The organism is Pseudomonas sp. BRG-100 (genome assembly GCF_000737955.1).
Classification (GTDB): Bacteria; Pseudomonadota; Gammaproteobacteria; order Pseudomonadales; family Pseudomonadaceae; genus Aquipseudomonas; species Aquipseudomonas synxantha_A.
Genome location: NZ_JPRX01000001.1, coordinates 2,874,615 through 2,989,957 on the forward strand (window position 1 = coordinate 2,874,615; position 115,343 = coordinate 2,989,957).

General features: G+C 58.9%; 106 protein-coding genes, 2 tRNA genes and 2 pseudogenes (2 of these 110 cut by a window edge). 62 read left to right on the top strand and 48 right to left on the bottom strand.

From position 1 onward, the window contains the following. Positions 1 to 685: the 5' portion of a prolyl aminopeptidase gene (pip, locus tag JH25_RS14600; protein ID WP_005783969.1), read on the bottom strand. Its footprint begins 287 nt before the window's first position; only the first 685 of its 972 coding nucleotides appear in the window; the start codon lies at positions 683 to 685; its stop codon lies off the left edge, out of view. 290 nt (positions 686 to 975) lie between these two features. Between pip and JH25_RS0127135 the strand changes: the two genes are divergently transcribed. After that, positions 976 to 2,361, top strand: a complete 1,386-nt coding sequence (locus tag JH25_RS0127135; RefSeq protein WP_050549363.1) for a M10 family metallopeptidase C-terminal domain-containing protein — start codon at positions 976 to 978, stop codon at positions 2,359 to 2,361. A 140-nt stretch (positions 2,362 to 2,501) separates the two neighbouring features. Here JH25_RS0127135 and hutG read toward each other — a convergent pair whose 3' ends face one another. The 12 genes from hutG to hutC all read right to left on the bottom strand — a co-directional run bounded on the left by hutG (position 2,502) and on the right by hutC (position 16,945). Next, entirely contained in the window at positions 2,502 to 3,302 is an 801-nt protein-coding gene (gene hutG, locus JH25_RS14595; protein ID WP_032878333.1) for an N-formylglutamate deformylase, read from the bottom strand. 11 nt (positions 3,303 to 3,313) lie between these two features. Continuing rightward, the gene (gene hutI, locus JH25_RS14590; RefSeq protein ID WP_032878334.1) at positions 3,314 to 4,519 is read right to left on the bottom strand and encodes an imidazolonepropionase; all 1,206 of its coding nucleotides are present in this window, start codon (positions 4,517 to 4,519) and stop codon (positions 3,314 to 3,316) included. A gap of 15 nt (positions 4,520 to 4,534) precedes the next feature. Continuing rightward, positions 4,535 to 5,944: an amino acid permease gene (locus JH25_RS14585; RefSeq protein ID WP_032878336.1), complete on the bottom strand. Its 1,410-nt coding sequence runs from the start codon at positions 5,942 to 5,944 to the stop codon at positions 4,535 to 4,537. 158 nt (positions 5,945 to 6,102) lie between these two features. Then, positions 6,103 to 7,635, bottom strand: coding sequence for a histidine ammonia-lyase (gene hutH / locus JH25_RS14580; RefSeq protein WP_032878337.1), 1,533 nt, complete (start codon positions 7,633 to 7,635; stop codon positions 6,103 to 6,105). Positions 7,636 to 7,667: 32 nt separating this feature from the next. Beyond that, entirely contained in the window at positions 7,668 to 9,176 is a 1,509-nt protein-coding gene (locus JH25_RS14575) for an HAL/PAL/TAL family ammonia-lyase (protein ID WP_032878339.1), read from the bottom strand. A 121-nt stretch (positions 9,177 to 9,297) separates the two neighbouring features. Beyond that, complete coding sequence (locus tag JH25_RS0127140; RefSeq protein ID WP_050549364.1) at positions 9,298 to 10,122, bottom strand: quaternary amine ABC transporter ATP-binding protein; 825 nt, start codon at positions 10,120 to 10,122, stop codon at positions 9,298 to 9,300. Further along, positions 10,119 to 10,970, bottom strand: coding sequence for an ABC transporter permease (locus JH25_RS14570; RefSeq protein ID WP_032878340.1), 852 nt, complete (start codon positions 10,968 to 10,970; stop codon positions 10,119 to 10,121). The genes JH25_RS0127140 and JH25_RS14570 overlap by 4 nt, the downstream gene beginning before the upstream one ends. A 71-nt stretch (positions 10,971 to 11,041) precedes the next feature. Further along, the gene (locus JH25_RS14565; RefSeq protein ID WP_032878342.1) at positions 11,042 to 12,007 is read right to left on the bottom strand and encodes an ABC transporter substrate-binding protein; all 966 of its coding nucleotides are present in this window, start codon (positions 12,005 to 12,007) and stop codon (positions 11,042 to 11,044) included. A gap of 69 nt (positions 12,008 to 12,076) precedes the next feature. Beyond that, complete coding sequence (locus JH25_RS14560; protein ID WP_032878344.1) at positions 12,077 to 13,522, bottom strand: purine-cytosine permease family protein; 1,446 nt, start codon at positions 13,520 to 13,522, stop codon at positions 12,077 to 12,079. Positions 13,523 to 13,600: 78 nt separating this feature from the next. Then, positions 13,601 to 15,271, bottom strand: coding sequence for a urocanate hydratase (hutU, locus tag JH25_RS14555; RefSeq protein WP_032878345.1), 1,671 nt, complete (start codon positions 15,269 to 15,271; stop codon positions 13,601 to 13,603). Positions 15,272 to 15,677: 406 nt separating this feature from the next. Continuing rightward, complete coding sequence (locus tag JH25_RS14550) at positions 15,678 to 16,238, bottom strand: HutD/Ves family protein (RefSeq protein WP_032878346.1); 561 nt, start codon at positions 16,236 to 16,238, stop codon at positions 15,678 to 15,680. Continuing rightward, on the bottom strand, positions 16,235 to 16,945 hold the full coding sequence (hutC, locus tag JH25_RS14545; RefSeq protein WP_171905445.1) for a histidine utilization repressor: 711 nt from the start codon (positions 16,943 to 16,945) through the stop codon (positions 16,235 to 16,237). Before hutC ends, JH25_RS14550 begins: the two co-directional genes overlap by 4 nt. 147 nt (positions 16,946 to 17,092) lie before the next feature. On the opposite strand from hutC, the gene JH25_RS14540 reads away from it, so the two are divergent. Continuing rightward, positions 17,093 to 18,457 (top strand): formimidoylglutamate deiminase, encoded by a 1,365-nt coding sequence (locus JH25_RS14540; protein ID WP_032878347.1) that lies wholly within the window; start codon positions 17,093 to 17,095, stop codon positions 18,455 to 18,457. A 111-nt stretch (positions 18,458 to 18,568) separates the two neighbouring features. On the opposite strand, the gene JH25_RS14535 is transcribed toward JH25_RS14540, so the two are convergent. From JH25_RS14535 to JH25_RS14520, 4 genes are all read right to left on the bottom strand, one after another. Beyond that, the gene (locus JH25_RS14535) at positions 18,569 to 19,138 is read right to left on the bottom strand and encodes a lipocalin family protein (RefSeq protein ID WP_032878349.1); all 570 of its coding nucleotides are present in this window, start codon (positions 19,136 to 19,138) and stop codon (positions 18,569 to 18,571) included. Between the two features lie 30 nt (positions 19,139 to 19,168). After that, entirely contained in the window at positions 19,169 to 19,423 is a 255-nt protein-coding gene (locus JH25_RS14530; protein WP_005783949.1) for a hypothetical protein, read from the bottom strand. Between the two features lie 176 nt (positions 19,424 to 19,599). Beyond that, complete coding sequence (locus JH25_RS14525; RefSeq protein WP_032878350.1) at positions 19,600 to 20,610, bottom strand: class 1 fructose-bisphosphatase; 1,011 nt, start codon at positions 20,608 to 20,610, stop codon at positions 19,600 to 19,602. Between the two features lie 183 nt (positions 20,611 to 20,793). After that, a complete protein-coding gene (locus tag JH25_RS14520) occupies positions 20,794 to 23,244 on the bottom strand; it encodes a glycogen/starch/alpha-glucan phosphorylase (RefSeq protein WP_032878352.1) in 2,451 nt (816 codons plus the stop codon). Between the two features lie 237 nt (positions 23,245 to 23,481). On the opposite strand from JH25_RS14520, the gene JH25_RS14515 reads away from it, so the two are divergent. Next, on the top strand, positions 23,482 to 23,916 hold the full coding sequence (locus tag JH25_RS14515) for a YkgJ family cysteine cluster protein (RefSeq protein ID WP_003187815.1): 435 nt from the start codon (positions 23,482 to 23,484) through the stop codon (positions 23,914 to 23,916). Positions 23,917 to 24,109: 193 nt separating this feature from the next. Here JH25_RS14515 and typA read toward each other — a convergent pair whose 3' ends face one another. Continuing rightward, on the bottom strand, positions 24,110 to 25,930 hold the full coding sequence (gene typA / locus JH25_RS14510; RefSeq protein WP_005783945.1) for a translational GTPase TypA: 1,821 nt from the start codon (positions 25,928 to 25,930) through the stop codon (positions 24,110 to 24,112). 139 nt (positions 25,931 to 26,069) lie between these two features. Continuing rightward, complete coding sequence (gene thiI, locus JH25_RS14505; RefSeq protein ID WP_005783943.1) at positions 26,070 to 27,524, bottom strand: tRNA uracil 4-sulfurtransferase ThiI; 1,455 nt, start codon at positions 27,522 to 27,524, stop codon at positions 26,070 to 26,072. A gap of 334 nt (positions 27,525 to 27,858) precedes the next feature. Here thiI and glnA point away from each other — a divergent pair, with 334 nt between their 5' ends. The 4 genes from glnA to ntrC all read left to right on the top strand — a co-directional run bounded on the left by glnA (position 27,859) and on the right by ntrC (position 32,846). Next, on the top strand, positions 27,859 to 29,265 hold the full coding sequence (glnA, locus tag JH25_RS14500; protein ID WP_005783941.1) for a type I glutamate--ammonia ligase: 1,407 nt from the start codon (positions 27,859 to 27,861) through the stop codon (positions 29,263 to 29,265). Positions 29,266 to 29,470: 205 nt separating this feature from the next. Continuing rightward, positions 29,471 to 30,007, top strand: a complete 537-nt coding sequence (locus JH25_RS14495; protein WP_032878353.1) for a chorismate mutase — start codon at positions 29,471 to 29,473, stop codon at positions 30,005 to 30,007. 320 nt (positions 30,008 to 30,327) lie between these two features. Continuing rightward, positions 30,328 to 31,413, top strand: a complete 1,086-nt coding sequence (gene glnL / locus JH25_RS14490; protein ID WP_005783937.1) for a nitrogen regulation protein NR(II) — start codon at positions 30,328 to 30,330, stop codon at positions 31,411 to 31,413. Next, positions 31,410 to 32,846 carry a nitrogen regulation protein NR(I) gene (ntrC, locus tag JH25_RS14485; RefSeq protein ID WP_003187806.1) on the top strand — a complete coding sequence of 479 codons (1,437 nt, stop codon included), beginning with the start codon at positions 31,410 to 31,412 and terminating at the stop codon, positions 32,844 to 32,846. Before glnL ends, ntrC begins: the two co-directional genes overlap by 4 nt. Before the next feature lie 449 nt (positions 32,847 to 33,295). On the opposite strand, the gene JH25_RS14480 is transcribed toward ntrC, so the two are convergent. Then, positions 33,296 to 33,736, bottom strand: a complete 441-nt coding sequence (locus JH25_RS14480) for a hypothetical protein (RefSeq protein ID WP_032878354.1) — start codon at positions 33,734 to 33,736, stop codon at positions 33,296 to 33,298. Here JH25_RS14480 and JH25_RS14475 point away from each other — a divergent pair. After that, on the top strand, positions 33,735 to 34,190 hold the full coding sequence (locus JH25_RS14475; RefSeq protein ID WP_003171120.1) for a tRNA (cytidine(34)-2'-O)-methyltransferase: 456 nt from the start codon (positions 33,735 to 33,737) through the stop codon (positions 34,188 to 34,190). The two genes, JH25_RS14480 and JH25_RS14475, sit on opposite strands and share 2 nt — an antisense overlap. Before the next feature lie 124 nt (positions 34,191 to 34,314). Here the strand turns inward: JH25_RS14475 and secB are convergent, their stop codons facing one another. From secB to JH25_RS14460, 3 genes are read right to left on the bottom strand one after another with little or no spacing between them, the layout of a single operon-like run. Then, the gene (gene secB, locus JH25_RS14470) at positions 34,315 to 34,794 is read right to left on the bottom strand and encodes a protein-export chaperone SecB (RefSeq protein WP_005783933.1); all 480 of its coding nucleotides are present in this window, start codon (positions 34,792 to 34,794) and stop codon (positions 34,315 to 34,317) included. Between the two features lie 42 nt (positions 34,795 to 34,836). Beyond that, positions 34,837 to 35,091: a glutaredoxin 3 gene (grxC, locus tag JH25_RS14465; protein WP_032878355.1), complete on the bottom strand. Its 255-nt coding sequence runs from the start codon at positions 35,089 to 35,091 to the stop codon at positions 34,837 to 34,839. Between the two features lies 1 nt (position 35,092). Continuing rightward, a complete protein-coding gene (locus JH25_RS14460) occupies positions 35,093 to 35,506 on the bottom strand; it encodes a rhodanese-like domain-containing protein (RefSeq protein WP_003187796.1) in 414 nt (137 codons plus the stop codon). Between the two features lie 151 nt (positions 35,507 to 35,657). Here JH25_RS14460 and gpmI point away from each other — a divergent pair, with 151 nt between their 5' ends. From gpmI to JH25_RS14440, 4 genes are all read left to right on the top strand, one after another. Continuing rightward, a complete protein-coding gene (gpmI, locus tag JH25_RS14455) occupies positions 35,658 to 37,184 on the top strand; it encodes a 2,3-bisphosphoglycerate-independent phosphoglycerate mutase (protein WP_032878356.1) in 1,527 nt (508 codons plus the stop codon). Between the two features lie 258 nt (positions 37,185 to 37,442). Next, positions 37,443 to 38,738, top strand: a complete 1,296-nt coding sequence (locus JH25_RS14450) for a murein hydrolase activator EnvC family protein (RefSeq protein WP_005783927.1) — start codon at positions 37,443 to 37,445, stop codon at positions 38,736 to 38,738. A gap of 30 nt (positions 38,739 to 38,768) precedes the next feature. Then, positions 38,769 to 40,076, top strand: a complete 1,308-nt coding sequence (locus JH25_RS14445) for a S41 family peptidase (protein WP_005783925.1) — start codon at positions 38,769 to 38,771, stop codon at positions 40,074 to 40,076. Positions 40,077 to 40,078: 2 nt separating this feature from the next. After that, the gene (locus JH25_RS14440; protein ID WP_032878357.1) at positions 40,079 to 40,852 is read left to right on the top strand and encodes a divergent polysaccharide deacetylase family protein; all 774 of its coding nucleotides are present in this window, start codon (positions 40,079 to 40,081) and stop codon (positions 40,850 to 40,852) included. A gap of 144 nt (positions 40,853 to 40,996) precedes the next feature. Here the strand turns inward: JH25_RS14440 and JH25_RS14435 are convergent, their stop codons facing one another. The 7 genes from JH25_RS14435 to JH25_RS14405 form a co-directional block, all read right to left on the bottom strand. After that, the gene (locus JH25_RS14435; RefSeq protein WP_032878358.1) at positions 40,997 to 41,752 is read right to left on the bottom strand and encodes a substrate-binding periplasmic protein; all 756 of its coding nucleotides are present in this window, start codon (positions 41,750 to 41,752) and stop codon (positions 40,997 to 40,999) included. 66 nt (positions 41,753 to 41,818) lie between these two features. Then, positions 41,819 to 42,589, bottom strand: coding sequence for an imidazole glycerol phosphate synthase subunit HisF (hisF, locus tag JH25_RS14430; protein WP_003171107.1), 771 nt, complete (start codon positions 42,587 to 42,589; stop codon positions 41,819 to 41,821). A 9-nt stretch (positions 42,590 to 42,598) separates the two neighbouring features. After that, positions 42,599 to 43,336 (bottom strand): 1-(5-phosphoribosyl)-5-[(5-phosphoribosylamino)methylideneamino]imidazole-4-carboxamide isomerase, encoded by a 738-nt coding sequence (gene hisA, locus JH25_RS14425; RefSeq protein WP_003171106.1) that lies wholly within the window; start codon positions 43,334 to 43,336, stop codon positions 42,599 to 42,601. 39 nt (positions 43,337 to 43,375) lie between these two features. Further along, positions 43,376 to 43,633 (bottom strand): DUF2164 domain-containing protein, encoded by a 258-nt coding sequence (locus JH25_RS14420; protein WP_032878360.1) that lies wholly within the window; start codon positions 43,631 to 43,633, stop codon positions 43,376 to 43,378. After that, positions 43,634 to 44,272 carry an imidazole glycerol phosphate synthase subunit HisH gene (hisH, locus tag JH25_RS14415; RefSeq protein ID WP_032878362.1) on the bottom strand — a complete coding sequence of 213 codons (639 nt, stop codon included), beginning with the start codon at positions 44,270 to 44,272 and terminating at the stop codon, positions 43,634 to 43,636. It lies immediately after the preceding gene. After that, entirely contained in the window at positions 44,272 to 44,868 is a 597-nt protein-coding gene (gene hisB / locus JH25_RS14410) for an imidazoleglycerol-phosphate dehydratase HisB (RefSeq protein WP_003187781.1), read from the bottom strand. The genes hisH and hisB overlap by 1 nt, the downstream gene beginning before the upstream one ends. Positions 44,869 to 45,100: 232 nt before the next feature. Beyond that, positions 45,101 to 46,762, bottom strand: a complete 1,662-nt coding sequence (locus tag JH25_RS14405) for an OFA family MFS transporter (RefSeq protein WP_014716512.1) — start codon at positions 46,760 to 46,762, stop codon at positions 45,101 to 45,103. Positions 46,763 to 47,088: 326 nt separating this feature from the next. Between JH25_RS14405 and JH25_RS14400 the strand changes: the two genes are divergently transcribed. From JH25_RS14400 to JH25_RS14370, 7 genes are all read left to right on the top strand, one after another. Beyond that, positions 47,089 to 49,305 (top strand): AsmA family protein, encoded by a 2,217-nt coding sequence (locus tag JH25_RS14400; RefSeq protein WP_032878364.1) that lies wholly within the window; start codon positions 47,089 to 47,091, stop codon positions 49,303 to 49,305. Continuing rightward, positions 49,302 to 50,369: an A/G-specific adenine glycosylase gene (mutY, locus tag JH25_RS14395; RefSeq protein ID WP_032878366.1), complete on the top strand. Its 1,068-nt coding sequence runs from the start codon at positions 49,302 to 49,304 to the stop codon at positions 50,367 to 50,369. Before JH25_RS14400 ends, mutY begins: the two co-directional genes overlap by 4 nt. Beyond that, on the top strand, positions 50,366 to 50,638 hold the full coding sequence (locus tag JH25_RS14390; RefSeq protein ID WP_005783905.1) for an oxidative damage protection protein: 273 nt from the start codon (positions 50,366 to 50,368) through the stop codon (positions 50,636 to 50,638). The genes mutY and JH25_RS14390 overlap by 4 nt, the downstream gene beginning before the upstream one ends. Before the next feature lie 103 nt (positions 50,639 to 50,741). Then, a tRNA-Phe gene (locus JH25_RS14385) sits at positions 50,742 to 50,817 on the top strand. A gap of 228 nt (positions 50,818 to 51,045) precedes the next feature. Then, complete coding sequence (locus JH25_RS14380) at positions 51,046 to 51,444, top strand: energy transducer TonB (protein WP_236648040.1); 399 nt, start codon at positions 51,046 to 51,048, stop codon at positions 51,442 to 51,444. An 86-nt stretch (positions 51,445 to 51,530) separates the two neighbouring features. Next, positions 51,531 to 52,202, top strand: a complete 672-nt coding sequence (locus JH25_RS14375; protein WP_005783902.1) for a hypothetical protein — start codon at positions 51,531 to 51,533, stop codon at positions 52,200 to 52,202. 198 nt (positions 52,203 to 52,400) lie between these two features. Next, positions 52,401 to 53,561, top strand: coding sequence for a Fic family protein (locus tag JH25_RS14370; protein WP_032878370.1), 1,161 nt, complete (start codon positions 52,401 to 52,403; stop codon positions 53,559 to 53,561). 22 nt (positions 53,562 to 53,583) lie between these two features. Here the strand turns inward: JH25_RS14370 and JH25_RS14365 are convergent, their stop codons facing one another. Both JH25_RS14365 and JH25_RS14360 read right to left on the bottom strand, forming a co-directional pair. Further along, entirely contained in the window at positions 53,584 to 55,191 is a 1,608-nt protein-coding gene (locus JH25_RS14365; RefSeq protein WP_032878371.1) for a membrane protein, read from the bottom strand. A gap of 87 nt (positions 55,192 to 55,278) precedes the next feature. After that, positions 55,279 to 56,244: an arsenic resistance protein gene (locus JH25_RS14360; RefSeq protein ID WP_032878372.1), complete on the bottom strand. Its 966-nt coding sequence runs from the start codon at positions 56,242 to 56,244 to the stop codon at positions 55,279 to 55,281. Positions 56,245 to 56,402: 158 nt separating this feature from the next. Between JH25_RS14360 and JH25_RS14355 the strand changes: the two genes are divergently transcribed. Continuing rightward, the gene (locus JH25_RS14355) at positions 56,403 to 56,816 is read left to right on the top strand and encodes a hypothetical protein (RefSeq protein WP_005783897.1); all 414 of its coding nucleotides are present in this window, start codon (positions 56,403 to 56,405) and stop codon (positions 56,814 to 56,816) included. 116 nt (positions 56,817 to 56,932) lie between these two features. Here the strand turns inward: JH25_RS14355 and gabP are convergent, their stop codons facing one another. Beyond that, positions 56,933 to 58,324, bottom strand: coding sequence for a GABA permease (gene gabP, locus JH25_RS14350; protein WP_005783895.1), 1,392 nt, complete (start codon positions 58,322 to 58,324; stop codon positions 56,933 to 56,935). Positions 58,325 to 58,880: 556 nt separating this feature from the next. On the opposite strand from gabP, the gene JH25_RS14345 reads away from it, so the two are divergent. The 9 genes from JH25_RS14345 (at position 58,881) to JH25_RS14310 (ending at position 66,604) form a co-directional block, all read left to right on the top strand. Next, complete coding sequence (locus JH25_RS14345; RefSeq protein WP_003187760.1) at positions 58,881 to 59,654, top strand: ABC transporter ATP-binding protein; 774 nt, start codon at positions 58,881 to 58,883, stop codon at positions 59,652 to 59,654. 13 nt (positions 59,655 to 59,667) lie between these two features. Then, positions 59,668 to 60,420, top strand: coding sequence for an ABC transporter substrate-binding protein (locus JH25_RS14340; RefSeq protein WP_005783892.1), 753 nt, complete (start codon positions 59,668 to 59,670; stop codon positions 60,418 to 60,420). 74 nt (positions 60,421 to 60,494) lie between these two features. After that, on the top strand, positions 60,495 to 61,190 hold the full coding sequence (locus tag JH25_RS14335) for an ABC transporter permease (RefSeq protein WP_032878373.1): 696 nt from the start codon (positions 60,495 to 60,497) through the stop codon (positions 61,188 to 61,190). Positions 61,191 to 61,228: 38 nt separating this feature from the next. Next, on the top strand, positions 61,229 to 61,918 hold the full coding sequence (locus JH25_RS14330) for an ABC transporter permease (RefSeq protein WP_032803763.1): 690 nt from the start codon (positions 61,229 to 61,231) through the stop codon (positions 61,916 to 61,918). Then, complete coding sequence (locus tag JH25_RS14325) at positions 61,899 to 63,086, top strand: methyltransferase (protein ID WP_032878374.1); 1,188 nt, start codon at positions 61,899 to 61,901, stop codon at positions 63,084 to 63,086. Before JH25_RS14330 ends, JH25_RS14325 begins: the two co-directional genes overlap by 20 nt. Positions 63,087 to 63,550: 464 nt before the next feature. Next, positions 63,551 to 63,626, top strand: a tRNA-Thr gene (locus tag JH25_RS14320). Positions 63,627 to 63,727: 101 nt separating this feature from the next. Next, positions 63,728 to 64,522, top strand: a complete 795-nt coding sequence (locus tag JH25_RS14315; protein ID WP_164699521.1) for a hypothetical protein — start codon at positions 63,728 to 63,730, stop codon at positions 64,520 to 64,522. A gap of 508 nt (positions 64,523 to 65,030) precedes the next feature. Next, positions 65,031 to 65,390, top strand: a complete 360-nt coding sequence (locus tag JH25_RS0127145) for a hypothetical protein (RefSeq protein WP_032878377.1) — start codon at positions 65,031 to 65,033, stop codon at positions 65,388 to 65,390. Positions 65,391 to 65,932: 542 nt separating this feature from the next. Then, complete coding sequence (locus tag JH25_RS14310) at positions 65,933 to 66,604, top strand: hypothetical protein (RefSeq protein WP_032878378.1); 672 nt, start codon at positions 65,933 to 65,935, stop codon at positions 66,602 to 66,604. Positions 66,605 to 67,254: 650 nt separating this feature from the next. Here the strand turns inward: JH25_RS14310 and JH25_RS0127150 are convergent. Then, positions 67,255 to 67,953, bottom strand: a pseudogene (locus tag JH25_RS0127150) (hypothetical protein); the annotation flags it as partial. Here JH25_RS0127150 and JH25_RS0127155 point away from each other — a divergent pair. The 9 genes and pseudogenes from JH25_RS0127155 to JH25_RS14285 form a co-directional block, all read left to right on the top strand. Next, positions 67,954 to 68,415 (top strand): annotated as a pseudogene (locus JH25_RS0127155) (integrase domain-containing protein); the annotation flags it as partial. Next, on the top strand, positions 68,412 to 68,687 hold the full coding sequence (locus JH25_RS28070) for a hypothetical protein (RefSeq protein WP_081883312.1): 276 nt from the start codon (positions 68,412 to 68,414) through the stop codon (positions 68,685 to 68,687). The pseudogene JH25_RS0127155 and the gene JH25_RS28070, both read left to right, overlap by 4 nt. 144 nt (positions 68,688 to 68,831) lie before the next feature. Continuing rightward, positions 68,832 to 69,398, top strand: a complete 567-nt coding sequence (locus JH25_RS14305) for a Pycsar system effector family protein (RefSeq protein ID WP_032878379.1) — start codon at positions 68,832 to 68,834, stop codon at positions 69,396 to 69,398. 11 nt (positions 69,399 to 69,409) lie between these two features. After that, the gene (locus JH25_RS0127160; protein ID WP_164699522.1) at positions 69,410 to 70,249 is read left to right on the top strand and encodes an adenylate/guanylate cyclase domain-containing protein; all 840 of its coding nucleotides are present in this window, start codon (positions 69,410 to 69,412) and stop codon (positions 70,247 to 70,249) included. A gap of 146 nt (positions 70,250 to 70,395) precedes the next feature. Continuing rightward, positions 70,396 to 70,803: a nucleotide-binding domain-containing protein gene (locus tag JH25_RS27655; protein ID WP_236648092.1), complete on the top strand. Its 408-nt coding sequence runs from the start codon at positions 70,396 to 70,398 to the stop codon at positions 70,801 to 70,803. Positions 70,804 to 71,686: 883 nt separating this feature from the next. Continuing rightward, complete coding sequence (locus tag JH25_RS14300) at positions 71,687 to 71,971, top strand: DUF3077 domain-containing protein (protein WP_032878380.1); 285 nt, start codon at positions 71,687 to 71,689, stop codon at positions 71,969 to 71,971. 198 nt (positions 71,972 to 72,169) lie between these two features. Next, entirely contained in the window at positions 72,170 to 73,513 is a 1,344-nt protein-coding gene (locus JH25_RS14295; RefSeq protein ID WP_032878381.1) for a CHASE2 domain-containing protein, read from the top strand. 37 nt (positions 73,514 to 73,550) lie between these two features. Then, on the top strand, positions 73,551 to 73,916 hold the full coding sequence (locus JH25_RS14290; protein WP_032878382.1) for a hypothetical protein: 366 nt from the start codon (positions 73,551 to 73,553) through the stop codon (positions 73,914 to 73,916). A gap of 13 nt (positions 73,917 to 73,929) precedes the next feature. Continuing rightward, entirely contained in the window at positions 73,930 to 75,507 is a 1,578-nt protein-coding gene (locus JH25_RS14285; protein WP_032878383.1) for a M48 family metallopeptidase, read from the top strand. 85 nt (positions 75,508 to 75,592) lie between these two features. On the opposite strand, the gene JH25_RS14280 is transcribed toward JH25_RS14285, so the two are convergent. Then, positions 75,593 to 76,879, bottom strand: a complete 1,287-nt coding sequence (locus tag JH25_RS14280; protein WP_032878384.1) for an OprD family porin — start codon at positions 76,877 to 76,879, stop codon at positions 75,593 to 75,595. Positions 76,880 to 77,287: 408 nt separating this feature from the next. Between JH25_RS14280 and JH25_RS14275 the strand changes: the two genes are divergently transcribed. After that, complete coding sequence (locus tag JH25_RS14275) at positions 77,288 to 79,363, top strand: TonB-dependent receptor (protein ID WP_032878385.1); 2,076 nt, start codon at positions 77,288 to 77,290, stop codon at positions 79,361 to 79,363. Between the two features lie 33 nt (positions 79,364 to 79,396). Here the strand turns inward: JH25_RS14275 and JH25_RS14270 are convergent, their stop codons facing one another. From JH25_RS14270 to JH25_RS14260, 3 genes are all read right to left on the bottom strand, one after another. After that, complete coding sequence (locus tag JH25_RS14270; RefSeq protein WP_032878386.1) at positions 79,397 to 79,612, bottom strand: hypothetical protein; 216 nt, start codon at positions 79,610 to 79,612, stop codon at positions 79,397 to 79,399. Positions 79,613 to 79,846: 234 nt separating this feature from the next. After that, positions 79,847 to 80,953 carry an agmatine deiminase gene (gene aguA / locus JH25_RS14265; RefSeq protein ID WP_032878387.1) on the bottom strand — a complete coding sequence of 369 codons (1,107 nt, stop codon included), beginning with the start codon at positions 80,951 to 80,953 and terminating at the stop codon, positions 79,847 to 79,849. A gap of 120 nt (positions 80,954 to 81,073) precedes the next feature. After that, positions 81,074 to 83,983 (bottom strand): aminotransferase, encoded by a 2,910-nt coding sequence (locus JH25_RS14260; RefSeq protein WP_032878388.1) that lies wholly within the window; start codon positions 83,981 to 83,983, stop codon positions 81,074 to 81,076. Between the two features lie 153 nt (positions 83,984 to 84,136). Between JH25_RS14260 and rfbB the strand changes: the two genes are divergently transcribed. The 7 genes from rfbB to JH25_RS14225 are packed head-to-tail and all read left to right on the top strand — an operon-like array spanning position 84,137 to position 91,207. After that, on the top strand, positions 84,137 to 85,219 hold the full coding sequence (gene rfbB / locus JH25_RS14255; protein WP_032878389.1) for a dTDP-glucose 4,6-dehydratase: 1,083 nt from the start codon (positions 84,137 to 84,139) through the stop codon (positions 85,217 to 85,219). Continuing rightward, positions 85,216 to 86,091 carry a glucose-1-phosphate thymidylyltransferase RfbA gene (gene rfbA, locus JH25_RS14250; protein WP_005783860.1) on the top strand — a complete coding sequence of 292 codons (876 nt, stop codon included), beginning with the start codon at positions 85,216 to 85,218 and terminating at the stop codon, positions 86,089 to 86,091. Before rfbB ends, rfbA begins: the two co-directional genes overlap by 4 nt. Beyond that, complete coding sequence (gene rfbC, locus JH25_RS14245) at positions 86,088 to 86,633, top strand: dTDP-4-dehydrorhamnose 3,5-epimerase (protein ID WP_032878390.1); 546 nt, start codon at positions 86,088 to 86,090, stop codon at positions 86,631 to 86,633. Before rfbA ends, rfbC begins: the two co-directional genes overlap by 4 nt. Further along, positions 86,630 to 87,499, top strand: coding sequence for a dTDP-4-dehydrorhamnose reductase (gene rfbD, locus JH25_RS14240; protein WP_032878391.1), 870 nt, complete (start codon positions 86,630 to 86,632; stop codon positions 87,497 to 87,499). The genes rfbC and rfbD overlap by 4 nt, the downstream gene beginning before the upstream one ends. Positions 87,500 to 87,535: 36 nt before the next feature. Further along, positions 87,536 to 89,344 carry a sensor histidine kinase gene (locus JH25_RS14235; protein ID WP_032878392.1) on the top strand — a complete coding sequence of 603 codons (1,809 nt, stop codon included), beginning with the start codon at positions 87,536 to 87,538 and terminating at the stop codon, positions 89,342 to 89,344. Then, positions 89,341 to 90,726 (top strand): sigma-54-dependent transcriptional regulator, encoded by a 1,386-nt coding sequence (locus JH25_RS14230; RefSeq protein ID WP_032878393.1) that lies wholly within the window; start codon positions 89,341 to 89,343, stop codon positions 90,724 to 90,726. The genes JH25_RS14235 and JH25_RS14230 overlap by 4 nt, the downstream gene beginning before the upstream one ends. Before the next feature lie 25 nt (positions 90,727 to 90,751). Continuing rightward, positions 90,752 to 91,207 (top strand): thioesterase domain-containing protein, encoded by a 456-nt coding sequence (locus JH25_RS14225; protein ID WP_032878395.1) that lies wholly within the window; start codon positions 90,752 to 90,754, stop codon positions 91,205 to 91,207. Positions 91,208 to 91,335: 128 nt separating this feature from the next. Here JH25_RS14225 and cysQ read toward each other — a convergent pair whose 3' ends face one another. After that, positions 91,336 to 92,172 carry a 3'(2'),5'-bisphosphate nucleotidase CysQ gene (gene cysQ / locus JH25_RS14220; RefSeq protein ID WP_005783847.1) on the bottom strand — a complete coding sequence of 279 codons (837 nt, stop codon included), beginning with the start codon at positions 92,170 to 92,172 and terminating at the stop codon, positions 91,336 to 91,338. After that, entirely contained in the window at positions 92,169 to 92,735 is a 567-nt protein-coding gene (gene nudE, locus JH25_RS14215; protein ID WP_005783845.1) for an ADP compounds hydrolase NudE, read from the bottom strand. The genes cysQ and nudE overlap by 4 nt, the downstream gene beginning before the upstream one ends. A gap of 87 nt (positions 92,736 to 92,822) precedes the next feature. On the opposite strand from nudE, the gene yrfG reads away from it, so the two are divergent. Beyond that, entirely contained in the window at positions 92,823 to 93,485 is a 663-nt protein-coding gene (gene yrfG / locus JH25_RS14210; RefSeq protein WP_032878397.1) for a GMP/IMP nucleotidase, read from the top strand. A gap of 107 nt (positions 93,486 to 93,592) precedes the next feature. Here the strand turns inward: yrfG and lysM are convergent, their stop codons facing one another. Then, entirely contained in the window at positions 93,593 to 94,033 is a 441-nt protein-coding gene (lysM, locus tag JH25_RS14205; RefSeq protein ID WP_032878398.1) for a peptidoglycan-binding protein LysM, read from the bottom strand. A 243-nt stretch (positions 94,034 to 94,276) separates the two neighbouring features. On the opposite strand from lysM, the gene fdhD reads away from it, so the two are divergent. The 3 genes from fdhD to JH25_RS14190 all read left to right on the top strand — a co-directional run bounded on the left by fdhD (position 94,277) and on the right by JH25_RS14190 (position 98,205). Further along, the gene (gene fdhD / locus JH25_RS14200) at positions 94,277 to 95,116 is read left to right on the top strand and encodes a formate dehydrogenase accessory sulfurtransferase FdhD (RefSeq protein WP_032878399.1); all 840 of its coding nucleotides are present in this window, start codon (positions 94,277 to 94,279) and stop codon (positions 95,114 to 95,116) included. Beyond that, positions 95,113 to 97,461 (top strand): FdhF/YdeP family oxidoreductase, encoded by a 2,349-nt coding sequence (locus tag JH25_RS14195; protein ID WP_032878400.1) that lies wholly within the window; start codon positions 95,113 to 95,115, stop codon positions 97,459 to 97,461. The genes fdhD and JH25_RS14195 overlap by 4 nt, the downstream gene beginning before the upstream one ends. A 258-nt stretch (positions 97,462 to 97,719) precedes the next feature. Further along, the gene (locus JH25_RS14190; protein ID WP_005783837.1) at positions 97,720 to 98,205 is read left to right on the top strand and encodes a glycine zipper domain-containing protein; all 486 of its coding nucleotides are present in this window, start codon (positions 97,720 to 97,722) and stop codon (positions 98,203 to 98,205) included. 67 nt (positions 98,206 to 98,272) lie between these two features. On the opposite strand, the gene JH25_RS14185 is transcribed toward JH25_RS14190, so the two are convergent. Continuing rightward, positions 98,273 to 98,704: an acyl-CoA thioesterase gene (locus JH25_RS14185; RefSeq protein WP_032878401.1), complete on the bottom strand. Its 432-nt coding sequence runs from the start codon at positions 98,702 to 98,704 to the stop codon at positions 98,273 to 98,275. Positions 98,705 to 98,716: 12 nt separating this feature from the next. Then, positions 98,717 to 100,654: a RecQ family ATP-dependent DNA helicase gene (locus tag JH25_RS14180; RefSeq protein ID WP_032878402.1), complete on the bottom strand. Its 1,938-nt coding sequence runs from the start codon at positions 100,652 to 100,654 to the stop codon at positions 98,717 to 98,719. Between the two features lie 267 nt (positions 100,655 to 100,921). Here JH25_RS14180 and JH25_RS28075 point away from each other — a divergent pair, with 267 nt between their 5' ends. The 7 genes from JH25_RS28075 to JH25_RS14155 all read left to right on the top strand — a co-directional run bounded on the left by JH25_RS28075 (position 100,922) and on the right by JH25_RS14155 (position 105,147). Then, positions 100,922 to 101,092 carry a YhfG family protein gene (locus JH25_RS28075; RefSeq protein ID WP_005783831.1) on the top strand — a complete coding sequence of 57 codons (171 nt, stop codon included), beginning with the start codon at positions 100,922 to 100,924 and terminating at the stop codon, positions 101,090 to 101,092. Next, entirely contained in the window at positions 101,092 to 101,691 is a 600-nt protein-coding gene (locus tag JH25_RS14175) for a putative adenosine monophosphate-protein transferase Fic (protein ID WP_032878403.1), read from the top strand. Before JH25_RS28075 ends, JH25_RS14175 begins: the two co-directional genes overlap by 1 nt. 122 nt (positions 101,692 to 101,813) lie before the next feature. Further along, complete coding sequence (locus JH25_RS14170) at positions 101,814 to 102,089, top strand: hypothetical protein (protein ID WP_032878404.1); 276 nt, start codon at positions 101,814 to 101,816, stop codon at positions 102,087 to 102,089. 276 nt (positions 102,090 to 102,365) lie between these two features. Next, a complete protein-coding gene (locus tag JH25_RS28080) occupies positions 102,366 to 102,848 on the top strand; it encodes a hypothetical protein (RefSeq protein WP_078820039.1) in 483 nt (160 codons plus the stop codon). 16 nt (positions 102,849 to 102,864) lie between these two features. Then, positions 102,865 to 103,497, top strand: coding sequence for a DUF1493 family protein (locus tag JH25_RS28085; RefSeq protein ID WP_236648041.1), 633 nt, complete (start codon positions 102,865 to 102,867; stop codon positions 103,495 to 103,497). A 269-nt stretch (positions 103,498 to 103,766) separates the two neighbouring features. Continuing rightward, positions 103,767 to 104,123, top strand: coding sequence for a DUF1493 family protein (locus JH25_RS29255; protein WP_032881147.1), 357 nt, complete (start codon positions 103,767 to 103,769; stop codon positions 104,121 to 104,123). A 160-nt stretch (positions 104,124 to 104,283) separates the two neighbouring features. After that, a complete protein-coding gene (locus JH25_RS14155) occupies positions 104,284 to 105,147 on the top strand; it encodes a DMT family transporter (RefSeq protein WP_236648043.1) in 864 nt (287 codons plus the stop codon). A 57-nt stretch (positions 105,148 to 105,204) separates the two neighbouring features. On the opposite strand, the gene JH25_RS14150 is transcribed toward JH25_RS14155, so the two are convergent. Then, the gene (locus JH25_RS14150; protein ID WP_005783824.1) at positions 105,205 to 106,746 is read right to left on the bottom strand and encodes a phosphoenolpyruvate carboxykinase; all 1,542 of its coding nucleotides are present in this window, start codon (positions 106,744 to 106,746) and stop codon (positions 105,205 to 105,207) included. 179 nt (positions 106,747 to 106,925) lie between these two features. Then, the gene (hslO, locus tag JH25_RS14145) at positions 106,926 to 107,828 is read right to left on the bottom strand and encodes an Hsp33 family molecular chaperone HslO (RefSeq protein WP_005783822.1); all 903 of its coding nucleotides are present in this window, start codon (positions 107,826 to 107,828) and stop codon (positions 106,926 to 106,928) included. Positions 107,829 to 107,952: 124 nt separating this feature from the next. On the opposite strand from hslO, the gene JH25_RS14140 reads away from it, so the two are divergent. Further along, positions 107,953 to 108,756 carry a phosphatase PAP2 family protein gene (locus tag JH25_RS14140; RefSeq protein WP_032878407.1) on the top strand — a complete coding sequence of 268 codons (804 nt, stop codon included), beginning with the start codon at positions 107,953 to 107,955 and terminating at the stop codon, positions 108,754 to 108,756. 73 nt (positions 108,757 to 108,829) lie between these two features. Here the strand turns inward: JH25_RS14140 and JH25_RS14135 are convergent, their stop codons facing one another. Next, positions 108,830 to 109,237, bottom strand: coding sequence for an RNA-binding S4 domain-containing protein (locus JH25_RS14135; protein WP_005783819.1), 408 nt, complete (start codon positions 109,235 to 109,237; stop codon positions 108,830 to 108,832). Between the two features lie 116 nt (positions 109,238 to 109,353). Between JH25_RS14135 and rimA the strand changes: the two genes are divergently transcribed. Genes rimA through rimK form a run of 3 tightly spaced genes read left to right on the top strand, consistent with a single transcriptional unit; the run spans position 109,354 to position 111,530 of the window. Beyond that, a complete protein-coding gene (gene rimA, locus JH25_RS14130; RefSeq protein ID WP_032878408.1) occupies positions 109,354 to 110,133 on the top strand; it encodes a S6 modification regulatory phosphodiesterase RimA in 780 nt (259 codons plus the stop codon). 12 nt (positions 110,134 to 110,145) lie between these two features. Next, positions 110,146 to 110,628 (top strand): retropepsin-like aspartic endopeptidase RimB, encoded by a 483-nt coding sequence (rimB, locus tag JH25_RS14125; RefSeq protein WP_005783815.1) that lies wholly within the window; start codon positions 110,146 to 110,148, stop codon positions 110,626 to 110,628. Further along, entirely contained in the window at positions 110,625 to 111,530 is a 906-nt protein-coding gene (rimK, locus tag JH25_RS14120; RefSeq protein ID WP_003187674.1) for a 30S ribosomal protein S6--L-glutamate ligase, read from the top strand. The genes rimB and rimK overlap by 4 nt, the downstream gene beginning before the upstream one ends. Positions 111,531 to 111,670: 140 nt before the next feature. On the opposite strand, the gene JH25_RS14115 is transcribed toward rimK, so the two are convergent. Together JH25_RS14115 and ompR are read right to left on the bottom strand one after the other, a co-directional pair. Then, positions 111,671 to 112,984, bottom strand: coding sequence for an ATP-binding protein (locus JH25_RS14115; protein WP_005783812.1), 1,314 nt, complete (start codon positions 112,982 to 112,984; stop codon positions 111,671 to 111,673). Positions 112,985 to 113,100: 116 nt separating this feature from the next. After that, positions 113,101 to 113,841 carry an osmolarity response regulator transcription factor OmpR gene (gene ompR, locus JH25_RS14110; RefSeq protein WP_003187669.1) on the bottom strand — a complete coding sequence of 247 codons (741 nt, stop codon included), beginning with the start codon at positions 113,839 to 113,841 and terminating at the stop codon, positions 113,101 to 113,103. A gap of 357 nt (positions 113,842 to 114,198) precedes the next feature. Here ompR and JH25_RS14105 point away from each other — a divergent pair, with 357 nt between their 5' ends. Beyond that, positions 114,199 to 115,343, top strand: the 5' portion of a protein-coding gene (locus JH25_RS14105; protein ID WP_032878409.1) for a Tex family protein. 1,180 nt of this gene lie beyond the right edge of the window; 1,145 of the gene's 2,325 nt are visible here — the first part of the coding sequence; it begins with the start codon at positions 114,199 to 114,201; the stop codon falls past the right edge of the window.

Genomic DNA, 115,343 nt, shown 5'->3' on the forward strand with positions numbered 1-115,343 from the left:
TACGCGCAATGGATAGCGCGCGTTGCGGTTCGGAAAAACGCTCCACATGCTGCGGGCTCGGGCACAGGCCGAGCATGCGCCCTTCCCAACCCGACCAGGCTTTGGCCGCATGCATCTGGGCGATCTGGTCGTTGCCGGTGAGGCGCTTGTGGTAGGCGGCAATCATGTCGTGGCGTTCTTCCACCGGGATTGGCGCCAGGTAGTCCTGCCAGTAGTCCGGGAAAAGACGGCTCGCGCCCTCTTGGTAGAACCAGTGAATATCCTGAGGGCGGGCCAGGAAGATGCCGCGCACAATCAGGCCAAGCACACGCTCTGGATGGGTTTGTGCGTAGGCCAGGGCCAGGGTTGAACCCCAGGAGCCGCCGAACAGCACCCATTTGTCGATGCCCAGGTGCTCGCGGATGCGCTCAAGGTCGGCGACCAGATCCCAGGTGGTGTTGTTCTCAAGGTTGGCGCGGGGGGTGGAGCGCCCGCAGCCACGCTGGTCGAAGGTGACGATGTGGTAGAGGTTCGGATCGAAATAGCAGCGGCTCTGGGCGTCGCAACCGGCACCTGGCCCCCCGTGGATGAACACGACGGGCAAGCCCTCGGGAGAGCCACTTTCATCGACATACAGCGTGTGGGTGTCATCGACTGCCAGATCATGCCGGGCGTAGGGTTTGATCTGCGGGTACCAAGTCTGCATTGCGCGCTCCGTAGGGTGTCGGGTTCATCCCTGGGGGGACGTCTATTATTTTGCCGTCTCGCATCATAAACCCGAATTGTGCAATGAGCATGTCATTGAGCGCTTAGACCTGTGTCAGCCCTTCGCTGCTCAGGTAATGCAGCACGTTATCGTCGAGTTGCTGCAATTGCGTCACTGCCCTTTCCTACAAATCAGCGAGCAAGACATCTCACTACTGCGGAAAACTCTTAATTGCGACTGGATTCGACATCGCCAAGCTCAGAGCTCGCCAACTTTGAATAGAGAATCCCATGTCGATCAGCAGACTTCCCCCGCAAGGAAGTGCCACATATCAACAAGTTGAACAGTTCAGGCGTCGTGATGATCGTGGCGGGCACATCGAAATCAACGGCCTGAAGTCCAAGACCGCAGAGGAAGCCACTGCGCGACTGATAAGCCCGAATCCGATCTGGAAGGATAAGAACGGCGATGGCGTCATCACCATCACCTATTCATTTACCCCCGGCTCCGATAAACCTGAAGGGCAACATGACAGTTACCAAGGCGTGACTGATGTGTCCGAAGCAAACAAAGCCAAAACCCGCGAGGCACTCAAGCTCTGGGAAGATGTGACAAACGTGAAATTTGTAGAAGGGCCGAGAAATGAACAAAGCGAAGGTCATATCAACTTCGGCAACTTCAAAACCAGACTGAATGACAAAGGTCAGTACACCCCTTTCAACCCCCACGCCTTGCCGCCGACGAAAGACAGGCTAACGGCGCATGTCTGGACCACAGAAAAAGAAAGTGCAGGCCCGAGCGGTATGACGACTCTGATCCATGAAGTCGGCCACACGCTTGGCTTGAAGCATCCAGGAGGCAACTACGGAACAAAATATGAACAGCAAAAACTCGGTTATGTGGAAGATTCCCGTTCCCACACCATTATGAGCAAATACCAGCATGGCTCGGTTGCGAAGTCCCCCCTACAGGATGACATCACCGCCATACAGACCCGGTACGGTGTGAACCACAATACTCGCAAAGAGGACACCGTCTACGGCTTCAACTCCAACGCCAACCGAAACTTCCTCAAGCTCAAGTCCGACAAGGATGAGCTCAGAGGTACCCTTTGGGATAGCGGCGGCAACGACACACTGGATTTATCCGGCTATCAGAAAAACCAAAAGATCAACCTGACGCCTGGCACCTTCACCAATGCCAATGGCCGCGATCGAAACCTCTCTATTGCCCGGGGCGTCATCATCGAAAACGCGATTGGTGGCAAAGGCAATGACCTGATAATCGGTAACGACGCCGACAACATACTCAAGGGTGGTGATGGCGACGACATTATTGATGGTGGCAGAGGCGCGGATAAGCTGTGGGGCGGAAAAGGTGCCGACACCTATGTTTATGGTAGTTGGACTGAATCGAACAGCGTGGATGGAACCGACGAAATCATGGATTTTGAAAGCAGCAAGGACAAGGTCGATGTGTCGGGCATACGCAGTAAAATCGGAGACGCCCCATTGCGATTTGTCGATGGCAAATCGGCGCAGATGCAAAAAGGCGACGCCTCCATATCCTACGACCCACACAAGAACATCAGCACACTGCGGGTCTTCGATGGCCAAGGTCAGCCACTGGAGGTGAAGGTGCACGGCGACCTGAAACAAAGCGATATTGTCCAGTGACGGTCAAACGCGCGTGCAACTCTTAGCAACACCGCCCGCCTCCTCAGCGCTGCTGTCGATTCCTGGCCGAGCCACCGATCACAGCGGTCATCCACAGGCCGGCAACGATCAGCAGGCGCGACTGGCTTGCGGTGGCGATTTCAGCCGTACTGCTTTTTCCCCCAGGCCAAACAACCTTGCAACAACTGCTTCAATACCTCCCGCGTCGGCTCAGCCAAATCCGCCCGATACTGAAACGGCTCAACCTCTTCCATATACGTGCATTGCCCCAACTCCAACTGCACCGCATGAATATCCTGCGCGGGGTTGCCGTAGTGACGGGTGATATGCCCGCCCTTGAAGCGCCCGTTCAACACATGGCTGTACTGCGGATGCCCGGCGCAGATGGCTTCCAGTTGGCTGGCCAACTCGGGATCACAGGCAGCGCCGTTGAAGGTGCCGAGGTTGAAGTCCGGCAGCTTGCCGTCGAACAGGTGCGGGATCACCGAGCGGATCGAGTGCGCATCGAACAGCAACGCGTAGCCGAATTCGGCCTTGAGCCGTGCCAGTTCCTCCTGCAGCGTGCGGTGATACGGGCCCCAAATCTTCTGCAAGTAACTGGCGCGCTCGGTCTCGTTCGGCTCCAGCCCCTCGCGGAACAAGGGCACACCATCGAACAGCGTCTCCGGGTACAGGCCAGTGGTAGCGCCGGCATAGAGCGGCTTGTTGTCGGAAGGCCGGTTCAAGTCGATGACAAACCGCGAGTACTCCGCCGCCAGGGTGCTGGCGCCCAGTTCTTCGGCAAAGTCATACAGCAGCGGAATATGCCAGTCGGTGTCCGGCAGGCTTTGCGCTTGGGGAATCAACCCGGCCTCGACCGCAGGCGTCAGGCGCACGCCGGCGTGGGGCATGCTGATCAGCAGCGGTACGCGGCCTTGTTTGAATGTCAGAACCTTATCCACAACACCACTCCTTACACAGTGACGTCGGCGCCGTGGCGCACAACGCGTTTATCCAGCTCGCCGCCCAGCCAGTAGGCCAGGTCAGCGGGGCGATCAATCTGCCAGGCGACAAAGTCAGCGACCTTGCCCGCTTCCAGGGAGCCATGGGTGTCGCCCATGCCCAACGCGGTGGCGGCGTGTTGCGTGGCACCGGCCAAGGCTTCTTCGGGAGTCATGCGGAACAGGGTGCAGGCCATGTTCAGCATCAGACGCACCGACAACGCAGGGGAAGTGCCGGGGTTGAGGTCGCTGGCGATGGCGATCTTCACGCCGTGCTTGCGCAGGGCCTCCATGGGCGGCAACTGGGTTTCGCGCAGGAAGTAAAAAGCGCCCGGCAGCAACACGGCGACCGTGCCGGCAGCGGCCATGGCGATGGCATCTTCTTCAGTCATGAACTCAAGATGGTCGGCCGACAACGCGTGATAGCGCGCCGCCAGGCTGGAACCGTGCAGCGATGAGAGTTGCTCGGCGTGCAGCTTTACCGGCAAGCCAAGCTGGTGGGCAACCTTGAACACGCGCTCGACCTGTTCGGGGGAAAACGCCAGGTATTCACAGAAGGCATCCACCGCATCCACCAGGCCCTCTGCGGCCAGCGCCGGCAGCATCTCATTGCAGATGTGCTCAATGTAGTCATCGGCGCGGTCCTTGTACTCCGGCGGCAGCGCGTGAGCGGCCAGGCACGTGGCGCGCACGCTGACCGGCAGCGCTTCACCCAGGCGCCGGGCCACGCGCAGCATCTTGCGCTCGTTGGGCAGATCCAGGCCGTAGCCGGACTTGATCTCCACGGTAGTCACGCCGTCACGCAAAAGGCTGCGCAGACGTTTTTCAGCGCTCAGGAACAATTGATCTTCCGTGGCTGCACGCGTGGCACGCACGGTACTGGCAATCCCGCCGCCCTTGGCCGCGATCTCGGCGTAGCTGACGCCTTCGAGGCGCTGCTCGAATTCGCCGCTGCGATTGCCACCAAACACGGTATGGGTGTGGCAGTCGATCAGCCCGGGGGTGACCCACGCGCCTTGCAGGTCATGCACCTGGGCGTAATCGGCCGTAGGTGCCTGGCTGCGCGGGCCGATCCACTCGATCAGCGAGCCCGCTGTCACCATGGCGGCATCCTCGATAATCGAGTATTTGCCTTGGGCCATGGTTGCGACGTGGCAGTGTTGCCAAAGGGTTTTCATCAACGCCTCCCTAAGTTATCGATGAGACAAAGCCTGTTCGTAATGGACCTTGGCCGCTTGCCCGGCAGCGGGCTTGACCCACAGCAGGTACGCGACGATCAGCAGCACGATCCACACAGCGCCGACCATCAAGGCCGCCTGGGTGTCCGGGAAGTAACCGAGCACACCAAACACAAACAGCATGAACACAATGGCCGCTGCCGGCGCATAGGGCCAGAACGGCACCGGGAATTTCAGTTCGGCGACCTGCTCCCTGGTCATCGAGCGACGCATGGCGACCTGGGTAAACAGGATCATCAGCCAGACCCACACGGTGGCAAAGGTGGCGATCGAAGCGATCAGCAGGAAGACGTTTTCCGGGATCAGGTAGTTGAGCACCACGCCGCCGAGCAACGCGGCGCCCATCACCACCACGGTCATCCACGGCACGCCTTGTTTGGACAACTGCGCAAAGCCCTTGGGCGCCTGACCTTGCTGGGCCAGGCCGTACATCATGCGACCGGCGCCGAAGATGTCGCTGTTGATGGCCGAGACCGCCGCCGAGATCACCACGATATTGAGAATGGTCGCCGCCGAGCCTATCCCCAGGTTACTGAAGATCTGCACGAACGGGCTGCCCTGGCTGCCAATTTGCGGCCACGGGTAGATCGCCATCAGCACGAACAGGGTCAGCACGTAGAACAACAGGATACGCAGCGGTACCGCGTTGATCGCCTTGGGGATCACTCGCTGCGGGTCCTTGGCTTCACCGGCAGTGATGCCGATGATTTCGATACCGCCGAACGCAAACATCACCACCGCAAACGAGGCGATCAAGCCACCAATGCCGTTGGGCATGAAGCCGCCGTGCGCCCACAGGTTGCTCAGGCCGCTAGCCTGGGTTTCACCCGCCGAGTGAATGCCGAACAGCATGATGCCGAAACCGCCGAGGATCATCGCCACGATGGCGCCGACCTTGAGCAACGACAGCCAGAACTCCATTTCGCCAAAGACCTTGACGTTGCACAGGTTCAGGCCGCCGATCAAAAACACGATGCCCAGCACCCAGACCCAACGGGCCACCTCGGGAAACCAGAAGCCCATGTAGATGCCGAACGCGGTGACGTCGGCCAGGCAGACGATGATCATTTCAAAGGCGTAGGTCCAGCCGAGGATAAACCCCGCCATGGGCCCCAGGTAAGTGCTGGCGTAGTGGCCGAACGAGCCGGACACCGGGTTGTGCACGGCCATTTCACCGAGGGCGCGCATCACCATGAACACGGCGGCGCCGCCGATGAGGTAAGCCAGCAGTACGGCGGGGCCGGCCATCTGGATAGCGGAGGCAGAACCATAGAACAGCCCGGTGCCGATCGCGGAACCGAGTGCCATGAAGCGAATATGTCGGGCGTTGAGCCCGCGTTTCAAACCTTTTTCTGGCTGGTGCATTTCTCTTCCCTATTATTCTTATCCCGAGAAAATCTGAATCTGGCGAAAATCAATGTGGGAGCTGGCTTGCCTGCGATGGCGGACTTCCAGCCAGCCCATCTGGCGCAGACACACCGCTATCGCAGGCAAGCCAGCTCCCACATTGGGTACCGGGGTGCTTAAAGGCTCGGCAGCAACTTGGCCGGTACCAGCTCATTCAGGCAGCGGGTGGCGAGCAGTTCGCTGGCGGCGTTGATGTCTGGGGCGAAGAAGCGATCCTTGTCATAGAACGCCACCTTATCGCGCAGGATGCCGCGGGCTTTTTCAAGTTTCGGCGAGGTCTTCAGGCCGTCGCGCAAATCCAGGCCCTGGCACGCTGCCAGCCATTCCACCGCGAGGATGCCACGGGTGTTCTCGGCCATTTCCCACAGACGCTTGCCCGCAGCCGGGGCCATGGACACGTGGTCTTCCTGGTTCGCCGAGGTCGGCAGGCTGTCGACGCTATGGGGATGGGCCAGCGCCTTGTTCTCGCTGGCGAGCGCAGCAGCCGTCACCTGGGCAATCATGAAGCCGGAGTTCACCCCGCCATTGCCCACCAAAAACGGTGGCAGTTGCGACATGTGCTTGTCCATCATCAGCGAGATGCGTCGCTCGCTCAGGGAGCCGATTTCGGCAATCGCCAGGGCCATGTTATCGGCGGCCATGGCCACCGGTTCGGCGTGGAAGTTGCCACCGGAAATCACATCGCCTTCGGCGGCAAATACCAGTGGGTTATCCGACACCGCGTTGGCTTCCACCACCAGCACTTCGGCAGCCTGGCGGAACTGGGTCAGGCAGGCGCCCATGACCTGTGGCTGGCAACGCAGGGAGTAAGGGTCTTGCACTTTGTCGCAGTTCTGGTGCGACTGCGAGACCTGGCTGCTTTCGCCCAGCAGGTCACGATAGGCCGCAGCCGCATCGACCTGCCCACGCTGGCCACGCGCCGCATGAATACGCGCATCGAACGGCGAGCGCGAACCCAGTACGGCTTCTACGGTGAGGCCGCCGCAGGCAAGGGCGCCGGCGAACAGGTCTTCACCTTCGAACAGGCCGCGCAATGCATAAGCGGTGGACACCTGGGTACCGTTGAGCAGGGCCAGGCCCTCTTTGGCGGCCAGGGTCAGCGGTGTGAGGCCAGCCACTTTCAGCGCTGCGGTCGCGTCCAGCCATTCGCCTTTGTAGCGCGCCTTGCCTTCGCCGAGCAGCACCAGGGACATATGCGCCAATGGCGCCAGGTCACCGGATGCACCGACCGAACCCTTGAGCGGAATGTGCGGGTACACCTGGGCGTTGATCAGCGCAATCAGCGCGTCGATCACCTGGCGACGGATCCCGGAGAAACCACGGCTCAGGCTGTTGACCTTGAGCACCATGACCAGCCGCACCAGCGCATCGCTGATCGGCTCACCGACGCCGGCAGCATGGGACAGCACCAGTGAACGCTGGAGGTTTTCCAGGTCTTCGCTGGCGATACGGGTCGAGGCCAGCAGGCCAAAACCGGTGTTGATGCCATAGGCGGTGCGGTTCTCGGCGAGGATCTGCTCCACGCAGGCAACGCTGGCTTCGATCTGGGCCGAGGCGCTGTCATCCAGGCTGAGGGTTACCGGCTGCTGGTAGATGGCACGCAGTTGGGCGAGGCTCAGTTGGCCTGGAATCAGGTTTAGCGCAGTCACATTCGTTCTCCTTGTGAATTATTCTTAAGTGTTCAGTGCAAATTCGGTAACGCAGTGTCTTTAAGCAACTGGGCAGCGGCGGCAATATCCGGCGCCAGCCAGCGGTCCTGCTCGTAAGCGGGGACCACTTCGCGCAGCAGGCGCCAGGCGTGGTCGGTACCGGCGCCCAAGCGCTGGTCCTTGAGGAACTCGAACGCCTGGGCCGCCAGCAAGTATTCGATGGCAAGAATCTGGGTGACGTTGGCCAATACCTGGTGCAGCTTGAGCGCGGCGTTGGTGCCCATGCTCAGGTGGTCTTCCTGCAGGCCCGAGGTGACGAAGTTGTCGAGCACCGCCGGTTGCGCCAACTGGCGGTTTTGCCCGCACAAGGACGCGGCGACGTACTGCACGATCATCATCCCGGAGTTGACCCCGGGGTTGCTGACCAGAAAGGCCGGCAAGCCGCTGACGTGCGGATTGATCAGGCGATCCAGGCGGCGCTCGGCCACCGAGCCGATTTCGGCCATGGCGATGGCGAGCATGTCGGCCGCCAGCGCCACGGACTGGCCGTGGGGGTTGGCCTGGGACACCACGCGGTAGCTGACCGGCGTGCCGAGCACCAAAGGGTTGTCGGTGGCGCTGTTGAGTTCGGTCTCGATCTGGCGCGTGGCGTGCTCCACCTGATCGCGGGCCGCGCCGTGGATCTGCGGGATCGAGCGAATGCTCAAGGCGTCCTGGGTGCGGATACCTTTGCTGCTGGCGATCACCTCACTGCCGTCGAGCAACGCACGCAGGTTGCTGCCCACTTGCTGCATACCCGGGTGCGGCTTGAGGGCGATGATTTCTTCGTCGAAGGCGTCGATCTGGCCGCGCTGGGCTTCGAAACTCATGGCGCCGATCACGTCGGCCCATTGCAACAGGTGGTGCGCGTCGGCCAGGGCCAGGCAACTCAGGCCGGTCATGCACGGCGTGCCGTTGACCAGGCACAGGCCATCCTTGGCACCGAGTACCACGGGCTGCAAGCCTTCAGCCTGCAACGCGTATTGCGCCGTGACGATCCGGCCGCGGTAACTCACATTGCCGATGCCGAGCAAGGCCACACCGACATGGGCCATGTGGGTCAAATACCCCACCGAACCCTGGGATGGCACTTGCGGCGTGATGCCGTGATTGAGCAGCGCCAGCAACGCGTGCACCACCTGCGGGTGCAGGCCGGATTTACCGTGGCTGTAGTTGATGATTGCCGCGCACATGATCGCGCGGGTCTGCTCGTCGCTGAGCACCGGGCCGACGCCGCAGGCATGGCTGAGCAGCGTATTGCGCGACAGTTGGCTCAGTTGCCCGCCCTCAAGCGACACATTGCACAACGCGCCCAGGCCGGTGTTCACGCCATAGGCGCGCTCGCCGCTGGCGACGATGCGCTGCACGATGGCCTGGGCATTGTCGATGCGCGCCCAGGCGTGGCCCGAGAGTTCGAGCACTGCGCCGTGGCGAGCAACGGCGGCGACGTCCTGCCAGCGCATCGGGGCGTCGGCGATGATGATTTTGGTTGCCTGGGACATCGTTGACCTCTTCATATTCTCTAAACCTTTGGCGGCCTCATCGCGGGCAAGCCCGGCTCCCACATTTGAACTGTGTGAACCCAATCAAATGTGGGAGCTGGCTTGCCTGCGATGGCGTCCGTCAGACCACCGCCGCCCGCCGCTGAACAAACCGGTCCACATACTCATCCGCCGGCGAATGCAAAATCTCCCGCGGCGTGCCGACCTGGATCAACTTGCCGTCCTTGAGGATCGCAATGCGATTACCAATGCGCACGGCTTCGTCGAGGTCATGGGTGATAAACACGATGGTCTTGTGCAGGGTCTTTTGCAGCTCGAGCAACTGGTCCTGCATTTCGGCACGGATCAGCGGGTCGAGGGCGCTGAAGGCTTCGTCCATCAGGATGATGTCGGTGTCTGCGGCCAAGGCGCGGGCCAGGCCCACTCGCTGGCGCATACCGCCGGAAAGCTGGTGTGGGTATTTGCTTTCGTAGCCCTTGAGCCCCACGGTTTCGATCCAGTGCAGGGCGCGCTCAGCGCATACCTGCTTGGTTTCACCGCGCACTTTGAGGCCGTAGGCGACGTTGTCGAGCACGCTCTTGTGGGGCAACAGGCCGAAGCTCTGGAACACCATGCTGATCTTGTGGCGACGGAATTGGCGCAGGGCTTCCATGTCCAGTTGCAGGATGTCTTCGCCGTCCACCAGGATCGCGCCGCTGGTGGGATCGATCAGGCGGTTGAAGTGGCGCACCAGGGTGGACTTGCCGGAACCTGACAGGCCCATGATCACGAAGATCTCACCCGTGCCGATGCTCAAGGACAGATCGTTCACGCCGACCACGCAACCGGTCTCGGCCAGTACCTGATCCTTGGTCTTGCCCTGGCCGACCATCGCCAGGGCGTCCTTGGAACGGGCGCCGAAGATCTTGAAGACGTTCTTTACTTCGATTTTGCTGACAGTCGTCATTTGCTCGCCTCATGCCGTGGGCGGCCATAAGCCTGGGTAATGCGGTCGATGACCACTGCGAGAATCACGATCGCCAGCCCGGCTTCCAGGCCACGGCCGACGTTGAGGGTCTGGATGCCGACGAGCACGTCTTCACCCAAGCCGCGGGCGCCGATCATCGAGGCGATTACCACCATCGACAGCGCCATCATGGTGGTCTGGTTGATCCCGGCCATGATGCTCGGCAGCGCCAGCGGCAGTTGCACGCCGAACAGTTGCTGCCAGCGGTTGGCGCCAAAGGCGTTGATGGCTTCCATGACCTCGCCATCGACCTGGCGAATGCCCAGGTCCGTCAGGCGAATCAGCGGCGGCGCGGCGTAGATCACCGTGGCGAAAATCGCCGGCACCTTGCCCAGGCCGAACAACATCAGCACCGGGATCAGGTACACGAAGCTGGGCATGGTCTGCATGATGTCCAGCAGCGGCATCAGCACCGAACGCAGGCGATTGCTGCGCGCCGACAGGATGCCCAGGGGAATGCCGATCAGCACCGAGATCACCGTGGCGACCATCATCAGTGCCAGGGTTTGCATCAGCTTGTCCCACAGGCCAACGGCACCCACCAGGAACAGCAAACCGACGATCACCGCAGTGGTCACCAGCTTGCGCGTGGCGTGCCAGGCGATGCCCCCGACAATGGCCAGCATCAGCCACCAGGGCGCCATGCGCAGCAGGCCTTCCAGGTTGACGATGGCCCATAGCAGAGTGTCGGAGATGTGCCGGAACACATCGCCGTAGTTGGTGACCAGCGAGTCCACCCAACCGTTGACCCAGTCGGCGATGGAAAACGTAAAACTCTCAGGAAACATATCGTGCTCTCGATCCAGTGGGTTGTGGCCAGCCGCCCGGCCACCCCTGAGGGTAGCCGTGCACACTTGACCTACAAGGCCGCTTCGATTTTCTTGGCTGCGTCGTCGCTCACCCAGGCGTGCCAGACTTCAGGATGTTCCTTGAGGAAAATTTTCGCCAGTTTCGGCGACTCGATTCGCTCCTTGGCCATGCGGCCGAGGTTCTGGTTGAGCAGGTCGATGGGCAGGTTGACCTTTTCCAGCACGGCCACCAGTTCTGGCGCTTGTTCGTGGAAGGTCTTGGACAGACCGACCTGGATGCTTACGCTCTTATCCACACCGGGCTTTTCTTCCAGTTTGACCAGGTCGACCTGGCCCATCAGCGGTGTCGGTGACCAGTAGTAGAACAGGATCGGTTCGCCGCGCTTGTAGCTCGACAGCACCGCCGCATCCAGCGCCGGGCCGGTGCCTGGGCGGAAGTTGGTGTAGGTGCTTTCCAGGCCGTAGCTCTTGAGCATTTCGCTGTTGTCCAGCTCACAGGTCCAGCCGGCCGGGCAGTTGTAGAAACGGCCCTTGGAGGGCTCTTCCTGGTCCTTGAACACCGAGGCGTATTTGGCCAGGTCGGCGATGTTTTTCAGGTCCGGGGCCTTGGCTTCCAGCTTGCGCTTGGCGTCGCCCTCGATCACATAACGCGGCACGTACCAGCCTTCCACCGCGCCGACCACCGGGGCACCTACGCCGACGACTTTGCCGGCCTTCTCGGCCTTGTTCCAGACTTCGCTGCGGCCTACCCACTCTTCGGCGAAGACCTGGATGTCGTTGCTACCCAAGGCGTTTTCCATGGTGATGGAGTTGCCTGGCAGGCTGTCGGTTTTGCAGTCGTAGCCTTTTTCCAGCACGGTTTGCAGGATGTCGGTGAGCAACATGCCACTTTCCCAATTCAGGCCGGCGAATTTCACCGGCTTGCCGGATTCGCACCAGCCGGCCGCCTGGGCGCCGGCGCTTGCCAGCAAGCCCGCTGAGAACAAGGTAGCCAGCAAGGTCTTATTCATAGTCATTGTTGTGACGCTCCCAATCATGAAATGGATTACGGCAGTCAGTAGGCGTCCTGCCCTGTCCACGTCCCATCAGGCTTGTGCAGCCAGCCCGTTTGTTGTGGGTAAAGCGCCCTGCTCTGTCGGCAGGATCAGGTGATCGGGTACCGTGCCGTGCCATTTTTTCGCACACACGTAATACAGGGCCGCCGGCAGTACCAGGCCGATGATCCAGGATATGTCCACGTTACCCAGCGCGGCCACCAAAGGGCCGGTGTAGAACTTGGTCGAGATGAACGGCAACTGCACCAGCACGCCGAAGACATAGACACTGATACCCAAGAGGTTCCAGCGGCCATAGCGACCGTTCGGGTCGGCCAGTGCCGGCACGTCATAGCGCTCGCGGGTGATGCAGTAGTAATCCACCAGGTTGATCGCGCTCCAGGGCGTGAAAAACGCCAGCAGGAACAGGATGAACGACTTGAACGCACCGAGGAACGAGTGCTGGCCAAGCAAGGCGATCAGGGTTGCCGTACCGACGATGGCGAGCACGAACACCAGGCGCTGCACACGCGTGACCTCCAGGCGACCACGAAAGCCGCTGATGATGGTCGCAATGCACATGAAGCTGCCGTAGGAGTTGAGCGTGGAGATGGTGACCTTGCCGAACGCGATGCTGAAGTACAGCAATGCAGCGGTGGCCCCCGTGCCGCTCAAGCCAACGATGTAGGCCACTTCATGCCCGGCAAATTGGCCATTGGACATGGCCGCAGCGAACACGCCGAGTACCATTGCCACCTGCGCGCCGATGACCGAACCCGCGCCAGCGGCGAAAAAGGTTTTCACCGACGACGTGTTGCTCGGCAGGTAACGCGAATAGTCCGCCACATAGGGGCCGAAAGCGATCTGCCAGGAGGCCGCAAGCGACACGGCCAAAAGAAAACTGCTCCAGCTGAAATGTCGGATTTGCAGGAGCGCGCCCACGTCGGTCTGGCTCATCAGGCGGCTGAACAGATACACAAAGGCAATCACGCCAATGACGCTGGCGACACGGCCAATGAAATGGATCACCCGATAACCCAGCACGGTGACCAGCACAATGACACTGGCGAAAATCAGGATACCGACGCTGTCGCTGACCCCGAACAACTGGCCCAGCGCCTGCCCCGACAGCACGGTGCCGGTGGCGGTAAAACCCAGGTACATCAAGCACACCAGTACGATCGGGATAGCCGCACCATACACACCGAACTGCACCCGGCTGGAGATCATCTGCGGCAAACCAAGCTTGGGGCCTTGCGCCGCATGCAGCGCCATGACCCCGCCACCGATCAGTTGACCGACCAGCAGGCCGATCAACGACCAGAACACATCACCACCCAGCACCACGGCCAGGGCCCCGGTGACAATCGCGGTGATCTGCAGGTTGGCACCCATCCATAGGGTGAACTGGCTCAATAGACGACCGTGTCTTTCCGCTTCCGGGATGTAGTCGATCGAACGCCTTTCGATCAACGGGGTGGTGTCGTTTGCAGCCATGTTGTTCAACCTCTGATGGATTGTCTTGGGGTTGCCGCCGATCCAATGTGGGAGGGGGCTTGCCCCCTCCCACATGGGTCACTTGATCATCGGCAGGTTGAGGCCCTGCTCTTTGGCGCAATCGATAGCAATCTGATAACCGGCATCGGCATGACGCATCACCCCGGTCGCCGGGTCGTTATGCAGCACCCGCGCAATCCGCTCGGCCGCTTCATCGGTACCGTCGCAGACGATCACCATGCCTGAGTGCTGAGAGAAGCCCATGCCCACGCCACCACCGTGGTGCAGCGAGACCCAGGTCGCGCCGCTGGCGGTGTTGAGCAAGGCGTTGAGCAGTGGCCAGTCGGACACGGCATCGGAACCGTCCTGCATGGCCTCGGTTTCGCGGTTCGGGCTGGATACGGAACCGGAGTCCAGGTGGTCACGACCGATCACCACAGGGGCGGACAGCTCGCCGCTGCGTACCATTTCGTTGAAGGCCAGGCCGAGCTTGGCGCGCTGGCCCAGGCCGACCCAGCAGATACGTGCCGGCAGGCCCTGGAAGCTGATGCGCTCGCGGGCCATGTCCAGCCAGTTGTGCAGGTGGGCGTCGTCCGGGATCAACTCTTTGACTTTGGCGTCGGTCTTGTAGATGTCTTGCGGGTCGCCAGACAGCGCCGCCCAGCGGAACGGGCCAATGCCACGGCAGAACAGCGGGCGGATGTAGGCCGGTACGAAACCCGGGAAGTCGAAGGCATTTTCCACGCCCTCTTCCTGGGCCATCTGGCGGATGTTATTGCCGTAGTCGAAGGTTGGGATGCCTTGCTTCTGGAATTCCAGCATGGCCTTGACGTGCACGGCCATGGACTGCTTGGCGGCCTTGATCACGGCAGCCGGCTCGGTTTTGGCGCGGGCGCGGTATTCGTCCCAGGTCCAGCCGGCCGGCAGGTAGCCGTTGAGCGGGTCGTGGGCGCTGGTCTGGTCGGTGACCATGTCCGGGCGCACGCCACGCTTGACCAGCTCTGGCAGAATTTCGGCGGCGTTGCCCAGCAGGGCGATGGAAATGGCCTTGCCTTCCTTGGTGTACTTGGCGATGCGCGCCAGGGCGTCATCGAGGTCGGTGGCTTGTTCGTCGACATAGCGGCTGGCCAGGCGGAAGTCGATGCTGACCTGTTGGCACTCGATATTCAGCGAGCAGGCGCCGGCCAGGGTCGCGGCCAACGGTTGCGCGCCGCCCATGCCGCCGAGGCCAGCGGTGAGGACCCAACGGCCCTGAAGGTTTGAATCGTAGTGCTGACGGCCAGCTTCGACGAAGGTTTCATAGGTGCCCTGGACGATGCCTTGGCTACCGATGTAGATCCAGCTGCCGGCGGTCATCTGGCCGTACATGGCCAGGCCCTTGGCATCCAGTTCGTTGAAGTGCTCCCAACTGGCCCAGTGTGGTACCAGGTTGGAGTTGGCGATCAGTACGCGCGGGGCGTTACTGTGGGTCTTGAACACGCCGACCGGCTTGCCGGACTGCACCAGCAGGGTTTCGTCATCGTTCAAATGGGTGAGGCTCTCGACAATCTGGTCGTAACATTCCCAGTTGCGCGCCGCACGGCCAATACCGCCGTAAACCACGAGTTCCTTGGGGTTCTCGGCCACTTGTGGGTCGAGGTTGTTCATCAACATGCGCAGCGGCGCTTCGGTCAGCCAGCTTTTGGCGGTGAGCTTGTTACCGCGGGCGGCGCGGATTTCGACGTCACGGTATTTTGTAGACTTGGTCACTGCTAGGACTCCTCGGCGATCGATGCGCGAACATGGATGGTGCGAAGGAAGCTCTTACGCACACATCTTTACTTGTATGTACAAGCATATGCAATCGAGCGGCCAACTTTAGCCGGGAGTGGTTGGGATTTTTTTGCACGGGGCGTGCGAGCCTTGTAAATCAAGGCTTCAACGCTTGATGAAATTTCTTACGGAGGTTTTTTGCAGCAAGGGAAATTTGTCACGGTAGCGAAGCTTTGCATCACGCTGGGGCATTCGGTAACAAATTGGTGCGCGGGCTGGAAACAGATTTTGTGAACAATGCAAAAACAAATGTGGGAGCTGGCTTGCCTGCGATAGCAGTGTGTCAGTCAGCACATCCTAGGCTGATACACCGCTATCGCAGGCAAGCCAGCTCCCACAGTTTTTAACCGAGTGCGGTCAATTCGATTACGCAGCTGCGGCCGCTGACCGAGATATCCAGCAAGCCAGTGTTACCGTCCACTTGCAGGCAATCGTGATGGCCGAGCTTCTCGCCCAACACCTTCACCTCATCCGCCACGCTGAACACCAACACCGTCTGCGCCGTGCTGAAAAACTGCTGCACGCCATCCACCCACTGCAAGCGTGCATGGTAACGCTCGGGCGAGTAGATCAGGTTGAAGTCGCGGATCGGCCCAGTGATCAAGCGGCAGGAAACCTGGCTTTCACCCTGGAACGCGAACGGCTGCAACGGTAACAAGCCGCGCTGCTCCTCGCCGTCCACGGTCAACACCATGCCCGCGCCCTTGATCACCGTGATCACGCGCTGGTAACCGGCGAAGGTGGAAAAACCACCCGAGTCAGCGATATCGGCAATCGACACACGCCAGCCAAATCCATCCAGGCCGGTGCCGGCGTCGCGGCTGATTTCTTCGGTGCTGCCGCCACCGTTTTTCCACGGCATGCGCACGTAGTCGGCGGCGCGCCAGACCTTCACTGTACTCATTTGCTGAAACGTCCTTCCAGGCTGTGACGGGAACCGGGGTGGATCAATCGCGCAGCGGTTACCGGCTGGCGACCCGACCAGGTGCGACGGCGAATCAACAGGCACGGCTCGCTCGGCTCGATCTGCAACAGCTTGCACTCGGCTGCGTCGGCAAGGATCGCTTCGACCACATGCTCACCCTCGGTCAACGGCGCGACCTGGTTCAGATAGGCATAGGGGGTTTGCTGGGTGAAGTCCTGCTGCAAATATTGCGGCGCAACCAGGGCGTTGACGAAACGATCTTCGATTTGCACGGGAATATCGTTCTCGTAATGCACGATCAACGAGTGGAACACGCGCCCACCTTCACGCATTTCCAGGGCGACGGCGCGTTCGGAACCCGCGGCCTCTTCGCCCAGGGTGATGACCTGGCACGTGTGCCGATGCCCGCGGGAAGCGATTTCATCGGCAATGTTGTGCACTTCAAACAGCGCCGACTGGCTCTTCGGCTCGGCCACGAACGTACCCACGCCTTGCATGCGCACCAGCAGACCTTCGGCGGTAAGCTCACGCAGGGCGCGGTTAATGGTCATGCGGCTGAAACCCAGCTGGCTGACCAGTTCGCTTTCCGACGGCACGCGGTAATGGGGCGGCCAGTTGCCGTTGAGGATCTGCTGGCTGATCATCTGTTTGACGCGGGCATACAAGGGCGCCGGACTTTCGTCCATGTGGGCAGCCAGCGAAGACTTGGCAGGCGGAGTCGGCACGAGGAATCCTTGCAGGGGAAAAAGATGCATAGATTGCCGGAGTTTACCGAGCAGGCAAACGTCTGTATATGTATATACAAATAAACACACGACCGGGGTGCCTTGATCATGTCCGCTTTCTTTGCCGAACGCGCGCTGCTGCCTAATGGATGGGCCAACGATGTACGTCTTGAAGTCAGCGCCGATGGCCTGCTGACCCATGTTGAGCCCAATGCCAGTGCAGACGCTGCCGAACGGCTCAGAGGCCCAGTATTGGCGGGCATGCCAAACCTGCATTCCCATGCCTTCCAGCGCGCAATGGCAGGTCTGGCCGAAGTGGCCGGCAACCCCAATGACAGCTTCTGGACCTGGCGCGATTTGATGTACCGCATGGTCGGCAAGATCAACCCCGAGCAGTTACAGGTCATCGCCCGCCAGCTGTATATCGAAATGCTCAAGGCTGGGTACACCTCGGTGGCCGAGTTTCATTATGTGCATCACGATACCAACGGCCAGCCATATGCCGACCGTACGGAACTGTCACGCCAGATCAGCCTGGCAGCCGCCAGCAGCGGGATCGGCCTGACCTTGCTGCCGGTGCTCTATACCCACGCAGGTTTCGGTGGCCAGGCGCCGAATGAGGGGCAGCGCCGGTTTATCAATAGCACCGAGCACTACCTGGACCTGCAAGCGCGTTTGCAGCCGATCCTGGCGGCACAACCTGCGCAGCAACTGGGCCTGTGTTTCCACTCCCTGCGTGCGGTCACCCCCGAACAGATCCAGCAAGTGCTGGCGGCCAGTGACAAGACCTGCCCGGTGCATATCCATATCGCCGAGCAGCAAAAAGAAGTCGACGATTGCCTGGCCTGGAGCGGCAAGCGCCCGCTGCAATGGCTGTATGACAACGTTGAAGTGGACGAGCGCTGGTGCCTGGTGCACGCCACTCATGCCGATGCTGACGAAGTGACGCGCATGGCCAACAGCCGAGCGATTGCCGGTTTGTGCCTGACCACCGAAGCCAACCTGGGCGATGGGATTTTCCCGGCGGTGGATTTCCTTGCCCAGGGCGGACGCATGGGTATCGGCTCCGACAGCCATGTTTCACTGAGCGTGGTGGAGGAATTACGTTGGCTGGAATACGGCCAGCGTCTTCGCGATCAACGGCGTAATCGCCTGTATCGCAGTGATCAGCCAATGGTTGGCCGCACGCTGTTCGATGCTGCGCTGGATGGTGGCGCACAGGCGCTTGGCCAGCCGATCGGACGGCTGGAAGTCGGCAAGCGTGCGGATTGGATTGTGCTGGACGGTAGCGACCCGTACCTGGCGACCGCCAGTGAGGATGGGATTCTCAACCGCTGGCTCTTCGCTGGTGGCGATCGGCAGGTGCGCGATGTGCTGGTCAATGGCAAATGGGTGGTGCGGGATGGGCATCATGCCGGCGAAGAGGAAAGCAACCGGGCATTCACCCAGGTCTTGAAGGCTTTGTTGGGCTAACGGCCAACACCTAACAAATGTGGGAGGGGGCTTGCTCCCGATAGCGGTGTGTCAGTATCAGATGTACTGGCTGACACACTGCATCGGGAGCAAGCCCCCTCCCACATTTGATTACTGCGAACTCTTGGCCATTTGTTTATCTGAAGTACGCCAGATCAACCGCGTGGTGTCATACCCCTGCTGGCGCGCCCTACTGAGCAAGTCTTCACGCGTCTCGGCACTCACCGTCGGCGTGCGCGACAGGATCCACATATAGCGCCGGCTCGGGCTGCCGACGATGGCGGTCTTGTAGTCATCGCTGACATACAGCACCCAGTAATCGCCCTTGGCAACGCCCGGCAACAGTGACGTAAACCAGTTATTGAATTCCACCCAGAGCTTGTCGGTTTTGCCAGGCACCTGCGGCGTGGCCGTGCCTTTGGCTTCTTGCCACTTCCATTCAGGCGTCAGGCAGCGGTTGAACACCGACATGTCGCCATCCGGCAGCAAGGTGTAACGCGCCTCGGACTGCGCGCAGTTGCGCTGGAAGTACATCGGCAATCGGGCCAACTCATACCAGGTGCCCTGATAACGCTTGAGGTTGACGTTGGTTGCCGTCTTGGGTTGCAGATCATCGCCAGAATGGCTGGCGCAGCCCGCCAAAAACAGGCTGGCGCAAAGGAACAAAACAAAACGCATCATTCTTCTTCTCCCGCAGGCTCGCGCCCCGGTTTACTTCAGGCCTTGCCCGGAAAACATCAGAACTTTGTCACCGGCGTACTGCACGCTGATAAAGCTGTTTTTATCGCCCCAGGTGCAGCTGGACATGCCCAGCGCACCGGAACAATCGGTCGGCTTACCCAGCAACGACTCCACCTCGGCCTTGGCCATGCCAGCCGACAGTTTCTGGTAGTTTTCTTGAGTGACCTTGCTGCAAGCGGCTAACAGCACGCAAAAAGTCAGCAGGGCGAGACGGCGTAAAGACATGGAAAAGCTCCTGGAGAGACAAAGCAGCTGGGGTATCTGCCAGAAGCTTAGAAGGGAAAAGGGGTGTCTGGTTCCCGACGAGCGAAAACAAAAAAGCCCCGAAAACGCTGAAACGTTTCGGGGCTTCTTCAAGGGTGAACGGCCTCACAACACAGTGGATAACTTATCGCCGTGTATTACTTCTTGTGGTAGCTGGTCACACGCTCAACTTCTTCCTTGGAACCCAGGAACACCGCCACACGCTGGTGCAAACCTTCAGGCTGGATGTCGAGGATGCGCTGGTGGCCATCGGTGGACGCACCGCCTGCCTGTTCAACCAGGAACGACATCGGGTTGGCTTCGTACATCAGGCGCAGTTTGCCCGGCTTGGACGGCTCGCGGCTGTCTCGTGGGTACATGAACAGGCCACCACGGGTCAGGATGCGGTGCACATCGGCAACCATCGCAGCGACCCAGCGCATATTGAAGTTCTTCTTCAACGGGCCTTCTTCGCCTTCCATCAACTCGTTGACGTAGCGTTTCACCGGTTCTTCCCAGTGACGCTGGTTAGACATGTTGATGGCGAATTCCTGGGTAGAAGCAGGAATCGAAATGTCTTCGTGGGTCAGCACGAAGCTGCCCATTTCGCGGTCCAGGGTGAAGCCTTTGACGCCATCGCCCAGGGTCAGCACCAGCATGGTCTGTGGACCGTAGATGGCATAACCGGCAGCGACCTGCTCGGTGCCCGGCTGCAGGAAGGCCTTTTCGTTCAGGGCTTCGTTCTGGCTCAGGTATTCATTCGGGCAACGCAGTACCGAGAAGATGGTGCCGACCGGTGCATTGATGTCGATGTTGGACGAACCGTCCAGTGGGTCGAATACCAGCAGGTAAGCGCCTTTCGGGTACTTGCCAGGGATCTGGTAGGCATTGTCCATTTCTTCGGACGCCATGCCGGCCAGGTGACCGCCCCATTCGTTGGCTTCGAGCAGGATTTCATTGGAGAGTACGTCGAGCTTCTTCTGCACTTCACCTTGGACGTTTTCAGTGCCCATGCTGCCCAGGACGCCGCCCAGTGCGCCTTTGGAAACGGCGTGGCTGATTTCCTTGCAAGCACGCGCCACCACTTCGATAAGGAAGCGCAGATCGGCAGGCGTGTTGTTGCTGCGGGTCTGCTCGATCAAATAGCGACTCAGGGTAACGCGGGACATGGAAGGCTCCGGAGAATGGGGGGCTGAAAACCCGCGCAGTTTAACGCGAGTCGAGGGTTATTTCCTCTAATCAGAGGATTTAACGCCAATAGAGTTCACGACCTGGCGCCACGACCCTCTCCAACATCGCAGAACCCATGTGGGAAGGGGCTTGCCACCTCCCACATTTTTTAACCGCAGTGGTCAGTCGAGGGCTTTCCAGATCTCGGTGGCGTACTCGCGGATGGTCCGGTCCGAGCTGAACCAGCCCATGCGCGCGGTATTGAGCACCGCCGAGCGCCACCATTCCTTGGAGTCGTGCCAGTGGGCTTCGACCCGCGCCTGGGCGTCCCAGTAGGAATCAAAGTCGGCACACACCAGGAAACGGTCGTAGTCGATCAGCCCATCGATCAGGCCCACATAGCGCCCCGGATCATCCGGCGAGAACACCCCGCCACGGATCGCTTGCAACACGTCGTTCAAGCGATGGGACGCGGCGATGTCCGGCCCGGCGTTGAACTCACCGGCGTGCTTGCGGGCTTCCACCTGCTGGGCACTGAGGCCGAAGATAAACATGTGCTCGGCGCCGACCCGCTCGTGCATCTCCACGTTGGCGCCGTCCATGGTGCCGATGGTCAGCGCGCCGTTGAGGCCGAACTTCATGTTGCTGGTACCCGAGGCCTCGAAGCCGGCAGTGGAAATCTGCTCCGACAAGTCCGCCGCCGGAATAATGCTCTCCGCCAGGCTGACGTTGTAGTTGGGCAGGAACACCACTTTGAGCAGACCGCGCACGGTCGGGTCGTTGTTGACGGTACGGGCGATGTCGTTGGTCAGCTTGATGATCAGCTTGGCCTGGTGGTAGCTGGCTGCAGCCTTGCCGGCGAAGATTTTCACCCGTGGCACCCAGTCGGTGCCCGGCTCGGCGCGGATCGCCTGGTACAGCGCCACGGTGTGCAGCAGGTTGAGCAGTTGGCGCTTGTACTCATGAATGCGCTTGACCTGCACATCGAACATCGCCGCCGGGTTGATCGCGATACCCAGGCGCTCATGGATGATCTGGGCCAGTGCACGCTTGCTGTGCAGGCGCTGTTCAGCGAAGGACTTGCGGAAAGCCTGCTTCTCGGCGAACGGCTCCAATTCGATCAAACGCTGCTCGGGCTGGTCGAGAATATCCGGCCCCAGGGCTTCCACCAGCATATCGGTCAGCTTGGGGTTGGCCTGGTACAACCAGCGGCGGAAGGTGATGCCGTTGGTTTTGTTGTTGATGCGCTCGGGATACAGCTTGTGCAGCTCGGAGAACACCGTGCTGCGCATCAACTGGGTATGCAGGCCCGATACACCGTTGACGCTATGGGAGCCGAGGAATGCCAGGTTGCCCATGCGCACGCGGCGGCCGTTGTCCTCTTCGATCAGCGAGACGGCGCGCAGTACGTCGAAGTCGTGGATGCCCTTGGCGCGCAGCGAGTCGATGTGTTGGGCGTTGATCAGGTAGATGATCTGCATGTGCCGGGGCAACATGCGCTCCATCAGACCTACGGGCCAGGTTTCCAGTGCTTCGGGCAGCAAGGTGTGGTTGGTGTACGACAGGGTTTCGACGGTGACATCCCACGCGGCTTCCCACGGCACGTCATGCAGGTCGACCAGTTGGCGCATCAGCTCGGCCACGGCGATGGACGGATGGGTGTCGTTGAGCTGGATCGCGGCGTGTTCGCCCAGGCTCAGCACCGAACCGTGCATGTTCTTGTGGCGGCGCAGCAAATCCTGCAAGGACGCCGAAACGAAGAAGTACTCCTGGCGCAGGCGCAGTTCCTGCCCCGCTTCAGTGCTGTCGGCCGGGTAAAGCACGCGAGAGATGCTTTCGGCACGGGCCACCTCGGCGACGGCGCCCAAGTGGTCACCGGCATTGAAGCGCTCCAGGTGCAAGTCTTCCACTGCCCGTGCACGCCAAAGGCGCAGGGTGTTGACGCTGGCGCCACGCCAGCCGACTACCGGGGTGTCATAGGCAACAGCCCTGACAGTTTCGTTGGGCGACCACACCTGGATCATCTTGCCGGAGGCGTCCGCCAGGGTTTCGACGCTGCCGCCAAAGCCGATCGGGTAAATCACTTCGGCGCGTTCGAACTCCCAAGGGTTACCAAAATCCAGCCAGCGTTCGGTCTGCTCCTGCTGCCAGCCATCAACGATGGCCTGGCGGAACAAGCCGTGCTCATAGCGAATGCCATAGCCATGCCCGGCAATCCCCAAGGTCGACATGCTTTCCATAAAGCACGCCGCCAGACGGCCCAGGCCACCATTGCCGAGCGCCGCGTCGGGCTCAAGCAGGCGGATGCGCTCCAGATCGACGCCCAACTCCGACAGCGCTTCACGGGCGATCTCCAACACGCCCAGATTGCTCAGGCTGTCGTACAACAGACGGCCAATGAGAAATTCCAGCGAGAGGTAATAAACGCGCTTCTGGCCTTTGCGATAAATACGCCGCGTGTGGTCCATCCAGTGATCGACCATCTGGTCGCGGGCGGCCAGGGCAATGGCTTCGAACCAGTCATGGTCAAAGGCGTGATCCGGGTCTTTGCCCACCGCGTAGGTGAGTTTGATCAAGACAGCATCGCGGAATGCGGCTACCTCTGCTTCTCGTGCAAGCGGTTCCTGAGACATCGGTGCGACCTCGGGCGAGATTGAAGGAGTTGCTAGAGCCTAGTCGGTCTGACAGACGGTAGACGTGCTGGTTCGGCAGTTTTTTAACTCATTCACCATTGGCTGAATTTGATGCAGGGGTCGTGCCCGATCAGGCCGCGGCAAAGCCTTTGAGCTGAAACCTGCAAAATATTGTTCAAAAAACCACCAATCCCGGTATGATCCCGCGCCCGTATACCGCCCCACCCTGGAACCCTGATGAAGCCTCAACTGATCGCCGCCGCGGAACTCGACCGTCTCGAAACGTGGCAGAAATATTCCGCCCACATGTGCGGCGGCTGCGTGTCCAGCTGTTGCACCCTGCCGGTTGAGGTGAAGATCAAGGACCTGATCCGCATTGGCATCGTCGACGAGTTCGAGCGCGGCGACCCGCCAAAGAACATCGCCAAGCGCTTGCAGAAGGAAGGCATCGTCGAGCGCTACAACAACAAATCCGAGATTTTTACCCTACAGCGCATGAGCAACAACGACTGCCTGTATCTGGATCGTAAGACGCGCTTCTGCACTATTTATGACAAGCGCCCGGATACTTGCCGCAACCACCCGAAAATCGGGCCGCGGCCGGGGTATTGCGCTTACAAGCCCAAGGAAGTGGTACGCGAGACCAACTTCAAGACTCTCGATAAATTCTGACTCGGGTTTTGTAGTGTTCTGAAGGGCCTCATCGGGGGCAAGCCCCCTCCCACATTTTGATTTGGGAACACATTCAACTGTGGGAGCTGGCTTGCCTGCGATGGAGCCAGTAAAGACGACACACAAACTGCGGGCACAAAAAAACGCCCCCGGCCTTTCGACCGGGGGCGTTTTTCATTCAGCCTGAGTTAACTCAGTTCTTGGCTTTCTTGGCAGCGCGGGTACGCTCGCCTTCGTCCAGGATCTTCTTACGCAGGCGGATCGACTTAGGCGTGACTTCGCACAGCTCGTCGTCCTGGATGAATTCCAGGGCCTGTTCCAGGGTGAAGCGAACAGGTGGAACCAGAGCGATGGTTTCGTCTTTGCCCGAAGCACGCATGTTGTCGAGCTTCTTGCCTTTGGTTGGGTTGACGCCCATGTCGTTGTCACGGCTGTTCAGACCAACGATCTGGCCGTTGTAGATCTCTTGACCGTGTTCAACGAACAGCTTGCCACGCGCCTGGAGGGTTTCCAGGGAGTAGGTCAGCGCCTTGCCGGTTTCTACCGATACCAGAACACCGTTCTGACGGCCGGACATGTCGCCGGACTTCATGGTGTCGTAGCGATCGAAGATCGAGGTCAGGATGCCAGCACCGTTGGTCAGGGTCAGGAACTGGTTACGGAAACCGATCAGACCGCGAGCAGGGATGTTGTATTCCAGACGTACACGGCCTTTGCCATCCGGCACCATGTTGGTCAGGTCGCCCTTACGCAGGCCCATCTCTTCCATGACCTTGCCCTGGGATTCTTCAGGGGTGTCGATGGTGACGTTTTCGAACGGTTCCTGCTTCACGCCGTCAACAGTACGGATGATCACTTCCGGACGACCAACACCCATTTCGAAGCCTTCGCGACGCATGGTTTCGATCAGTACCGAGAGGTGCAGCTCACCACGGCCGGAGACCTTGAACTTGTCAGCCGAGTCGCCTTCTTCAACGCGCAGGGCAACGTTGTACAGCAGCTCCTTGTCCAGACGCTCCTTGATGTTACGGGAGGTCACGAACTTGCCTTCTTTACCGCAGAACGGCGAGTCGTTTACCTGGAAGGTCATGGAAACGGTTGGCTCGTCAACGGTCAGAGGCTTCATCGCCTCAACGTTGTCCGGCTGGCACAGGGTGTCGGAGATGAACAGCGAGTCCATGCCGCTTACGCATACGATGTCGCCAGCGAAAGCTTCTTCAACGTCGATACGGTGCAGACCGTGGTGACCCATCAGCTTCAGGATACGACCGTTACGCTTCTTGCCGTCGGCGCCGATAGCGACAACCGGGGTGTTCGGCTTGACGCTACCACGAGCGATACGGCCAACGCCGATAACACCCAGGAAGCTGTTGTAGTCCAGTGCCGAGATTTGCATCTGGAACGGGCCGTCACGGTCAACTTTCGGCGCGGGTACGTTGTCGACGATCGACTGGTACAGCGGGGTCATGTCTTCAGCCATGTCGGTGTGGTCAAGACCAGCAATACCGTTCAGGGCCGAGGCGTAGATGACCTGGAAGTCCAGCTGTTCTTCGGTGGCACCCAGGTTGTCAAACAGGTCGAAGATCTGGTCCAGAACCCAGTCCGGACGCGCGCCTGGACGGTCAACCTTGTTGATGCACACGATCGGACGCAGGCCGGCTTCGAAAGCCTTCTTGGTCACGAAACGGGTTTGCGGCATAGGGCCGTCTTGAGCGTCAACCAGCAGCAGAACGGAGTCAACCATCGACATTACGCGTTCTACTTCGCCGCCGAAGTCGGCGTGGCCCGGGGTATCCACGATGTTGATGTGGTAGCCGTTCCAGTTGATGGCGGTGTTTTTTGCCAGGATGGTAATACCGCGCTCTTTTTCCTGGTCGTTGGAGTCCATCACGCGCTCGTCGTTGAGCTCGTTGCGCTCCAGGGTGCCGGATTGACGCAGGAGTTTGTCTACCAGGGTGGTTTTACCATGGTCAACGTGAGCAATGATGGCGATGTTACGTAGATTTTCGATCACTTGTGTATCTCGATCAGAGGATTCGGTGTGCTGACAGGTCGTGGCAGCGATTAACAGTAGAGTCAGGCCTTGCCGTTACAGCTTGACGGCAGAGTCGGGGGGCCGGTGACGCAGGCCACAGGCAAACAGCCCCGGGCTCTTAGCTCGGTCGATAAACGCGCACATTGGCATGCCCCTCACTGAGCAAATGGTGGGCATGCAGGCGACTCATCACGCCTTTGTCGCAATACAACAGGTACTGACGGCTGTTATCCAGTTCCTTGAAACGCGCGTTCAGTGCGTAGAACGGCAGCGTTTGCACGTCGATGCCGGCGATTTCCAGCGGCTCATCCTCAGCGGCATCCGGGTGACGGATGTCGATGACGATCTGGCCGGCCAGGGCTTCGCTGACTTCTTCGATTTTTACATCCTGGCCCAACTCGTCGATCACCCGATCGATTGGGACCAGCTTGGCGTTCTCGAGCGCACGCTCCAGAATCGCCATGTCGAATTCTTTCTCTTCATGCTCCACGCGGTGACGCTTGGCGTGGGTCTTGGGGTTCACCGAGATGACCCCACAGTACTCGGGCATGTGCTTGGCAAAGTCGGCGGTGCCGATTTGCTCTGCCAGGTCGATGATGTCCTGCTTGTGGCTGGCGATCAGCGGGCGCAACACCAGCTTCTCGGTGACGCAGTCGATGATCGACAGGTTTGGCAGCGTCTGGCTGGACACCTGGGAAATCGCCTCGCCGGTCACCAGCGCGTCGATCTGCAATTGATCGGCGATTCGGGACGCGGCGCGCAACATCATACGCTTCAATACCACGCCCATATGACTGTTATCGACTTTGCCGAGAATTTCGCCCAGCACTTCCTCGAACGGCACGCTTACAAATAGCACGCGCTGGGAGCTGCCGTACTTCTTCCAGATAAAGTGCGCAACTTCCATCACGCCCAATTCATGGGCACGCCCGCCCAGGTTAAAGAAGCAGAAGTGGCTCATCAGGCCGCGGCGCATGATCTGGTAGGCCGCCACCGTGGAATCGAAACCGCCGGACATCAATACCAGGGTCTGTTCCAGGGCGCCCAGCGGGTAGCCGCCGATGCTGTTGTGCTGGCTGTGGATCACAAACAACCGTTGGTCGCGAATTTCCATGCGCACTTCAATTTGCGGCGCTTTAAGGGAAATTCCAGCTGCGCCGCACTCGCGACGCAGCTTGCTGCCGACGTATTTCTCGACATCCATGGAGCTGAAGGTGTGCTTGCCGGCACGCTTGCAGCGCACCGAAAAAATCTTCCCTTCAAGTGCACTGCCGTAGTGCTGCTTGCACTTTTCGGTGATGTCGTCGAAGTCGCCCAGCGGGTACTCATCCACCTGCAGGAAATGCGCGATGCCCGGCATGCAGCTCAGGCGCTCGGTCATGTCCTTCAAGGCTTTGGCGTCGGTAATGCGGGTTTCCAGCTCGAGGTTGTCCCACACACCGTTCACCACCACAGCCGGGTCCAGGTCACGGAGCACGGCACGGATGTTCTTGGCCAACTGACGGATGAAACGCGTCCGTACCGGTCGGCTTTTGATGGTGATCTCGGGGAAGACTTTAACGATTAATTTCATGGAAACAGCGCGCGCCGGGCCTGCTGAAAAAGGGGGGCGCGGATTATAGCGGAAATCGCTCAAGGTTTAACCAGTTAATATGCATCGAACGTGCAACGCACCAAAACGGGTCATTTACACAAATAAACGCTACATTGCAGTGCGCTATTTCTCGCGCTTTGGCCTATTGCACCGCTATAGGGGCCATTTTGAGGCAAAAAGACCATGTTGGCGCACTGGCATGTAATTTGCTCTCTTGTGAGGCAGGTTGCCTTGGCGGAGTATCCGCGCCGGCATCACCCACATTCTAAGGGCTAACTCCACTACCCAAGCCCGAAGCCACCCGGAGGACACCATGTCGAAGTCGGTTCAACTCATCAAAGATCATGACGTTAAATGGATTGATCTGCGCTTCACGGACACAAAAGGCACTCAGCACCACGTGACCATGCCGGCTCGCGACGCGCTGGATGATGCTTTCTTCGAAGAAGGCAAAATGTTCGACGGTTCCTCCATCGCCGGCTGGAAAGGCATTGAAGCTTCCGACATGATCCTGATGCCGGACGACAGCACTGCCGTGCTGGACCCGTTCACCGAAGAGCCGACCCTGATCCTGGTCTGCGACGTGATCGAGCCGTCGACCATGCAAGGCTACGACCGCGACCCACGTGCGATCGCCAAGCGTGCCGAGGAATACCTGAAGTCCACCGGTATTGGTGACACTGTATTCGTGGGCCCGGAGCCAGAGTTCTTCATCTTCGACCAGGTGAAGTTCAAGTCCGACATCTCCGGCTCCATGTTCAAGATCTACTCCGAACAAGGTTCGTGGATGTCCGACCAGGACGTAGAAGGCGGCAACCATGGCCACCGTCCAGGCATCAAAGGCGGCTACTTCCCGGTTCCACCGTTCGACCACGACCACGAAATCCGTACCTCCATGTGCAACGCCATGGAAGACATGGGCCTGGTCATCGAAGTGCATCACCACGAAGTGGCGACTGCCGGCCAGAACGAAATCGGCGTGAAGTTCAACACCCTGGTGGCCAAGGCTGACGAAGTTCAGACGCTGAAGTACTGCGTACACAACACTGCCGTCGCTTACGGCCGTACCGCTACCTTCATGCCCAAGCCTCTGTACGGCGATAACGGTTCGGGTATGCACGTTCACCTGTCCATCGCCAAAGAAGGCAAGAACACCTTCGCAGGTGAAGGTTATGCCGGCCTGTCCGACACCGCCCTGTACTTCATCGGCGGCATCATCAAGCACGGTAAGGCCCTGAACGGCTTCACCAACCCGTCGACCAACTCCTACAAGCGTCTGGTCCCAGGTTTCGAAGCTCCGGTAATGCTGGCCTACTCTGCGCGTAACCGCTCTGCCTCGATCCGTATTCCTTACGTGTCCAGCCCGCGCGCTCGCCGTATCGAAGCTCGCTTCCCGGACCCGGCTGCCAACCCATACCTGGCCTTCGCTGCACTGGTCATGGCCGGCCTGGACGGTATCCAGAACAAGATCCACCCTGGCGACGCCGCCGACAAGAACTTGTACGACCTGCCGCCTGAAGAGGCCAAAGAGATCCCACAAGTGTGCGGCAGCCTGAAAGAAGCCCTGGAAGAGCTGGACAAGGGCCGTGCGTTCCTGACCAAAGGCGGCGTGTTCAGCGACGACTTCATCGACGCTTACATCGCCCTGAAAAGCGAAGAAGAAATCAAGGTGCGCACCTTCGTACACCCACTGGAATACGAGCTGTACTACAGCTGCTGATCCGGTAGCGTTGCTAAGGTAGCGTGATGAAAAAGACCTCCTTCGGGAGGTCTTTTTTTTGCCTGGGCGTTATGCAGCTTCAAATCTGCAAACCCAATCAAAAAGGTGGGAGGGGGCTTGCTCCCGATGGCAGAGTGTCAGGCAATATGTGTGTTACTGACACACCGCCATAGGGAGCAAGCCCCCTCCCACAAGGAGATCTGCGTTGAAACATAAATTCGTGTTCGCCCTGCTGTTCGTCAGCGCCGGTGTTTACGCCGCCCCACCTACCTTGGAGCCACTGCTCAACAGCATCGCCGAACGCCTGGAGATTGCCGATCAGGTGGCCTTGAGCAAATGGGACAGCCACAAACCCGTCGAAGACAAAAACCGCGAGCAGGAAGTGATCGCCAGCGTCGTCGCCCAAGCCCCGAGCTACAAGCTTGACCCGGCCGCTGCCGAGCAGTTTTTCTCGGCACAGATCGAAGCGAACAAACTGGTGCAATACACCCACCTGTCCGACTGGCAGTTCCAGGGCAAAGCCCCAGACGAGCCGCGCCCGGACCTGATCAAGCAGATTCGCCCGCAGCTGGATGAGCTGCAAAAACGCCTGCTGCAACAACTGGCCGACTTCACCCCGCACCGTGCCGATCCACAGTGCCCCCAATGGCTGGCCACCGCCGTGCATGAGCCGCTGAATGATCCGCTGCGCCAACTGGCAATGATCCGCGCCACCGCCGAACTCTGCATCTACAAAGGTTAATGACTGCAAACAAGGTAAAAATGTGGGAGCAAGCCCCCTCCCACATTTGGACTGTATGCATTCAGGGCCATCTCTGGCAGCTTCCTGAACAACCTTCACAAAACCGCACTATATTGGTGCGATAGGTTGCACCCTTACTCCAGCCACAGCCCATTTTGGTTCGAATCTTCCCGACAAAGCTGGCAGAACGCCACAGTTTCGCGCCACAAACCCCTATTTCAGGGCTTTAACGCTTCTTTTCGGAGCCTTGGTTTGGTTTTTGCATTTTCCTTGTATCAGCGTGTGCCTCAAGCCTGCGCCTTGCTCCAAAAGAGGTCCCGATGACCATCAGCGATGCACTGCACCGTTTGTTACTCGACAACCTGACCACCGCGACCATCCTGCTCAATGCCGACCTGCGCCTTGAGTACATGAACCCGGCGGCGGAGATGCTCCTGGCCATCAGCGGCCAGCGCAGCCATGGGCAGTTCATCAGCGAGCTGTTCACCGAGTCGGCCGAAGCCTTGAGCTCGTTGCGCCAGGCCGTGGAGCAGGCACATCCGTTCACCAAGCGCGAAGCGATGCTCACCGCCCTCACCGGCCAGACCCTGACGGTCGATTACGCCGTAACCCCCATTCTGAGCAATGGCGCCACGCTGCTATTGCTCGAAGTACACCCCCGCGACCGCCTGCTGCGCATCACCAAGGAAGAGGCGCAGCTGTCCAAGCAGGAAACCAGCAAGATGCTGGTGCGCGGCCTGGCTCACGAGATCAAGAACCCGCTCGGCGGGATTCGCGGCGCCGCGCAGCTGCTGGCCCGCGAGCTGCCCGAGGAGCATCTCAAGGACTACACCAACGTCATCATCGAAGAAGCCGACCGCCTGCGTAACCTGGTGGACCGGATGCTCGGCTCCAACAAGTTGCCGTCATTGGCGATGACCAACGTGCATGAGGTGCTGGAGCGCGTCTGCCAACTGGTCGAGGCCGAAAGCCAGGGCTGTATCACCCTGGTACGCGACTATGACCCAAGCATTCCCGATGTATTGATCGACCGCGAGCAGATGATCCAGGCGGTGCTCAATATCGTGCGCAACGCCATGCAGGCCATCAGCAGCCAAAACGAGCTGCGCCTGGGCCGCATCAGTTTGCGCACCCGCGCCCTGCGCCAGTTCACCATCGGCCATGTGCGCCATCGCCTGGTGACCAAGGTCGAGATCATCGACAACGGCCCCGGCATTCCCGCCGAACTGCAGGAAACCATCTTCTTCCCCATGGTCAGTGGCCGCCCGGACGGTACCGGGCTGGGCCTGGCCATTACCCAGAACATCATCAGCCAGCACCAGGGCCTGATCGAATGTGAGAGCCATCCCGGCCACACCACGTTCTCGATCTTCCTGCCATTGGAACAAGGAGCCCCCACGACATGAGCCGTAGTGAAACTGTCTGGATCGTCGATGACGACCGTTCTATCCGTTGGGTCCTGGAAAAAGCCTTGCAACAGGAAGGCATGACCACCCAGAGCTTCGACAGCGCCGACGGAGTGATGAGCCGCCTGGCACGCCAGCAGCCGGACGTGATCATCTCCGACATTCGTATGCCCGGCGCAAGCGGCCTGGACTTGCTGGCGCGCATCCGCGAGCAGCACCCGCGCTTGCCGGTGATCATCATGACTGCGCACTCGGACCTGGACAGCGCTGTCGCGTCCTACCAGGGCGGCGCCTTTGAATACCTGCCCAAGCCATTCGACGTGGATGAGGCGGTGGCGCTGGTCAAGCGCGCCAACCAGCACGCCCAGGAACAACAGAACCAGGAAGCCCCGCCAACCCTGACCCGCACCCCGGAAATCATCGGTGAAGCGCCAGCGATGCAGGAAGTGTTTCGCGCCATCGGGCGCTTGAGCCACTCCAACATCACTGTGCTGATCAATGGCGAGTCGGGCACCGGTAAAGAGCTGGTGGCCCATGCCCTGCACCGCCACAGCCCGCGTGCGGCCTCTCCGTTTATCGCGCTGAACATGGCGGCGATCCCCAAGGACCTGATGGAGTCCGAGCTGTTCGGCCATGAGAAAGGCGCGTTCACCGGTGCGGCCAACCTGCGTCGCGGGCGCTTTGAACAGGCCGACGGCGGCACGCTGTTTCTCGATGAGATCGGCGACATGCCGGCCGATACCCAGACCCGCTTGCTACGGGTGTTGGCGGACGGTGAGTTCTATCGTGTCGGCGGGCACACACCGGTCAAGGTTGATGTGCGCATCATTGCGGCCACCCACCAGAACCTCGAAACCCTGGTACACGCGGGCAAGTTCCGTGAGGACTTGTTCCACCGCCTCAATGTGATCCGTATCCATATCCCGCGCATGTCGGACCGCCGCGAAGACATCCCCACCCTCGCCCGCCACTTCCTCAGCCGCGCCGCCCTGGAGCTGGCCGTAGAGCCGAAGCTGCTGAAAAGCGAGACCGAGGAATACCTCAAGAACCTGCCGTGGCCCGGCAACGTGCGCCAGCTGGAGAACACGTGCCGCTGGATCACCGTAATGGCCTCCGGGCGTGAAGTGCATATCAGCGACCTGCCGCCTGAGCTGCTGAGCCTGCCGCAGGATTCGGCACCGGTAACCAACTGGGAACAAGCGCTGCGCCAATGGGCCGACCAGGCGTTGGCGCGCGGCCAGTCGAACCTGCTGGACAGCGCCGTGCCGGCATTCGAGCGGATCATGATTGAGACCGCGTTGAAGCACACTGCCGGCCGTCGTCGCGATGCGGCCGTGCTACTGGGTTGGGGGCGCAATACCCTGACGCGCAAGATCAAGGAATTGGGGATGAAGGTAGATGGTGGGGATGATGATGAGGGTGATGAGGCCTGATCACACCTCCCAGTTCCACTGAAAGTCTAATGTGGGAGGGGGCTTGCTCCCGATAGCAGTAGTTCAGTCACCACATCTGTGTCTGACACACCGCTATCGGGAGCAAGCCCCCTCCCACATTTGGATCTCTGCAATTCCACGACTGTGCACCGCTTCAATGCACCATGAACCGGCATCGGGCACGGGCTGGATACGTGGAAGACCGTTATCGCAGAACAACCCTCGCAAGCTGAAACCACCAAAGCCCCGGATTACGGGGCTTTGCGCTTTTTGGAAAAATTTTATGGGTGAAATTGCAAACTCTGGCACGCGCCCTGCAATAACCCTCGTACAACCCAGTTTCGGGGACCTTGGTACAGGCAGGCCGAGAATCCCCTCTTTAACACCGAAGCCTTAGGCTTCACCCCGTTTTGGGAGCCCTGGTACAGGCAGGCCGGGAACTCCCTCTTTTATTGCTCCTGGAGATGGACCTCCAGCCGCCAGCGGTCATCGACCTGCTCGCCTTTCCACTCCCCACGCAACGGTCGCGCCGCCACCAGGTTCAGCAGCAAACCGCCATCGGTCTTGCGCACACGCCAGTTCACGTCCTTGTCATTGACCTTGAGCTGCCCGCTGGCCGCCTTGCCCTGGGCGTCAAACAGCAGCGCCACGGTGCCGTCGATATGCTCAACGTGCAGCTTGGGCTCACGGTTGAACCACACCGCTACACCGTCGACAGCAGGCACCACCTCCAGTAACTGGACTGGGTCTGGCGTGGTCAGGCGACCGATCATCAAACCCACCATCAAGCCGACAATCGCCAACGAGCCCAAAACCCTCGGCAATAGCTTCGGCCTCGGGTCTTCTTCAGGGGTAGAATGCAGCGCATCTTTGCCTTCGGAGCCGTGCATGTTTCACGTCATCCTTTTTCAACCAGAAATTCCGCCGAATACCGGCAACGTTATCAGGCTGTGCGCCAACAGTGGCTGCCACCTGCATTTGATCGAGCCGCTGGGCTTCGACATGGACGACAAGCGCCTGCGCCGCGCCGGGCTGGACTACCACGAATACGCCACCCTCAAGCGTCACGCCGACCTGGCCAGTTGCCTGGAAAGCCTGGGCCATCCGCGCCTGTTCGCGTTCACCACCAAGGGTTCGCGACCATTTCACGATGCCAGCTTTGCCGAGGGCGATGCCTTCCTGTTCGGCCCGGAAAGCCGTGGCCTGCCGGCAGAGGTGCTCGACGCCCTGCCCGATGGCCATCGCCTGCGCTTGCCGATGCGTGAGGGCTGCCGCAGCCTGAACCTGTCCAACACCGTCGCAGTGGCCGTCTATGAAGGCTGGCGTCAACTCGGTTTCAAGTAGTACACAAAAAATGTGGGAGGGGGCTTGCTCCCGATGGCGGAGTGTCAGTCGACATCTAAGTGACTGTTCCACCGCTATCGGGAGCAAGCCCCCTCCCACATTGAGTGCTGCGTCGGGTTCGAGATTACTGAACTGTCGGCGCGCCTTCCTGTTGCATGCGCTGCAGCTCTTGGGCGTACAGGGCATCGAAGTTCACCGGAGCCAGCATCAGTGCCGGGAACGAGCCACGGGTGACCAGGCTGTCCAGGGTCTCACGGGCGTACGGGAACAGGATGTTCGGGCAGAACGCGCCCAGGGTGTGGCTCATGGACGCTTCGTCCAGGCCCTGGATCAGGAAGATACCGGCCTGTTGCACTTCAGCGATGAAGGCCACTTCTTCGCCGTTCTTGACGGTGACCGACAGAGTCAGCACCACTTCGTGGAAGTCGCCTTCCAGGGCTTTCTGACGGGTGTTCAAGTCCAAGGCAACGCTTGGGGTCCATTCCTGACGGAAGATCGCCGGGCTTTTCGGCGCTTCGAACGACAGGTCACGCACGTAGATGCGCTGCAGCGAAAACTGTGGGCCTTGGTCTTGCGCTGCTTCGGTGTTCTGTTGATCAGTCATCGCAGATCCTTCTTTATCTTGGGGTTCTTAAGGGGTTAGCAGTCAGACGGACAGCAGCGCATCAAGTTTACCGGCGCGCTCCAGAGCGAACAGGTCATCGCAACCACCGATATGCCGGGTGCCGATCCAGATCTGCGGGACCGACGTGCGGCCGGCCTTCTGGGCCATTTCGGCGCGCACCTGGGGCTTGCCATCGACCTTGATCTCTTCGAAGGCCACCTTCTTGCTTTGGAGCAACTGCTTGGCTCGGATGCAATAAGGGCAATAATCGCTGGAATACACGACAACCTGGCTCATATCACTTCACCAACGGCAGGTTATCGCCACGCCAGCTGCTGATACCACCTGACAGCTTGGCGGCGGTGAAGCCGGTCTTGAGCATCTCGCGGGCGTGGGTGCCGGAGTGCTGGCCTTGGGCGTCGACCAGAATGATGGTCTTGGCCTTGTATTTTTCCAGCTCGGCCAAGCGTGCAATCAGCTTATCCTGCGGGATGTTAAGGGCACCAACGATATGGCCGGCGGCATAATCCTTGGCCGGGCGAATATCGACGACAACGGCCTCATCCTTGTTGACCAGCGCGGTCAGCTCCGACGTGCTCAGGCTGCGACCACCGCGGCTCAGTTCATGTGCGATCAGCAACGCCAGCAGGATGACGAAGGCACCCACGAGCAGGTAGTGGGCAGTGGCAAATGCAATCAGGTGATCAACCATCAAGGAGGTTCCAGGGCGTTAAAATGGCGGTAAGTATACACAGCCGCCAAGGAGGGCCAACCCCCGTAAAGCGGTGACGCGCTCGGAACTTCGCTTTAAACTGCCACTCCCTTTTCCATTGTCTTCCTTTATTACCGCCGCGAGAGGATCTATGACTACCACGCCTAAACCTTTGGTCCTGATAATTCTCGATGGCTTCGGACACAGTGAAAGCCACCACGACAACGCCGTGTACTCGGCCAACAAGCCCGTGCTGGACCGCCTGAGCGCTACCGTCCCCAACGGATTGATCTCCGGTTCCGGCATGGACGTGGGCCTGCCGGACGGCCAGATGGGCAACTCGGAAGTCGGCCACATGAACCTCGGCGCCGGACGAGTGGTATACCAGGACTTCACCCGCGTCACCAAAGCGATCCGCGATGGCGAGTTTTTCGAGAACCCGACCATCTGCGCCGCAGTCGATAAAGCCGTGGCCGCCGGCAAGGCCGTGCATTTCATGGGCCTGCTGTCGGACGGCGGCGTACACAGCCATCAGGACCATCTGGTGGCAATGGCCGAACTGGCCTTCAAGCGCGGCGCCGACAAGATCTACCTGCACGCCTTCCTCGACGGTCGCGACACCCCGCCGAAAAGCGCGCAATCGTCCATCGAACTGCTCGACACCACCTTCGCCGCCCTCGGCAAGGGCCGCATCGCCAGCCTGGTGGGCCGTTACTTCGCCATGGACCGCGACAACCGCTGGGACCGCGTGTCCCAGGCCTACAACCTGATCGTCGACGGCCAGGCCGAATTCAATGCCGCCACGGCCCAGGAAGGCCTGGAAGCGGCCTACGCCCGTGGCGAGAGCGATGAGTTCGTCAAGGCCACCACCATCGGCGAGCCGGTGAAGGTCGAAGACGGCGACGCCGTAGTATTCATGAACTTCCGCGCCGACCGTGCCCGCGAGCTGAGCCATGTGTTCGTCGATGAAGGTTTCAAGGACTTCGAGCGCGCACGCCAGCCGAAAGTCGAGTTCGTCATGCTCACCCAGTACGCCGCCAACATCCCAGCCCCGTCGGCGTTCGCCCCGGGCAGCCTGGAAAACGTGCTGGGTGATTACCTGGCGAAAAACGGCAAGACCCAGCTGCGCATCGCCGAGACCGAGAAGTACGCCCACGTGACGTTCTTCTTCTCCGGTGGCCGTGAAGAACCGTTCCCGGGCGAAGAGCGCATCCTGATCCCGTCACCAAAAGTCGCCACCTACGACCTGCAGCCGGAAATGAGCGCGCCGGAAGTGACCGACAAGATCGTCGATGCCATTGAGCATCAGCGTTATGACGTGATCGTCGTCAACTACGCCAACGGCGACATGGTCGGCCATAGTGGCAACCTGGAAGCGGCGGTAAAGGCTGTTGAATGCCTGGACCTGTGCGTTGGCCGCATTGTCGACGCCTTGGAAAAAGTCGGCGGCGAAGCGCTGATCACCGCAGACCATGGCAACTGCGAGCAGATGTCCGACGAATCCACCGGCCAGGCACACACCGCCCACACCACCGAGCCGGTGCCGTTCATCTATGTCGGCAAACGTGACCTGAAAGTGCGTGAAGGTGGCGTGCTGGCGGATGTGGCGCCGACCATGCTGATGCTGATGGGGCTGGAGAAGCCTGAAGAGATGACTGGGACCTCGATCCTGGTCTGATCCAAAGTACGCCACAAAACAGTGTGGGAGCGGGCTTGCCCGCGATAGCGGCTAATCAGTCGACATCTATGTCGCTGACCCACCGCAATCGCGGGCAAGCCCGCTCCCACATTGGTTTTGTGGTGTTTGATAGATGTCTTTTTGCCATACCACCGCCACTCGGCACCTATCTTGCCGTAACTCCCCAATTGGGCGTTTTTTTTGCAGCGCTTGGCGGGCATACTAGGCCGTCCTTTTCCCCTGGTGTCGCCCGCCTCTATGCTTCGCGCCTTGATAACCCTTGCTCTTGTCTGCCTGCTCCAACCGGCATTTGCCGATGAGCGCGCACAAACCCAACAACAGTTGGACGCTACGCGTCAGGACATTACCGAGCTGAAAAAGCTGCTCGGCAAGCTCCAGGAAGAAAAATCCGGGGTGCAGAAAGACCTGCGCGGCACGGAAACCGAAATGGGCAAGCTTGAGAAGCAGGTCCAGGAGCTGCAAAAAGAACTAAAGAAGAGCGAGTCGGAACTGGAGCGACTCGACGCTGAGAAAAAAAAACTCCAGAGCGCACGCGTTGAACAGCAACGCCTGATCGCGATCCAGGCCCGTGCCGCCTACCAGAGCGGTCGCCAGGAATACCTCAAGCTGCTGCTCAACCAGCAGAACCCGGAAAAATTCGCCCGCACCCTCACCTATTACGATTACCTGAGCCAGGCGCGCCTGGCGCAATTGAAGGGTTTCAATGAAACCCTGCGCCAATTGGCCAATGTCGAGCAGGAAATTGCCGACCAGCAATCGCAACTGCTCGACCAGAAAAGCGCCCTCGACGTTCAGCGCGACCAGTTGGACAAGGTGCGCAAGGAGCGCCAGCAGGCCCTGGCCAAGCTCAACAGCGATGTAAAAGCCCGCGACGCCAAGCTCCAGGCCCGCGAGCAGGACCAGGCCGACCTGGCCAAAGTGCTCAAGACCATCGAAGAAACCCTGGCCCGCCAGGCACGCGAGGCCGAAGAAGCGCGGCAAAAAGCGCTGATCGCCCAGCAGGAAGCGGAAAAAAAGCGTCAGCGTGAGGCCGAACTGGCTGCCACCAGCGACGCGCCGGCACCGCGCAAACCCGCGCGCGCCAGCCCCGGCCCGCTGGTTTCCAGCAGCGGCGAGTCATTCGGCGGCCCTTTTGCTTCAGCGCGGGGCAAACTTCCATGGCCGGTTGATGGTCGACTATTGGCACGCTTTGGGGAAACCCGTGGCGATGACACCCGCGCCAAGTGGGATGGGGTGATGATCAGCGCCTCAGCCGGCAGCCAGGTCCATGCCGTTCACGGTGGGCGCGTGGTGTTTGCCGATTGGCTGCGGGGCGCCGGTTTACTGGTGATTCTCGACCATGGAAATGGCTATTTGAGCCTTTACGGCCACAATCAGACATTACTCAAGTCGGCAGGTGATGTTGTAAAAGCCGGTGAATCCATCTCCACTGTCGGTAACAGTGGCGGCCAGGACACACCGGCGCTGTACTTCGCTATTCGTCAGCAGGGTCGCCCGAGCGATCCCGCACAATGGTGCCGTTCCCAAGGATAGGGCCGCATCTACATTAGGAGTTCGTTCGACATGCTGCATTTGTCCCGCCTCACTTCGCTGGCCCTGACGATCGCCCTGGTGATCGGCGCGCCTCTGGCTTTTGCCGACCAGGCTGCACCCGCTGCAATGGCCGCGACCACCAAGGCGCCGTTGCCACTGGATGAGCTGCGCACCTTTGCCGAGGTCATGGACCGGATCAAGGCAGCGTATGTCGAACCCGTAGACGACAAGGCCCTGCTGGAAAATGCCATCAAGGGCATGCTCAGCAACCTCGACCCGCACTCCGCCTATCTGGGCCCTGAAGATTTCGCCGAGCTGCAGGAAAGCACCAGCGGCGAGTTCGGTGGCCTGGGCATCGAAGTGGGCTCCGAAGACGGCCAGATCAAAGTGGTCTCGCCCATCGACGATACCCCTGCGTCCAAGGCCGGTATCCAGGCCGGCGACCTGATCGTGAAGATCAACGGCCAGCCGACCCGTGGCCAGAGCATGACCGAGGCCGTCGACAAGATGCGCGGCAAGCTCGGCCAGAAAATCACCCTGACCCTGGTACGCGACGGCGGCAACCCGTTTGACGTGACCCTGGCCCGCGCGACCATCACGGTCAAGAGCGTGAAGAGCCAGTTGCTGGAGTCGGGCTACGGCTACATCCGTATCACCCAGTTCCAGGTCAAGACCGGCGACGAAGTGGCCAAGGCCCTGGCCAAGCTGCGCAAAGACAATGGCAAGAAACTCAACGGCATCGTGCTCGACCTGCGCAACAACCCCGGCGGCGTGTTGCAGTCGGCAGTTGAGGTGGTCGACCACTTTGTCACCAAGGGCCTGATCGTTTATACCAAAGGCCGTATCGCCAATTCCGAACTGCGCTTCTCGGCCACCGGCAACGACCTGAGCGAAAACGTGCCACTGGCGGTGCTGATCAACGGCGGCAGTGCCTCGGCGTCGGAAATCGTCGCCGGCGCGCTGCAAGACCTCAAGCGCGGCGTGCTGATGGGCACCACCAGTTTTGGCAAAGGTTCGGTGCAGACGGTGTTGCCGTTGAACAACGAACGCGCATTGAAAATCACCACAGCGCTGTATTACACACCGAACGGCCGCTCGATCCAGGCCCAAGGCATCGTGCCGGACATCGAAGTGCGCAGGGCCAAGATCACCAACGAGATCGACGGCGAGTACTACAAGGAGGCCGACCTGCAGGGTCACCTGGGCAATGGCAACGGCGGCGCCGACCAGCCTACCGGCAGTGGCGCCAAGGCCAAGCCGATGCCGCAGGACGATGACTACCAACTGGCCCAGGCACTGAGCCTGCTCAAGGGCCTGAGCATCACGCGCAGCCGTTGATCATGCGTTTTGCCCTGATCATCGCTGTGCTGTGCAGCCTGGCAGGGGTCGCTCACGCGGCCCCTGCCGGCGAACCCCACAAAGCCTACCTGACTCTCATCATCGACGACCTGGGGCAAAACCTGCCGCGCGATCGCCGTGTACTTGCGCTGCCCGGCCCGGTGACCACCGCGATCATGCCCGACACGCCCCATGCCGCCGAATTCGCCCGCGAGGCGCACAAGGCCGGCAAGATCGTGATCCTGCACATGCCCATGGACCCGGCCACCGGCCCCTTCGCCTGGCACCCCGAGTTACCGGTGGAGGAACTCGGCAAGCGCCTGGACGCCGCGTTCCAGGCTGTGCCCTATACCGCCGGCATCAACAACCACATGGGCAGCCGCATGACCGCGCAGCCGCAGGCGATGGCGTGGTTGATGGCCGAGCTGCAACGACGCCACAAGTTCTTCGTGGACAGCCGCACCAGCGCGCAGACCGTCGCAGCCGCCGAGGCGCAGAAAATCGGCTTGGCGCATGTTTCGCGGGATGTGTTCCTCGATGACGAACGCACCGAGGCAGCAATTACCACCCAACTGCAAACCGCAATCAAGCTGGCGCATAAGCAGGGTTCGGCGGTGATGATCGGGCACCCTTACCCACAGACCCTGGCGGTGCTGGAGCGCGAGCTGCCCAAGCTCAAGGCCCAGGGCGTGGAGTGGATCGATATCAAATTGATGATCAGCGTGCGCAGTAATCGGGCCATGAGTGCCCACGGCAAAAACGGCATTTACCGCTAAATGAAGGCGGCGAAGATCCAATGTGGGAGGGGGCTTGCCCCCGATGGCGGTGTGTCAGCTGAAAATGTATTGGCTGATCTACTGCTATCGGGGGCAAGCCCCCTCCCACATTTTGACCGCGTTTATTCTGCGCAACTGCCAACTTCAGAGGTAACGCGCCATGATTTCGTCTACACGACCGCTCTTGCGTAACTCATCCAGCGCGGCCTGAAGCCTGACCACCCATTCGTCCGGCACCTCTTTGTTCAACGCGAGATAAAGCTGCGCGCTATTGAACCGCAACACGGTCTTAAGCCCTGTTACACCAACCTGGCGCGCTAGATAACGCCCGGCGGGATCGCCGGTGGCCCACAGGTCGATCTGGCCGTCCATGAGCTTTTGCGCATTGTCCTGATCGCGCAGAGCGACAACCGGATTGAGCCCCTGTTTTCCCAAGGTTTCGGCAATCGCGTCGCCCTTGTAAGCGCCGATCCTGTAGCGGCGGGCTTGCTCAAGCTCGTTGAGCTGGATCGTGCTGTCGGCCTTGGCCAGTAATACCCAATCGTCCGGCCCGATGGGGCCGACCCATTTGAACAAGGCTTCACGGTCCGGCAGCCGCGCCATCACAAATACACCGTAACCAGGCTTTTCCAGGGCGAGCTTGTAGATTCGCTCCCAAGGAAAACGCAACGTAAGGTTGTAGGAAATGCCGGCGCGCTGGAAGGTTTCGCGCACAATGTCCACGGCGATGCCTTCGATGTTCTCGTCCTTGGCGAAGTTCTTGCCGTTTTTCGCCATGTTGTAGGGCGGGAAATTTTCCGTCAGCAGCACCAGGGAGGCGTCAGACGGCTCTTCAGCTTGGGCCGTACCGGCCATGAGCATGGAGGTACTGGCGAGGGCGAGCAGCAGGTGTTTGAACATGAAGGCTACCGGAATCCATGGCAAGCGCAGAGAGTGCCGCGAGCCTGCCATGGTGTCCAGCAGCGTTTAGCGAACGACGATACCGCGCGCTGCCATGTAGGCCTTGGCCTCGGGTACGGTGTATTCACCAAAGTGGAAAATACTCGCCGCCAGCACTGCGCTGGCATGGCCTTCGATAACACCGTCGGCCAAATGCTGCAGGTTACCGACGCCACCGGAGGCGATCACCGGGATACCCAGTGCATCGCTGATAGCGCGGGTCACGCCCAGGTCGAAGCCGTTTTTCATGCCGTCCTGGTCCATGCTGGTCAGCAGGATTTCACCGGCGCCCAAGCCTTCCATCTTCATCGCCCACTCCACCGCGTCCAGCCCGGTAGGTTTGCGCCCGCCGTGAGTGAAGATCTCCCAGCGCGGGGTTTCGCCCGGGCCGGAGACCTTCTTGGCGTCGATGGCGACCACGATGCACTGCGAGCCAAAGTGTTGCGCGGCTTCACCGACGAACTCGGGGTTGAATACCGCGGCAGTATTGATCGAGACCTTGTCCGCGCCGGCATTGAGCAGGTTGCGGATGTCTTGCACAGTGCGCACGCCACCGCCCACGGTCAACGGAATGAACACCTGGCTGGCCATGCGCTCGACGGTATGCAATGTAGTGTCGCGGCCATCGACGCTGGCGGTAATGTCGAGAAAGGTAATCTCGTCGGCACCTTGCTCATCGTAGCGACGGGCGATTTCCACCGGGTCGCCGGCATCGCGGATATTCTCGAACTTGACGCCCTTGACCACGCGACCGTTGTCAACGTCCAGGCAAGGGATGATGCGTTTGGCCAGCGCCATGGTCAGTCCTCAGCCGTTGTAGGCATCGCAGTAAGCCTGGGCTTGCGCAACGTCCAGGGTGCCTTCGTAAATCGCACGGCCAGTGATGGCGCCGATGATGCCAGGCGCCTTGGCGTCCAGCAGCGACTTGATGTCACCCAGGTTGTGAATGCCGCCGGAAGCGATCACCGGAATCTTCGTGGCCGCTGCCAAGGCTGCGGTGAACGGCACATTGCAGCCCTGCATCATGCCGTCTTTGGCGATATCGGTATAAACAATGGCGGACACGCCGTCGGCTTCGAACTGCCTGGCCAGGTCGATCACCTGCACGGTGCTGATCTCAGCCCAGCCGTCGGTAGCAACGAAGCCGTCTTTGGCATCCAGGCCAACGATGACCTTGCCAGGAAACGCACGGCAGGCTTCGGCGACGAAGGCCGGGTCTTTCACGGCCTTGGTGCCGATGATCACGTAGCTCACGCCAGCTTTGACGTAATGCTCGATGGTTTCCAGGGAGCGAATGCCGCCGCCGATCTGGATCGGCAGGTTCGGGTAGCGCTTGGCAATCGCGGTGACCACCTCACCATTGACCGGCTGGCCTTCGAAGGCACCGTTCAAGTCCACCAGATGCAAACGACGGCAGCCACCTTCCACCCATTTGGCGGCCATGCTCACCGGGTCGTCGGAGAACACCGTGGAATCTTCCATGCGGCCCTGGCGCAGGCGTACACAAGCGCCGTCCTTGAGATCGATAGCGGGGATAATCAGCATCTGGCAAACCTTATTCGATATTCAGCAATGCTTGGGAAATCAGGGCTTCTCAAGCGACCACAAGTCGCTTTCGATGCTTTCGAACCTTTCCTTAAGGAGCGTCTGCGTGTCGAAAATCGCCCTGTTGTAATAGTGCGGTGCCACTTCGGTGGTGAACAGCTCAAGAATCTCGGCGACCTCGAACGAGCCCAGCTTGAGCTCGAAGCGGTCTTCCATGAAACGCTTGATCTTGTCGGTTGCCTCACGCTCCTGCTCGGGCGTGAGGTTCAAGATCGGCGGCTTCGGTTTCCTGGCCATTTACCAGCGACCATCCCACGCGGCGAAGTTCTGCAGCAATTGCAGGCCATGGGTATGGCTCTTTTCCGGGTGGAATTGCACGGCAAAACGTGAACCTTCGGCCAGCGCTGCGGCGAAGTCGACACCATAGTGCCCGCCACCCACCACCTGGCACGGGTTACCGGCAGCGATGTAGTAGCTGTGCACGAAGTAGAAACGCGCCATGTCCGGGATTTCGTGCCACAGCGGGTGGTCGACGGTGCGGCGCACCTCGTTCCAGCCCATGTGCGGGACCTTCAAATGCTCACCGTCTTCATGCAAGTCTTTGCCGAAGAACTTCACCTGGCCGGGAAACATACCGATGCAATCGACGCCGCCGTTCTCCTCACTGCTGTCGAGCAAGGCTTGCATGCCGACGCAGATACCGAGGAATGGACGATCCTGGCTGACCTCGCGCACCAGGCTGTCAAAGCCCAGGCGGCGGATTTCGGCCATGCAATCGCGAATCGCGCCAACACCGGGGAACACCACACGGTCGGCTTCGCGAATCACGTTGGCATCGCTGGTGATCAGCACCTTGCCGGCGCCTACGTGCTCGAGGGCCTTGGCCACTGAGTGCAGGTTGCCCATGCCGTAGTCGATAACCGCGACCGTCTGCATTACAGGACGCCCTTGGTCGACGGCATTTGCCCGCCCATGCGCTCATCGACTTCCACAGCCATGCGTAGCGCGCGGCCGAAAGCCTTGAACACGGTTTCGATCTGGTGGTGGGTGTTGGTGCCGCGCAGGTTGTCGATATGCAGGCTGACAAGTGCGTGGTTGACGAAGCCCTGGAAGAATTCCTGGAACAGGTCCACATCAAAGCCACGGCCCACGTTGGCGCGGGTGTAGGGCACGTGCATCTGCAGGCCTGGGCGGCCGGAGAAGTCGATCACCACACGCGACAGCGCTTCATCCAGCGGAACATAGGCATGACCGTAGCGACGGATGCCTTTCTTGTCGCCGATGGCCTTGGCAAATGCCTGGCCGAGGGTGATGCCCACGTCTTCCACCATGTGGTGGTCGTCGATATGCAGGTCGCCTTTGCCGACGATATCCAGGTCGATCAGCCCGTGACGGGCGATCTGGTCCAGCATGTGCTCAAGAAAAGGTACACCGATATCAAATCGGGCCTTTCCGGTGCCATCCAGGTTGATCGAGGCTTTGATCTGGGTTTCCAGAGTGTCGCGCTCGACAGACGCCTTACGTTCGGCCATCACCAGCTCCGCAAAATCATTGGGCGAAAAAGGCAGCCATTATAGGGGCGCGGGCGCCAAACAGAAACATCGAAGGGGATAAGACTGACGGCGTGTCGGGGATAGACATGTGCGTACATGCATAACCAATGTGGGAGGGGGCTTGCTCCCGATAGCGGTAGATCAGTCAACAATGCACTGACTGATGCGCCGCCATCGGGAGCAAGCCCCCTACCACAAGGGTTTTGCAGTGTTAGTGGAACAGTACTGCGGTTTTCTGCAGGGTCACCCACACACCCCACGCCAACGGAATACCCACCACCAGCCACGCGGCAATCGCCAACGGCTTGCTGGCGGCGGATGCTTTCCACTCCAGCACGGTGGTCGCATCGGCACCTTTGTCATGCCCCAGCGCCTGCTCGGCAGCAAGTTCGGCATCGGTCATGAAGTACTTGTCGGCCACCGGGCGTACCAGCAGGTTGCAGATGAAACCCAGCACCAGCAGACCGGCAAGGATGTACAAGGTGATGTCATACGCCGCGGCGCGTTCAACGCCGATGCTCAGCTGATATTCACGCAGGTAGTTCACCAGTACCGGCCCCAACACGCCCGCAGCAGCCCAGGCGGTCAACAGGCGACCGTGAATAGCACCGACCATCTGGGTACCGAACAAGTCGGCCAGGTAAGCCGGAACCGTCGCAAAACCACCGCCGTACATCGACAGGATGATGCAGAACGCCGCCACGAACAGCGCCACGTTGCCCAGATGCCCCAGGTTCGGGATCAGCGCGTACAGGGCAAAGCCCAGGGCGAAGAACACAAAGTAGGTATTCTTACGTCCCAGGTAGTCGGAGAACGACGCCCAGAAGAACCGGCCACCGATGTTGAACAGGCTCAACAGGCCGGTAAAACCAGCGGCAATGGCTGCAATGGAGGCAAGCTGACCGGCATCCAGCTGGCCAAATGGCACATCGACACCCAGCAACTTGCCGCCGAACACTTCCTGCAACAGTGGCGAGGCCATGCCGAGGATACCGATACCGGCCGATACGTTCAGGCACAACACCAGCCATACCAGGCGGAATTGCGGGGTTTTCCACGCGACATTCACATGCACGTGGCGATGAGTGATCATCGCATTGCTGGCTTTTTTCGCCGGCGCGGTCCAGCCCTCAGGCTTCCAGCCGGTCGGCGGAACGCGATACAGCAGTGCGCCACCGATCATGAACACGAAGTAAATCGCCGCCATGACCACAAAGCTCTGCCATACACCTACGCTGGTCGGCGAAGAGAAATGGCCCATCAGTGCCGCAGCCAAAGGCGCCCCCACCATCGCGCCGCCGCCAAAGCCCATGATCGCCATGCCGGTAGCCATGCCGCGCTTGTCCGGGAACCACTTGATCAAGGTCGAAACGGGCGAGATATAGCCCAGGCCCAGGCCGATACCGCCAATGACACCGGAGCCGATCCACATCAGCCAGATCTGGTGGGTATAGATGCCCAGCGCCGAGATCAGCAGGCCACCGCACCAGCACAACGCCGAGACCACACCGGCCTTGCGTGGCCCGGCATGTTCGAGCCAGCCGCCCCAGATCGCGGCCGAGCAGCCCAGAAAGATGAAGAACAAGGTGTAGATCCAGCCCAGCATGGAGATGGGCCAGTCGCATTGGGACGAGAAGACCTGGGCGATAAAGCTCATGTCTGGCGCGCAGGCGACCGGTGCGGTGATACCCAGCGCTTTGGACAACGGCAGCCAAAACACCGAGAAGCCGTAGGCCATGCCGATGCACAGGTGGATGGCCAGGGCGGCCGGTGGAACCAGCCAGCGGTTGAACCCCGGCTTGGCGATGATGCGCTCCTTGGACAGGAACGCAGGCTGTGCGGCGGCGGTGCCGGCCACAGTGCTAGTGCTCATTGGTGTTTCCCCCAGTTATTGGTATGCGTCCGTCAGGCGCTCTCCTCCTCGGCCTTGCACGCAAAGCGTGGCCGTTTTTTTGAGTGAAGCTCCATTTAAAGCGCGACGATACGTCGCAGAAGGCGGACGAACGTGCAGAGATTAGCATCAGTGGATGACAGAAAAATCAAACTGCCACTACCTTTTTTGGATTATCTGTACTTTTCTGACGTCAAAATCCCATTTCCGAGCCCCTGGATACAATGTAACGATCCGTGAACTGACGCAGGCCGTCGGGCGTTATACTCTTCGGCTAAATTTTGAAATCGACATACAAGGACTCGCCCATGAAAGCGTTCGGCAAAATCCTGGGTCTGGTACTTCTCGGGCTGTTGCTGATCATTGTGGCGCTCGGCTTTGCCCTGACCCACCTCTTCGATCCCAACGACTACAAAGAAGAAATTCGCCAGATAGCCCGCGACAAGGCCCACATCGAGCTGACGCTCAATGGCGATATCGGCTGGAGCCTGTTCCCCTGGCTGGGCCTGGAGTTGCACGAGGCCAGCGTCGCGACCCTGACCGCACCGACTCAACCTTTCGCCGATTTGCAGATGCTCGGCCTGTCGGTACGCGTACTTCCACTGCTGCGCCGCGAAGTGCAGATGAGCGATGTGCGTGTGGAGGGCCTGAACCTGCGCCTGAACCGCGACAAGCAGGGCCATGGCAACTGGGAAGACATCGGCAAGAACCTGCCCGACGAAACCACGGATACCCCTGCGCCGGCCCCCGTCGAACCGGTGGCTGAAGCCAAACCGGAAAAACCCCCGCAGCCGATCCGCCTGGACATCGACAGCCTGACCATCAACAACGCTCGCGTTGAATACACCGATGAACAGACCGGCAAGCAATTGAGTGCCGAGAGCATCCAGTTGAGCGCCGGGGCCATCCACGAGGGCGCCAGCATTCCGCTCAAACTCACCGCGTTCCTGGGCAGCAACCAGCCACTGATGCGCGTCAAGACCGAGCTGAACGGCAACTTGCGCATCCAGCGTGCCCTCAAGCGCTACCAGTTCGAAGACATGCGCCTGAGCGGCGAAGCCACCGGCGAGCCGCTGCAAGGCAAGACCGTGAGTTTCTCCACCCAGGGCCAATTGTTGGTGGATCTGGCGGCCAACGTCGCCGAATGGACCAACCTGAAACTGTCGGCCAACCAGTTGCGCGCCTTGGGCGAACTGAAGGTCAACGACCTGGACAAGACCCCGCAGGTCAGTGGCGCGTTGTCTGTGGCCCAGTTCGATCTGGCCAAGTTCCTTGAGAGCGTCGGCCACCCGCTGCCGGCCATGGCCCCAGGCAGCCTGAGCAAGGTCGAGCTGGTGAGCCGTCTCAAGGGCACGCCGACCAGCGTCGCCCTGGAAAATCTGAACCTGAAACTCGACGAAAGCACCTTCAGCGGCCGTGTCGCTGTCGATGATTTCGCCAAGCAGTCCCTGCGCGTACAGCTCAAGGCCGATACCTTCAATGCCGACAACTACTTGCCGGCCAAATCAGAAGCAGCCAAAGGCGCAACCGCCGCTCGCCAGGCCGAAGTGCAGAACAGCGAGGCCGGTGCGATGGCAGCCGGCGGCAACACGCCACTGCCGGACGCCCCGACCAAAGGCGCCTGGAGCACCGACAAGCTGCTGCCGCTGACCCGCCTGCGCAGCCTGGATATCGACGCCGACCTTGCGTTCGGACAATTGACCCTGAGCCAGCTGCCGATCCAGAACGCGGCGCTGAAAGCCTCCGGCATCGACGGCCAGCTCAAGCTCGACACCCTGAGCGGTGGTCTCTACAACGGTACCTTCCAGGCCAATGGCACGCTCGATGTGCGCCAGGATCTCCCGCTTCTGGCCATGCAAACCCATATCAAGCAAGTACCGGTTGAGAAAATCCTGCAGGCCCAAGGGAAAAACCCGCCGGTCAAAGGCCAGGTCACCCTGGACAGCAACCTGACCGGGCGTGGCAACAGCCAGAAGGCACTGATCGACAGCCTCAACGGCACCGCCAGCTTTGTGATCAATAACGGTGTGTTGCTCAACGCCAATATCGAGCAACAGGTCTGCACCGGTATCGCCCTGCTCAACCGCAAGACCCTGGCCAGCACGCCACCGGGCAAGGACACCCCCTTCCAGGAACTGCGCGGCAACCTGACGTTGCGTAACGGCGTGGCCAGCAACCCTGACCTGAAAGTGCGTATCCCAGGGCTGACGGTCAATGGCAACGGCGATGTCGACTTGCGCGTGCTGGGCATGGACTACCGCGTCGGCATCATTGTCGAAGGCGACAAGCGCGAGGTGCCGGACCCGGCCTGCCAGGTCGGCGCCAATTTCCAGGGTATTGAGGTGCCATTGCGCTGCCGTGGCCCGCTGGAGCTTGGCGCCAAGGCCTGCCGCCTGGACAAGGACGGCCTGGGCCAGGTCGCCCTCAAGGCTGCCGGCAATCGCCTGAACGAGAAGCTGGAAGAGAAGCTCGACAAGGTTAATCCCAAGCTCAAAGACGCACTGAAAGGCCTGTTCAACCGATGAGAAACGAGCAGTTTTCAGAGGCGGTGCTGGATTGGTACGACCGCCACGGCCGCCATGACCTGCCCTGGCAACAGGGCATCACCCCGTACCGGGTGTGGGTGTCGGAGATCATGCTGCAACAGACCCAGGTGAGCACTGTGCTCAATTACTTCGACCGGTTCATGGCATCCCTGCCGACGGTCGAAGCCCTGGCCGCCGCACCGGAAGACGAAGTGCTGCACCTGTGGACCGGCCTGGGCTACTACACCCGGGCGCGCAACCTGCAGAAGACCGCCAAGATCGTGGTGAACGAGTACGGCGGCGAGTTTCCCCGCGATGTGGAAAAACTCACCGAGCTGCCCGGCATCGGCCTGTCCACCGCTGGCGCGATTGCCAGCCTGAGCATGGGCCTGCGCGCGCCGATCCTCGACGGCAACGTCAAGCGCGTGCTGGCGCGCTTTACCGCCCAAGAGGGTTACCCGGGCGAGCCCAAAGTGGCCAAGCAGCTGTGGGCCACCGCAGAGCGCTTTACACCCTTTGAGCGCGTCAACGCCTACACCCAGGCGATGATGGACATGGGCGCCACGCTTTGCACCCGCAGCAAACCCAGCTGCCTGCTGTGCCCGCTGGAAAAAGGCTGCGAAGCCCACATGCTCGGCCTGGAGACGCGTTACCCGATCCCCAAACCGCGCAAGACCATCCCGCAAAAGCGCACGCTGATGCCCATGCTGGCGAACGCCGAGGGCGCGATCCTGCTTTACCGTCGCCCTTCCACGGGCCTGTGGGGCGGTTTGTGGAGCTTGCCCGAGCTGGATGACCTGAGCGACCTCGACCACCTGGCCAACCAGCACGCACTCGCACTGGGCAAGCATCAGGAACTGCCGGGGTTGATCCACACCTTCAGCCACTTCCAACTGTCCATCGAACCCTGGCTGGTCCAGGTCGAGGAATCCGCCCATCACGTGGCCGAGGCCGACTGGCTTTGGTATAACCTCGCCACCCCGCCGCGCCTGGGCCTTGCCGCCCCGGTGAAAAAACTGCTGAAGCGCGCGGCGCAAGCATTGAACGCAGGAGTTTCGTCATGACCCGCACCGTTATCTGCCGCAAGTACAAAGAAGAACTGCCAGCCCTGGAACGCCCTCCGTACCCAGGTGCCAAGGGCCAGGACATCTACGACCACGTCTCCGCCAAAGCCTGGGGTGACTGGTTGAAACACCAGACCCTGCTGATCAACGAAAAACGCCTGAACATGATGAACGCCGAAGACCGCAAATACCTGGCCGGCGAAATGGATAAGTTCTTTTCCGGCGAGGAATACGCCCAAGCCGAAGGTTACGTGCCACCTGCTCAATAATTGATCAAAAACCGGGGTCGGCACGTAAGCGACGGTAATAATTAAATATTTTTTGAAAACTTGCTTGACGACCCCCTGAAAAACCCGTTTAATGCGCCCCGTTGCCCAGATAGCTCAGTCGGTAGAGCAGGGGATTGAAAATCCCCGTGTCGGCGGTTCGATTCCGTCTCTGGGCACCAAAATACCGAGAAACCCCAAGGAACAATGTTCCTTGGGGTTTTTTATTGCCTGCGATTTAATGGGCTCTGGATCACCTTGGACCCGGATGCCGAGCAGGAGCGCCTTGAATAAAGGCAATCACGATACCGGCACCGATCAAGCCCATCGGCAAAGCCGTCGAGGGAGTGAGCCTTCCAAGCGCCTGGATTTGAAATACTCTGTGGCGCCAGATAGTACGGACGCAAAAAATGCTCAAGGAAATATGTATGAAGTATTGCTGGATCGCACTTGCCCTGCTGCTTGGCGCCTGCGCAAGAACCCCTTCCCCAGAGCAACTGGCAGAACAGCAGTTATGGGAACAACAGTTGATAAGCCATATACAGCTGTTCAAATTTTACCCGGCAAACGCCCAGGCGCAGGGGCTGGAAGGCCAGGTCAATATTGAATTCATCATCGATGCCCACGGCAACTTGTTGCGTCAGCGCGTCATCAGTCACTCAGGCTCTGAGCTTTTTGTTGCTGCCGTGCAGGTATCTCTTCCAGCAGCATCGCCAATGCCTGCTCCGCCTGCGTCAGTTCTCAAGGATGGTGAAGTCGAGGTGCGCGCACCCTTTGTGTTTTGCCTGACCCCATCCTGCGCGGGCTAAGCTAAGCCCCAGAGCGATTGAGGCTTGTTTTTCACTGGCTTCAATCGTTCACCCTTTACCCAATTCACAGCTGTAAGGTTTCTTTCATGACACGCCTCTTGCTCTGCTCGCTATTACTGCTGACTGCACTACTCAGTGGATGCGCCACGCAAATGGACGTAGCGATCAACGCGACACCCGATCCGGACTATCACTTCGACCGCCAGGCAACCGTACTGGTGACGTCTGTCGGGGGCAGCGACGAAAACGCACTCAATGCCCGGTACTACCTGCGCGACATGGTCAGCGCCATGAAGGACCAGGGCTTTCGCAATGTCTTTACCGACACCACTCTTCCCAAGAACCATGCACCGATCAAAATGACCATCACCCTTGATGTCGAAAGCAAGCAGGTCACTTACCGCTACACCGCTACCGAGTATGGCCAGGTAGCAAACAGCACCACCACACAGTGCAAGAAGAACAAGAAAAAGACCGATCAACTGACCTGCACCAGCACCCCGAACACCTCCTATGGCCCGGTAGGCACATCGGAACGCACCGGCTACACCACCCTCACCACCTTCCGGGCTACCGCTCGGGACGAGGCGAGCAGGCGCGCCGTGTACGTGCTTCGAGTATCGTCCTATAACGACGATTGCCAGGCGGCCAAGGTCGAAGCCTTCCTGGTGCAGCAGGGCCTGCAGAACCTGAACTTCCAGGACCGCGTGCAGCGCAATTACACGGTGACGATGCCTGAGGGGTATCGCTGCAAATAGCTTGCTCCCGTCCGGATACAGCTTGGGCACCCTGACCAAAGCCAACCGGACCTAGTTTCATTTGGGATATTTTTCACTTATCCGAACTGTTTTTTTGAGATAGTGTAGGGCCTCATCAGGCCCCTAACGCCTTCCCTACGGGCATCAAATCAGCCTGCTTTCGAGATAATCAAAATATCAATTGGAGATACTTTCCATATGCCCGAGTTTGCTCATCACGATCTGGAGCTATTGAACCCCTCGTTCGACTCGGGCCTGGTTGATGTTCTGAGCGAGCTGGAACACCTGCGCCGCCTGCAACTGGGTGGCGATACACCGCCTGCTGTTTTTTTCCAGTTGAAAGCCCTGTTTCATACGCTGGAAAGCCTGGGCTCTGCACGTATCGAGGGCAACCACACGACACTGGCCGACTACATCGAAAGCAAAGTCGAAGGGGCAGCCGAGGCTTCAGATCCGTTGCGGGAAATTGCGAATATCGAAAAGGCCATGGACTACGTCGAAAGCATCATGCAGACCGGCGCTGATCTCACGGAGTTTGCGATTCGAGAGCTTCACTCAATCACCGTCCAGGGACTGCAACGCGAAGGTGATCGTACGCCAGGTGCTTACCGCGAGTCCGGGGTCAGCATTGCCCAGTCCGATCACCTCCCGCCCGAGGCGGTGATGGTGCCAGGCTACATGCAAGAACTCGTCGCCTTTGTGAATAAGCAGGATGCCCCCAAGTACGATCTGATGAAAGTCGCGCTGGCCCACCACCGGTTTGGCTGGATCCACCCATTTGGCAACGGCAATGGCCGCGTCGTGCGCCTTCTGACGTACGCAATGTTGATGAAGTACGGCTTCAACGTGAGCGCTGGCGGCCGAGTCCTGAATCCGACGGCAGTCTTCTGTATCGACCGCGAAAAGTATTACTCGATGCTTTCCACCGCTGACACAGGCACCAAGGAAGGCCTTGAGGCTTGGTGTACGTATGTGCTGGCAGGCATTAGAGATGAATTAGAGAAAGTCAGCAGGCTGACGGACTACCGCTACCTGACCAGGCACATTCTTGCCCCCACCATTGCATTGGCGAAAGACCGCGCATGGATAACGCCTCTTGAAGAGAAAATTCTGAGCACGGCGATCCAACTGAAGGTGGTCAAGTCGGGCGATATCGCTGACGCTCTACCGACACTGTCCGCCGCCCAAAGAACCTATCAAATAAAAAAACTGGTCGACCAAGGGATGCTGCTTCCCATCAGTCCAGGCGCTCGGCAGTACACAATCGGGTTCTCAAATAATTATTTGATCAGAGGGGTTATCAAATCCCTGCGCGAAGAAGGCTTTATCCCTGAGCAGCTGGACAAACCTTATCCATGAGGAGGCCCGCCAAGTTGCCCCCTCACTTCAGCAAAAACACCATCAACGGATTGTCATTCAACCGCCCCGCAAAGCTTGGCGCCAATTGCTCCACCGGCGAGCCCTTCAACAGCGCAGTCTCCTTGCGCGGCACAATCACCCAGGATGGCCGGGGCAGCTCACTCAGTTTCTCAAGCTGGTGACGCCCGACAAACAGTGGCTGCTCATCGTGATCCAGATTCATCATGTAGCGCACCGCCCAGGTGTCCCGGGCCAGGTCGACAAACACCAAAGGGCCAGGCTGCGACTCACGCAGTGCCTCCACCTGGCTGACAAACCGTCGGGTGTCGAATTGCAGGTCCTTGGCCGGTTCTATCACCGCGACCAGCAACAACCATTGCGCCGCCAGTGCGATCACGCTGAGCCATACCAGACGCAACGGCCGGCGCCAGGCAATCAACGCCGCGAGTTGCAACACCACCAACGCACCAATCATCAGCGGCAGGGAAATATCCGGCCAATAGCCCTGCTTGTGCCAGGCGTTCCGACACACAAACAACACAACCACGCACAACGCCGGTAACGCTGCGACAAGCCCTTCGTAACAACGGCGCACGCCCAACAGCCAGCCTTGCGCCTGGAGCAGCCCATAGGCCGCGACAGCCGCAAACATCGGCACCATCGGCAAGATGTAATAAGCGCGCTTGAAGTGCGGCACCGACAACCCGAGCAGAATCATCAAGCCACACGCCCCGAGGCGCACCAGCAGTTGCAGCTGCCCGTCGACCCAGCGCTCCGGCCAGCGATGGCGCAGCGCGACCAGAGTGGCTAACGCCAGCGGCACCACCGGGAAGTAACGGTACAAACTCAGCTGGAAATAGAAATAGAACGGCTCACCGGACTCATCCAGGCGCCCGCCGACCTGCATCCTGAACACTTCATCAGCAAAGGCATCACCGCCACTCAATCGCGCAAGCTTCATCAGCAGCCACCAGCACACTGCTAGCAGCACCAAGCCGATAACGCCGTGGATCAGGACTTGCCGGACGCGTTCGCCCGGCCTGCCCAGCGCCCAATACACGCACACCACCCCACAGACCTCAATCAACCCCAGGGGGCCACGAATGGCAAAGGCCAGGACGAACAACGGGAACACCGCCAATTGCCGCAGCCGCGACCCCAGGCGCTCGCCACTGTGCAGCAGATAGAAACTGCCGACACACAGCAGCGCGATCATCTGGTCCAGGCAGACCGAGCGCGATTTTTCGAGCAACTGGGTGGTGAGCAGCGTCAGCAGCACCGTCAAAAATGCCCATGGGCGACTGAACGGCGCCAGCAGGCGGTACATCAGTGCGATCACACCGGCCGATGCAAGCGCGGTGGGCAGCACATTCGCCAGATGGTTCGGCGCATCAAACCAGCGAGCGAATACAAAACTGAAGAAGGTCGCGGTGCCTGGGTAGTCCGCGTAAGGCTGACCGTAAGTGGTGGGGAAAAAACTGGCGCCGTGGCGAAACATTTCCTGCATGAACAGCGCCCAGCGCCCATCAAAGCCCTGAGGCTGCTGATCCCAGATCCCCAACGTGAACAACAACAGGGCGATCAGAAAGAGGCCCAAGGACTCCAGGCGAAAACGGTTGCGATGATCCATCGGGTGACCTGTCAGGTGGGAAGCGCTGGCGTATGGTGCCGAGCACTGCCCTGAATAGCGCCTGAACGAACCTGAACATTCACGCTTTTATCGACTTGCGGGCCACACCACTGCCGGAATCAGGCGAACGTAGACCAACTCGGCCACCAACTCGACCAGGGTTTGCAGGATCACCGCCGCGGCAGCCAACCCGCGCATGTCCTCCGGCAAGGCCAGCGCCAATGGCAATACCACCAGCGAGTTGCGCGTCGAAGCACTGAACGTCACCGCCCGTGCACTTGGCGCAGGCAGCGCAAACAGTCGCGCAGCCAGGATCCCCATCAACGGCGCCAGCAGTACGAAGCCCAGGTAGATCGCAAGCACTGGCAGCAACAGGTCGAAGTCGCGCATGACCGATGTGATTTGCGACCCAATCACCACGAACAACACCAGGGCCATCGCCGGCACCGGCAACCAGGCCCACGCACTGCTCCATTTGTCGACCAGCCTTGATCGTCGCGCCAGGTAGGCCGTCAGCACAGCCAGCAGCATCGGCACCACGATCAACAACAGGAATGCCTCGATAAACGGGCCGATCTCAACCACCACACCCGAGTGTGCGCCCAGCATAAAACCCAGGTACACCGGCAGCAGTGCCAACTGCAACAGCAACAGCAACGGTGTGGCCGCCAGCATCAACCGCGAATCGCCCTTGCCGATGTGGGTGAACACCACCACGTAATCAATACAGGGCGTCAACAACACCAGTAATGCCCCCACCAACAGCGCGGGATGCCCCAGCAGGCCACGGGTCAGCGCCCACACCAGCAATGGCACCAGAACAAAGTTGGCCAGCAACAACGCCGAGACAAAGCGAATATTGCCCAACCCCTGGCGCAGATCGAGGAAAGGAATCTGCAGGAACATCGCGTACATCAATACCGCGATGGCAGGTGTGATCAATGCGCTCAAACCGTGAGCCACTAGAGGCGCGAACACTCCACAGGCAGCGGCCAGCAGGATGGCGACAAAATAGAAGGGGATCTGGTTATGCTCAAGGGCATCGCGGGTCATGAAGACGCTCTGGCAGATGACAAAGGCGTAGCCTATTGATCTATGGCCTGGTGGTCGAGCGCGATAAGCGACCAAACCCCGCCCGGATTTCCTTGGGATTTGCCCCAACCTGCGCTTCAATACTCCACCCCGATCCAGAACCCAAGGATGTTGAGCCCATGGCTTCGCCGAACAAGCAGCAAAAACGCGCCCAGCGGGCAAAGACCAAGGCCAAGCAAAACCGCACCCAGCGCGCCGTCGCGGCCAAGCCGGATGCGTTCGCCGGCGACGACAGCCGCATCGATCTTGAATCGGTGGACTTGACCGAACTGTTCGTCGAGATGCGCACCGCAGGCGAGATCAGCCAGCAGGCACTGTGCGCGGTATTCCTCGCACACCCGCTGTTGGCGCTGGTGCTGGAGCAGGAAGGTGAAGAGGAAGCGACCGACTTTATCCTGGCGGCGCTGATTGAATATCGGCAGTGGGCCACTGACAGCGATGACGAGGCCGCTGCGTTGGCGTGGATCGAATCGCCGCAGTTCCAGGCGGACTATGTAGCAGCATCCCAGGCGCTGACAGCCTCAACAGACTGACACATATCAAAATGTGGGAGGGGGCTTGCTCCCGATGGCAGAGTCTCAGTCGACATCTCAGTGACTGACAAACTGCATCGGGAGCAAGCCCCCTCCCACATTTGCACCACATTCCGTCAGTTGAGCACTGCTGCGCCTACCTTCTGGGCCTTGCGGCGGCTCGCCACGAACAACCCAGCCAGCACCACCAGCAAGCTCAACACTCCCGTCGCGATGATCTCGACCCGGTGCGCTTCCTGGAACAGCATGATGGTCAACGTACCGACGATAAACACCATCACGGCGTACGTCAGGCCAGGAAACAGCCACATCTTGAACACGATCTTCTCGCCCGCCGCCGCACGCTTTTGACGCATGCGCAGTTGCGACACGGCAATCACCAGGTACACCAGCAACGCAATGGCGCCGGAGCTGGCCAGCAGGAATTCGAACACGGCCGCCGGGGCCACGTAGTTGGCAAATACCGCGAGGAACGCCGCGCCGGTGGACAGCAACACCGCCCAATAAGGTGTACCACTTTTGTTGGTGCGCTTGGCCACCGCTGGTGCATCACCGCGACGCCCGAGGGAGAACAACATACGCGAGGCGGTGTAGAGCGCCGAGTTGAGGCAACTGGTAACAGCCACCAGCACCACCAGGTCGACGATCAGCTTGGCATTCGGGATGCCCATGCGCTCAAGTACCGTCTGGTAGGAACCTACGGCCGCCAGGGTCGGATCGTTCCAAGGCACCAGCGACACGACAATGAAGATCGACAGCAGGTAGAACAAACCAATCCGCCAGATGACCGAGTTGGTGGCCTTGGTGATTTGCTGGCCGGGGTTCTTGGATTCCGCTGCAGCGATGGTCACGATCTCAGTGCCCATGAACGAGAACATGGTGGTCAGGATCGCTGCCAGAACCGCGCCCATCCCATTAGGCATAAAGCCCTGGGTATCGAACAGGTGCGAAACACCGCTGACCTGGCTGGTGGGCAAAAAGCCGAAAATCGCGGCCAGGCCGAGGATTACAAAGCCGACGATGGCCACGACTTTAATCAACGCAAACCAGAACTCGAACTCACCGTAGTTCTTCACGCTGAACAGGTTGGTTGCCGTCAGCAACAACGTAATGACCAGGGTAAACACCCAAATCGCCACGTCGGGGAACCAGGCGTGCAGGATAGTCGCCGCCGCGTTGGCTTCCAACGGAATCACCAGCACCCAGAACCACCAGTACAACCAACCAATGGTAAACCCAGCCCAGTGACCGATTGCGCGGTCGGCATAGGTAGAGAACGAACCGGTATCGGGTGACGCAACAGCCATCTCGGCCAGCATCCGCATCACCAGCACCACCAACGTACCGGCGGCCGCGTAGGCCAGCAGCACGGCGGGGCCGGCGGCAGCAATCGCATGGCCAGAGCCGACAAACAAACCTGCGCCGATTACGCCGGCAATCGACAGCATGGTGACATGCCGCGGCTTGAGCCCCTGTTCGAGGTCATTGGAGCTTTGAGTACTACTCATTGACACACCTTTGCGAGGAATTGCGAAAACGGGTTCGCCCGGCCTGCAGCCTTTCTCGTGAAAAGAATCCAACAGGGCGTTCTTTATTTTTTACGCAAGATTTGCGCCAAAATGTAACAGAGCCGCCATTGACGCGGGCTGTAGGACAATTCATCAGCGCTCGCAAGTCTTTGAGAATCATGGCATTCCGCTATAGCGTTACCGTGCGACTCACCTTCAAGCCAATCAGGCGCACCAAAAACACACATAAAAAGTACGTGACGCTCCATAAACGGGCTGATATGGACCGTTTGCCCGGTTAACCCTTCCAACACCCGGCCAAAGCTGGCACCATCGCGCCCTTTTTTACGCGAAGCCTGTGGATCTTTCCGGTTCAAACGTCTGTAGGTTGTTGATGGCGCGACACGCTACTGCGCCGATGCGACACACTGCCGCAGACCACCAGTTAACCGTCCGCAGCGCTGTTGGCTGTCATCCAAACGCTATGCTAGCTTGGCGCCTCGCCAGGAAGGCGGCCCAACAGCGAAGATCGCAACGAACACAATGAGGACCGCACATGGCCCAGGCCACGCCCGCGCTTGAAATCCGCAACTTGCACAAACGCTATGGTGAGCTTGAGGTACTCAAGGGTATCTCGCTGACCGCTCGCGACGGCGATGTGATCTCGATCCTGGGTTCCTCCGGTTCCGGCAAGTCCACCTTCCTGCGTTGCATCAACCTGCTGGAAAACCCGCATCAGGGCCAGATCCTGGTAGCCGGCGAAGAGCTCAAGCTCAAAGCCGCAAAAAACGGCGAGCTGATGGCCGCCGACGGCAAGCAGATCAACCGCCTGCGCAGCGAAATTGGTTTTGTGTTTCAAAACTTTAACCTGTGGCCGCACATGAGCATCCTCGACAACATCATCGAGGCCCCTCGTCGCGTGCTCGGCCAAAGCAAGGCTGAAGCAATAGAAGTGGCCGAGGCCTTGCTGGCCAAGGTCGGTATTGCCGACAAGCGTCACGCCTACCCTGCACAACTCTCCGGCGGCCAGCAACAACGGGCGGCGATTGCGCGCACTCTGGCAATGCAACCCAAGGTCATCCTGTTCGATGAACCCACGTCGGCGCTTGACCCGGAAATGGTTCAGGAAGTACTTAATGTGATCCGCGCACTGGCCGAAGAAGGCCGCACCATGCTGCTGGTCACCCACGAAATGGGCTTCGCCCGCCAGGTATCCAGCGAAGTGGTGTTTTTGCACCAGGGCCTGGTCGAAGAGCAAGGATCGCCACAGCAGGTGTTTGAAAACCCGCTTTCGGCGCGCTGCAAACAATTCATGTCCAGCAACCGCTAACGGAGCAACATGCATGCAGACCTATAAGAAATTCCTTCTGGCCGCGGCCGTCTCGATGGCGTTCAGCGCCACGGCCATGGCAGAAACCTTGAAAATGGGGATCGAAGCGGCTTACCCGCCCTTCAACAATAAAGACGCCAGCGGCAACGTAGTGGGCTTCGACAAGGACATCGGCGACGCCTTGTGCGCCAAGATGAAAGTCGAGAAGTGCGAAGTGTATGTGTCCGACTGGGACGGCATCATCCCGGCCTTGAACGCCAAGAAGTTCGACTTCCTGGTGTCTTCGCTGTCGATCACCGATGAGCGCAAGCAGGCAGTTGACTTCACCGACCCGTACTACTCGAACAAGCTGCAGTTCATTGCGCCCAAAGCCACGGCAGACTTCAAGACTGACGCCGCTTACCTGAAGGGCAAGGTGATCGGTGCACAGCGTGCAACGCTGGCCGGTACCTACCTGGAAGACAAGCTGCCGGACACCGAAGCCAAGCTCTACGACACTCAGGAAAACGCCTACCTCGACCTGACCTCCGGTCGCCTCGACGGCATCCTCGCCGACAAGTACGTGCAGTACGAGTGGCTCAAGAGCAAAGACGGTTCGGCCTATGAGTTCAAAGGCGACCCGGTGGTAGAAAGCGACAAGATCGGTATCGCCGTGCGCAAGGGCGACCCATTGCGCGAGCGCCTGAACAAAGCCCTGGCAGAGATCAAGGCAGACGGCACCTACAAAAAGATCAACGACAAGTACTTCCCGTTCAGCATCGAATGATCTGAACGACCTGCCCGGCGCGCTCCTGGGAGCGCGTCGGCTTTTAGCAATGCCTGCCGCGATATGAAAACACCATGAATTTCGATCTCTACGGATTCGGCCCGGCGCTTGCCGCTGGCGCGCTGATGACCGTCAAACTGGCGCTCACGGCCCTGTGCCTGGGGCTGGTGCTCGGCCTTGCCGGCGCCTTGGCCAAGACTTCGCCGTACAAGCCGCTGCAATGGCTGGGCGGTGCGTATTCGACCATCGTTCGCGGTATTCCCGAATTACTGTGGGTGCTGCTGATTTACTTCGGCACCGTCAACCTGATGCGCGCCCTGGGTGAGTTTTTTGGCAACCCCGACCTGTCGCTGAGTGCCTTCGCCGCCGGCGTCATCGCCCTGGGCCTGTGCTTCGGTGCCTACGCCACCGAAGTGTTTCGCGGCGCGATCCTCGCCATTCCCAAGGGCCACCGCGAAGCCGGTGTGGCATTGGGGCTGTCGAAATTTCGGATTTTCACCCGGTTGATCATGCCGCAGATGTGGCGTATCGCCCTGCCGGGCCTGGGTAACCTGTTCATGATCCTGATGAAGGACACCGCCCTGGTGTCGGTGATCGGCCTTGAAGAGATCATGCGCCACGCGCAAATCGGCGTGACCGTGACCAAGCAGCCATTCACCTTCTTCATGGTTGCGGCGTTCATGTACCTGGGCCTGACCGTACTGGCGATGATCAGCATGCACTTCCTGGAAAAACGCGCCGCCCGCGGCTTTGCAAGGAGCACACAATGAGCGGCGACTACAGTTGGCTATCGCACTTTGACCTGGGCCTGAACTGGGCCGTGATCATCAAGTGGCTGCCGAAGTTGGCCCAGGGTGCAACCCTGACCCTGGAGCTGGTGGCAATCGCCGTGATCGCTGGCCTGCTGCTGGCGATTCCACTGGGTATCGCGCGCTCTTCGCGCCGCTGGTACGTGAGCGCCCTGCCCTATGGCTACATCTTCTTCTTCCGTGGCACGCCGTTGCTGGTGCAGTTGTTCCTGGTGTATTACGGCCTGGCGCAGTTCGATGCCGTGCGCAACAGCTTCATGTGGCCGTACCTGCGCGATCCGTTCTGGTGCGCCACGGCCACCATGACCTTGCACACCGCGGCCTATATCGCCGAGATCCTGCGCGGTGCAATCCAGGCCATTCCGCCGGGCGAGATCGAAGCAGCGCGGGCATTGGGCATGTCCAAACCGAAAACGCTGTTCTACATCATCCTGCCCCGCGCCTCACGCATCGGCCTGCCGGCCTACAGCAACGAAGTGATCCTGATGCTCAAGGCCAGTGCCCTGGCCAGTACCGTGACCCTGCTGGAACTGACCGGCATGGCCCGCACCATCATTGCCCGCACTTACCTGCCGGTAGAGATTTTCTTCGCCGCGGGTTTGTTCTACCTGCTGATGGCTTACGTGCTGGTGCGCGGTTTCAAACTGCTGGAAAAGTGGCTGCGCGTCGATGCGTGCCAAGGACGTTGAGGCACGCTTCCAGGCACTGGATGCATTCCTGATCGAGTACCAAGGGCTGTGGCGACCACGGCCCTTTACTCAGTTGCAGCTGCCCTGGGAAACCGAGCATCCCGAGTTATCCCAGTGGCTGCGTCGGCGTTCGTTGGCCGAAGCTGAAGCCAATCACAACCACCCCCACGACCTGCCTGCGCCTGCACCGTTTCCACAGCTGGCCGCTCAAGCGCTGCGCCTGAGTGCTGTGGATAAGTTACCCGCCCACTCACTGGACCCCGCTCGCCACCGTTTGAATGTGGACGTGCCCGGGCGCAAGTGGCAACAGATCGAAGCCTTCGGCGCCGCGCTGACTTTTGCCCAGACGCCTGCCCACTGGCTGGACTGGTGCGCCGGCAAAGGCCATCTTGGCCGCCGCCTGCTGCAACCCGGCCAACGATTGACCTGCCTGGAATATGACCCCGCCCTGATTGCGTCCGGCCAAACCCTGAGCGATCACCACGGCTTGCCCGCTGCCCATTGCCTGCAAGACGTGATGGCCGATGTAGCGATCGACCCCGAACACACACCTGTGGCCCTGCACGCCTGCGGCGACCTGCACGTGCGCCTGCTGCAACTGGCCAGCGCCGCTGGCTGCAAACAATTGGCCCTGGCGCCCTGCTGCTACAACCGCATCAATGCCGAGCGCTACCAGGCACTGTCCGGCGCCGGGCGCGCATCCCTGCTAACCCTGTCGATCGACGATCTGGGATTACCCCTGAGCGAAACCGTCACCGCCGGCAACCGCGTGCGCCAGCAACGAGACACCTCCATGGCGCGGCGCCTGGGCTTTGATCGACTACAGCGGCAACTACGCGGCTGCAACGACTACCTGCCGACGCCCTCCCTGCCCACCAGTTGGCTGGATAAATCCTTCGCCGACTACTGCCGTGAGCTGGCAAACCTCAAGAATTTATCCACAGGTGAACAAGACTGGCCGGCGCTCGAAGCCCACGGCTGGCAGCGCCTGGCCGAAGTGCGAAACCTGGAATTGGTAAGGGGTTTGTTTCGACGCCCACTGGAAATGTGGCTGGTGCTGGACCGCGCACTTTTTTTGAGCGAAAAGGGCTACAACGTCGAGGTCGGCACCTTCTGCGAACCAACGCTCACCCCGCGCAACCTGATGGTGCTGGCCCAGCGCGAATAAGGTGCAAAATTCCCTGCACGCGCCCTGTGGATAACTCTGTTGATGGAATCTTTGCAGAAGCTGTAGCAATGGGCGCTGAACGCCAAAAGCGAGGCTGGTCATTTTTTGTTCACAAAATAAAACGCACACAAAACAGGCAGTTGCAGCGTGTTGAGAACGGCTGCACAAAATGGCTGTTTCGTGACAGCTGTTACCAACCGATTGTGCATAAGCATCAGACGTTAAACGTATAAAGCGGACTTTGCAGGGTGGTTTTTGGCGGTTTCAGCGGGTGGAGAAGCTCGTTGGACGTCGGATCGCTCAGGTGCGCGGGGTAACTGGCATGACGCGGAAGTGACGGCTTTTTACGCTGCTACACCGTGTGGAAAACACGCTAATCGCAAGAAACCTTGGTTTTTGCAAAAATAGTCAGAATTCAGGGGTTTACAGAACCTTTCCAATCGCTATAATCGTCGCCCTAACACGCCGGTATAGCTCAGTTGGTAGAGCAACTGACTTGTAATCAGTAGGTCCCGGGTTCGACTCCTGGTGCCGGCACCATTTAAAAACAAAGGCTTGCAGCGATGCAGGCCTTTGTTTTTTGTGTCACACGTAACAAGCACCCAATACTTCGCGTCACCATCACCTGTCGGGATACGGTTATGTCGTGGATTGATAACGTGTGGAGCTTAATGGACCTAGGCCGGGTTGGCCTTGTTGTGGGTCTCGTTGCCACAGTTGTCACGTACCTAATGGCCCGCCGGCGGACTACTCGGGTTGGATATGTCCACCAGGGAGAGCATTTACTTGGCAGTGCGTCAGATGCCTTGCCGTCAGGAATAGTCGTTCAGTATGACGGCCTCAGCATTCCCCGCCTGACAAAATCTGTTTTGATTATTTGGAACAGTGGCGAGAGTACGGTCTTAGGTTCCGATATTGTCGACAAAGATCCACTTCGCTTCTGTGTAGGCGCCGACGGCCAAATTCTGTCCATCTCCGTATTGAAAGTGGGTCGCCAGGTCAACGATTTCGCGTTCACCTCCCCCCGGAAAGAGATGAGCGAGGCAGAGTTTACTTTCAATTTCCTCGACGCAGACGATGGGGTTGTGGTTGAAATTCTGCATACCAGTACCGATCGGCAGCCGCGAATCAAAGGCACCTTGAGAGGTCTTCCCCAAGGCTTTAGAAATTTTGGCCAATTCACGCGTCCGAAGCCTCAAAAGAAAAAGAGAAGCAGACCGCTCTCTGCCTTCACGGCGGTTGTGTTTTCCCCATTGGTCTTCTTCTGCGCGTCTCTCGTGTACGCGTTCTACGGCCCTCGTCCAGAAGTAATTAGCGCCGATGCGTTCAATGGTTTGATGGGCGGATTGGGCGGTGTCTCTGGCATGTTGCTGGTCAACGCTTGGGCCACTAGGCGCAAATATCCCAAATCCCTTCACTTAGAATCTCTCGAATAAAAGTGCTCGTGGGATGAGGAAAAGTCTCTAGCCTTATTGGGTGCGATAGGGCGAGTTTCTAGAGCCGTTGCGATGTGTACACGTGTGACGAAACGCCCCTTATGCGAAGCGAATAAAAATTAAGGTGCCCCCCTTAAAAGCCTGTCAGATTTGACAGATTTATATTCATCTACTCTGTAACCCTTGTATTTCAAGCCTTTCAGCGTTTTGCATCACTGTAAGAAAGCTGTCAGCGACCTGACAAAACCTGAAAAAACAGTAGTGTTAGTTTTACAGTTGTTAAGTAGCTGATTTATAAGGTTTTTTATTTTTGAGGGAGAAACTCACACAAACATCCAACCCCGCTGTCAGAGCTGAATCCCAGTAAACACGGGGCCTGCAGGGCACTCGCTGACAGATATCCATGATCTGACAGGGATTTGGGGGTTAACCTAAATAAACAATAATGCGGACGCCTCGAAGCTAATGCCCAGAATGCTCAGCCGCGCACTGATCAAAGGAAGCAAGCATGCGTAAGCCGGCGTCCCAAGCAGCGGAACCCATCATCGAAATAAAGAAGAACAGTTCGACCTGGGAGGTTCATTGGGATTACCAGGAAGCCCCTGAAAGCTCCGTACTGTTCAAACGGCAGGAATACCTGGGAGGCTACATTGAACGCTCCATGGATATGTTGGGCATCCTCCCCGCCAACGTCCTCTGCGCCAGCAGCGTCACCGGCTCGGTTAAAAGGTTGACCGAGGAGCAGGCGACAAAGCTGCGTGACGCGCTGGAACGCCTGCTGATTCCTGTTGTGAAGAATGAGTTCACGCGCCTGCAGAAGCTGAATGAGCAGCCCCACCTTCGCTTGGGCGCCTCCGAATCAGTGTGAAACTCCCTGTAATGGAGCGCATCGGCTACAGCCCACAGTATTCGGGGGCTCCAGAGCAAAAAGGCGTTTCGGTCATTGGTCAGCGAGGCGCCTTCAAAAGAGCCCATCCGAGAATGTAAAACTACGAATTACGGTGTTTTTCATTTTTTCGCCCAATGGGTCCGGGGACTTCAGCTTTCCGCTGTTGAAGTACAGCCATCGCACTGTTGTGCAGCCGCACTGCATTTCTCTTCAAACTTTGCAATCTGTGAAATTGCCGATCGCCTGCAGAGCCCCACGGCCCGCTTGGGTTGCAGCTTCGTTTGCACTACTTCCGACTTTGCACAAAAAAAGGACACAAACCCCGTCGGCGGGAGGGGGATAAGTGCTTTTCCTGGAAATTTTTTCTCCCTCTGCCTTTTTGCACTAGCTCGGTTAACATTTCATCAGGCTGCTGAACCAAGATCTCACTACTCCAATACTCTGGTTAAAAAACAACCCCTTGGCAAACGTGAGCGGTCCTAAATGAGCCACACTCAGATACCGCAAAAAAGGAATTGCACATGGCGTCCGAATATAAACCAACTCCAATTTTTGAAAGCGCCGGCGAGATCACCTCCCCGTATTTCACGGCTTTAAAAAATAAGCTATCCAAACTTTTACCTGCCTACAATTGCTACTTCAACTCATTAAGCGTAGAAAAGTTTAGCGCCACCAACAAACAATTAACAAAGCTAGAGCTTAGTCACAACACCGCTAACAGTAAAATCTTAATCTCTGCATGTAGCTCCGCACACCTGAACCTAGACCATCTATCAATCGATTTTGCACAACAAGCCTTCTTGGATCTTGTTGCTACAAAATTAGAATACCAGCACTTAGCAGAGCACTTTTTCGAGCTGCTTTCTGGAGTATATCGCGATACACGAATTACAAAATATGCGGACCATATAGTCATTAACTATTCAGAAGCCAAGTTTGACCAAGCGAGCTCAATATTTGCGGCAACACTTAATGAGAACTCAATCATATTTCTGCCGGATAACGCCGAGCCGAGTGAGTTCTCATATAAAAGTAGCAGGGTAGGGAAAGTCATGTATGTTTGCAAAAACTCAACACTTGCATTTAACAAACGAAATCTTATGGGAATGCTAAAGCTAGAGCCAGCATTCTCCCACAGCACATTTATATATTCAAAATCTCTAAAAATAAAAACAAAAAAGTTTTTGCGATAATTGACGAACTGCGCTCCGGAGAAGCGACGACACCCTACACACTCAAAAAGAACCTAGTAGACTTACCGCTTTCTACTGGAGGTGCATTTGAAACGCTGAGCATCGAAATATTAAACTTCATATTCGCCTCAGAATATGAAGACTTCAAACTGATGGAGCAGACACCAAACTATACCAGCGTTAGAAGAAGAGACTTTATAATAGACAATAGAGCCCCAAGACATAGATTCCTGAACGACTTACTGAAGCGCGGGTGCAAATACATACTGTTCGACGCAAAAAACTATGCGGACGAGCTATCAGTAAGTCATTTAGATACTTTTTACAGCTACATACAAGAGCAAAAATACTTCGGTCGATTCGGCATCATTCTTTCGCGAAAATGAGCGAAAAAAAATGCTCACCAACACATCTATCATCGAATGCTAAGCAAGCACGAAGAGATAATAATATTAGATGAAAATGACATCTTACAGCTCATTGATCTTAGAGCAACGGGGCGCGACCCGCTTTCCTACATCGAAGACAAACTTAGAGCACTTCAACTCCAAGCTTAGAGCACAAGGACATAAACTACGGCAACAATGCCTTTCTACCATCAGAAAACCTGGGGTATTTTAGCATCCAGACTCGTTGCCGAAAAATCTACGTCATCCTGTAATAGTTTTCATTTTTTCGGACTGTCGGCGGGCGGTAATTGACGCCAAAGTAAACACTGTGGCGTTTCTAGGGGGTTGATTTGGTGCATGGATGTGTATAGCTATTTTATTGTTCATATGCTCTATTAAGTCCAGCAAGTCGCACAGCACCTGCAGCACGTTAACCCCCTCAGACCCCAACCAAGTCTTGGGCGCGACCAGCCGTTGGCTGACCTCTGCCACACTCTTACGCAGCCCTTCAATCCTTTCCTCCATATCACCACCCACTGTCGCGTTATGCTTCTGTCCCACCACTAGGTTCAAGTCCCGCCCGGTCGCCTGGTGCAGATCATCTATTGCCGCCAGGCTCGCGGATCCGCCCGATAGCAGCTTGAGTGCTCCCAGCGCCTCGATCGTCTTGATTCCACCTACCGACTCCTTTGAATGGTCGTCCACCCTCCTAGTGTGATTCTGGAACGTCTCCGTGTTTTCCATCGCCTCTACTTCCCGCTCGATCGCCTTATCGCGGATCTTGCCGTCAGTCTGGCGCAACCAGTTGCTGTCAGCGTCGATGCGCTGCTGGCACGCCTCACTGTGCTGCCACACCTGATCCCCCTTCGGCACGCTGGGCATACTCAGCCCGTGAGGCAGAATGGTTTGGATATAGGGCTTGTGCGGCAGGCCATAGGCAAAGCACACCACCACCTGGGTATCCTAGCCGACTTGTCACGGCTTAGCCGTGAGGCCAACGACCTGGGCAGAATTAACATTCAGGATGGCGCCAAAGGTGGCCGCGCCGGCGCCTCGGCGCCACGCTGGATTACGGTGGACGACTATGTTCGAGGTGCACTTGGGTTTGCACGGCAGGCATCGCCTTCCGGTAGCCGCAACCTGGTTGCGCCTGATGAAAGCGACGTGAACCTTCTGCAACAGGTCATCCGCCATGCGAGGGATACCCTGCACGCCCACAAGCTCAAAGGCTTTCATGAGCTACGAGCGGCGTACGCATGTGAGCGCTATGAGCAAATCACCCAACACCGCGCGCCTCTCAACGGCGGTGGATGTTTTCAGCTAGATAGAAATCTTGATCATGAGGCCCGGAGACAAATCAGCTATGAGCTGGGGCACGGTCGGATCGACGTGGTCGCGGCCTACATTGGTGGGCGAGCATGAGTAAGCCATTCGATATGGAGTTGTTTCTGGCAGGGGTGCTGACTGGGTCCCACGCTACACGGCAACGTCATTTGCGGCAGGCGCAGATCATCCAGGCTGCAATTGCAGAGCGCTGGCAGCGAGAAACACCTTGGGCTTGGCAAAGAAAAAATTTGGCTTGGTTTCTCGAACATCGCATGCGTCAACACAGCGACGCTACGCGATACTACTACTTGCTGACTGTCCGGCTGCTTGCTCGACGTTTAGAAACGTCATGGATTTTCAATCTCTAAAGCAGCGAATTAGTCAAGAGAAGAAGCCCCATTGACCATCGCTAGACGTGGTGACGGCGCTGAGCTATCGTCGCTACAGCTTCGGTGTATGCTATGTATTATTGCTCTTAGACCTAACCTCCCAGTTATATCATAGGGAAATCCATGACTGATTGTAAGCAGCAAGGTGATGATTTGAGCAAGGTTATAGAGCAAAAGATAAAAAATCAGTTTGAGGTAATCAAACGGATAGATGTTTACATTGGCACGACCAATACCAAGTGTACAATTATCATGTCTTACTGCGCGGCAGTAATTGCACTAATATTTGCTCTGCTTGGTAAGCTGGAAGTGGCAAATACAACTCAAATTATCGTGTGCATTGGCTTGTTTGGTTGTTTTAGCTTGATTGCCGCTGTTACCTGTATGTTAATGGCATGCTTTACTATATTCCCTGTTACATTTAGTAGCCCTGAAAAAAACAGAGGAGAGTCACTAATTTTTTATGGCGATATAGCAGGCGCTAAAAGCGGTTCTGATGGTTACGCTAAACGAATCATTGAAGTCTCTGATGAAGACTATCTAAATGATTTGAGTGGCCAAGTATTTACTTTGGCAAAAATTGTCGATCGGAAATTTTGGCTCATACAAAAATTGTCCGTTGTTTTGTGTGTTCATTTTTTGTGTGTCTCAGTATTTCTTTTAGCTTTTGTTATTAATGCTTTTTCGTAGAGGGATCTGTGTTGAAGAGAAGTATTTCAAGAGAATCTTTTGCCCGGATGTTGGATTCGGAAATAAAGAAGAGCAATAAAAAGAAGTCTTTCGCAATGGATGCTGCGCTGGGGCACGCATCAATGGAAAGCTTGAATGAACATGTTGAAAAGTCACTAGCGACATCAGATGCTTTTGATCAGGAAGCAATTCAGCAGGATATTCGCACTTCGTTTAGAAGGGATGGAGTTAACCAAAGTAAAATTGGAACTCATCCTGACTTTGTGCATCTCGCGGAAACTGATGACCAGGAGAATCATTACATCTGTTCGCTTTTTCTAGATATAAAAAACTCAACAAGACTTACTTTTATATATGAGCTTCATGAAGTCGTAGCTATCAAGAATACGATTTTGAAAGCTGCAGCTGAAACCGTGCGAGCCATGGACGGGCATGTTCATCGGTTTATGGGAGACGCCTTGCTAGCCTTCTTTGGAGGTAAAGCACAGGATAAAGACGACAGCATAATTAATGCTATTAATTGCGTTTCAGTTCTTGAGTCCTTGATGACGGGAACCATTATTCCTGTTCTTGAGCAGAAATATTTTCAGAATCCAAAGGCAGATTATTTGGGTTTTCGCATTGGCTTGGACTACGGCTCTCACGATGACGTGTTGTGGGCGTCTTACGGATTTAGAGGAGTTTACGAAGTAACTCCAACATCCTTCTTTGTAGATGTTGCGGCGAAGCTTCAAGGTATCGCTGGCAAGAACAAGTCGATGCTTGGTCGAAGTATCATGGAAGAAATTGATCTTCCTGAGAATTACACAAAAATCAGAACTCGCACCCAAAAAATAAAAACGGTGAGATAGAAACTATTCCCCTGCCGAATCTCCCTAAGTCATATACGGATCGAGAAGGACGAGTTCACACATACAAGGTAAGGGAGCTGGATCATGCTAAGTATAGAGATTTGCTTCCATTTGCAACTGAGCTAAAAGAATCGCATCCAAACTCGATGGTGGTGTCATGCCCTGGCATATCTTTTAAGTGCTTCATTGCAGATGGAAATACTTTGGTTGAGTATCCGTCGGTTTCAAGAATGCTCAACAAAAACCTCAGTCTTAAATTCAAAGTTATATTTGATAAGTCGGTTCATGCTAGCCAAGACTTCCCCCTCGAGCTGAAGTTGACGAAGCGAAATCATGGTACAGAAGCTCAGCTGAAAGGGCAGCGAGGGACTTTCCCTATTACAAAAACTTCAGTTATTAAAGACAACAACTATTTGACAAGTTTCTTTAGGGCTGACCCTCAGATCCATACGGATTCGACAGCGTATCGCGGGTTGCATACCATGGAAGCTGTAGTAACTGATGCTAAGGGGGCTGTTATTTTTAAAGATATTATCGGAGTATATATCAGATAGCTTTTGAGCGGCCTTTTCCCAGATAGTGTTGTTATTAGATTTTGCTTGGTATGAGACCACGATCCAAGGCAGTTTTTGACCGATAGTTCCCTACGCCAAGCTCAGCGTGGGGCAGCCTGCTGCCCCACGCAACCGTCCGGTTATTTAAGAAGGTACGCTGTCATCTATCGGCCATATGTTCAAAGTCCGTCTTATACCGCGCATGTCAAACATCAGGCGACTGCCAAAGGATAGTTTTAGGGATAGACTGAAGTATAATTTATTAAAAAATCTATAAAAATCATATAGTTATCCCAGGATTCGACTCCTGGTGCCGCACCATACAAAACGAAGCCCTCGCAGAAACGTGAGGGCTTTGTAGTTTCCGCACCTCCTCTTTTTGTCCACACACTGCAATCCCGGAGCCTCGTATGCCATGCAATCCACCGACGATCTACGTGGCATGCCCTCGAACGCCTTCTCACCTCAGCCAGTGCCTTTCGCTAGTATTCAAGCTTTTATAGAAATTATGGATAGCCAATAATTATGCCGCTCCCATAAAACCAATAATTAACCAGTCAATACCTGCTCTTAACCCTGCAGGCGCCTAACCAATCCATTTTCCCGATTGCTCCCCAAGCCCCACCACGCTACCCTCCCTCCTGTCGCTGCCAATTCAGCGACCGGGCCTGAGAACCCGGCAAGATGCAGGCGCACCAAGCGCCCCCAAACCCGATTTGCAGGCGTTTTTTTCGTCCTACAATTCGTGCAATGGCGGCTGTGCGTGGGAGACCTTCGGGTCTGCCGGGTTCCTGTATCTCCGGTTTCTCAGCCTGCGCACAGCTGCCACCCATTCGCCTGAGAACGAACGTGGTAGCTCTCACTCGATACGGGAGTTCTACCAATGACCACTCCAAATCCATCTGCGTTAACCACCCTCGGCGTCACCCCCTTTTCCTTTCACTCCGACCAACCTCTGTTCCGCGTCAACAGCGGTGTTTCCCTGCATGAAGCCTTGCATCACGTTTCCGACTTGCTCCACCTCGCCAAGCTGCTCGCGGAAGATGCGGCGATGACGCAGGACACGAACCGTTATGCCTGGGCGTCGCATTATTTGCAGGAGATGAGCAAGGCGGTGATTGATGATGTGGTGAAGGTGTTGGAGTCGCCAGGGAATGTTGAGCAATAAAGAAGTCGCGTGGTGCGCGGGCTGACGTCATCGCGGGCAAGCCCGGCTCCCACAGAGGAAAGCCCTGGCCTGAATAGGTCGGGGCTTTTTGCGAAAGACGAGCCAAAGGCAATATGGCACTTAGCCACTTATTCGATTGACACCCCCTCCCCACTCCTTTAAAAACCCCGCCTTGCTTGCGCTTTTATCGAGACATGGATGTTGTCCAACCCCCCGCTGTTCAAATACCGCCGCTATTGGCTGGCGGCTCTCATCGTGTTGCTGGCGATTCTTGATCCTTTCGGCCTGGCCAGTTCCAGCGACAAGGCGTCGGCGCAGTGGCTCAATCGTATGTTCGCCAGCCACTACCCGAGCCTTGGGCAGCAGCGGGTGGCGGTGGTGTTGATCGATGATGCCTACCTGATGCGCAACGACACCTCTTGGCCAATGCCCTACGGCGAGCAGAGCAAGTTGTTCAAGCGTTTGCTGGCGTACAAGCCTCGGGCGGTGTTTGTGGATTTGCTGTACAGCCATGACCACTCGTTGGGCGACCCGGCGCGGGGCAGTCAGTTGCTGGCGAATGTGTTTGAGCGTTATCAACGCCAGGGCATCCCGCTGTGGTTGGCCAATACCGGTTTGGCGCGCGGGGAAGCGGGCCAGGCCAACACGCTGGCGCCGTTCATGCAGGTCAGCCGCCCAGCACTGGTGGTGTGGGAAGGGGTGGACGACAAGTACCCGCTGGCCATGCACACACAGGCAGGGCTTTTGGAAACCCCAGCGATGGCGCTGTACCGCGAGTTTTGTGCCACGCAACATTGCAAACAGCCGCCGGTGGATGCGCAAACCGCTGCGCAGCGCCAGCCCATCGCTGTGCAATGGGGGCTGAAGCTGGCGGCGGAACAGGCGCGGGTTGCCGATATCAGCCACTGCGCGCCCGCGCGGCATTTTTTGCTGGATGGGGTGGCGCAGTTCTTTCAGGCCGTGTTCTGGAAGCTTGATGACTCGGCCCAGGCACGGTGCCCTTATACGCTGACGTTGTCGGCCAGTGACCTGGAGGTCAGCGACCCCGACGATCAGGCACTGATCGCAGAGTTGCTGCGCGACCGCCTGGTGCTGGTGGGCGCCAATATCGCGTCCACGGGGGATCTGGTTGAGTCGCCGGTACATGGCCAACTCCCCGGCGTGTACTTGCACGCCATGGCCCTGGATAACCTGATCAATTCTGGCATGGACTACGACCATGAACCGGCCGACTTTCCCCGCTTGCCCTTCAATTGGCTGGACCTGCTGGAGCTCGGGCTGCTGGCGTTGATTGCCGTGCTCAAGGCGCTGCACGCACGTCGCCTGGCGGGCCAGCGCACCTGGAGCCGGTGGCGGCGCCAGGAAATCTGGTTTTTTACCTCGCCGTGCCCGTCGTGGCTGTTGGTGATGTCGATGTTGGCGGCGGTCAGTGTGTTGCTGAGCCTCAATGACATCACCCCGGTCAACGTGCTGGGCATTGTTTTGCTGTCGTTGGTGTTGTTCAGCGAGCGGATCGAAGCCTTCTTCGACCGCGACCGCTGAGTGTGCCGTTTTGTCATTTGACTCAAGGAATTCAAGGATGAACAGAAGTCTCATCGTTTTGCTCACTGCCCTCTTCACCCAGGGTGCCTGGGCGGAAACTCACAGTATCAAAGCGTTCCTGGCCGACCCGGTGACCGTACTGGACGAGCAAGGTAAGCAACAACGTGAGTTGGCGAAAAAGGATGCGCCCACCCAGCCCGTACCGGTGTTGCAGTACAACCAGGCGCTGGACCTGGTGCAAGTCGAGCTGGCGGGCCAGAAGGTCTGGCTGGACACCATGGACCTGCGCATCGAACCACCGCTGAATGTCGTGGACCTGCCCTGCCAGGGCCTGACCAAAAGCCAGGCCAAAGACAGCCGCAATAACTCCACCATTGGTTTTGGTGCCGGTTGCAATCAATAAAAGGAGCGGTGCGGTGAAGGGATATCTAGTTGCGGCCTGCCTATTGGCCAGTTCGGTACTCAGCGGTTGCGCCACCTTGAAGGGCGCAGACCAGGCATTCCTGAACCTGGTGGGGCCTTCGACCCAATCCCGGGTTCAGGGCCACTACGTGGACAACACTGACGTACGCCAGTATTACAAGCTCGACCCACAGCGCCAGAGCCAACAGCGCCTGAGCTACGACGGGCGGGCGGTGCCGGCTGCCGAGGCGCGTCAGCAGAACCTGGTGGATATCCCGATGCTGCAAGCGTACTTGCAGGGCATTGTCACGCGCTTGTCCAAGGGCTGGCCGGGGGAGTTGCCGCCGCTGCAGGTGAAAATCACCGACAGTTATGGTTTCGGGCCATCCGCAGACCCTTACGGCAACCTGTTCGTGCCGCTGGGTATGCTGGACAACGTCGCCAGCGAAGACGAAATCGCGGCGATGCTTGGCCATGAAATGAGCCACGTGTTGCTGCATCACCATGACCGCATGGCTGCCTTCCAGCAGCAGAAAGACATGTTCACCACCGTCGCCTCCACGGTCGCCTTGGCCACCATGGCTGCCGATACGGGCGTCGACCGCAGCTCCGGGACGATGAAACTGTTCAGTAAAGACCCGGCCGGCACGCAAAAGACCATCGGTAACACCGTGCTGTACACCGCACTGGCCAATACCTTTTCCGATCAGGTATGGAGCACCGCCTGGGGCCGCAGCCAGGAAGACCAGGCCGACCTGCTCGGCACCGACTTGATGATCCGCGCCGGTTACGCCCCGCGTGCCGCCACCCATAGTCTGGAGCGCCTCAACGACTTCCAGGGCAAGCAGAAACCCTTGCTCACGGGCTTCCTCACGGCGCGCAAGAATGCCATGCAGGATTCGCTGCAGCAGTTCAATCTCAACCAGTTCACCAAAGAGCTGGACGTGCTGGTCAAGGACGGCTTGACCACCGGCATCAACGCAACCACGCAATACTTCAACCGCTCGCACATGTCGGCGATGGACCGTGACACCGAGCTGCGCCAGTACTTGCAACGCGAATATCGCCAGGAACGCCGCGCTCGGGTCAACCCACAAAGCTGGTCGAAGATGAAGACTACGCCGCAAGTGGCGAAGGCCTTACAGGGTTATAAAGACGCGTACTTCGCCATCGATGCCCTGGAGAAAAACAAAGTGCCGGATGCTGAAGGGTTTATCCGCAAGGCCCTGGCATCACCGGTCAAGGACCAGCCGAGCATTCGGCGCACGGCCTATACCGTGCGCCTGGCCCAGGGCAAAAACAGCGAAGCGGTGAAAGAGTTGCAGGCGATCAAGGACTGGTCCCTGGCCGGCCCCTCCACCTATGACTTGATGATCAGCTACCACCTCAAGCGGGGTGATGGGCAATCGGCCCTGGCGATGATCGACAAGGCTGAACGCAATCTGGGCTCGGAGGAGCTGTTCATCACCGAAAAGCTGTTGGCCAACCAGCAACTGCAGAATGTGCAGCAGGTGCAAACGGTGTTGCGCAAGTGCGAGCAGTACCCGACACGCAAGGAAAACTGCAAGAAGCTCGCACCGGCCAAGGCCTAGGCGGCAACATTCGCACCTGGCATAAAAAAACCCCGAACCAGTCGGGGTTTTTTATTGCCTGGCATCAGGCACGACGCTCGATCAATTAGAAAACGTTGATCGGGTAGTCGGCGAACAGACGGATTTCGTTACCGCCTACGTTGTAGTTGCTGGCGTTGTTGGAAACGCGCAGCCACGAGGCGCGAGCACGCAGGCTCAGGTCTTTGGCTGGGCCGCTCTGTACGACGTACTTGAACTGGTTCCAGATTTCACGCTCGGTGCCATCGCCACGGCCGGTGCCGTCGTCGATGTTGGTGCCACGCACGTAGGCAATGTTGTAGGTCAGGCCCGGTACGCCGAAGGTGGCGAAATCGATGCCGTAACCTGCTTGCCAGGAACGCTCGTCCTTGCCGTTGAAGTCAGACCAGTAGGAGTTGGCCAGCAAGATGGTATTGCCGCCGTCGCCGATGCCGCCAGCGTTGCGGTAGCCGCCGTACAGGTAGCCAGTGTCGCCGGTGCTGCGCTGGTGAGCGAGGGTGAAGCTGTGCGCACCAACGGCCCAGGTCGCGCCCAGGCTCCAGATCTTGTTGTCGCGCGCGTCCGCATCACCTTGGTTTTCCAGGGCGAAACTGCGATCAAGCTTGGTTTTGTAGCCGTTGAAGTCAAACGTCAGCGATTGCTTCTCTGGCAGGGCCAGCACGTAGTTGACGTTGACGTATTGCTTTTTCAGCACGTCTTGCATGTCGGAGGCATACAGGGCAGCCGACAGGCTTTCGGTGAATTTGTAGCTACCGCCGATGTAGTTGATGCTCTTCAAGCGGCCGCTGTCGCTGCCCTCGGCGCTCTTGCGAGCTTCCTTGGTGAAGTGACCGGCGTCCAGTTGCAGGCCGGCGATCTCTTTGGAAACAATCGAGGTGCCCTCATAGGTTTCCGAGAGCAAGCGCGAGTTATCGTACTGCAGGACCGGTACGGCCGGCATTTGCTGACCGTATTTGATCACGGTGTTGGAGATACGCGCCTTCACGGCCGCGCCGCCTTTGGCCAGGTCGTTGGCGGCTTCACCGCTGTCACCTTGCTTGAAGAAGTCGATACCGCCAGCGCCGCTGCGGCCTTTACCACCGTCCAGGCGGATAGCGTATTGGCCAATCACGTCCACACCCACACCCACGGTGCCTTGGGTGAAGCCGGACTCGAACTTGCCGATGAAGCCTTGGCCCCATTCAGCTTTGTCCTGCTTGCCGTTTTTGTAGTCACGGCTGATGTAGGCGTTACGTGCGGCGATGTTCAGGTGGCTATCTTCAACAAACCCCTTGGATTGCTCCTGGTCGTTTGCCATTGCTGTCGATGCGCTCAAAATCCCCAGAGCGATCAGACTCATCCGTTGCTTCAACATATTCTTATATTCCTTATTACGGGTTGAGTACGCGCTGTGACACCAGGCTCCATGTTGCTATTTCTGGTGTCGACCTTTGCCGCAAAAAGAAAGCCCGCGGACGACTGAACTGCCGCGGGCCTTTTTTTATTGGAGTAAGTCATGGCGGTGAGCCACAGGCGTTGGGCGCAATCCTATGCGGGCGTTGAACTATGTGTCAATTTCGTGAATCGTCTGTATTTAGGCGATATTCGTCTAAGGGGCGAGCTAAAGCACTACGCTGAAAACGATTGAATGACCTACGGCACCGATAAAAAACACATCAAGTAACAAATCCGCCAGCGACACGACAGGGAATAGATAACACGCGCAAATGCAAAGCATTAACATTCGCGCAAATTTCCTGCCCAACTTGTTGGATACACCCCCATGCCCACCCCTTGCCTGACGCCCATCGCCCTTGGGCTCTCCATGCTGCTGTCTGCCGGTTTTGCCTGCGCGACTACCGTATTGCCCGAGACCTCGATCAACGCCGAAGCTGACGAAGACGACCCACGCGTCAAAGAGACCAACACCGCCACGCGCACCGCGACCTCCGTACGCTATGTGCCCCAGGCGATCGACTCGGTAAAAACCGACAATCTGCGGTCCTACGGCACCAACGACCTAGGCCAGGCGTTAAGCGGTATTCCCAACGTCAGCAGCGGCGCCGACACACGCTTCGACAGCCTGCGCATACGCGGTTTCGACGCCAGCAATGACTTCTATCTGGACGGCATTCGCGACGACAGCCAGTACGTGCGCGACCTGCACAACATCGAGCGTATCGAAGTGCTCAAGGGCCCGGCCGCCGTGCTGTACGGGCGAGGTGGCCAGGGCGGTATCGTCAACCGCGTAAGCAAATTGCCCACGCCGGGTCATAAGTCGAGTATCGAAGCCCAAGGTGGCAGCAACGATTTGCGCAGCCTGTATGCCGACCTGAGCGCCGACCCGAGCGACACCATCAGCCTGCGTCTGAACATGGGCAACCAGGACAACAACAGCTTTCGCGATGGCGTCAGCGGCAACCGCCAGTTGTTTGCGCCGTCGATGAGCTGGCAGCTCACGCCCGACCTGAACTGGCTGGTGCAATACGAATACAGCCGCTACAACCGCACGCCGGACCGTGGCATTCCCGGAGTCAACGGGCGCCCGGCGGATGTGAGCCGCAGCACCACTTATTTCGATCACGGCGACTACATCGACGATAAATCCCAGTCACTGCGCTCCAAGCTCGCCTACGAGCTCAACGCCAACTGGCAACTGCGCCACACCCTCGGTGTGTTCAAGCTCGACAGCGATTTCGACAACACCTACCAGACCGGCTACGACGCGAAAACCAACAGCGTCAGCCGCCAACACTGGCAGCAAGACCTGACCACCCGCAATGTTTTCAACAACCTTGAGCTGGAGGGTGGTTTCGACACATTTGGCCTGGAGCATCGCCTGCTCACCGGTATCGAGCTGGGCAGCCAGCGGCGCGACCCGAAGCTGTACTCGGCTCGGGATGCCAGGACGGTCCCCAGCCTGGACCTCAACCAACCCAATCGCCGCCTGAGCCACACAGGGAGCATGCGACTGTCGAGTTACAACCACACTGAAGTCGAAAGCAGCGCGCTGTACGTGCAGGATCAACTGCGCCTGAACGACCAGTGGCAACTTTTGGGCGGGCTGCGTTATGACCGCTTTGAAGTGGACACCACCAGCAAGGTGCTCAACACCCAGGAGAACGTGAAGAGCCACAGCACCAGCCCGCGCGTCGGCCTGGTGTGGACGCCGCTGGAGCATCATTCGTTCTATGCCTCGTGGAGCAAGACCTTCTCGCCAGCGGGCGGCGGCCTGATCGGTATCACGCCGAACGCCGCCGGGAACGTCAACGACCTTAGCCCGGAGCTGACCAAGCAGAAGGAAATCGGCGTGAAGAGCGACTGGTTCGACGACCGCCTGAGCACCACGCTCGCCGTGTACGAGCTGGAACTCTACAACCGCCGCACCAGCGACCCGCTGGACCGCACCATTACCCTGCTCACCGGCGAGCAACGCTCACGCGGCGTGGAGCTGACGGCCACCGGCAAGATCATCGACAACTGGTACGTACGCGGCGGTGTAGGCCTGCAGGACGCCAAGGTGGAGAAGGACAACAACGGCTTTGAAGGCAAACGTATCAGCGACGTGGCCAAGCGCAATGCCAGCGTGTTCATCACCTGGAAACCGGAAATGGGCTGGTACGCCGAAACCGGTTTGACCCTGGTGGGTGATCGCTACGCCGACAACCTCAACACCGTGGTACTGCCGGGATACGGGCGCTGGGACGCACTGGCCGGGTTCCGTCAGAAAGAGTGGGACGTGAGGGCGGCGCTGAACAATATTGCCGACAAAAATTACTACGCCTCGGCGACCAGTGCGGCGCAGATTCAACCAGGGGAGCCGCGTAGCCTGGTGGTCACCGGTACCTACAGTTTCTAATATTTCATCTGGCACACTGACTGCAGTGTGCCTTCACTTACTCATCAACTCGCATAACGCCTGCACTTCATCCTCCGTGAACAACCCCACCGGGTAGCGTTCTCTCATCACCCTGCGCAAGTCAGGCACCTGCCTGACCTGGCGCGAGCGGTTTGCCTTCAACCACAGCGCCAACGCATGGATCGCATCGCCGTTGACTCGCAAGGGGTGAAACGTGCGCATGTTCATCAGGTCGATATCGGCATTCATTTCAGCGCTCTCTCCTGCTGCGTGAGCGGCTAACTTACTCAAGGTTTGTGACAGAACTGCGCAGTCATCGCACAGATTCACTGTGCCGACAGCGATACAAGAGCTATGCCAATGTGCCGTCCGCCTTGGCATTCAGATACAAAAAAGCCCGCGACCTGGCTGGGTCGCGGGCTTGGCTGGAACACTGCGGTTGCGCAGCGCACACGCGCCCTCAAAGCACCGTTACAACTGCACTCAATTTCTGTGCGGTGCGGGCTGCTGTTGGGTCAGGCAATGAATATTGCCTCCCCCCAGTAACAGTTCGCGACCCGGCACCATCACCACTTCATGCTGCGGGAACAGGCTCTGCAGGATTTGTTTGGCCTGGTGGTCCAGCGGGTCATCGAAACTCGGCGCGATGATGCCGCCGTTGACGATCAGGAAGTTGACGTAGGACCCGGCCAACCGCACGCTCGGGTTACGTTCCTGGCTGCCGTCCACCGGGTCGACACCGGCGCATTCTTCCTCGGTGGCATACAGCGGTCCCGGGATCGGCATTTTATGCACGATGAACGCGCGCCCCTTGGCGTCGGTGCTGTTTTGCAGCACATCCATGGCTGCGTGGCAGCGCGAGTAGTTCGGATCTTGCGGGTCATCGGTCCAGGCCAGCAACACTTCGCCCGGGCGCACATAGCAGCAGAAGTTATCCACATGGCCATCGGTTTCGTCGTTGAACAGGCCATCCGGCAACCAGATGATCTTATCCACCGCGAGGTGATCAGCCAGTACAGCTTCAATGGCGGCACGATCCAGGTGCGGGTTGCGATTGCGGTTCAACAGGCACTCTTCGGTGGTGATCAGGGTGCCTTCGCCATCCACATGGATCGAACCCCCTTCAAGCACGAAGCCTTGGGTGCGATAGCGCGGCGCGCGCTCGATCTCGAGGATCTTGCCGCCTACCTGGGAGTCACGGTTCCACGGTGCATACAGGCCGCCGTCAAAACCACCCCAGGCATTGAAATCCCAATTCACGCCCCGCACTTCGCCGCTGTCGTTGATCACGAACGTGGGGCCCGTATCGCGGACCCAGGCATCGTCGGAAGACATTTCCACCAAGCGAATATTGGGTACATCCAGGCGCGCACGGGCGTTCTCGTACTGGCCGGCGGAAACCGCAACGGTCACGGGCTCGAAGCGGGCGATGGCCTTGGCCACAGCCACGTGGGCGGCCTGCGCAGGCTTGCCGCCCAGACGCCAGTTGTCGGGGCGCTCGGGCCAGATCATCCAGGTTTGGGTCTGTGGCGCCCATTCGGCAGGCATATGGAAGCCATCGGCGCGAGGTGTACTGTGCAGGGTGGTCATGGCGTTCAAAACTCCGAATGGGGTGAAGACCGACTTGATATGGATAAAAATCGGCTTTGGAAGCGCTTAACGATTATAGATCCCGAATATTACACAAAATAGCCGATAACAATCGATCTATCACAGCTGCTCATCCAGTACTTTCGACAACATGTCGACAAAGAAGTCCACGCTTTGCCGGGTGGTCACCATCGGCGGTTTGATCTTGAGAATATTCAGGTAGTCGCCGGTAGGCTGCATGAAAATCCCCAATTCCCGAAGACGATCACATAACAGCGCCGTCTCTTGCGTCGCTGGTTCCAGGGTGTGTCGGTCACGCACCAGTTCCAGGCCCAGATAGAAGCCCGAACCGTGTACCGCTCCGACTAGAGGATGGCGGTCGATCAGCGCTTGCAGCCGAGCCTTGAAATGCCCGCCAACCACCTGGGCGTTTTCCCAGAGTTTCTCTTCTTCCATCACGTCCAGCACCGCCATGCCGATTTGACAACTGACCGGGCTGCCCCCCGATGACGAGAAGAAATACCCTTCGGCCTCCAGCGCCTCGGCAATTTCTCGACGGGTGATCACCGCCCCCAAAGGCTGGCCGTTGCCCATGCCTTTGGCCATGGTGATGATGTCGGGCACCACACCCTGCTCTTCAAAGCCCCAGAAGAAGTGGCCCATGCGGCCGTAACCTACCTGCACCTCATCGGCGATGCACACGCCCCCCTGGGCACGGACCAAGCCATACACCTGCTGTAAATAACCCGGCGGTAGAGAGATGCCCCCGGCATTGCCGTATACCGGTTCACAGATAAATCCGGCCAATTGGCGCTGGCTTGCGGCAATTTTCGCCAGGTTGTGTTCCACGCTTCGCACGTAGTCCGGTGCGCTGTCCGGCCCGCGGAATTCGCCGCGGTAGGTATTGGGTGCTGTCACCGGGTGCACCCAGTCCGGGCGGCTGCTCAATGCCTGGGGGTTATCGGCAATTGATGTGGACACGGCGTCTGCCGCCACAGACCAGCCGTGGTACGCCTCCAGCACGCTGAGCATGTCGCGTCCACCGCTGTAGGCCCAGGCCAGGCGAATCGCCAGGTCATTGGCTTCGGTGCCGCTGTTGACCAGGAACACGCGGTCCATGCCCTTGGGCGCCAGCGCCAGCAACCGTTCGGAAAACTCGGCAATCGCAGCATAGTGAAACCGCGAGTTGGTGTTGAGCAGCGACCACTGCCGCGCTGCCACCGCGGCCATGCGCGGGTGACCATGGCCCAGCACGGCTACGTTGTTGAGCATGTCCAGGTAGGATCGGCCCTGCATGTCGATCAGGTGGTTGCGCCAGCCCCGCTCGATACGTGGCGGGTCCACGTAGTAATGCTTCTGGGAGCGGGCGAAGCTGGCATCACGCCGGGCCAGCAGAGCCTGCGGGTCCAGTTCCGGCTCGGCATCGCAGGCCAGCCCCAACAGCGCCGCCGGTGACGGGCACAACGCCTGCCAGGCCGAGGCTCGGGAGGGCGTACAGAACAGTGGCGGTTCAAGGTCGGCGCTGCATAACTGCACAGTCAACGGCGCGTGAACCTCCCCCATTACTTGCCCTTTCACCACCAACGCTCCAGGCGTGAGTGACGTTTTTAAGCCCCACACACGCAGGCTCAGCCTAGGGTCGTGCAAGCACAGCAAGCCATCGGCGCCTTCACGCAGCGTGCCTGCAAAGGGGGCTTGCAGCACGCTGCCGTGGGGCAGGTGCAGTTCGACATGGAGGGGCAAGGTCTGCGGCTCTACCGCGCTGTCGGCACAGGTACGCGACAAGCGGTATTGCCCATACCGGCTGGCCGCCAGCCCATGTACTGCCGCTGCTTCAGCCAGCAACCGCCGATCTATTCCCGGGGTTTCCCAATTACCGGCCTCCCAATGCGGGCTGAGTACGCCCAGGTCGATCAGCGCGAACTCGCGGCCCACCAGGCCCGGCAACAAGGGTGCAAAGTCATGGCTGGCAACCGGTGGCAACGTCTCGCCAACGCCAGTGAGAATCGCCGCTTGCATCAGCGCAAACGGCACCGCCGTCGCAACATGGAAAATTTCCCACTCGTGCTCAGCGTTTTTCTTTAAATACGTGTTATCCGGGTCCAGGCGTTGCTGCTGTTCACTGCTGAGCACCAGCACCGCCGCGCGTGCGACGATCAGCGGCCACAACACCTCCAACTCTTCGCGCTGTAACGGCATCACCGCGTGACAGGCCTGGATTGCCGGCAGAATCGCAAACGGGTCACCGTGAGCGTGGTGCAACAGGGACGCGCAGGTTACCGACAGGTCAGCAATCCGCCAGGTGTGCACCAAATCGCCGAAATCAATCACGCCGTGGATACGCCAGCGCCGCTGGGCATCACGCTGGCACACCACATTGTCATCGGTGATGTCCAGGTGCACCGCTTGCCACGGCAGGCGTGGTGCCAACGGTTGGACATACGCCTCGACCTGCGTGGCTACGCGCTCCAATACGGCGCGTTGCGGCAGGTCAGGCAAGGTTGCCAGCAGATGAGTGATCAACGCCTGCGCATGGCGCGGATCCCACTGCAGGGTACGCGCAAGGCCCGGATGTTCGAAACCTTGCAGCGCGAGGCTCATCTGCGCGCACAGCTCACCGAAGCCTGCGATCACATCGCGGCCCAGGTGCGGTAAATGCGTAAGGGGCTGGCCGTCGATGTACTCCAGTAGCCGCAGGTGCAGGGTGTGCCCGTCGACGCTTACCGTCAGCAGCTCATTACCATCCAACGCTTGAATCACCTTGGGCACGCGCAGATGGTCATGTGCTTGCAGACTATTGAGGGCCGCGTGTTGGGCCTCGAGTTCAACGGCGGCGTAGTCACCGCGGCAGATTTTGAGAACAAAACGGCCCTGGGCGTTGTCAATCTTGTAGTTGAGGTCTTGTTGACTGCCCAACGCTTGCAGCACACCGCTCATCCCATAATGCCGCTCGAGCAGGCTTGCCGCCTGGTCGGGGCTTACTTGTGGGCAAGGTAAACTGGCGCGGTGGGTCAATGTGGCTAACGACATTGTGACGACCTTTGTTTTTTCAGACGTCTATATCGCCATTGTTCCGGGTCACAAGGCAACCCCCAGTAAACGCCGGACTTGCACCACCCGGCCCACACAACTCAAGCTATGCTTCATTCGCTTAATGTCCATCTAAGGAAAGGGCCCTCCGATATGCGCATTCTCGTTACTGGCGGCGCTGGCTTTATCGGCTCAGCCCTGATCCGCTATTTGATTCAAGATACCGAACATGAAGTGCTCAATCTGGACAAGCTCACCTATGCCGGCAACCTTGAATCGCTGACCAGCATCGCGTCCAACAGCCGCTATGAGTTTGTCCAGGCCGATATCATCGACCAGGCCGCCGTCAGCGCCGTACTCGCACGCTTTGAACCTGATGCGATCATGCACTTGGCGGCCGAATCCCACGTTGACCGCTCCATTGACGGTCCGTCGGATTTTATCCAGACCAACATCGTTGGCACCTACAGCCTGCTGGAAGCCACACGGGCTTACTGGCAGAAGCTGGCAGAACCGGCCAAAAGCGCGTTCCGCTTCCACCACATTTCCACTGACGAAGTGTATGGCGACCTGCACGGCGTAGACGATCTCTTCACCGAAACCACGCCTTACGCGCCCAGCTCTCCCTACTCCGCGAGCAAGGCGGCATCCGACCACCTGGTACGCGCCTGGCAGCGTACATACGGCCTGCCGATACTGCTGACCAATTGCTCGAACAACTACGGGCCATTCCACTTCCCCGAAAAATTGATCCCGCTGGTTATTCTCAACGCCTTGGCGGGCAAGCCACTGCCTGTCTACGGCGACGGTTTGCAGGTACGTGACTGGCTGTTCGTCGAGGATCATGCCCGTGCACTGCTCAAAGTGGTCACCACTGGGGTGGTGGGCGAGACCTACAACATCGGTGGTCATAACGAGCAGAAGAACATCGACGTGGTACGTGGCATTTGCGGCCTGCTGGAAGAGCTGGCGCCGCAGCGCCCCGCCGGCGTGGAAAAATTCACTGACCTGATCACCTTCGTCAAGGATCGCCCTGGCCACGACCAGCGCTACGCCATCGACGCCAGCAAGATCGAACGCGAACTGGGCTGGGTCCCGGAAGAAACCTTTGAGACAGGACTGCGCAAAACCGTGCAGTGGTACCTCGATAACCTGGAATGGTGCCGCAGGGTCCAGGACGGTAGTTATCAGGGCGAACGATTGGGCAACACCGACTTGAAGGATCTAATCGCATGATGAAGGGCATCGTATTGGCTGGCGGTTCCGGCACCCGCTTGCACCCCATTACTCTGGGAGTGTCCAAACAGCTGTTGCCGGTGTACGACAAACCCATGATCTACTACCCGATATCCGTGCTGATGCTTGCCGGGATCAAGGACATCCTGGTGATCTCCACGCCGGTAGACTTGCCACAGTACCGAAACCTGCTGGGAGATGGCAGCCAGTTTGGCGTGCATTTCACCTATGCCGAACAGCCGTCTCCAGACGGGTTGGCTCAAGCATTTATCATTGGCGAAGAGTTCATCGGTGATGACGCCGTGTGCCTGATTCTGGGGGACAACATCTTCCACGGCCAACATTTCAGTGATCAATTACGCACTGCAGCCGAGCGTTCATCGGGCGCTACGGTATTCGGCTACTGGGTAAAAGACCCGGAGCGCTTCGGTGTGATTGATTTCGATAAAGAGGGCCGCGCCCTGTCCATCGAAGAAAAACCGGCGAAGCCCAAGTCACCCTATGCCGTCACCGGCCTGTATTTCTACGATAACGACGTGATCAAGATCGCCAAGGCCGTCAAGCCTTCGCCGCGCGGCGAGTTGGAAATCACCGACGTCAACAACGCCTATCTTCAGCGCGGCGACCTGCATGTAGAACGCTTCGGTCGCGGTTTTGCCTGGCTCGACACCGGCACCCATGACAGCCTGCTGGAGGCCTCGACTTACGTGCAGACCATCGAGCACCGCCAGGGCTTGAAAGTGGCTTGCCTGGAAGAGATCGCCTACGAAAACGGCTGGATCGACCGCGACTATCTGCTGGAACGCGCCAAATACTTCGGCAAGACCGGCTATGGCCAGTACCTGTATTCCCTCGCCGGAGAGACCCAGTGAACGTAGTTGAAACCACACTACCCGGCGTGCTGATCCTTGAGCCAAAGGTATTCGGTGATGAGCGCGGTTTCTTCTACGAAAGCTTCAACGCCCGCGCTTTTGAAGCAGCTACCGGGCTCAAGCGTGATTTTGTGCAGGACAACCACTCGCGCTCGCAAAAAGGCGTACTGCGGGGCTTGCACTATCAGCTTGAGCACACTCAAGGCAAGCTGGTGCGTGTCACTCACGGCGAAGTGCTGGATGTAGCCGTCGACATCCGTCGCAGCTCCCCAAACTTCGGACACTGGGTAGGTGTACGCCTGTCGGCACAGAACCATCGTCAATTGTGGGTGCCGGAAGGTTTTGCGCATGGTTTCGTGGTGTTGAGCGACCACGCAGAGTTCCTGTACAAAACCACCGATTACTACCAGCCAAGCGCCGAGCGCAGCATTCTCTGGAATGACCCGACGCTGGCTATCGACTGGGAGCTGGTCGAGCCGCCGCAATTGTCTGCCAAAGATCAGGTCGGAAAACTGCTGATGGAAGCCGACCTGTTCCCATGAAAATATTAATCACCGGCCAACACGGCCAAGTCTCCCTGGAGCTGCAACAGCGGCTCCAGGGTCTTGGCGAACTCGTCATCCTGGGCCGCGACCAGCTTGACCTGGCCGACGCTGACCTCATCCGCCAACAGGTACGCGCCCACCGCCCTGGCCTGATCATCAACGCGGCAGCTCACACGGCCGTGGATCTGGCCGAGAGCGAACCGGACGCTGCGTTCGCCATCAATGCCATCGCCCCCGGCATCCTCGCCGAGGAAGCCAAGGCCCTGAGTATCCCGCTGATTCACTACTCGACCGACTACGTGTTCGACGGCAGCAAACCTGCCCCGTACACCGAAAGCGACACGCCGAACCCATTGGGTGTCTACGGCCAGAGCAAGCTGGCGGGTGAGCAGGCGATTGCGGCAACAGGTGGCGAGTACCTGATCTTGCGTACCAGCTGGGTCTATTCGGGCCATGGCAAGAATTTCCTGCTGACCATGCAGCGCCTGCTGCAGGAAAAAGCGCAGATGCGCATCGTCGCCGACCAGATCGGTGCGCCGACCTGGGCCGGGACCATCGCCAACAGCACCCGCGCGCTGATTGAGCAGTGGCAGGCCGGTAAGGCCGGAGACTGGGGGGTTTACCACCTCACCGCACAAGGTGAGACCTCGTGGTTCGGCTTTGCCCAAGCCATTGGCGAGCAATTGCGGATCGAAGGCAAAGCCTGCGCCGAACTGGAGCCGATCCCTTCCAGTGCCTACCCCACCCCCGCCAAGCGCCCGCTGAACTCGCGCCTGGATTGCTCGCGTCTGCAACAGCAATGGCACGTCAGCCAGCCCCATTGGCAAGATGCATTGCACGAGTGTCTTGCCAAGCAGCACTAGGCATAATGCGCCTGTACCCACAGGCGCACACTCCCCATGACTCCACCCCTTCCGCGAAGACCCCGCTGGCGCAGCCTCGCCCTGCTGGCATTGTGCTTGGCACCGCTGTTATGGCCACTGGAGCATTTGGCCGAGCGCTACTACCGCAGCGAATTGGCCGGGCAAAACCGCCAGACTCTCGACCTGTATGTCGCCAACCTGTTGGGCACCTTGCATCGCTACGAAGTATTGCCGCAAATCCTCGGCGATTTGCCGGCCCTGCGCATCGCCCTGGACGCACCTCACGTCAGTACCAACCTGGCCAATGCCAACCTGTTGCTCAAGGATGTCGCCGCCCAGGCGGGTGTGGAAGTGATGTACCTGATGGACACCACTGGCAAGACCCTTGCCGCTTCCAACTGGGACAAACAAGACAGCTTCGTCGGGCGCAATTTCTCCTTTCGCCCCTATTTCAGCGAAGCCATGGCCGGGCGCCTGGGTCGGTTTTTCGGCCTGGGCACCACCTCAGCCAAGCGCGGCTACTTCTTCGCCGCCGCGGTGCGTGACGGTGACACCATCATCGGCGTGCTGGTGGTCAAGGTCGACCTTGATCACACCGAAAGCCTGTGGGGCAATACCCCGGAACAACTGCTGGTCACCGACCACAACGGCGTGGTGATCCTCACCTCGCGCCCGCAATGGCGATTCCGCGCCACGCGGCCACTGACCGCCGAAGAGCGCCAGGCCATCATCGCCATACAGCCCTACCCCACCCGTGACCCGCAGCCGCTGAGCCTGAGCAGCAGCGCCTGGCTGCGCCAATCCACGGCCATCGCCGAAACCGGCTGGAATGTGGAAATCCTGGCGCCACGCTCGCTGATCAACCGTCCGGTGCGCACGGTTGTCGCCGTGGGCGGTGCCACGTTGTTGGTGCTGATGCTGTTGCTGGGATTGCTGATGCAGCGCCGTCGGCACTACCTGGAACGCATCGCTTTCGAAGCCAAGGCCCGCCGTGAGCTGGAAATGCGCGTGGCCGAGCGTACCAGCGACCTGGAGGGCCTGAACCGGCGCCTGAAACAGGAAGTGCTGGAACGCGAACACGCCCAGCAGGAACTGGTGCGCGCCCAGGACGACCTGGTCCAGGCCGGTAAACTCTCGGCCCTGGGCACCATGTCGGCGAGTATCAGCCATGAGCTGAACCAACCGCTGGCGGCGATTCGCAGCTATGCAGAAAACGCCGAAATCCTCCTCGACCATGAGCGCACCAGCGATGCCCGCGGCAACCTCAAACTGATCAGCGAGCTGACCGGGCGCATGGCCTCGATCATCGCCCATTTGCGTGCATTCGCTCGCCGTGATCGTCACGCACCGGAGAGCGTAGCCTTGCAACCGGCCCTGGACGACGCCCTGGCGTTGCTGGCCAAGCGGCGGCGCTCAATGGAAGTGGAATTGATCCGCGACCTGCCGGAAGCAACCCTATGGGTGCAGGCCGGCGAAACCCGTCTGCGCCAGGTACTGGGTAACTTGCTGGCCAACGCCCTGGACGCCCTCACTGAAAAAGGCCCGCCGCGCAAGCTCTGGCTGAGTGCCGAAACCACGCCCCAGGGCGTCAACCTGTACATTCGCGACAACGGCCCAGGTTTTTGCATGGAAGCCCTGGGCCGCGCCAGCGAGCCGTTCTACACCACCAAGACGCGCACCCAGGGCCTGGGCTTGGGCCTGGCAATCTGCGACACCCTGATGCGCGCCTTTGGTGGCGAACTGCTGTTCGCCAACCACAAGGAAGGCGGCGCGCTGTTAACCTTGAAATTGCGTGCCGGCTCGCCGGGCGTCAGTCTGCAACCGTCCGAGGACCGCAGTGTATGAGCATCGACAACCAGATTCAGGTGGTGTTGATCGACGACGATCCACACCTGCGTCAAGCCCTGTGCCAAACCCTGGACCTGGCCGGACTCAAAGTCCTGCCCCTGGGCGAAGCCACCGGCCTCACCGCACGCCTGTCCCGCGACTGGCCTGGCGTGGTGGTCAGCGACATCCGTATGCCCGGCATGGACGGCCTGGAGCTGCTGGCCGAACTGCATGGCCAGGACCCGGACCTGCCGGTGCTGCTGATCACCGGCCACGGCGACGTACCGTTGGCGGTGCAGGCGATGCGTGCCGGCGCGTATGACTTCCTCGAAAAACCCTTCGCCAGCGACGCACTGCTCGACAGCGTGCGCCGCGCCCTGGCCTTGCGTCGCCTGGTGCTGGACAACCGCAGCCTGCGCCTGGCCCTCAGCGATCGTCAGCAACTGAGCACGCGCCTGGTGGGGCACTCCCCGCAAATGTTGCGCCTGCGCGAGCAGATTGGCGCCTTGGCCGCGACCAAGGCCGATGTGCTGATCCTGGGCGAAACCGGTGCTGGCAAAGAAGTCGTCGCCCGCGCCCTGCATGATCTTTCAAGCCGCCGCAGTGGCCCATTTGTGGCGATCAACGCCGGGGCGCTGGCCGAATCGGTGGTAGAAAGCGAACTGTTCGGCCATGAGCCGGGGGCGTTCACCGGCGCGCAGAAACGCCGCATCGGCAAGTTCGAGTTCGCCAATGGCGGCACGCTGTTTCTCGATGAAATCGAAAGCATGAGCCTGGATGTGCAGGTCAAGTTGCTGCGCCTGTTGCAGGAGCGCGTGGTGGAGCGCTTGGGCGGCAATCAGCTGATTCCGCTGGATATCCGCATTATCGCCGCCACCAAGGAAGACCTGCGCCAAGCCGCTGACCAGGGCCGTTTCCGTGCCGACTTGTATTACCGCCTCAACGTCGCACCGCTACGCATCCCGCCTCTGCGCGAGCGCGGTGAAGATGCATTGATGCTGTTCCAGCACTTCGCCGACGAGGCCAGCAGCCGCCACGGCCTGCCCCTGCATGAGCTGCAACCGGGCCAACGCGCGCTGTTATTGCGCCATAGCTGGCCGGGCAATGTGCGGGAACTGCAAAACGCCGCTGAGCGTTTCGCTCTGGGCCTGGAGTTGGCGCTCGATAGCGCCCAGGACAATCCCGCCGCCGGCGTGCTGACGTCCACGCCCGGCGGCTTGAGCGAGCAAGTCGAGCAGTTCGAAAAAAGCTTGATCGCCGCCGAACTCACCCGCCCTCACAGCTCCGTGCGCAGCCTCGCCGAAGCGTTGGGTGTGCCGCGCAAGACCTTGCACGACAAGTTGCGCAAACACGGTCTGAACTTCGCCGACAGCACCAGCCACAGCGCCGACGACGAATGAACCCGCCTACCACCAAGAGACCGCTATGAGCCGCGACAGCCGTTACCTGGAAGCCGTCCTTCACCACGACATTCCCCTCACCCGGGAGATGGGTCTGAAGGTGCTCGACTGGCGACACGACCAACTTCAGCTGCACCTGCCCTTGCAAGCCAATATCAACCACAAAAGCACCATGTTCGGTGGCAGCCTCTACTGTGGCGCCGTACTGGCAGGCTGGGGTTGGCTGCACCTGAAGCTGCGCGAAGCGGGGATAGAAGACGGTCATATCGTGATTCAGGAAGGGCAGATCAGCTATCCGCTGCCGGTGACGCAGGATGCAACGGCGATTTGCGCGGCGCCGGAAGAAAAAGTGTGGAAGCGTTTCTTGGCGACGTACAAGCGTTATGGACGGGCGCGGTTGGCGCTGGAGACATGGATTGTGAATGAAGGCAGTGAGGAGCGTGCAGTGGCCTTTACCGGCCAGTACGTCCTGCACCGCTAGCAGCCATTACATAAAATAAAAGTGGGAGCTGGCTTGCCTGCGATAGCGGTGGATCAGCCAATACCTGTATGACTGACACTCCGTCATCGCGGGCAAGCGATGCTCCCACATTTTGCTCTGCAGTGATCTTAAGATCTGGCCAGGGTCAACAGGCGCTCACGCCATGCGGCCTTGGCTGGCAGCGCCAGAAAGAACGGGTTCAATAGCGATTCCCGCGCCGGGTAGCTGAACGGCTGACCATTCAACTCCAACACTTCACCTCCCGCGCCTTCCAGTACGCCCTGTGCCGCAGCGGTATCCCACTGTGAGGTCGGTGCCAGGCGCGGATAGCAGTCAGCACTGCCTTCGGCCAGCAGGCAAAACTTCAACGAGCTGCCGATATTCGCCAGCTTCAGCGCGCCCAAACCTTCGCTCAAGCCATCCAGCAGGCGTTCCTGCTCAGGGCTGGTATGCCGACGACTGGCGACCACAGTAAAGGCTTCGCCCACGGCCGGGGTCTGGCGTACCTGGATCTGCTTGGGTGCGGCCTTCACATCTGAACGCCATGCCCCAAGGCCCGCGCCACCGAAGTAGCAACGGCCAGTGGTCGGCATCGACACTACGCCGAACACCACGCGGCCCTGTTCGATCAAGGCAATATTGACAGTGAATTCTTCGCTGCCGGAAATGAATTCCTTGGTGCCATCCAATGGGTCCACCAGCCACCAGCGCTGCCACTGGGCACGCACGCTCAGATCGATATCGGCGTCTTCTTCGGAGAGTACCGGAATACTCGGATCGAGCGCGGTCAGGCCCGCGAGAATCAGATGGTGAGCGGCCAGATCGGCAGCCGTCACCGGCGAATCATCCGCTTTGGAGGTCACGGCTACATTGGCGCGCCAGTAGGGCAGGATAGCTTCGCCGGCCTGGCGGGCCAGCTCAATCACGGGGGCGATAAACGGGTGGCCTAAAAACAGTTCGCTCATGCGTTGAACGCTCCACGCTGGGTCAACAGATCGCGTACCAGGTACAGCGCGGCAAGCGCTCGGCCCTCGCTGAATTGCTCGTTTTGCGCAAGCGCAGAAAGCTCCCGCAGGTTGACCCTGTCCACGCGCATCGGCTCAGGCTCATCGCCCTCCAGGCGCTCTTCGTAAAGGTCGGTGGCCAGTACTACCTGAATTTTCTGGCTCATATAGCCCGGCGATAACGACAGCTCGGTGATGTGCTCCAACTGCCGTGCGCCATAGCCAGCTTCTTCCTTGAGCTCGCGGTCCGCCGCCGCCAGCACGTCCTCGCCGGGCTCGATCAAACCTTTGGGCAAGGACAATTCATATTCGTCAGTGCCACCGCAGTATTCTTCGACCAGCAATGCATGATCCTCGTCGATCATCGCCACAATCATCACCGCGCCGTAGCCCGCGCCGCGCCCCACCAGGCGCTCGTAGGTCCGTTCAACGCCATTGGAAAAGCGCAACTGCACTTCCTCCACGCGGAACAAACGGCTACTGGCGACTATTTCGCGGGCGAGGACGGTGGGTTTCTGGCGCATAAGCGGCTCCTTGGCGTGATCGGGTTACTATACCGTGGCTTTTCCGATTGTCTGTGTCGGATATCTTTACTTACATGAGAACGCACCATGCCCTCTTTGCCCTGGCACGCCATCGACACCGTCCTGCTGGACATGGACGGCACCCTGCTCGACCTGCATTACGACAACCATTTCTGGATGGAACACCTGCCCCACCGATACGCCGAACTGCACGGCGTGAGCCGGGCCATGGCCGAAATGGAGTTGCAGCCGTTGTTTGAGCGTAACGCCGGACAGTTGCAATGGTATTGCCTGGATTTCTGGAGCACTGAACTGGCGATCCCGGTGCGCGAACTCAAGTTGGAAACCGCCCACCTGATCGCCCTGCGCCCGGATGCCGATACTTTTCTGAAGGCGATCAAACAGGCCGGCAAGCGCGTGATCATGATCACCAACGCTCATCGTGATTCGCTGTCATTGAAGTTGGAACGCATTGAACTGGCGCCGTATTTCGAGCGATTGATCAGCTCCCATGACTACGGTTTTCCCAAGGAAAACCCACAGTTCTGGGAAGCGTTGCAAGCCGATATCCACTTTGACCCGGCCCGTAGTCTGTTTATCGATGACACCTTGCCGATCCTGCGCAGTGCCCGGGATTTCGGCGTGGGGCATTTGCTGGCAGTCAAAGAGCCTGATAGCAAGAAAGGCCCGAAGGACACCGCAGAGTTTGCGGCAGTAGAGGATTACCGCGATCTCATTGTCGGGCTCTGAACCCATGTGGGAGGGGGCTTGCTCCCGATGGCGGTGTATCAGCCAAGTATCAGGTGCTGAACCACCGCCATCGGGAGCAAGCCCCCTCCCACATTTTGTCCTGCGTATTACTCAGGGATACGCAGTGTCTGGCCTGGATAGATTTTGTCCGGGTGCGACAGCAGCGGCTTGTTAGCCTGGAAAATCTTGTCGTACTTATTCGCGTCGCCATAAACCGTTTTAGAGATTGCGCTGAGAGTGTCACCGCTTTTCACAACAACAAAGCGTGAAGCCACGACTACTGGACCAGTTACAGTGATCTGGTCGTCTACGCTTGCCACGCCAGCAATGTTACCCAGCGCCAAAAGGATCTTTTCTTTCTCTTCCTGGCTCGCCACTTCACCAGTCACAGTGACCTTGTCGCCATCCACCGTAGTCTGCACGTTTGGATTACCCAGGCCCACCTTGCTCACATGCTCCTTCAGCTGCTCACTCGCATTCGCATTACCCGGCGTCAACAGGTCGACAATCTTTTCGCCGGCTTCTTTGATAAAGCTAAAAATACTCATGGTGCGCTCTCCTTGGGATTTAATTTCCAGATGCCCAAGACTAGACCAGTCCAGCAGACTTGGGTTCCAAACCGGCTAAAGACTCAAAAGTATCCAGATCCGCCGTCCCTGGAATAAGCCCCCGGCGAAATGGGCGGGAACCTTGATCGACGCCATCTATCAATACATCAATACTGGCAATTAGACGCGACCCTTTGTCGCGCCTAGTCTGAACACTGATCAATCCGTCGGTGGTACTGCCCCATGAACGCCAAGCGCCCAACCTGCGCGGCGCCCGCCCTTGAAACGCCCGCGCCCGCCGCCAGCCAGAGCTACCAATACTGCAATCTTGAACACACTGAAGTCGGCAGCACTGCGTTGGCCGAAGAGGTGGCGTTGGCCATTGCCTATAACGATATCAGTCAGGCTGTCATGTTGGTCACACCGACTGATCTTGAGGATTTTATCGTCGGCTTCAGCCTCGGCAGCGGCATTATTGCCGACGTTAGCGATATTTATGATCTCAAAATCAGCGGCGCGGGCTCCGCTCAGTATGCTCAGGTACAGATTTCCAGCCGGGCCTTCTGGAACCTCAAGCAGCAGCGCCGCCAATTGGCGGGCACCAGCGGCTGCGGCCTGTGCGGTGTAGAAGCGGTTGAACAGGCCCTGCCCGACCTTCAAGTGCTGCCCGGCGCGCCCTTGCCGCCAGCGCAATGGCTCGACGGCCTGCGCCAGCGCATCAGTGCGTTCCAACCGTTGGGCCAGTACAGCGGTGCAGTGCACGCAGCGGTGTTTATGAACGATCAAGGCGAATTGCTGTTGGGCCGTGAAGACATCGGCCGGCATAACGCCTTGGATAAATTGATCGGCGCGTTGATCCGCCAAAAGATTCAGACCGACGGCGGCCTGGCGATTGTTACCAGCCGCTGCAGCCTTGAATTGATCCAGAAAGTCTTGCGTGCAGGCATCCAAACCCTGGTCAGCCTGTCGTCGCCCACCGGCCTGGCCTTGCAATGGGCGCGCCGGCATAACCTCAATCTCATCCACCTGCCGCAGAAAAGCGCGCCACGGGTGTACAGCCCAGCGATGGAGCACCAGCCATGAGCCTTCACCACCAAGCCGACCAAACCCCGACTCCGCGCTACAAGCCTTATAAAGGCCCGGCCGGCGGCTGGGGCGCCCTGATCAGCGTGGCGCAAGCCTGGCTGACCAGCGATAACGCGCTTAAAAACCTGCGCATGATGCTCAAGACCAACCAGAACGGCGGCTTCGACTGCCCGGGCTGCGCCTGGGGCGACTCGCCGGAAAGCGGCATGGTCAAGTTCTGTGAAAACGGCGCCAAGGCGGTCAACTGGGAAGCCACCAAGCGCCGCGTCGATGCAGCCTTCTTCGCCAAGCACAGCGTCACGGCATTGCTGGAGCAAAGCGACTATTGGCTGGAATACCAGGGCCGCCTGACCGAGCCGATGCGCTATGACGCACAAACCGACCGCTACACCCCCATCAGCTGGGATGCGGCATTTGACCTGGTCGGCAAGCACCTCAACGCCTTGCCCAGCCCGAACATGGCCGAGTTCTACACCTCGGGTCGCGCCAGCAACGAAGCCGCCTACCTGTATCAGTTGTTTGTGCGCGCCTACGGCACCAACAATTTCCCGGACTGCTCGAACATGTGCCACGAAGCCAGCGGCGTAGCCCTGGCGCAGAGTGTGGGCGTGGGCAAAGGCACCGTGACCTTTGACGACTTCGAACATGCCGACGCTATTTTCGTCTGGGGCCAGAACCCCGGCACTAACCACCCGCGCATGCTTGAACCGTTGCGCGAAGCGGTGAAGCGCGGCGCCCAGGTGGTGTGCATCAACCCCCTGAAAGAGCGCGGCCTGGAGCGCTTCCAGCACCCGCAACATCCGCTCGAAATGCTCACTAACGGCGACAAGCCGACCAACACTGCCTACTTCCGCCCGGCCCTGGGCGGCGACATGGCGATCCTGCGCGGCATGGCCAAGTTCCTGCTGCTGTGGGAACGCCAAGCGCTGGCCGAAGGCAAGGAAGCGGTATTCGACCATGACTTTCTCAATGAACACACCGCCAACGTACTGGAGTATCTGGGCCAGATCGACGACACCTCATGGGAAGAAATCGTCGAGCAATCCGGCCTGACCCTGGTCGAGATCGAGCAAGCGGCGCGCATGTACGCCAAAGGCAAGAACGTGATCATGTGCTGGGCAATGGGGATTACCCAGCACCGTCACTCGGTGCCGACCATCCAGGAAATCGCCAACCTGATGCTACTGCGTGGCAATATCGGCCGCCCTGGTGCCGGCCTGTGCCCCGTGCGCGGTCACAGCAACGTGCAGGGCGATCGAACCATGGGCATCAACGAGCGCCCACCGGTGGCGTTCCTTGACGCGCTGGAGCGTCGTTTCCAGTTTCAGGTGCCGCGAGACAATGGTCACAACGTGGTGGAAGCGATTCACGCCATGCTCGAAGGCCGCTCCAAGGTGTTTATCGGCCTGGGCGGCAACTTCGCCCAAGCCACGCCTGACAGCCCGCGTACCTTCGAAGCCCTGCGCAATTGCGACCTCACCGTGCAAATCAGCACCAAGCTCAACCGCAGCCACCTGATGCACGGTAAAGACGCACTGATCCTGCCGTGCCTGGGCCGTACTGATATCGACATCCAGGCCGACGGCCCGCAAGCGGTGACGGTGGAAGATTCGTTCAGCATGGTCCATGGCTCCAATGGCCAACTGCAACCGCTGTCGGCGCTGATGAAATCCGAGCCCGCGATCCTCGCCGGAATTGCCGCCGCCACCCTGGGCAGCACACCGGTGGACTGGAACTGGTTGGTAGCCGACTACGGGCGCATCCGCGACCTGATCGCCGACACCATCCCAGGCTTCAAGGATTTCAACGAACGCATCAAGCACCCAGGTGGTTTTTACCTTGGCAACTCGGCCGGTGCACGTCGCTGGAACACGCCGTCGGGCCGCGCCAATTTCCGCCCTAACATCCTGCCCAAAGACCTGATCCACGAACGCACCCACGCCACGGGCCGGGTACCAGACCTGATCATGCAGTCGATGCGCTCCCACGATCAGTACAACACCACTATTTACGGCCTGGACGACCGTTACCGTGGCGTCAAGGGCCAGCGTGACGTGCTGTTCGTCAACGAAGCCGACATCATCCGCCTGGGCTTCAAGCCAGGGCAGAAGGCCGACATTGTGTCGCTGTGGGAGGACGGCCGTGAGCGCCGGGTGAAGGGCTTTACCTTACTGGCGTTTGATATACCGGCCGGACAGGCGGCAGCGTACTACCCGGAAGTGAACCCACTGGTGCCGTTGGAAAGCACCGGCGACGGCAGCCATACGCCAACGTCGAAGTTCGTCGCGATTCGTCTGGAGGCGGCGAGTGATACTGGGTTGATCATGGCGCGCTCGGCCTGACCCGGGATCTTTGTTGTTTGAACGACCGCTTTCGAGGCCCGCACAATCTCTACATATTCTACGGGCACAAAAAAGGCCGCTTTTGCATAAAAGCGGCCGTTCCGAAGTAACTAAAGACCTGTAAAAACAACTTAAGTTCCCCATAGAAAACAGCAACTTAGCAAATTGTATACAACCTCTGCCGCCGGTCGGATTTCGATTGTCAGCGGCTCGATACAACCTCAGGATCGCGCCGTCATCCCCTTGAGGTTTCCCTGAATGAAGTTTTCCTCGATTCTCTTGTTGTCCCTTGGCCTGGTCAGTGGCGCAGCCATGGCCGGTGGCACCACCGAAGCCGGTGTAGGCGGCGCATTGGGCGGGGTTCTAGGTTCTGTTGTCGGCCAGCAGCTGGGCGGCAATACCGGTTCGACCATCGGCGCGGCCCTGGGCGGCGCGGGTGGTAGTGCGGTCGGCGCCGACAAGCGCAGCCGTGGCGAAGCCGCCATTGGCGGCGCACTGGGCGCAGCTGGCGGCAACGTCGTGGGCCGCAGTGTCGGCGGCAGTACCGGCGCACTGATCGGCTCGGCGGCCGGCGGTGGCGCGGGCGGTGCACTGGGCAACTACATGGGTAACGAAAGTGACCGCGACGACCGCCGTTATCGCGACCGCGACCGTGACGACCGTCGCTACTACCGCGATGGCCATCCAGGCCGTGGTCATGCCTATGGGCATCGCAAGAACAAGCACCACTACCGTCATCGGTAAGCTCTGAAGAGCACCTCAGTACTAATGTGGGAGGAGCAAGCCCCCTCCCACATGGGGTGCCGCAAGGTCAGACCACCAGTCGCTGCAACGCCTCGCGCAACATCCCCGGTATCGGCACAGGCTGGTTCGAGGCCCGATCCACAAACACATGCACAAAGCGCCCCGCCGCACAGGCTTCTTCTTCGCCTGCCTTGAACACCGCCAGCTCATACTGCACCGAACTGTTGCCCAACTTGCCCACTCGCAGGCCGATTTCAATGCGCTCGGGAAAGGCAATCGACGCAAAATAATCGCACGCCGAACTCACCACGAATCCCACCACCTCACCGTCGTGAATATCCAGCCCGCCCTGTTCGATCAGGTAGGTATTCACCGCCGTATCGAAAAAGCTGTAGTAGGTGACGTTGTTCACATGGCCGTAGGCATCGTTGTCGTGCCAACGCGTGGTGATCGGCTGGAAGTAGCGGTAATCGGCGCGCAGGGGCGTTGAGTCAGGCATCGGCAAGTCTCTTCAGAGTAGGTCTAATTGAGCGCGGGCCCATTCGCGCACTTCGGCGTAGGGGTAGTCCTCCAGCGCGGCGAAACCGGGAATGCCCCGCGCCTTCAACTTGGTAAACAACGGCACGCTGATACCGCCAAGAAACCGCGTCAGCCGCTCGGCACTGGGCAGCTCGCCAGTGTGCTCATGATGCCTGTGGATAAAATCGCCGCACAGCCCCATGAAGCTTTTATCCACAAGCGGCGGCAGGCTTGGCGAAGGCGGCAGATACGCGACATGGCCGTGGCACACCGAACAATGTCCACAACGCTGGGGAGCGTTTTCATCACCAAAGTACTGCGCCAGGCGCTGCCCCAGGCAGTGCTCGGTGGCATACAGGTCGAGCATGGCGTGAATCCGCGCCACCTCCGTTACTTCATGCTGCTTGAAGCCTGTGTATAACTCGGCGCTCAACACCACCGGATCGAAATCGGTGTCGAGCAAACTGTAGACCTCGGTCATCTGTTTGCTTTCCAGCTCGATCAGGCCCTGCTCCTGGAAGTAATCCAGCGCCTTGACCACCCGGCTGCGCTCGGCATTGTGCTGTTGATACAGCGCGTCGAAATCCACCGTTGCCCAGGTTTTCGCACGCTTGCACACCTGGATGATCGCCGCGACGAACTGCTGCCGCTCGCCGGAAAAACGTGCGAGCAAAGCGTCGGGCTCGACCAGGTACTTGAAACGGTATTCGGCATAAAACGCGTAGCGCGGCGCGATCACACCCTTGAGTTCCAACTGCACCAGCAGCGTCTTGAGTGGCAGCTCGCGAATATTGCTGTGATCGGACAACGACCTGAGCAGGAACTCCCACTGCCCTTCACTGCGTGCGGCCTGCAACTCCTCGAGGACACGGCCAATGCCCTCTTGCTCCGGCGTGTCGCCGTAGACGAAATTTTCCAGCACATTGAGGCTGTCGCGATTGGCCAACACCAGGCAATCCGACGGCTGCCCGTCACGCCCTGCACGGCCGATTTCCTGGCTGTAGTTCTCGATAGACTTTGGCAGGTCGAAGTGCACCACATTGCGGATATCGCTTTTATCGATGCCCATGCCGAACGCGATCGTCGCGACAATGCAATTGGAGCGCCCACCCATGAACCGCTGCTGGATGCCCTCGCGTTTATCGTGGGGCAGCCCCGCGTGGTAAGCCTCGGCCTGAATGCCGTGGCGGTTCAGATGCTCGGCAATCTGTTCGGCGGTTTTTTGCAAAGTGACATAGACGATGCTCGGTTGGTTGGCCCGCTCCTGCATCCATTCAACCAACCTGCGGCGCTTGTGCTGACCGCTGACCGGTTCCACCAGCAGGTTGAGGTTGGGCCGATAGAAGCCGGTGGTCACCACATCCCCGGGGGCAATCGCGAACTTGGCCTGCATGTCGGCGATTACCTTGGGCGTCGCCGTGGCCGTCAGCAGCAACGCTTGTGGGATATTGAACTGGCGCTGGTAGTCCGGCAGCTTCAAGTAATCCGGGCGGAAGTTATGGCCCCATTCGGAGATACAGTGCGCTTCATCCACCACCAGCAGCGAAATCTGCACGCTGTGCAGGAAGTTACGAAAGCGCTCGTTCTTCAAACGCTCCACCGAAATCATCAGGATTTTCAACTCGCCCGAACGCGCACGGGCCATCACATCGTTGGCCTCATCACGGCTCTGGGCCGAATCGATACTGCCTGCCGAAATGCCATGGCGCTGCAGAAACCCCAATTGATCCTGCATCAACGCCAACAAGGGTGAGACCACCAACGTCAGGTGCGGCAGCAACACAGCCGACAGCTGGTAGCACAAAGATTTACCCGACCCCGTAGGGAAGATTGCTGCTGCCGAACGCCCGGCCAGAACGGCGCTGACCGTCTCTTCCTGGCCCAGGCGAAACTGTGGATAACCAAAGACCTGCTGGAGGGTGTCGTGCATAAGGCTGTCACTCCATTGACCGCTGAACGTGGCTTAAAAACGTAGCCCAGTAAGTTCGGCGAATCGAGAAAGGTCGCAAGGAAATAAGAGACAGGATGATACACAGGCAGAGGATGGCCCAGGGCCGAAGGGGAATATTGCGAAAGCTCACATTGAATTAAGATCTTCGGCGGGTTTTTGATACAGGTTACGACTTGGTTTTTATCCTGCCTTCCCCCTGATGCATTGCGCTACAATCAAAGCCTTGCTAACCAGGAGTACGCTGCAATGAGCGAACTGACGTTTGAGCAAAAACAGGATCACTATCACAAGATCCGCCGTTCCAATTATCTGGCTAGCCTGCGCCTGGAAGGGTTCGATACCCAACCGGCCGATGTCGACAAGCCCCTGCCGACCCGCGAAGCCGTCCTGGCCAAATACCGCAATACCTCACGCTGATGCTCGACAAATACGGGGTGGGCCAGGACCCGTACTGCTACCCCGGTAGCAGCGTCCTGCGCAACCGCCTCGATTTGCTCGATGAACACCGCCTGCACGAGGCAGAGCGGGAGTTATCCGAGATTGCAGTAGGCAACCTTCCGCTCTTTCCGCCGCCCTACGACCTTGATCGTCTGCAACACATCCACCGCGTCCTGTTCGGTGACATCTACGATTGGGCCGGTGAACTGCGCAGCGTCAACATCCAGAAAGGTGAGACGCTATTCTGCACCCCGGAGCGCATCCCGCCGGAAGCGGCGAAGATCATTCGGCATATGCAGGAAGCCAATTGGTATACCGGCGCGTCCCAGGCCGATCTCGTTCACCACATCGCTGAAGCTTATGGCGATCTGAATGTCATCCATCCCTTCCGTGAAGGCAATGGACGGGCTCAGCGGATCCTCTTTGAACAGATCATCGTGAATGCGGGATTTTCGGTGAATTGGTGGCTGGTGAAACACGCGGCATGGATACCCGCGAATATTGATGCGGTGGCGTGTGACTATCGAGGACTGGAGGCGATTTTTGAGCGGTGTATCAGTAAGCCTCCCAGAGCCTGATCGAACCGCGAACGACTAAACCATATGTTTATTGCTCGAGAACAACCTCACTTCTAAGGTTCAGCTCGTCGCTGCCAATTCAGCGACCGGGTTTGGTCACCCGAAAAACAGCAGAGACAAACGTGCCAGCTCCTCTGGCGTATTTCTTTGAATCTGTATTGGAACACTGTGATGACATCCAATCCGCCGCCCACCAGCGTATCCGCGCCGCCAGCGATTTAGTGGAAACCTTCTCTTGCCTGACCTTCGAACACGCCGACCTCAAAGACATTTCTCACATCATCAATGCGCTGTACCTGCTCGTTCAGGACGGCTGTGATTTGCTCGAAGCTACTCAACACGTGCAAATGCGACCAGCGGCCGACCAACCAACACAAAGCGATCCGCTACACAGCTAAACGTGTGGGAGCTGGCTTGCCTGCGATGGCGGCGTATCGGGCTATATTTTTTAAACCTGACGCACCGCCATCGCGGGCAAGCCCGGCTCCCACTTTTTGCCAGTTCAGCCTGCCAAATCGGTATCAAGCCGTAAACCCAGGAAACCACTGTAAGAAACCACCAAATGGCGCGACGTCCGCTTCCCAAACTGCTTCAAACAATCGCTCGCCCTCTACGGAAATACCTTTCGCCTGAGCGAAACTAGCGCCCTCTCCAAGCTCTGTCGGCATAAATTTGTGAACATCGAAAGGACTCAATATGTCGGTCACTATGGCATCACTTTCACGGTGATTCGCCTTACGATTTTACCAACCCACCGACACGTGCTGGCAAAGCTGTGTTTATTAGAAGCTGGCTCCAGCGCAAACGAGGTGCGTCATCGACTAGTCGATCTCTACGAAAAAATGCTTGCCCGTGATTTGCCTTGCAAGATGACTGTTGCTATCTCCAAACCGCTGACCCGGCAACGAGCTGACTTGCTCAACGTTCGCGGGGAAATCGTTGCAGGACTCATCGGCGGCGCAGTATCAGCTCCAATGAGCCTGGTATCGCCTCCAATTGGGCTCGCTGCCGGAGCAGCTGTTAGCCTGACGATTAAAGGCATTATTCGCAGCTATCACGCCGGTGACGTTGTTATCGGCGTCGACGCACAGGTCAACGGCGGAATTGGTCCTCAGCGATCATTGTCGGCAATGGTTCGGCAGTTCCAAGGTGGCTAGTGCGGTGAATGAACACATGCAGTGGATCAATCTGCTTCTCTTCCTAGTACTGGCCGCCGTTATTGATAAGACAATAAAGTTGCCCGTACTCAGAAAATGGCTTGGGCTCTGTCTATTGATAACAGGCCCAACAGTTCTGCTGTATGCCACTTCTTGGACCATAGGGGCACAGCTTGAAAGCCTGCCGATAGTCGCCTTCGTGACAGGCATCGGGTTGCTGAGCACCCCGAATATCTATCGCAGAGTAAAAACCACTCACCCTTTGTTGATTGCCCCAATCTTGAACCTTGCGCCTGACTTCCCTGACGACCCGATCATGCTTCACCTTCTGCAAGTCCTGCACGAAGGTATCGGCCTGCCCAAGCACAAGGCGATCACCCTCGACACATCGGTCAATCATGATCTTGGCTGTAGCAGTACCGAAGCCAAGCAATTAATGAGGGTACTGAAGCAAGAATTTGGCCTGAGATCAGGCGACTACAAAAACAGCCGCTACTTCAAACACCGCAGCCTTGACGCACATTTGCGATATGTAGAAAGAGGCAGTGAGGAAAAGCTCCCACTTACCATCGACATGCTCTATCAGGCTGTCAAAGCCAAGCACTGGGATACCCAGACACTCGAAGCGAAGAGGTGCCATGAGCCATGAACCTCTACCTGCAATTAGTGTGCTTTATCGGGCTATACCTTTTGCTGCACTACCAAATAACCGACTGCTCATTAAGAAAGCGTTTCGCCGTTACCTTCATCATAACGGGACTGGTTCTATTGTTCTGGCTGCCCTACGTCGCCATCATTCTGAACATTCAACTCCTTCCCCTGGCACTGTTCTTGATAGGCTTGGCTCTCTTTATCACTCGAAACAAATACCGCCTGAAGCGTAACAGGCCCCCTCACCCACTCCTACGTGCCCCCACCATGAACCTGGCCCCCCACTTCCCCGAAGACCCCGTCATGCAGCAGCTCCTGCAATTGCTGCATGAAGAAATCGGTCTGCCGCAACACAAGACCATTAGCCTGCAAACCTCGCTCAACTTCGACCTTGCTTGCGATGGCGTTGAGGCCAAGCAATTCATGGAGGCGCTGGAACAGGATTTTGGGGTCGACCTAAGCGACTACGACGCTTATCGTTACTTTCAGCCGCCGATGTTCGACGTATTCTTGAAGCGGCGCGCCAAAGGCCGTGGCGACAAAATACCGCTGACCATCGGTATGCTCTACCTGGCGATCAAGACCCAAAGGTGGGACACGCAGACCTTGGAAAACCTGAGCTGATCCCAAGAGCACTGAGATCCAAATGTGGGAGGGGGCTTGCCCCCGATTGCGGTGGGTCAGCTATAGATAAGCTGACTGATTCACCGCCATCGGGAGCAAGCCCCCTCCCACATTGGTTCTGCGTTAATCTGGCGAGCGGTATGCATAACAAGGACCTTACATGGACGTACTAATGGGCCTGCTGGCCGCCCTGCTCTGGGGTGGCACGGACTTTCTCGTGGGCCTCAATGCCCGCGCCGTTGGCGTTAAACGCGCGGTGTATTTTGGCCAAGCCCTTGGCTTTCTGATCATGACTCTGCTGCTGGTCATTTTCCCGGCCTTCCTGTTCAAATCCCTCGATGCGCCGTTGAGCGTCTGGCTCCTGGGCATCGCAGCGGCCCTGCTGACCGTCTCTGGAGCCCTCGCGCTGTCCAAGGCTTTCGCCCTGGGCAAAGCCGCCATCGTCGCGCCATTGGTCACTTCTTATGGTGTAGTAACCACCCTGTTGTCCTGGGCCAGCGGTGAACATATCAGCCTGGTCCAACTCGGCTGCATCGCGCTGTGCGTACTCGGAGTGATCCTCTCCAGCATCCACAAGGACAACGGTACGCCCCACAACAACCCGCGCCTGTCCATCGCCTACGCCATGCTCGCAGCAACGCTGTACGGCACCAGTTTCTGGTTGCAAGGGCGCTACACGCTGCCGGCGCTGGGGCCGATAACGATGTTGTGGCTGGGTTACCTGGTGGGCCTGTGCGTGCTGGTGGTGATGGTGCTTAAGATCAAGGACGGCCTGAAGATCCCACCACTGAAAAATTGCGCGACGTTGACCGGTGCGAGCCTGATGAACCTCGGCGGGTTCTCGGCGTTTTCGTGGGGGGCGATGGCCGGCTCGGTTTCGGTGGTGACCGTGATCAGTACGCTGTCAGGCGGTATCGCGGCGATCCTGGGGTTTGTGTTTTTCAAGGAGCGCTTGTCGGCAGTACAGGTGCTCGGGGTTGTGCTGGTGCTGGTCGGCGCGGTGCTGCTGCACATCGCCCACTAACCCTGCGCGCACAAAAAAGCCGCCTGCAAAAGGCGGCTTTTTCACAACAGCTGAGTCTTACAACTTAGGACCCGCAGCCTTGATCGCATCGCTCACTTCAAACTTCTTGAAGTTCTCGATAAACAGACCAGCCAGCGCCTTCGCGGCTTCGTCGTAGGCAGCTTTGTCAGCCCAGGTGTTACGTGGGTTCAACAGGCCGGTTTCAACGCCCGGTACGGCCAATGGCACGTCGAGGTTGATGGTGTCCAGGTGTTCAGTTTGCGCACCGATCAACGCGCCGCTCTGGATCGCTGCAATCACGCCGCGAGTAGTCGGGATGTTGAAGCGCTTGCCAACGCCGTAGCCGCCACCGGTCCAGCCGGTGTTGACCAGGTAGACCTTGGAGCCGAAACCACGGATGCGCTTGATCAGAAGCTCTGCGTATTCGCCAGCCGGGCGTGGGAAGAACGGCGCGCCGAAGCAGGTGGAGAAAGTCGACTTGATGCCGCTGCCCGAACCCATTTCAGTCGAGCCCACCAACGCGGTGTAGCCGGACAGGAAGTGGTAGGCCGCTTGTTCTTCGCTGAGGATCGACACTGGCGGCAGTACGCCGGTCAGGTCGCAGGTCAGGAAGATCACTGCGTTTGGCTCGCCGCCCAGGTTCTTCTCGGAACGCTTGGCAACGTGCTCCAGCGGGTAGGCGGCACGGCTGTTCTGGGTCAGGCTGACATCAGCGTAGTCGGCGTGCTTGGCCTCGTCGATCACGACGTTTTCCAGCACGGCGCCGTGCTTGATGGCTTTCCAGATAACCGGCTCGTTCTTCTCCGACAGGTCGATGCACTTGGCATAGCAACCGCCTTCGATGTTGAACACTACGCCTTCGCCCCAGCCGTGTTCGTCGTCACCGATCAGGTAACGGCTTTCGTCGGCGGACAGGGTGGTCTTGCCGGTGCCGGACAGGCCGAAGAACAGGGTCACGTCGCCTGCTTCGCCAATGTTGGCGGCGCAGTGCATCGGCAGTACGTCGGCGGCCGGCAGCAGGAAGTTCTGCACCGAGAACATGGCTTTTTTCATTTCACCGGCGTAACGCATACCGGCGATCAGCACTTTTTTCTGTGCGAAGTTGAGGATCACGCAACCGTCGGAGTTGGTGCCGTCGCGCTCTGGCACGCACTCGAAGTTGGCCACGTTGAGCACTTGCCACTCTTCACGACCGGCCGGGTTGTACTGGGCCGGGTTGATGAACAGGCAACGACCGAACAGGTTCTGCCAGGCAGTCTGGGTGGTCATTTTCACGGCCAGGTAGTGGTCTTCTGCAGCCCCTACGTGAACATGGGAAACGAAATGCTCTTGCGCGTTGTTGAACGCCTCGACGCGAGCCCACAGGGCATCGAACTTGTCGGCTGGGAACTTGCGGTTGATCGGGCCCCAGGCAATGGCGTCCTGGGTGGAAGGCTCTTCAACGATAAAACGGTCGACCGGCGAACGACCGGTGCGGTGACCGGTTTCGACAACCAGCGCACCAGTATCGGCAAGCACGCCTTCACCGCGCTGCAGGGCTTCTTTGACCAGATCGTCAACACTCAGATCGGTGTATACGGCGTTATTGGCTTGCGTCATGAGGTTCCCCGTCGGCCTATGGCCGAGTGCTCCAAACGTTTTGTAGTAGAAAGTTGCGCACTACTACCGCGAAAAAAGTGGGCCGGATTATGCCAGAAAAGCCCAAAAAGAGTAGGGCCCTCCCGTCAGAACACCTCTAATCCGGCGTTTGTCAGGTGATTTACCTGTGCTTAAACGTTTTAGTGGCGGGTGTCGGAAGGGGTGTCGATGCCCGCTCCGGCGAACAATTGGGCTACATCAGCGGCATCGAACAGGTAGCGCTGGTTGCAGAACTGGCAATCAATCTCGATATGGCCGCCGTGTTCCACCACCAGATTTTGCGCATCTTCCAGGCCCAGGCTGACCAAGGCGTTGCCTGAACGCTCGCGCGAACAGCTGCAATGAAAGTGCAAGGCTTGCGAGTCAAACAACCGCACAGCCTCTTCATGGTAAAGGCGGTGCAGGATGGTTTCGTTGTCCAGGCCCAGCAGTTCTTCGGCCTTCAACGTATCAGCCAAGGCGATGATATGCCGCCAGCTTTCGGCACGATCATCCTCATCCTTGATGCGGTCGGCCGGCAATTGTTGCACCAGCAAACCACGGGCACGTTTGCCGTCGGCGTTAAGCCAGAACTTGGTGCCCACCTGCTGGGACATTACGAAGTAGTTGGTGAAGCACTCCGACAGGGTTTGGCCATCGAGGTCGACAATGCCCTGGTAGCGTTGGCCTTCGGTCGGGTCGACGGTGAGTGCCAGGACGCCATTGGGCATCAGGTCGGCCAGGGTGGCGTCCGCGGCGATCTGGTCGGCTTCATAACGGGCCAGGCCACGGATTTCGCGCTCGCTGGAGCACTCGATCATCAACATGGGCACCGGCCCTTCGGAACGGGCCTGCAAGATCAGCAACCCGTCGAACTTCATGGTGCCAACCAGCAGCGCCGCGGCGGCCATCAGCTCGCCGAGCAATTGCGCGACCGGCTCCGGATAGGCGTGCTTGGCAAGGACTTCGGCATAGCTGAGCTCCAACGACACCATCTCGCCGCGGGCATCGCTCTCATCGAAGATGAAGCGTTGGGTGAAGTCGGTATCCGGTAGATCAGTCATAGGTCTGGGTATCTGAAGTGATGACAAAATGATTACAAGGTTTATAAAATTAAACGCTTTAGCACCATCTTGGTGCGACTTCTCCTGAATTCAAGGAGCTGAATAGAGCGATGAGGGACAGTTTATGAACAATCCGGGTTTGTTCCAAGCCAACTGGAACCTCCGGCGATGGGCTCTTTGCAATCTACTCGCTATCGGACTGCTGTGTTTTTGGCTGTGGCCCACGGGCCAGATGCTGTGTGTGATTTTCGACGAGTGGCTGTTTCATCTACTCAATGGCCCGCTGGCAACCAATTCGACCTGGCTGCATGTGTGGGCCGTGGCCAGCCTGCGGCCGTTTGATGCAGTGGTCGGCGTTATTTTGCTGACGCTGCTGATCCGCGGCGACTGGGTGTTCAAGGCCGTGCAGGTGCGCCAGGCGTTTTTTGGTTTTCTCGGCATTCTGCTGCTGTTGCTGTTTATTCGCATGTTGTTCTCCAAACTCGCGGCGCATATGGGCTGGCAGCACAGCAGCCCATCCATGGTGATCAGCGGCGCGATTCAGATGAGTGATTTTTTCCCGGGACTGGAGAAAACCTGGGAGTTGAAGGACCGTTCCAGCCAGAGCTTCCCGGGCGACCATGCCTCGGTGCTGTTGATCTGGGGGATGTTCATGACCGTATTTGCCAAGCGCATCGGCCAGGTGCTGGTGATCTGGGGCCTGGCGCTGCTGTTCATGATGCCGCGCCTGGTTGCGGGCGCGCACTGGGGTCAGGACGATTACATAGGTGGCGTATTGCTGGCGCTGTTGGCGCTGGGGTGGGGGTATTACACGCCGTTTGCGGCGAAGGTGTCGGGGTTCCTGTTGCGGGTAACCGCGCCGGTGTTCGGGTTGCTTGGAAAACTGCCGGTGATCGGGCGATTGAGCGTCATACGCACCGCTCCTTAAATACGCGGGTTAAATGTGGGAGGGGGCTTGCTCCCTCCCACATTTTGATCTGCTGCCGGCAGGAGATTCGTAATCAATCGTCGTTGCCGCTGCCGCGGAACTTGAATAGATCGCGGCGCTGCTTCTTGCTTGGCTTGCCATCGGTGGTCATTCCAGTCGCTCCCGCCTTGCGCATGGCCGCTGCGTTTTCGCGCTTGGCGATACTCGCTTCGGTCTCGGTGTACAGCGCCTGCGCTTCGGGTGCCCCACGGCGCACGACAGATAGCGCCTGCACCACGACGGTCTTTTCATCAAACCCTGTACGAATCTGAAACTCATCGCCGATACGTGGCTCTTTGCCCGGCTTGCAGCGCTCGCCGCGATGATGAACCTTCCCGCTTTCGATTGCGGCCTTGGCCAAGGCACGGGTTTTGTAGAACCGCGCGGCCCACAACCACTTGTCCAGTCGGACCTTTTCTTCCTCTTCCTGTTTTTGACCCACTTGAATTCCTCGCTCTGAAAAATGTCGCAACCTTACCGTTGAAACCCTTCGACGCATAAACCCCAAGGCTCACCTAAGATACGCCAGGTAGCACCCTGTTTTCGCGAGGATACGCTGTGACCGACTTCCCCCTTTCACTCACCTCGCCCAACCAGCGGTGCGTGGGTTGCCAGCAAAGCGAGCCTCTGGGGTTCGACTTTGCGTTCGCCTACCAGCCTATCGTAGACCTGCGTGACCACTCGATATTCGCCAACGAAGCCTTGGTGCGCGGAACCCAGGGAGAAGGCGCACTCTCGGTGCTGGCCCAGGTCAACGAAACCAATCGCTACCGCTTCGACCAGCGCTGCCGAACCAAGGCCATTGCCGGTGCCGCAGCGCTGGGCATGCAGACTCACCTTTCCATCAATTTCATGCCCAATGCCGTATACCGTCCGGAACTGTGTATTCGCAGCACCCTGGAGGCCGCCCGGGCGCACAATTTCCCGCTGGACCGGCTGATTTTCGAGACCCTGGAAAGCGAGCATGTAGATAACTATCGCCATTTGACGAATATTCTGCGTGAATATCGCGAATTCGGCTTCAAGACCGCCATCGACGACTTCGGTGCGGGCTATTCGGGGCTGAACCTGCTGGCCGATTTCCAACCCGACCTGATCAAACTCGACATGGCGTTGATTCGCGATGTCGATCAAGACCGTGTCCGTCAGGTGATCGTCCAGGGGATTGTCACAATCTGTGAGCAGTTGGGAGTTACTGTCATCGCCGAAGGCATCGAAAGTGCTGGCGAGCGGGATTTCCTCTCCGACTGTGGAATATTTCTGATGCAGGGTTTTTGGTTCGCCAAACCTGCATTCAATGCCCTGGCCAAGGTTTCTCCTCAAGCCTGGGCAAATTGACCGGTACCCATATTGAAGACATTTGACCATTTGACCGTTGTGGGTCTGCGTGAATGGGTGGCACTTCCCGACCTGGGAGTGGCGGGCCTGCGCGCGAAGATCGACACCGGTGCCAGCACCTCAAGCCTGCATGCCACCGATATCGAGCCGTTTGAGCGCGACGGTGAAAAGTGGGTGCGCTTTACCGCGCACCTGGGCAGCGTGGTGCAACTGCGTCACCGTCGCTGCGAAGCGCCCCTGGTGACGATGAAAACCATCAAGAGCTCCAACGGCCATGCGCAGGTGCGCTACGTGATCAGCACCACCCTGGCGCTGGGTGACCGGGTATGGCGGGTGGAATTCACCCTCGCCTGTCGCAAAGCCATGCGTTATCGCCTGTTACTGGGCTCCAAGGCGTTGATTGACGGCCAGTTGGTCGTCAATCCAGGCGTCAAGTACGTTCAAGACAAGCCGGTGTTCCCGGTCTCCACTATTTCTGCCCCAGGTGCTGCATGAAGATTGCTGTGCTGTCGCGAAACCCGCGTCTGTATTCCACCCGCCGCCTGGTCGAGGCCGGCACTGAACGTGGCCATGAAATGGTGGTGATCGACACGTTGCGTGCCTACATGAACATTGCCAGCCACAAGCCGCAGATCCACTACCGGGGCAAACCCCTGGAAGGCTTTGATGCGGTGATCCCGCGTATCGGCGCTTCGGTGACGTTTTATGGCTGCGCGGTGTTGCGTCAGTTTGAAATGATGGGGGTGTTTCCTCTCAACGAGTCCGTGGCCATTGCCCGCTCGCGGGACAAACTGCGTTCGCTGCAGTTGCTGTCACGCCGGGGTATCGGCTTGCCGGTCACCGGCTTTGCCCACTCCCCGGATGACATCCCTGACCTGATCGAGATGGTCAATGGTGCACCGCTGGTGATCAAGGTACTGGAAGGCACCCAAGGCATCGGTGTGGTGCTGTGTGAAACGGCGACGGCAGCTGAATCGGTGATCGAGGCGTTCATGGGCCTCAAGCAGAACATCATGGTGCAGGAGTACATCAAGGAAGCCGGCGGCGCGGATATTCGCTGCTTCGTGGTGGGCGACAAAGTGATCGCGGCGATGAAGCGCCAAGCCAAGCCCGGTGAGTTCCGCTCCAATCTGCACCGTGGCGGCAGCGCCAGCCTGATCAAGATCACACCGGAAGAACGCATGACCGCACTGCGGGCAGCCAAGGTGATGGGCTTGAGCGTGGCAGGCGTGGATATCCTGCGCTCCAATCATGGGCCGCTGGTGATGGAAGTGAACTCATCGCCGGGCCTGGAAGGGATCGAGACCACCACCGGCAAGGACGTGGCGGGGATCATCATTCAGCACTTGGAGAAGAATGGTGGGCCGAATATGACTCGGACCAAGGGCAAAGGCTAAAAGCCTATTTTAATCCCGACATGAAACCAATGTGGGAGGGGGCTTGCTCCCGATAGCGGTGTCACAGTCACTGAACTTCTTGACTGAAAGACCGCCATCGGGAGCAAGCCCCCTCCCACATTTTTGATATTTGTTGTTTGTCAGACCGCATCTCTAGGCAGCATCAGCCCAAGCGGCAAGCGCACCCGCGCCTCCAACCCGCCTTCTTCCCGGTTACGCAACTCGACATTGCCGCCATGCATCGAGGCGATTCGTCGCACGATCGCCAACCCCAACCCGGTGCCCTTGCCACCTCGGGCTCGGTCGCCACGGGTGAACGGGTTGAAGATACCCTCAAGCTCGGCAGGGTCGATCCCCGTGCCACGGTCCATCACGCTCAGCACCACGTAAGGCGCGGCACTGTCACCGGAGACATACGCCGCCACCTCCACATCGGAACCGGCATGATGCAAGGCGTTGCCGATCAGGTTGTTCAGCAGGCGCTTCATCGAGACCCGGCGCAATGCAAACGGCTGGATCGGCTCCAGGCGCATGCGCACCTGCTCACCGTTCTGGTTATAGGGCGCAACCACCTCACGCACGAGGTCCGTGAGGTCCACCTCCTCAACCACTTCATCACGCCCGTCGCGGATGAAGGCCAGGAACTGGTCCAGGATAGCGTCCATGTCCTCGATATCGCGCACCATGTCATCGGTGAGGTCGGTATGGTCCCCCATCAGCTCCAGGGACAGGCGCAATCGCGTCAACGGTGTGCGCAAGTCATGGGACACACCTGCCAGCATCAGCTCGCGCTCGCGCCCGGCCTGCTCGACGTCTTCCGCCATCTGGTTGAACGCGCCGTACACCTCGGTCATCTCACTGGGCGTGTCGCTGACCGGCAGGCGCACACTGCGCCCCTGGCCCAATTGGCGAGCGGCAAATACCAGGCGCTTGAGTGGTTGGTTGAGCTGACGGACGAAGATCCACGCGGAGGCCGTTGAAAGCAAGCCGATGGCCAGGAACCAGCCCAGCACGTTCCAGATTTTCTGCCCGCGCAGCGGGTGCGGATAAAGCGGCACCTTGATCCAGGCATCGCCCAGGCTAGGTGCCCGCACCCATAACGCCGGTGAAACATGCATGCGCAGCCTCACCTCGGTGTCGGCGCCCAGTTCGGCCTGCATCTGGCGCTGATAGATCTCGCTGTAAGGCCAATGCTGCTCGCCTTCAGGCACGCCGGCCCCATCAACCCGAGTCAAGGTCGACGCCTTGGCCACCTTTTCTCGGTTCTCAGGGTCTACGGCCCAATAGCCCCGCAACGTCAGGGCCACACCGTGGCTGTACTGCCGATCCACCAGCACGTCTTCGTTCATCAACAGATAAACCAGCGTGAGCGCCTTGGAAAACAGAACGACAATAAGCACCAGCCAAAGGGTGCGAGAGAAGAAACTTTGTGGGAACCACAGCGGGGTTTTCATAGATGAAAGCTGCACACCTTGCAGGAACGAGCGGTGCTCGCAGAATTGCAGACGCCGGGCATCCCGTCGACTCTTATGGAGTCAAACGCCGGATACCCGCCCCTGCAAATCATCGGTCACTTGGTTGCGGTGCCATCCGGCACAAACACATAACCCACGCCCCACACCGTCTGGATATACCGCGGCTTGGAGGGGTCCGGCTCAATCATCCGGCGCAGTCGGGAAATCTGCACGTCGATGGAGCGCTCCAGGGCGTCCCATTCACGGCCACGGGCCAGGTTCATCAGCTTGTCACGGGTCAGCGGCTGACGGGCGTTCATCACCAGAGCCTTGAGCACCGCAAATTCGCCGGTGGTAAGCATGTGCACTTCTTCGCCACGCTTGAGCTCACGGGTGGCCAACGACAGTTCGTAGTCGCCAAAGGTGACGCTTTCGTCTTCGCTGCCCGGTGCGCCCGGCACGGCCGGTGCCTGGCGACGCAATACGGCCTTGACCCGCGCCATCAGCTCATCAGGGTTGAACGGCTTGGCCAGGTAGTCATCAGCGCCCAGTTCAAGGCCCTTGATGCGGCTCAACTCATCGCCCTTGGCGGTGAGCATGATGATTGGAATCTGGTTGTTGGCACCACGCAGGCGCTTGCAGGCGGTAAGGCCGTCTTCGCCGGGCAGCATCAGATCGAGCACGACCAGGTTGAACACTTCACGCCCCAACAGGCGGTCCATTTGCTCGGTGTTCGGCACCGCGCGGGCACGGTAGCCCTTGGAGTTGAAAAAACGCTCCAGCAGGCTGCTCAGCCCCGGATCGTCATCAACGATGAGAATTTTTTCGCCTTCAGCAGTTTGTGCGGTGCTGCTCATTGGATGCTCCTCTTATCTCGGCGCGCATTATGGCGTAGCTGCCGTTATACGCACCGTGTGCATTGTTAGCAGATTTTTCATCTACTGCCAGCGAACCCACGCCCTACAACCTCCGGCGCAGTACCCCCCAATAGCAGAACGCTGGTTATAATGCGGCGCCTCCGTGCAGGGCAACGTCAGATCGTTACCGTTTGCTGCCGGGCTTTTTATACCCGCTTGTCGTGAATTTTTCGATTTCGAGGGTCAATAGGCAGCCTCTTGACCCAGGCAGCGGCGCCAGTCGGGCCGCTCAACCAGCCTCGCCGGGCCTTGTTTTTACGGGCCGGCGCGCTGATTTTAAGAATTTCAGGTGGTTTTATGGACAGCATCAACAGCCGCATCGCCGAGGAACTCGGTGTACGCCCACAACAGGTCGAAGCGGCCGTCGCTCTACTGGATGAAGGCTCCACGGTGCCTTTCATCGCCCGTTACCGAAAAGAAGTGACCGGCAGCCTCGACGACACTCAACTGCGTCACCTGGAAGAGCGCCTGCGCTACCTGCGAGAACTCGACGAACGGCGTATCAGCATCCTCGCCAGCATCGAGGAACAGGGCAAGTTGACCCCTCAACTGGAGCGCGACATCAAACTCGCGGACACCAAGACCCGCCTCGAAGACCTTTACCTGCCATACAAACAGAAACGTCGTACAAAGGGCCAGATCGCCCTGGAAGCCGGCCTGGGCGACTTGGCCGATGGCCTGTTCAACGACCCATCGTTGACGCCGGAAACCGAAGCCGCTCGCTTCATCGACGCGGAAAAAGGCGTCGCCGACGTCAAGGCTGCCCTCGAAGGCGCCAAGTACATCCTGATGGAGCGCTTCGCCGAAAACGCCAGCCTCCTGGAAAAACTGCGTACCTACTTGAAGCAGGAAGCCATCCTCAGCGCCCGCGTCATCGCCGGCAAAGAGGAGGAAGGCGCCAAATTCCGCGACTACTTCGAACACGACGAGCCGCTCAAAAGCATGCCGTCCCACCGCGCCCTGGCGATTTTCCGCGGCCGCAACGAAGGCATTCTCAGCTCCGCGCTGAAAGTCGGTGACGAACTGCCAGGCACCATGCACCCGTGCGAAGGCATGATCGGTCAACAATTCGGCATCCAGAACCAGAATCGCCCTGCGGACAAGTGGCTCGGTGAAGTCGTGCGCTGGACCTGGAAGGTCAAGCTCTACACCCACCTGGAAACCGACCTGCTGGGCGAGTTGCGCGACGGCGCCGAAACCGAAGCGATCAACGTGTTCGCCCACAACCTGCACGACCTGCTGCTGGCCGCACCGGCCGGCCCGCGTGCCACCCTGGGCCTCGACCCGGGCCTGCGCACCGGTTGCAAGGTCGCTGTGGTCGATGCCACCGGCAAGCTGCTGGACCACGCCACCGTGTACCCGCACGTTCCGCACAACAAGTGGGACCAGACCCTGGCGATCCTTGCCGCCCTGTGCGCCAAGCACGCGGTAGACCTGATCGC

Excerpts from the sequence above, each read along its gene's own strand:
- JH25_RS0127135 (WP_050549363.1), top strand. The coding sequence starts at position 976 with ATGTCGATCAGCAGACTTCCCCCGCAAGGAAGTGCCACATATCAACAA.
- hutI (WP_032878334.1), bottom strand. The coding sequence starts at position 4,519 with ATGAAAACCCTTTGGCAACACTGCCACGTCGCAACCATGGCCCAAGGC.
- JH25_RS14585 (WP_032878336.1), bottom strand. The coding sequence starts at position 5,944 with ATGCACCAGCCAGAAAAAGGTTTGAAACGCGGGCTCAACGCCCGACAT.
- JH25_RS14575 (WP_032878339.1), bottom strand. The coding sequence starts at position 9,176 with ATGTCCCAGGCAACCAAAATCATCATCGCCGACGCCCCGATGCGCTGG.
- JH25_RS0127140 (WP_050549364.1), bottom strand. The coding sequence starts at position 10,122 with ATGACGACTGTCAGCAAAATCGAAGTAAAGAACGTCTTCAAGATCTTC.
- JH25_RS14570 (WP_032878340.1), bottom strand. The coding sequence starts at position 10,970 with ATGTTTCCTGAGAGTTTTACGTTTTCCATCGCCGACTGGGTCAACGGT.
- JH25_RS14565 (WP_032878342.1), bottom strand. The coding sequence starts at position 12,007 with ATGACTATGAATAAGACCTTGCTGGCTACCTTGTTCTCAGCGGGCTTG.
- JH25_RS14560 (WP_032878344.1), bottom strand. The coding sequence starts at position 13,522 with ATGGCTGCAAACGACACCACCCCGTTGATCGAAAGGCGTTCGATCGAC.
- JH25_RS14550 (WP_032878346.1), bottom strand. The coding sequence starts at position 16,238 with ATGAGTACAGTGAAGGTCTGGCGCGCCGCCGACTACGTGCGCATGCCG.
- hutC (WP_171905445.1), bottom strand. The coding sequence starts at position 16,945 with ATGGACGAAAGTCCGGCGCCCTTGTATGCCCGCGTCAAACAGATGATC.
- JH25_RS14540 (WP_032878347.1), top strand. The coding sequence starts at position 17,093 with ATGTCCGCTTTCTTTGCCGAACGCGCGCTGCTGCCTAATGGATGGGCC.
- JH25_RS14535 (WP_032878349.1), bottom strand. The coding sequence starts at position 19,138 with ATGATGCGTTTTGTTTTGTTCCTTTGCGCCAGCCTGTTTTTGGCGGGC.
- JH25_RS14530 (WP_005783949.1), bottom strand. The coding sequence starts at position 19,423 with ATGTCTTTACGCCGTCTCGCCCTGCTGACTTTTTGCGTGCTGTTAGCC.
- JH25_RS14525 (WP_032878350.1), bottom strand. The coding sequence starts at position 20,610 with ATGTCCCGCGTTACCCTGAGTCGCTATTTGATCGAGCAGACCCGCAGC.
- JH25_RS14520 (WP_032878352.1), bottom strand. The coding sequence starts at position 23,244 with ATGTCTCAGGAACCGCTTGCACGAGAAGCAGAGGTAGCCGCATTCCGC.
- JH25_RS14515 (WP_003187815.1), top strand. The coding sequence starts at position 23,482 with ATGAAGCCTCAACTGATCGCCGCCGCGGAACTCGACCGTCTCGAAACG.
- thiI (WP_005783943.1), bottom strand. The coding sequence starts at position 27,524 with ATGAAATTAATCGTTAAAGTCTTCCCCGAGATCACCATCAAAAGCCGA.
- glnA (WP_005783941.1), top strand. The coding sequence starts at position 27,859 with ATGTCGAAGTCGGTTCAACTCATCAAAGATCATGACGTTAAATGGATT.
- glnL (WP_005783937.1), top strand. The coding sequence starts at position 30,328 with ATGACCATCAGCGATGCACTGCACCGTTTGTTACTCGACAACCTGACC.
- ntrC (WP_003187806.1), top strand. The coding sequence starts at position 31,410 with ATGAGCCGTAGTGAAACTGTCTGGATCGTCGATGACGACCGTTCTATC.
- JH25_RS14475 (WP_003171120.1), top strand. The coding sequence starts at position 33,735 with ATGTTTCACGTCATCCTTTTTCAACCAGAAATTCCGCCGAATACCGGC.
- JH25_RS14480 (WP_032878354.1), bottom strand. The coding sequence starts at position 33,736 with ATGCACGGCTCCGAAGGCAAAGATGCGCTGCATTCTACCCCTGAAGAA.
- secB (WP_005783933.1), bottom strand. The coding sequence starts at position 34,794 with ATGACTGATCAACAGAACACCGAAGCAGCGCAAGACCAAGGCCCACAG.
- grxC (WP_032878355.1), bottom strand. The coding sequence starts at position 35,091 with ATGAGCCAGGTTGTCGTGTATTCCAGCGATTATTGCCCTTATTGCATC.
- JH25_RS14460 (WP_003187796.1), bottom strand. The coding sequence starts at position 35,506 with ATGGTTGATCACCTGATTGCATTTGCCACTGCCCACTACCTGCTCGTG.
- gpmI (WP_032878356.1), top strand. The coding sequence starts at position 35,658 with ATGACTACCACGCCTAAACCTTTGGTCCTGATAATTCTCGATGGCTTC.
- JH25_RS14450 (WP_005783927.1), top strand. The coding sequence starts at position 37,443 with ATGCTTCGCGCCTTGATAACCCTTGCTCTTGTCTGCCTGCTCCAACCG.
- JH25_RS14445 (WP_005783925.1), top strand. The coding sequence starts at position 38,769 with ATGCTGCATTTGTCCCGCCTCACTTCGCTGGCCCTGACGATCGCCCTG.
- JH25_RS14440 (WP_032878357.1), top strand. The coding sequence starts at position 40,079 with ATGCGTTTTGCCCTGATCATCGCTGTGCTGTGCAGCCTGGCAGGGGTC.
- JH25_RS14435 (WP_032878358.1), bottom strand. The coding sequence starts at position 41,752 with ATGTTCAAACACCTGCTGCTCGCCCTCGCCAGTACCTCCATGCTCATG.
- hisF (WP_003171107.1), bottom strand. The coding sequence starts at position 42,589 with ATGGCGCTGGCCAAACGCATCATCCCTTGCCTGGACGTTGACAACGGT.
- hisA (WP_003171106.1), bottom strand. The coding sequence starts at position 43,336 with ATGCTGATTATCCCCGCTATCGATCTCAAGGACGGCGCTTGTGTACGC.
- JH25_RS14420 (WP_032878360.1), bottom strand. The coding sequence starts at position 43,633 with ATGGCCAGGAAACCGAAGCCGCCGATCTTGAACCTCACGCCCGAGCAG.
- hisH (WP_032878362.1), bottom strand. The coding sequence starts at position 44,272 with ATGCAGACGGTCGCGGTTATCGACTACGGCATGGGCAACCTGCACTCA.
- hisB (WP_003187781.1), bottom strand. The coding sequence starts at position 44,868 with ATGGCCGAACGTAAGGCGTCTGTCGAGCGCGACACTCTGGAAACCCAG.
- JH25_RS14405 (WP_014716512.1), bottom strand. The coding sequence starts at position 46,762 with ATGAGCACTAGCACTGTGGCCGGCACCGCCGCCGCACAGCCTGCGTTC.
- JH25_RS14400 (WP_032878364.1), top strand. The coding sequence starts at position 47,089 with ATGAAAGCGTTCGGCAAAATCCTGGGTCTGGTACTTCTCGGGCTGTTG.
- mutY (WP_032878366.1), top strand. The coding sequence starts at position 49,302 with ATGAGAAACGAGCAGTTTTCAGAGGCGGTGCTGGATTGGTACGACCGC.
- JH25_RS14390 (WP_005783905.1), top strand. The coding sequence starts at position 50,366 with ATGACCCGCACCGTTATCTGCCGCAAGTACAAAGAAGAACTGCCAGCC.
- JH25_RS14380 (WP_236648040.1), top strand. The coding sequence starts at position 51,046 with ATGCTCAAGGAAATATGTATGAAGTATTGCTGGATCGCACTTGCCCTG.
- JH25_RS14375 (WP_005783902.1), top strand. The coding sequence starts at position 51,531 with ATGACACGCCTCTTGCTCTGCTCGCTATTACTGCTGACTGCACTACTC.
- JH25_RS14370 (WP_032878370.1), top strand. The coding sequence starts at position 52,401 with ATGCCCGAGTTTGCTCATCACGATCTGGAGCTATTGAACCCCTCGTTC.
- JH25_RS14365 (WP_032878371.1), bottom strand. The coding sequence starts at position 55,191 with ATGGATCATCGCAACCGTTTTCGCCTGGAGTCCTTGGGCCTCTTTCTG.
- JH25_RS14360 (WP_032878372.1), bottom strand. The coding sequence starts at position 56,244 with ATGACCCGCGATGCCCTTGAGCATAACCAGATCCCCTTCTATTTTGTC.
- JH25_RS14355 (WP_005783897.1), top strand. The coding sequence starts at position 56,403 with ATGGCTTCGCCGAACAAGCAGCAAAAACGCGCCCAGCGGGCAAAGACC.
- gabP (WP_005783895.1), bottom strand. The coding sequence starts at position 58,324 with ATGAGTAGTACTCAAAGCTCCAATGACCTCGAACAGGGGCTCAAGCCG.
- JH25_RS14345 (WP_003187760.1), top strand. The coding sequence starts at position 58,881 with ATGGCCCAGGCCACGCCCGCGCTTGAAATCCGCAACTTGCACAAACGC.
- JH25_RS14340 (WP_005783892.1), top strand. The coding sequence starts at position 59,668 with ATGCAGACCTATAAGAAATTCCTTCTGGCCGCGGCCGTCTCGATGGCG.
- JH25_RS14335 (WP_032878373.1), top strand. The coding sequence starts at position 60,495 with ATGAATTTCGATCTCTACGGATTCGGCCCGGCGCTTGCCGCTGGCGCG.
- JH25_RS14325 (WP_032878374.1), top strand. The coding sequence starts at position 61,899 with ATGCGTGCCAAGGACGTTGAGGCACGCTTCCAGGCACTGGATGCATTC.
- JH25_RS14315 (WP_164699521.1), top strand. The coding sequence starts at position 63,728 with ATGTCGTGGATTGATAACGTGTGGAGCTTAATGGACCTAGGCCGGGTT.
- JH25_RS0127145 (WP_032878377.1), top strand. The coding sequence starts at position 65,031 with ATGCGTAAGCCGGCGTCCCAAGCAGCGGAACCCATCATCGAAATAAAG.
- JH25_RS14310 (WP_032878378.1), top strand. The coding sequence starts at position 65,933 with ATGGCGTCCGAATATAAACCAACTCCAATTTTTGAAAGCGCCGGCGAG.
- JH25_RS28070 (WP_081883312.1), top strand. The coding sequence starts at position 68,412 with ATGAGTAAGCCATTCGATATGGAGTTGTTTCTGGCAGGGGTGCTGACT.
- JH25_RS14305 (WP_032878379.1), top strand. The coding sequence starts at position 68,832 with ATGACTGATTGTAAGCAGCAAGGTGATGATTTGAGCAAGGTTATAGAG.
- JH25_RS27655 (WP_236648092.1), top strand. The coding sequence starts at position 70,396 with ATGGTGGTGTCATGCCCTGGCATATCTTTTAAGTGCTTCATTGCAGAT.
- JH25_RS14300 (WP_032878380.1), top strand. The coding sequence starts at position 71,687 with ATGACCACTCCAAATCCATCTGCGTTAACCACCCTCGGCGTCACCCCC.
- JH25_RS14295 (WP_032878381.1), top strand. The coding sequence starts at position 72,170 with ATGTTGTCCAACCCCCCGCTGTTCAAATACCGCCGCTATTGGCTGGCG.
- JH25_RS14290 (WP_032878382.1), top strand. The coding sequence starts at position 73,551 with ATGAACAGAAGTCTCATCGTTTTGCTCACTGCCCTCTTCACCCAGGGT.
- JH25_RS14280 (WP_032878384.1), bottom strand. The coding sequence starts at position 76,879 with ATGTTGAAGCAACGGATGAGTCTGATCGCTCTGGGGATTTTGAGCGCA.
- JH25_RS14275 (WP_032878385.1), top strand. The coding sequence starts at position 77,288 with ATGCCCACCCCTTGCCTGACGCCCATCGCCCTTGGGCTCTCCATGCTG.
- JH25_RS14270 (WP_032878386.1), bottom strand. The coding sequence starts at position 79,612 with ATGAATGCCGATATCGACCTGATGAACATGCGCACGTTTCACCCCTTG.
- aguA (WP_032878387.1), bottom strand. The coding sequence starts at position 80,953 with ATGACCACCCTGCACAGTACACCTCGCGCCGATGGCTTCCATATGCCT.
- JH25_RS14260 (WP_032878388.1), bottom strand. The coding sequence starts at position 83,983 with ATGTCGTTAGCCACATTGACCCACCGCGCCAGTTTACCTTGCCCACAA.
- rfbB (WP_032878389.1), top strand. The coding sequence starts at position 84,137 with ATGCGCATTCTCGTTACTGGCGGCGCTGGCTTTATCGGCTCAGCCCTG.
- rfbA (WP_005783860.1), top strand. The coding sequence starts at position 85,216 with ATGATGAAGGGCATCGTATTGGCTGGCGGTTCCGGCACCCGCTTGCAC.
- rfbD (WP_032878391.1), top strand. The coding sequence starts at position 86,630 with ATGAAAATATTAATCACCGGCCAACACGGCCAAGTCTCCCTGGAGCTG.
- JH25_RS14235 (WP_032878392.1), top strand. The coding sequence starts at position 87,536 with ATGACTCCACCCCTTCCGCGAAGACCCCGCTGGCGCAGCCTCGCCCTG.
- JH25_RS14230 (WP_032878393.1), top strand. The coding sequence starts at position 89,341 with ATGAGCATCGACAACCAGATTCAGGTGGTGTTGATCGACGACGATCCA.
- JH25_RS14225 (WP_032878395.1), top strand. The coding sequence starts at position 90,752 with ATGAGCCGCGACAGCCGTTACCTGGAAGCCGTCCTTCACCACGACATT.
- cysQ (WP_005783847.1), bottom strand. The coding sequence starts at position 92,172 with ATGAGCGAACTGTTTTTAGGCCACCCGTTTATCGCCCCCGTGATTGAG.
- nudE (WP_005783845.1), bottom strand. The coding sequence starts at position 92,735 with ATGCGCCAGAAACCCACCGTCCTCGCCCGCGAAATAGTCGCCAGTAGC.
- yrfG (WP_032878397.1), top strand. The coding sequence starts at position 92,823 with ATGCCCTCTTTGCCCTGGCACGCCATCGACACCGTCCTGCTGGACATG.
- lysM (WP_032878398.1), bottom strand. The coding sequence starts at position 94,033 with ATGAGTATTTTTAGCTTTATCAAAGAAGCCGGCGAAAAGATTGTCGAC.
- fdhD (WP_032878399.1), top strand. The coding sequence starts at position 94,277 with ATGAACGCCAAGCGCCCAACCTGCGCGGCGCCCGCCCTTGAAACGCCC.
- JH25_RS14195 (WP_032878400.1), top strand. The coding sequence starts at position 95,113 with ATGAGCCTTCACCACCAAGCCGACCAAACCCCGACTCCGCGCTACAAG.
- JH25_RS14190 (WP_005783837.1), top strand. The coding sequence starts at position 97,720 with ATGAAGTTTTCCTCGATTCTCTTGTTGTCCCTTGGCCTGGTCAGTGGC.
- JH25_RS14185 (WP_032878401.1), bottom strand. The coding sequence starts at position 98,704 with ATGCCTGACTCAACGCCCCTGCGCGCCGATTACCGCTACTTCCAGCCG.
- JH25_RS14180 (WP_032878402.1), bottom strand. The coding sequence starts at position 100,654 with ATGCACGACACCCTCCAGCAGGTCTTTGGTTATCCACAGTTTCGCCTG.
- JH25_RS28075 (WP_005783831.1), top strand. The coding sequence starts at position 100,922 with ATGAGCGAACTGACGTTTGAGCAAAAACAGGATCACTATCACAAGATC.
- JH25_RS14175 (WP_032878403.1), top strand. The coding sequence starts at position 101,092 with ATGCTCGACAAATACGGGGTGGGCCAGGACCCGTACTGCTACCCCGGT.
- JH25_RS28085 (WP_236648041.1), top strand. The coding sequence starts at position 102,865 with ATGCAGTGGATCAATCTGCTTCTCTTCCTAGTACTGGCCGCCGTTATT.
- JH25_RS29255 (WP_032881147.1), top strand. The coding sequence starts at position 103,767 with ATGAACCTGGCCCCCCACTTCCCCGAAGACCCCGTCATGCAGCAGCTC.
- JH25_RS14155 (WP_236648043.1), top strand. The coding sequence starts at position 104,284 with ATGGACGTACTAATGGGCCTGCTGGCCGCCCTGCTCTGGGGTGGCACG.
- JH25_RS14150 (WP_005783824.1), bottom strand. The coding sequence starts at position 106,746 with ATGACGCAAGCCAATAACGCCGTATACACCGATCTGAGTGTTGACGAT.
- hslO (WP_005783822.1), bottom strand. The coding sequence starts at position 107,828 with ATGACTGATCTACCGGATACCGACTTCACCCAACGCTTCATCTTCGAT.
- JH25_RS14140 (WP_032878407.1), top strand. The coding sequence starts at position 107,953 with ATGAACAATCCGGGTTTGTTCCAAGCCAACTGGAACCTCCGGCGATGG.
- rimK (WP_003187674.1), top strand. The coding sequence starts at position 110,625 with ATGAAGATTGCTGTGCTGTCGCGAAACCCGCGTCTGTATTCCACCCGC.
- JH25_RS14115 (WP_005783812.1), bottom strand. The coding sequence starts at position 112,984 with ATGAAAACCCCGCTGTGGTTCCCACAAAGTTTCTTCTCTCGCACCCTT.
- ompR (WP_003187669.1), bottom strand. The coding sequence starts at position 113,841 with ATGAGCAGCACCGCACAAACTGCTGAAGGCGAAAAAATTCTCATCGTT.